Origin of the sequence: Methylocystis sp. L43 (assembly GCF_015709525.1) — a bacterium.
Taxonomy (GTDB): Bacteria; Pseudomonadota; Alphaproteobacteria; order Rhizobiales; family Beijerinckiaceae; genus Methylocystis.
In genome coordinates this window covers 1-111,097 of sequence record NZ_JADNRA010000029.1, presented here as the reverse complement: position 1 = coordinate 111,097, position 111,097 = coordinate 1, and the positions used below count along the sequence as shown (strand labels likewise).

107 protein-coding genes, 2 tRNA genes, 1 other RNA gene and 1 pseudogene (1 of these 111 cut by a window edge) are annotated in these 111,097 nt (G+C 61.5%); 52 read left to right on the top strand and 59 right to left on the bottom strand.

Translation table 11 applies throughout. The features are described from left to right. On the top strand, positions 1 to 537 hold the 3' portion of the coding sequence (locus tag IYX23_RS10530) for a magnesium transporter (RefSeq protein ID WP_246716639.1). The gene continues 477 nt to the left of window position 1, outside the view; only the last 537 of its 1,014 coding nucleotides appear in the window; the start codon falls outside the window, past its left edge; the stop codon is at positions 535 to 537. Here IYX23_RS10530 and IYX23_RS10525 read toward each other — a convergent pair. Continuing rightward, positions 504 to 2,510: a beta-galactosidase gene (locus tag IYX23_RS10525; protein WP_196392654.1), complete on the bottom strand. Its 2,007-nt coding sequence runs from the start codon at positions 2,508 to 2,510 to the stop codon at positions 504 to 506. The genes IYX23_RS10530 and IYX23_RS10525 overlap by 34 nt on opposite strands. A gap of 83 nt (positions 2,511 to 2,593) precedes the next feature. Here IYX23_RS10525 and galK point away from each other — a divergent pair, with 83 nt between their 5' ends. Genes galK through IYX23_RS10505 form a run of 4 tightly spaced genes read left to right on the top strand, consistent with a single transcriptional unit; the run spans position 2,594 to position 6,146 of the window. Beyond that, complete coding sequence (gene galK / locus IYX23_RS10520; RefSeq protein WP_196392655.1) at positions 2,594 to 3,757, top strand: galactokinase; 1,164 nt, start codon at positions 2,594 to 2,596, stop codon at positions 3,755 to 3,757. Positions 3,758 to 3,766: 9 nt separating this feature from the next. After that, the gene (locus IYX23_RS10515; RefSeq protein WP_196392656.1) at positions 3,767 to 4,816 is read left to right on the top strand and encodes a UDP-glucose--hexose-1-phosphate uridylyltransferase; all 1,050 of its coding nucleotides are present in this window, start codon (positions 3,767 to 3,769) and stop codon (positions 4,814 to 4,816) included. Positions 4,817 to 4,830: 14 nt separating this feature from the next. Further along, positions 4,831 to 5,487, top strand: a complete 657-nt coding sequence (locus tag IYX23_RS10510; protein ID WP_196392657.1) for a 3-oxoacid CoA-transferase subunit A — start codon at positions 4,831 to 4,833, stop codon at positions 5,485 to 5,487. Beyond that, entirely contained in the window at positions 5,487 to 6,146 is a 660-nt protein-coding gene (locus IYX23_RS10505; RefSeq protein ID WP_196392658.1) for a 3-oxoacid CoA-transferase subunit B, read from the top strand. Before IYX23_RS10510 ends, IYX23_RS10505 begins: the two co-directional genes overlap by 1 nt. Before the next feature lie 56 nt (positions 6,147 to 6,202). Here the strand turns inward: IYX23_RS10505 and IYX23_RS10500 are convergent, their stop codons facing one another. The 8 genes from IYX23_RS10500 to IYX23_RS10465 all read right to left on the bottom strand — a co-directional run bounded on the left by IYX23_RS10500 (position 6,203) and on the right by IYX23_RS10465 (position 15,576). Continuing rightward, on the bottom strand, positions 6,203 to 7,360 hold the full coding sequence (locus IYX23_RS10500; protein ID WP_196392659.1) for a glycosyltransferase family 4 protein: 1,158 nt from the start codon (positions 7,358 to 7,360) through the stop codon (positions 6,203 to 6,205). A 67-nt stretch (positions 7,361 to 7,427) separates the two neighbouring features. After that, positions 7,428 to 10,397 carry a glycoside hydrolase family 99-like domain-containing protein gene (locus IYX23_RS10495; RefSeq protein ID WP_196392660.1) on the bottom strand — a complete coding sequence of 990 codons (2,970 nt, stop codon included), beginning with the start codon at positions 10,395 to 10,397 and terminating at the stop codon, positions 7,428 to 7,430. Between the two features lie 308 nt (positions 10,398 to 10,705). Then, entirely contained in the window at positions 10,706 to 11,164 is a 459-nt protein-coding gene (locus IYX23_RS10490; protein ID WP_196392661.1) for a hypothetical protein, read from the bottom strand. 339 nt (positions 11,165 to 11,503) lie between these two features. Beyond that, positions 11,504 to 12,190, bottom strand: a complete 687-nt coding sequence (locus IYX23_RS10485; RefSeq protein WP_196392662.1) for a class I SAM-dependent methyltransferase — start codon at positions 12,188 to 12,190, stop codon at positions 11,504 to 11,506. Positions 12,191 to 12,372: 182 nt separating this feature from the next. Beyond that, positions 12,373 to 13,629: a right-handed parallel beta-helix repeat-containing protein gene (locus tag IYX23_RS10480; protein WP_196392663.1), complete on the bottom strand. Its 1,257-nt coding sequence runs from the start codon at positions 13,627 to 13,629 to the stop codon at positions 12,373 to 12,375. A 32-nt stretch (positions 13,630 to 13,661) separates the two neighbouring features. Continuing rightward, positions 13,662 to 14,252: a sulfotransferase family 2 domain-containing protein gene (locus IYX23_RS10475; RefSeq protein ID WP_196392664.1), complete on the bottom strand. Its 591-nt coding sequence runs from the start codon at positions 14,250 to 14,252 to the stop codon at positions 13,662 to 13,664. After that, the gene (locus IYX23_RS10470) at positions 14,252 to 15,397 is read right to left on the bottom strand and encodes a glycosyltransferase 61 family protein (RefSeq protein ID WP_196392665.1); all 1,146 of its coding nucleotides are present in this window, start codon (positions 15,395 to 15,397) and stop codon (positions 14,252 to 14,254) included. The genes IYX23_RS10475 and IYX23_RS10470 overlap by 1 nt, the downstream gene beginning before the upstream one ends. Before the next feature lie 8 nt (positions 15,398 to 15,405). After that, a complete protein-coding gene (locus IYX23_RS10465) occupies positions 15,406 to 15,576 on the bottom strand; it encodes a hypothetical protein (RefSeq protein ID WP_196392666.1) in 171 nt (56 codons plus the stop codon). Positions 15,577 to 15,852: 276 nt separating this feature from the next. Between IYX23_RS10465 and IYX23_RS10460 the strand changes: the two genes are divergently transcribed. The 3 genes from IYX23_RS10460 to IYX23_RS10450 all read left to right on the top strand — a co-directional run bounded on the left by IYX23_RS10460 (position 15,853) and on the right by IYX23_RS10450 (position 18,185). Then, positions 15,853 to 16,077, top strand: coding sequence for a hypothetical protein (locus IYX23_RS10460; protein WP_196392667.1), 225 nt, complete (start codon positions 15,853 to 15,855; stop codon positions 16,075 to 16,077). A 113-nt stretch (positions 16,078 to 16,190) separates the two neighbouring features. Continuing rightward, the gene (locus IYX23_RS10455) at positions 16,191 to 17,030 is read left to right on the top strand and encodes a lytic murein transglycosylase (protein WP_196392668.1); all 840 of its coding nucleotides are present in this window, start codon (positions 16,191 to 16,193) and stop codon (positions 17,028 to 17,030) included. A 150-nt stretch (positions 17,031 to 17,180) separates the two neighbouring features. After that, on the top strand, positions 17,181 to 18,185 hold the full coding sequence (locus IYX23_RS10450; RefSeq protein ID WP_196392669.1) for an MORN motif containing protein: 1,005 nt from the start codon (positions 17,181 to 17,183) through the stop codon (positions 18,183 to 18,185). A gap of 146 nt (positions 18,186 to 18,331) precedes the next feature. Here IYX23_RS10450 and IYX23_RS10445 read toward each other — a convergent pair whose 3' ends face one another. The 7 genes from IYX23_RS10445 to IYX23_RS10415 form a co-directional block, all read right to left on the bottom strand. Beyond that, complete coding sequence (locus IYX23_RS10445) at positions 18,332 to 18,688, bottom strand: hypothetical protein (RefSeq protein ID WP_196392670.1); 357 nt, start codon at positions 18,686 to 18,688, stop codon at positions 18,332 to 18,334. Between the two features lie 149 nt (positions 18,689 to 18,837). Beyond that, on the bottom strand, positions 18,838 to 20,397 hold the full coding sequence (locus IYX23_RS10440) for a porin (protein WP_196392671.1): 1,560 nt from the start codon (positions 20,395 to 20,397) through the stop codon (positions 18,838 to 18,840). Positions 20,398 to 20,437: 40 nt separating this feature from the next. Next, a complete protein-coding gene (locus tag IYX23_RS10435; protein ID WP_196392672.1) occupies positions 20,438 to 21,022 on the bottom strand; it encodes a hypothetical protein in 585 nt (194 codons plus the stop codon). A 73-nt stretch (positions 21,023 to 21,095) separates the two neighbouring features. Further along, on the bottom strand, positions 21,096 to 21,362 hold the full coding sequence (locus IYX23_RS10430) for a hypothetical protein (protein WP_196392673.1): 267 nt from the start codon (positions 21,360 to 21,362) through the stop codon (positions 21,096 to 21,098). A 64-nt stretch (positions 21,363 to 21,426) separates the two neighbouring features. Then, positions 21,427 to 22,323 carry a hypothetical protein gene (locus IYX23_RS10425; protein ID WP_246716638.1) on the bottom strand — a complete coding sequence of 299 codons (897 nt, stop codon included), beginning with the start codon at positions 22,321 to 22,323 and terminating at the stop codon, positions 21,427 to 21,429. Positions 22,324 to 23,381: 1,058 nt separating this feature from the next. Beyond that, positions 23,382 to 23,798, bottom strand: a complete 417-nt coding sequence (locus IYX23_RS10420; RefSeq protein WP_196392674.1) for a DUF2267 domain-containing protein — start codon at positions 23,796 to 23,798, stop codon at positions 23,382 to 23,384. 320 nt (positions 23,799 to 24,118) lie between these two features. Further along, positions 24,119 to 24,337 (bottom strand): alkylphosphonate utilization protein, encoded by a 219-nt coding sequence (locus IYX23_RS10415; protein ID WP_196392675.1) that lies wholly within the window; start codon positions 24,335 to 24,337, stop codon positions 24,119 to 24,121. A 158-nt stretch (positions 24,338 to 24,495) separates the two neighbouring features. On the opposite strand from IYX23_RS10415, the gene IYX23_RS10410 reads away from it, so the two are divergent. From IYX23_RS10410 to arsA, 5 genes are read left to right on the top strand one after another with little or no spacing between them, the layout of a single operon-like run. Beyond that, complete coding sequence (locus IYX23_RS10410; protein WP_196392676.1) at positions 24,496 to 24,867, top strand: metalloregulator ArsR/SmtB family transcription factor; 372 nt, start codon at positions 24,496 to 24,498, stop codon at positions 24,865 to 24,867. After that, positions 24,833 to 25,327 carry an ArsI/CadI family heavy metal resistance metalloenzyme gene (locus IYX23_RS10405; protein ID WP_196392677.1) on the top strand — a complete coding sequence of 165 codons (495 nt, stop codon included), beginning with the start codon at positions 24,833 to 24,835 and terminating at the stop codon, positions 25,325 to 25,327. Before IYX23_RS10410 ends, IYX23_RS10405 begins: the two co-directional genes overlap by 35 nt. Before the next feature lie 46 nt (positions 25,328 to 25,373). Then, complete coding sequence (gene arsC, locus IYX23_RS10400; RefSeq protein WP_196392678.1) at positions 25,374 to 25,787, top strand: arsenate reductase (glutaredoxin); 414 nt, start codon at positions 25,374 to 25,376, stop codon at positions 25,785 to 25,787. 10 nt (positions 25,788 to 25,797) lie between these two features. After that, positions 25,798 to 26,154: an arsenite efflux transporter metallochaperone ArsD gene (gene arsD / locus IYX23_RS10395; RefSeq protein WP_196392679.1), complete on the top strand. Its 357-nt coding sequence runs from the start codon at positions 25,798 to 25,800 to the stop codon at positions 26,152 to 26,154. Between the two features lie 9 nt (positions 26,155 to 26,163). Beyond that, complete coding sequence (gene arsA / locus IYX23_RS10390) at positions 26,164 to 27,945, top strand: arsenical pump-driving ATPase (protein ID WP_196392680.1); 1,782 nt, start codon at positions 26,164 to 26,166, stop codon at positions 27,943 to 27,945. A gap of 84 nt (positions 27,946 to 28,029) precedes the next feature. Here arsA and IYX23_RS10385 read toward each other — a convergent pair whose 3' ends face one another. From IYX23_RS10385 to IYX23_RS10375, 3 genes are all read right to left on the bottom strand, one after another. After that, positions 28,030 to 28,632 carry a pyridoxamine 5'-phosphate oxidase family protein gene (locus tag IYX23_RS10385; protein ID WP_196392681.1) on the bottom strand — a complete coding sequence of 201 codons (603 nt, stop codon included), beginning with the start codon at positions 28,630 to 28,632 and terminating at the stop codon, positions 28,030 to 28,032. A 30-nt stretch (positions 28,633 to 28,662) separates the two neighbouring features. After that, entirely contained in the window at positions 28,663 to 29,151 is a 489-nt protein-coding gene (locus tag IYX23_RS10380) for a nuclear transport factor 2 family protein (RefSeq protein ID WP_196392682.1), read from the bottom strand. A gap of 64 nt (positions 29,152 to 29,215) precedes the next feature. Then, complete coding sequence (locus IYX23_RS10375; RefSeq protein ID WP_196392683.1) at positions 29,216 to 29,761, bottom strand: peroxidase-related enzyme; 546 nt, start codon at positions 29,759 to 29,761, stop codon at positions 29,216 to 29,218. A gap of 126 nt (positions 29,762 to 29,887) precedes the next feature. Between IYX23_RS10375 and IYX23_RS10370 the strand changes: the two genes are divergently transcribed. The 3 genes from IYX23_RS10370 (at position 29,888) to IYX23_RS10360 (ending at position 33,338) form a co-directional block, all read left to right on the top strand. After that, positions 29,888 to 30,859: a LysR family transcriptional regulator gene (locus tag IYX23_RS10370; protein ID WP_196392684.1), complete on the top strand. Its 972-nt coding sequence runs from the start codon at positions 29,888 to 29,890 to the stop codon at positions 30,857 to 30,859. 482 nt (positions 30,860 to 31,341) lie between these two features. After that, the gene (locus IYX23_RS10365; protein ID WP_196392685.1) at positions 31,342 to 31,710 is read left to right on the top strand and encodes a copper resistance CopC family protein; all 369 of its coding nucleotides are present in this window, start codon (positions 31,342 to 31,344) and stop codon (positions 31,708 to 31,710) included. Between the two features lie 2 nt (positions 31,711 to 31,712). Beyond that, entirely contained in the window at positions 31,713 to 33,338 is a 1,626-nt protein-coding gene (locus IYX23_RS10360; RefSeq protein WP_196392686.1) for a CopD family protein, read from the top strand. 42 nt (positions 33,339 to 33,380) lie between these two features. Here the strand turns inward: IYX23_RS10360 and IYX23_RS10355 are convergent, their stop codons facing one another. From IYX23_RS10355 to IYX23_RS10340, 4 genes are all read right to left on the bottom strand, one after another. After that, positions 33,381 to 35,003 (bottom strand): adenylate/guanylate cyclase domain-containing protein, encoded by a 1,623-nt coding sequence (locus IYX23_RS10355; RefSeq protein WP_196392687.1) that lies wholly within the window; start codon positions 35,001 to 35,003, stop codon positions 33,381 to 33,383. 179 nt (positions 35,004 to 35,182) lie between these two features. Continuing rightward, positions 35,183 to 35,554 (bottom strand): response regulator, encoded by a 372-nt coding sequence (locus IYX23_RS10350; RefSeq protein WP_196392688.1) that lies wholly within the window; start codon positions 35,552 to 35,554, stop codon positions 35,183 to 35,185. A 17-nt stretch (positions 35,555 to 35,571) separates the two neighbouring features. Further along, complete coding sequence (locus IYX23_RS10345) at positions 35,572 to 38,343, bottom strand: response regulator (protein ID WP_196392689.1); 2,772 nt, start codon at positions 38,341 to 38,343, stop codon at positions 35,572 to 35,574. A gap of 3 nt (positions 38,344 to 38,346) precedes the next feature. Then, the gene (locus IYX23_RS10340; protein WP_196392690.1) at positions 38,347 to 39,621 is read right to left on the bottom strand and encodes an urea ABC transporter substrate-binding protein; all 1,275 of its coding nucleotides are present in this window, start codon (positions 39,619 to 39,621) and stop codon (positions 38,347 to 38,349) included. Positions 39,622 to 40,034: 413 nt separating this feature from the next. Here IYX23_RS10340 and IYX23_RS10335 point away from each other — a divergent pair, with 413 nt between their 5' ends. Both IYX23_RS10335 and IYX23_RS10330 read left to right on the top strand, forming a co-directional pair. Then, positions 40,035 to 41,081, top strand: coding sequence for an AI-2E family transporter (locus tag IYX23_RS10335; protein WP_196392691.1), 1,047 nt, complete (start codon positions 40,035 to 40,037; stop codon positions 41,079 to 41,081). 149 nt (positions 41,082 to 41,230) lie between these two features. Beyond that, entirely contained in the window at positions 41,231 to 41,560 is a 330-nt protein-coding gene (locus tag IYX23_RS10330) for a hypothetical protein (protein WP_196392692.1), read from the top strand. Between the two features lie 72 nt (positions 41,561 to 41,632). Here the strand turns inward: IYX23_RS10330 and IYX23_RS10325 are convergent, their stop codons facing one another. Further along, positions 41,633 to 43,234 carry an alpha/beta hydrolase gene (locus tag IYX23_RS10325; RefSeq protein ID WP_246716657.1) on the bottom strand — a complete coding sequence of 534 codons (1,602 nt, stop codon included), beginning with the start codon at positions 43,232 to 43,234 and terminating at the stop codon, positions 41,633 to 41,635. Between the two features lie 372 nt (positions 43,235 to 43,606). On the opposite strand from IYX23_RS10325, the pseudogene IYX23_RS10320 reads away from it, so the two are divergent. After that, positions 43,607 to 43,959, top strand: a pseudogene (locus IYX23_RS10320) (patatin-like phospholipase family protein); the annotation flags it as partial. Positions 43,960 to 44,894: 935 nt separating this feature from the next. Next, positions 44,895 to 45,584 carry a hypothetical protein gene (locus IYX23_RS10315; protein ID WP_196392694.1) on the top strand — a complete coding sequence of 230 codons (690 nt, stop codon included), beginning with the start codon at positions 44,895 to 44,897 and terminating at the stop codon, positions 45,582 to 45,584. Positions 45,585 to 46,137: 553 nt separating this feature from the next. Here IYX23_RS10315 and IYX23_RS10310 read toward each other — a convergent pair. Continuing rightward, entirely contained in the window at positions 46,138 to 47,172 is a 1,035-nt protein-coding gene (locus IYX23_RS10310; protein WP_196392695.1) for an AI-2E family transporter, read from the bottom strand. A gap of 220 nt (positions 47,173 to 47,392) precedes the next feature. On the opposite strand from IYX23_RS10310, the gene bcsS reads away from it, so the two are divergent. Continuing rightward, positions 47,393 to 48,283: a cellulose biosynthesis protein BcsS gene (bcsS, locus tag IYX23_RS10305; protein ID WP_196392696.1), complete on the top strand. Its 891-nt coding sequence runs from the start codon at positions 47,393 to 47,395 to the stop codon at positions 48,281 to 48,283. 572 nt (positions 48,284 to 48,855) lie between these two features. On the opposite strand, the gene IYX23_RS10300 is transcribed toward bcsS, so the two are convergent. From IYX23_RS10300 to IYX23_RS10280, 5 genes are all read right to left on the bottom strand, one after another. Continuing rightward, positions 48,856 to 48,931: transfer RNA gene (locus IYX23_RS10300), tRNA-Lys, on the bottom strand. A gap of 140 nt (positions 48,932 to 49,071) precedes the next feature. Then, positions 49,072 to 49,308, bottom strand: a complete 237-nt coding sequence (locus IYX23_RS10295) for a DUF1467 family protein (RefSeq protein WP_196392697.1) — start codon at positions 49,306 to 49,308, stop codon at positions 49,072 to 49,074. Between the two features lie 5 nt (positions 49,309 to 49,313). Continuing rightward, entirely contained in the window at positions 49,314 to 49,718 is a 405-nt protein-coding gene (gene mce / locus IYX23_RS10290; protein ID WP_196392698.1) for a methylmalonyl-CoA epimerase, read from the bottom strand. 56 nt (positions 49,719 to 49,774) lie between these two features. Further along, the gene (locus IYX23_RS10285; protein ID WP_196392699.1) at positions 49,775 to 51,088 is read right to left on the bottom strand and encodes a winged helix-turn-helix domain-containing protein; all 1,314 of its coding nucleotides are present in this window, start codon (positions 51,086 to 51,088) and stop codon (positions 49,775 to 49,777) included. Positions 51,089 to 51,336: 248 nt separating this feature from the next. Beyond that, positions 51,337 to 51,915 carry a hypothetical protein gene (locus IYX23_RS10280; RefSeq protein ID WP_196392700.1) on the bottom strand — a complete coding sequence of 193 codons (579 nt, stop codon included), beginning with the start codon at positions 51,913 to 51,915 and terminating at the stop codon, positions 51,337 to 51,339. A gap of 143 nt (positions 51,916 to 52,058) precedes the next feature. Between IYX23_RS10280 and IYX23_RS10275 the strand changes: the two genes are divergently transcribed. From IYX23_RS10275 to IYX23_RS10265, 3 genes are all read left to right on the top strand, one after another. Then, entirely contained in the window at positions 52,059 to 52,406 is a 348-nt protein-coding gene (locus IYX23_RS10275) for a hypothetical protein (RefSeq protein WP_154452754.1), read from the top strand. Between the two features lie 27 nt (positions 52,407 to 52,433). After that, on the top strand, positions 52,434 to 53,009 hold the full coding sequence (locus IYX23_RS10270) for an NnrU family protein (protein WP_196392701.1): 576 nt from the start codon (positions 52,434 to 52,436) through the stop codon (positions 53,007 to 53,009). Positions 53,010 to 53,141: 132 nt separating this feature from the next. Next, positions 53,142 to 53,561: a hypothetical protein gene (locus IYX23_RS10265; protein ID WP_196392702.1), complete on the top strand. Its 420-nt coding sequence runs from the start codon at positions 53,142 to 53,144 to the stop codon at positions 53,559 to 53,561. Between the two features lie 310 nt (positions 53,562 to 53,871). Here the strand turns inward: IYX23_RS10265 and IYX23_RS10260 are convergent, their stop codons facing one another. Both IYX23_RS10260 and IYX23_RS10255 read right to left on the bottom strand, forming a co-directional pair. Continuing rightward, complete coding sequence (locus IYX23_RS10260) at positions 53,872 to 54,264, bottom strand: DUF1622 domain-containing protein (protein WP_196392703.1); 393 nt, start codon at positions 54,262 to 54,264, stop codon at positions 53,872 to 53,874. Between the two features lie 13 nt (positions 54,265 to 54,277). Then, entirely contained in the window at positions 54,278 to 55,630 is a 1,353-nt protein-coding gene (locus IYX23_RS10255) for a glutamate--tRNA ligase (RefSeq protein ID WP_196392704.1), read from the bottom strand. A gap of 244 nt (positions 55,631 to 55,874) precedes the next feature. On the opposite strand from IYX23_RS10255, the gene IYX23_RS10250 reads away from it, so the two are divergent. After that, entirely contained in the window at positions 55,875 to 57,017 is a 1,143-nt protein-coding gene (locus IYX23_RS10250) for a ceramide glucosyltransferase (protein ID WP_196392705.1), read from the top strand. 19 nt (positions 57,018 to 57,036) lie between these two features. Here IYX23_RS10250 and IYX23_RS10245 read toward each other — a convergent pair whose 3' ends face one another. Then, positions 57,037 to 58,416, bottom strand: a complete 1,380-nt coding sequence (locus IYX23_RS10245) for a 3-deoxy-7-phosphoheptulonate synthase class II (RefSeq protein WP_196392706.1) — start codon at positions 58,414 to 58,416, stop codon at positions 57,037 to 57,039. Between the two features lie 193 nt (positions 58,417 to 58,609). On the opposite strand from IYX23_RS10245, the gene IYX23_RS10240 reads away from it, so the two are divergent. Then, positions 58,610 to 59,833: an acyltransferase gene (locus tag IYX23_RS10240; protein ID WP_196392707.1), complete on the top strand. Its 1,224-nt coding sequence runs from the start codon at positions 58,610 to 58,612 to the stop codon at positions 59,831 to 59,833. On the opposite strand, the gene gor is transcribed toward IYX23_RS10240, so the two are convergent. The 3 genes from gor to IYX23_RS10225 are packed head-to-tail and all read right to left on the bottom strand — an operon-like array spanning position 59,830 to position 62,350. Further along, on the bottom strand, positions 59,830 to 61,203 hold the full coding sequence (gene gor, locus IYX23_RS10235; protein ID WP_196392708.1) for a glutathione-disulfide reductase: 1,374 nt from the start codon (positions 61,201 to 61,203) through the stop codon (positions 59,830 to 59,832). The genes IYX23_RS10240 and gor overlap by 4 nt on opposite strands. Then, entirely contained in the window at positions 61,200 to 61,922 is a 723-nt protein-coding gene (gene rpiA, locus IYX23_RS10230) for a ribose-5-phosphate isomerase RpiA (protein ID WP_281431784.1), read from the bottom strand. The genes gor and rpiA overlap by 4 nt, the downstream gene beginning before the upstream one ends. A 29-nt stretch (positions 61,923 to 61,951) precedes the next feature. Next, the gene (locus tag IYX23_RS10225; protein WP_123176820.1) at positions 61,952 to 62,350 is read right to left on the bottom strand and encodes a hypothetical protein; all 399 of its coding nucleotides are present in this window, start codon (positions 62,348 to 62,350) and stop codon (positions 61,952 to 61,954) included. A gap of 129 nt (positions 62,351 to 62,479) precedes the next feature. Between IYX23_RS10225 and IYX23_RS10220 the strand changes: the two genes are divergently transcribed. The 3 genes from IYX23_RS10220 to IYX23_RS10210 all read left to right on the top strand — a co-directional run bounded on the left by IYX23_RS10220 (position 62,480) and on the right by IYX23_RS10210 (position 64,028). Beyond that, positions 62,480 to 63,184 carry an HAD family hydrolase gene (locus IYX23_RS10220; protein WP_196392709.1) on the top strand — a complete coding sequence of 235 codons (705 nt, stop codon included), beginning with the start codon at positions 62,480 to 62,482 and terminating at the stop codon, positions 63,182 to 63,184. A gap of 71 nt (positions 63,185 to 63,255) precedes the next feature. Continuing rightward, the gene (locus IYX23_RS10215; protein ID WP_246716636.1) at positions 63,256 to 63,798 is read left to right on the top strand and encodes a phosphohydrolase; all 543 of its coding nucleotides are present in this window, start codon (positions 63,256 to 63,258) and stop codon (positions 63,796 to 63,798) included. A gap of 155 nt (positions 63,799 to 63,953) precedes the next feature. Continuing rightward, positions 63,954 to 64,028, top strand: a tRNA-Val gene (locus IYX23_RS10210). 59 nt (positions 64,029 to 64,087) lie between these two features. Here the strand turns inward: IYX23_RS10210 and IYX23_RS10205 are convergent. Further along, on the bottom strand, positions 64,088 to 64,339 hold the full coding sequence (locus IYX23_RS10205) for a CsbD family protein (protein ID WP_196392711.1): 252 nt from the start codon (positions 64,337 to 64,339) through the stop codon (positions 64,088 to 64,090). Between the two features lie 189 nt (positions 64,340 to 64,528). On the opposite strand from IYX23_RS10205, the gene IYX23_RS10200 reads away from it, so the two are divergent. Continuing rightward, the gene (locus tag IYX23_RS10200; RefSeq protein WP_246716635.1) at positions 64,529 to 65,041 is read left to right on the top strand and encodes a DUF1643 domain-containing protein; all 513 of its coding nucleotides are present in this window, start codon (positions 64,529 to 64,531) and stop codon (positions 65,039 to 65,041) included. Positions 65,042 to 65,077: 36 nt separating this feature from the next. Here the strand turns inward: IYX23_RS10200 and IYX23_RS10195 are convergent, their stop codons facing one another. From IYX23_RS10195 to IYX23_RS10185, 3 genes are read right to left on the bottom strand one after another with little or no spacing between them, the layout of a single operon-like run. Then, entirely contained in the window at positions 65,078 to 65,401 is a 324-nt protein-coding gene (locus tag IYX23_RS10195; protein ID WP_196392712.1) for a hypothetical protein, read from the bottom strand. Next, positions 65,398 to 67,881 (bottom strand): cytochrome c oxidase subunit I, encoded by a 2,484-nt coding sequence (gene ctaD, locus IYX23_RS10190; RefSeq protein ID WP_196392713.1) that lies wholly within the window; start codon positions 67,879 to 67,881, stop codon positions 65,398 to 65,400. The genes IYX23_RS10195 and ctaD overlap by 4 nt, the downstream gene beginning before the upstream one ends. Beyond that, positions 67,878 to 68,489 (bottom strand): cytochrome C oxidase subunit II, encoded by a 612-nt coding sequence (locus IYX23_RS10185; protein ID WP_348643648.1) that lies wholly within the window; start codon positions 68,487 to 68,489, stop codon positions 67,878 to 67,880. Before IYX23_RS10185 ends, ctaD begins: the two co-directional genes overlap by 4 nt. 75 nt (positions 68,490 to 68,564) lie before the next feature. Here IYX23_RS10185 and IYX23_RS10180 point away from each other — a divergent pair, with 75 nt between their 5' ends. Continuing rightward, on the top strand, positions 68,565 to 69,077 hold the full coding sequence (locus IYX23_RS10180; protein ID WP_196392714.1) for a DUF2231 domain-containing protein: 513 nt from the start codon (positions 68,565 to 68,567) through the stop codon (positions 69,075 to 69,077). Here the strand turns inward: IYX23_RS10180 and IYX23_RS10175 are convergent. Both IYX23_RS10175 and IYX23_RS10170 read right to left on the bottom strand, forming a co-directional pair. Then, on the bottom strand, positions 69,047 to 69,556 hold the full coding sequence (locus IYX23_RS10175; protein ID WP_246716654.1) for a CopD family protein: 510 nt from the start codon (positions 69,554 to 69,556) through the stop codon (positions 69,047 to 69,049). The genes IYX23_RS10180 and IYX23_RS10175 overlap by 31 nt on opposite strands. A 282-nt stretch (positions 69,557 to 69,838) precedes the next feature. Next, on the bottom strand, positions 69,839 to 71,422 hold the full coding sequence (locus IYX23_RS10170; RefSeq protein WP_348643647.1) for an MFS transporter: 1,584 nt from the start codon (positions 71,420 to 71,422) through the stop codon (positions 69,839 to 69,841). A gap of 205 nt (positions 71,423 to 71,627) precedes the next feature. Here IYX23_RS10170 and IYX23_RS10165 point away from each other — a divergent pair, with 205 nt between their 5' ends. Both IYX23_RS10165 and IYX23_RS10160 read left to right on the top strand, forming a co-directional pair. Further along, positions 71,628 to 72,839, top strand: a complete 1,212-nt coding sequence (locus tag IYX23_RS10165; protein ID WP_196392716.1) for a cation:proton antiporter — start codon at positions 71,628 to 71,630, stop codon at positions 72,837 to 72,839. Positions 72,840 to 72,964: 125 nt separating this feature from the next. Continuing rightward, positions 72,965 to 73,204 (top strand): hypothetical protein, encoded by a 240-nt coding sequence (locus tag IYX23_RS10160; protein ID WP_196392717.1) that lies wholly within the window; start codon positions 72,965 to 72,967, stop codon positions 73,202 to 73,204. 51 nt (positions 73,205 to 73,255) lie between these two features. Here IYX23_RS10160 and IYX23_RS10155 read toward each other — a convergent pair whose 3' ends face one another. After that, complete coding sequence (locus IYX23_RS10155) at positions 73,256 to 74,824, bottom strand: FAD-dependent oxidoreductase (protein ID WP_196392718.1); 1,569 nt, start codon at positions 74,822 to 74,824, stop codon at positions 73,256 to 73,258. Positions 74,825 to 74,942: 118 nt separating this feature from the next. Here IYX23_RS10155 and msrB point away from each other — a divergent pair, with 118 nt between their 5' ends. The 16 genes from msrB (at position 74,943) to IYX23_RS10075 (ending at position 95,124) form a co-directional block, all read left to right on the top strand. Further along, positions 74,943 to 75,344 (top strand): peptide-methionine (R)-S-oxide reductase MsrB, encoded by a 402-nt coding sequence (gene msrB, locus IYX23_RS10150; RefSeq protein ID WP_196392719.1) that lies wholly within the window; start codon positions 74,943 to 74,945, stop codon positions 75,342 to 75,344. A gap of 686 nt (positions 75,345 to 76,030) precedes the next feature. Next, complete coding sequence (locus tag IYX23_RS10145) at positions 76,031 to 77,764, top strand: formate--tetrahydrofolate ligase (RefSeq protein WP_196392720.1); 1,734 nt, start codon at positions 76,031 to 76,033, stop codon at positions 77,762 to 77,764. A 64-nt stretch (positions 77,765 to 77,828) separates the two neighbouring features. Then, positions 77,829 to 79,022 carry an aminotransferase class V-fold PLP-dependent enzyme gene (locus IYX23_RS10140; RefSeq protein WP_196392721.1) on the top strand — a complete coding sequence of 398 codons (1,194 nt, stop codon included), beginning with the start codon at positions 77,829 to 77,831 and terminating at the stop codon, positions 79,020 to 79,022. Between the two features lie 89 nt (positions 79,023 to 79,111). Further along, positions 79,112 to 80,053, top strand: coding sequence for a D-2-hydroxyacid dehydrogenase (locus IYX23_RS10135; RefSeq protein WP_196392722.1), 942 nt, complete (start codon positions 79,112 to 79,114; stop codon positions 80,051 to 80,053). Positions 80,054 to 80,219: 166 nt separating this feature from the next. Then, the gene (locus tag IYX23_RS10130; protein WP_196392723.1) at positions 80,220 to 81,080 is read left to right on the top strand and encodes an NADP-dependent methylenetetrahydromethanopterin/methylenetetrahydrofolate dehydrogenase; all 861 of its coding nucleotides are present in this window, start codon (positions 80,220 to 80,222) and stop codon (positions 81,078 to 81,080) included. A gap of 12 nt (positions 81,081 to 81,092) precedes the next feature. Next, a complete protein-coding gene (gene fchA / locus IYX23_RS10125; RefSeq protein WP_124739129.1) occupies positions 81,093 to 81,725 on the top strand; it encodes a methenyltetrahydrofolate cyclohydrolase in 633 nt (210 codons plus the stop codon). A gap of 34 nt (positions 81,726 to 81,759) precedes the next feature. Continuing rightward, positions 81,760 to 82,932 carry a malate--CoA ligase subunit beta gene (locus IYX23_RS10120; RefSeq protein ID WP_124739128.1) on the top strand — a complete coding sequence of 391 codons (1,173 nt, stop codon included), beginning with the start codon at positions 81,760 to 81,762 and terminating at the stop codon, positions 82,930 to 82,932. Between the two features lie 17 nt (positions 82,933 to 82,949). Further along, positions 82,950 to 83,837, top strand: coding sequence for a succinate--CoA ligase subunit alpha (gene sucD / locus IYX23_RS10115; RefSeq protein ID WP_196392724.1), 888 nt, complete (start codon positions 82,950 to 82,952; stop codon positions 83,835 to 83,837). Positions 83,838 to 83,938: 101 nt separating this feature from the next. Further along, positions 83,939 to 86,692 carry a phosphoenolpyruvate carboxylase gene (locus IYX23_RS10110; protein WP_196392725.1) on the top strand — a complete coding sequence of 918 codons (2,754 nt, stop codon included), beginning with the start codon at positions 83,939 to 83,941 and terminating at the stop codon, positions 86,690 to 86,692. A 22-nt stretch (positions 86,693 to 86,714) separates the two neighbouring features. After that, positions 86,715 to 87,686, top strand: coding sequence for a CoA ester lyase (locus tag IYX23_RS10105; protein ID WP_196392726.1), 972 nt, complete (start codon positions 86,715 to 86,717; stop codon positions 87,684 to 87,686). A gap of 169 nt (positions 87,687 to 87,855) precedes the next feature. Beyond that, positions 87,856 to 89,985 carry a hypothetical protein gene (locus IYX23_RS10100; RefSeq protein ID WP_196392727.1) on the top strand — a complete coding sequence of 710 codons (2,130 nt, stop codon included), beginning with the start codon at positions 87,856 to 87,858 and terminating at the stop codon, positions 89,983 to 89,985. After that, a complete protein-coding gene (locus IYX23_RS10095) occupies positions 89,955 to 90,707 on the top strand; it encodes a DUF3142 domain-containing protein (RefSeq protein ID WP_196392728.1) in 753 nt (250 codons plus the stop codon). Before IYX23_RS10100 ends, IYX23_RS10095 begins: the two co-directional genes overlap by 31 nt. A 129-nt stretch (positions 90,708 to 90,836) precedes the next feature. Next, complete coding sequence (locus IYX23_RS10090) at positions 90,837 to 92,111, top strand: glycerate kinase (protein WP_196392729.1); 1,275 nt, start codon at positions 90,837 to 90,839, stop codon at positions 92,109 to 92,111. 107 nt (positions 92,112 to 92,218) lie between these two features. Next, entirely contained in the window at positions 92,219 to 93,070 is an 852-nt protein-coding gene (locus tag IYX23_RS10085) for an NADPH-dependent oxidoreductase (RefSeq protein WP_124739120.1), read from the top strand. Between the two features lie 23 nt (positions 93,071 to 93,093). After that, positions 93,094 to 93,801 (top strand): class I SAM-dependent methyltransferase, encoded by a 708-nt coding sequence (locus IYX23_RS10080; RefSeq protein WP_196392730.1) that lies wholly within the window; start codon positions 93,094 to 93,096, stop codon positions 93,799 to 93,801. A 3-nt stretch (positions 93,802 to 93,804) separates the two neighbouring features. Next, complete coding sequence (locus IYX23_RS10075) at positions 93,805 to 95,124, top strand: MFS transporter (protein WP_196392731.1); 1,320 nt, start codon at positions 93,805 to 93,807, stop codon at positions 95,122 to 95,124. 109 nt (positions 95,125 to 95,233) lie between these two features. Here the strand turns inward: IYX23_RS10075 and IYX23_RS10070 are convergent, their stop codons facing one another. After that, positions 95,234 to 95,695, bottom strand: a complete 462-nt coding sequence (locus IYX23_RS10070) for a pseudoazurin (RefSeq protein WP_196392732.1) — start codon at positions 95,693 to 95,695, stop codon at positions 95,234 to 95,236. 178 nt (positions 95,696 to 95,873) lie between these two features. Beyond that, positions 95,874 to 97,685: an ATP-binding cassette domain-containing protein gene (locus tag IYX23_RS10065; RefSeq protein ID WP_196392733.1), complete on the bottom strand. Its 1,812-nt coding sequence runs from the start codon at positions 97,683 to 97,685 to the stop codon at positions 95,874 to 95,876. Between the two features lie 100 nt (positions 97,686 to 97,785). On the opposite strand from IYX23_RS10065, the gene IYX23_RS10060 reads away from it, so the two are divergent. Beyond that, on the top strand, positions 97,786 to 98,460 hold the full coding sequence (locus IYX23_RS10060) for a class I SAM-dependent methyltransferase (RefSeq protein WP_196392734.1): 675 nt from the start codon (positions 97,786 to 97,788) through the stop codon (positions 98,458 to 98,460). Here the strand turns inward: IYX23_RS10060 and IYX23_RS10055 are convergent. Beyond that, positions 98,449 to 100,092 (bottom strand): L,D-transpeptidase family protein, encoded by a 1,644-nt coding sequence (locus IYX23_RS10055; protein ID WP_196392735.1) that lies wholly within the window; start codon positions 100,090 to 100,092, stop codon positions 98,449 to 98,451. The two genes, IYX23_RS10060 and IYX23_RS10055, sit on opposite strands and share 12 nt — an antisense overlap. A 406-nt stretch (positions 100,093 to 100,498) precedes the next feature. On the opposite strand from IYX23_RS10055, the gene IYX23_RS10050 reads away from it, so the two are divergent. Then, positions 100,499 to 100,795: a type II toxin-antitoxin system HicB family antitoxin gene (locus tag IYX23_RS10050; protein ID WP_196392736.1), complete on the top strand. Its 297-nt coding sequence runs from the start codon at positions 100,499 to 100,501 to the stop codon at positions 100,793 to 100,795. Here the strand turns inward: IYX23_RS10050 and IYX23_RS10045 are convergent, their stop codons facing one another. From IYX23_RS10045 to IYX23_RS09995, 11 genes are all read right to left on the bottom strand, one after another. Next, complete coding sequence (locus IYX23_RS10045) at positions 100,796 to 100,990, bottom strand: type II toxin-antitoxin system HicA family toxin (RefSeq protein ID WP_196392737.1); 195 nt, start codon at positions 100,988 to 100,990, stop codon at positions 100,796 to 100,798. 178 nt (positions 100,991 to 101,168) lie between these two features. Continuing rightward, positions 101,169 to 101,450, bottom strand: coding sequence for a HigA family addiction module antitoxin (locus tag IYX23_RS10040; RefSeq protein ID WP_196392738.1), 282 nt, complete (start codon positions 101,448 to 101,450; stop codon positions 101,169 to 101,171). A 7-nt stretch (positions 101,451 to 101,457) separates the two neighbouring features. Then, complete coding sequence (locus IYX23_RS10035) at positions 101,458 to 101,742, bottom strand: type II toxin-antitoxin system HicB family antitoxin (RefSeq protein ID WP_196392739.1); 285 nt, start codon at positions 101,740 to 101,742, stop codon at positions 101,458 to 101,460. A 5-nt stretch (positions 101,743 to 101,747) separates the two neighbouring features. After that, positions 101,748 to 101,942 (bottom strand): type II toxin-antitoxin system HicA family toxin, encoded by a 195-nt coding sequence (locus tag IYX23_RS10030; protein WP_196392740.1) that lies wholly within the window; start codon positions 101,940 to 101,942, stop codon positions 101,748 to 101,750. A 135-nt stretch (positions 101,943 to 102,077) separates the two neighbouring features. Beyond that, positions 102,078 to 104,438 (bottom strand): UvrD-helicase domain-containing protein, encoded by a 2,361-nt coding sequence (locus IYX23_RS10025; protein ID WP_196392741.1) that lies wholly within the window; start codon positions 104,436 to 104,438, stop codon positions 102,078 to 102,080. Positions 104,439 to 104,566: 128 nt separating this feature from the next. Beyond that, complete coding sequence (locus IYX23_RS10020; protein WP_196392742.1) at positions 104,567 to 104,863, bottom strand: ribbon-helix-helix domain-containing protein; 297 nt, start codon at positions 104,861 to 104,863, stop codon at positions 104,567 to 104,569. Further along, complete coding sequence (locus IYX23_RS10015) at positions 104,860 to 105,057, bottom strand: DUF4169 family protein (RefSeq protein ID WP_196392743.1); 198 nt, start codon at positions 105,055 to 105,057, stop codon at positions 104,860 to 104,862. The genes IYX23_RS10020 and IYX23_RS10015 overlap by 4 nt, the downstream gene beginning before the upstream one ends. Beyond that, entirely contained in the window at positions 105,057 to 105,665 is a 609-nt protein-coding gene (locus IYX23_RS10010) for a ClpXP protease specificity-enhancing factor SspB (protein WP_196392744.1), read from the bottom strand. Before IYX23_RS10010 ends, IYX23_RS10015 begins: the two co-directional genes overlap by 1 nt. 101 nt (positions 105,666 to 105,766) lie before the next feature. Continuing rightward, positions 105,767 to 106,124: a transfer-messenger RNA gene (gene ssrA, locus IYX23_RS10005) on the bottom strand. Positions 106,125 to 106,182: 58 nt separating this feature from the next. After that, positions 106,183 to 106,788 (bottom strand): aminoacyl-tRNA hydrolase, encoded by a 606-nt coding sequence (gene pth, locus IYX23_RS10000; protein WP_196392745.1) that lies wholly within the window; start codon positions 106,786 to 106,788, stop codon positions 106,183 to 106,185. A gap of 64 nt (positions 106,789 to 106,852) precedes the next feature. After that, complete coding sequence (locus IYX23_RS09995) at positions 106,853 to 107,488, bottom strand: 50S ribosomal protein L25/general stress protein Ctc (RefSeq protein ID WP_196392746.1); 636 nt, start codon at positions 107,486 to 107,488, stop codon at positions 106,853 to 106,855. Positions 107,489 to 107,677: 189 nt separating this feature from the next. Between IYX23_RS09995 and IYX23_RS09990 the strand changes: the two genes are divergently transcribed. Continuing rightward, positions 107,678 to 108,097, top strand: a complete 420-nt coding sequence (locus tag IYX23_RS09990) for a PepSY domain-containing protein (RefSeq protein ID WP_246716634.1) — start codon at positions 107,678 to 107,680, stop codon at positions 108,095 to 108,097. An 81-nt stretch (positions 108,098 to 108,178) separates the two neighbouring features. Here the strand turns inward: IYX23_RS09990 and aspS are convergent, their stop codons facing one another. Both aspS and IYX23_RS09980 read right to left on the bottom strand, forming a co-directional pair. Then, positions 108,179 to 109,960: an aspartate--tRNA ligase gene (gene aspS / locus IYX23_RS09985; RefSeq protein ID WP_196392747.1), complete on the bottom strand. Its 1,782-nt coding sequence runs from the start codon at positions 109,958 to 109,960 to the stop codon at positions 108,179 to 108,181. 275 nt (positions 109,961 to 110,235) lie between these two features. Further along, the coding region (locus IYX23_RS09980; RefSeq protein ID WP_196398846.1) for an IS110 family transposase at positions 110,236 to 111,097 on the bottom strand (862 nt) is incomplete at its 5' end.

The following is a 111,097-nucleotide window of genomic DNA, read 5'->3' as shown; positions in this document are numbered from 1 at the left end:
GCTGCAAGAGACGCATTGACGGCCGCGCCGCATCGTCGCGCGCTCTATCGATTGCCCTGGCTGCTTGTCGGCATGGCCGGCAGCGCCGCGGCGACCGCCATGATGTCGCGCTTCGAAACCGCGCTTAGCGCGCATATCGCCGTCGCCTTCTTTATTCCCGCGATCGTCTATCTTGCCGATTCGGTCGGCACGCAGTCGGAAGTCGTGGTCATCCGCGGCCTGTCGCTGACCGATTCGGCCCTGCTGCCGCTTTTCGCCGGGGAACTGGGCACCGGCGCGCTGCTCGGCGCGATGCTCGGCGGTCTCGCTTTCCCGATCGTCTGGTTCTTCTTTTCGAGCGTCGGCCTCGCCGCGACGGTCGGAATTTCGCTGGCGGTCGCGAGCACCATCGCAACGACGTTCGGATTTCTGATGCCCTGGATTTTCGCGAGGCTCGGCTATGACGCAGCGCTCGGCTCCGGCCCGGTCGCGACCGTGGTGCAGGACACGTTTTCCCTCTTGACCTATTTTGTCGTCGCTTCTTGGCTGGTGTTCTGACCTGCGGGTTGGAAGCAGTCCCGACGCCTGAAGACGGCGACGCCGCAAGGTTCGAGAAGGCGCTCGCCCAGCAATAGAGCTTCGTCGCCGACGAGGGCCGAGATGTCCGTCGTCGCCGCGCCGTAATTGAAAATGTAGCGCTTCGCCCCATTGTCGCGGACGCGGATATCCTCCGGAAGATCGAGCGTCGACATGCCGGCGACATGGAAAACCTGTCGCAGGACGTTCGTCAGCAATTCTTCGTCGGGCCAGCCGGCGAGATAAAAGACGTTGTCGGATCGCGCGAGCGCCGTTTCGCCGTCTTCCGATGTGAATTCGGGCGCGACGCTCTCGCCGAGAGTTAAAAATTCGCGCCATCGCACGAATGCGCCTTGTCCAGAAAGCGTAATACGTGCGCCGGGCCGCAGGCTTTCGACTCGTCTGACGCGAATGTCGATGATGCGTCGCAAGACGCCGGGAGGCAGTTCCGCCGGTATTTGAAAATCAGCGGTCTTCGATCCCGTGCGCGGACCTTGAAGGATCGTCGCGCCGCTTTTCGCCAGCGCCGCTGTGAAGTCGTCAGACGGCGCAAAAAGCGCGGGCGCGATGATCAGCCTTCGATCAGCGATCGCCGCCGCGGTCGGCGGTACGACGTCGATGGAGAGCCCCGCGCGCCGCAGCGCCCGATAGAAGCCCATGACGAGATCGAAATAGGCGAAGTCCTGGCCTTGCGGCTCGATGCGCCACGCCCAGGCGCTTTCATAATCGAATATCAGCGCCACTGGCGCGCGCGCTGTTTCGACATGCGCGTTGAGAGCATCGAGTTCCTTTGAAATGCGCGCGACGGCATCATAGGCTTCGTTCGGCACGGCGTTCGGCAGCAGCAATGCTTCATGCATCTGCTCTTGCGCGAAAGGCGCCTGCCGCCAGCGAAAATAACTCACCGCCTCGGCGCCGGCGGCGAAGGCTTCAAAGGTCCAGAGCCGCACGGCGCCTTTCGCGGGGGCCGGATTCCACGGCGCCCAATTCACCGGCCCCGGCTGCTGCTCCATCACCTGCCATCGGCCGCGCCCGCAGGCGCGGTAGAGATCGTGATGAAAGGCCTGAAAGTCAGGATCGCCGACGCGCATGTAGCGCAGCTTGAAAGCGTCGTCGTGAGAGGAGCGTTCCAGAAAGCCGAGCGGGTAGCTGTCCCACGCGGCGACGTCGAGGTCGTCTGAGAGCGCGTAGTGATCAAAGTCGACGAACGCGCCCATGAAATTATGGAGGATCGTCGCGTCCGGCGCATGACGCCGGATGATTTGCGCTTGGCGGCGATTGAAGGCGACGACCTGATCCGACGAGAAGCGCTGAAAATCCATCAGATGCGATGGATTGGCTTCGGTGACGGTCAGGTTCGGCAGCTCAATCTCGTCGAAGCATCGATATTCCATCGACCAGAAGACATTGCCCCAGGCTTCGTTCAGCGTTTCGATCGAGCGATATTTGGCCTCGCACCATCGCCGAAACGCCTGCAGCGCGACCGGCGAATAGCTGAGCACCGTGTCGTGGCAGCCATATTCATTGTCGGTCTGCCACGCCGCTACGGCGGGATGGCCGCCGAAGGCGCGCGCCAGAAGCTCAACGATGCGGTCACATTCTTGAGCGTAGCCTTCGTGGCTGAAACAATAATGGCGGCGCGAGCCGAATTTGCGCGGACGCCCATTGGCGTCGAGCGCCGTCATATCCGGCATCTTGTCGACGAGCCATTTCGGCGGCGTCGCCGTCGGCGTGCCAAGCACGACCTTGAGGCCGGCGCGATCCAGCGCCTCAATGGCGCGGCTCAGCCATTCCAAATGATAGGCGCCCTCGCTCGGCTCCAGCCGTGACCAGGCGAATTCGCCGATCCGAACAAAGGAAAGACCTAGCTCCATCATCATGGCCGCGTCTTCGCTCCAGCGTGACTGAGGCCAATGTTCAGGATAGTAGCAAACGCCAAGCCGTTGACGTGTCATGGGCGGACTATCATTTGATCCCCTACCGCCGATTCGATGCGGCGTCGCCTTGACGATTTGATGACAATGGGATTGTGGCCGGAATGGAGTCGAGGATCGAGCGAGATCTGGTTGCCGCCTTCCGCCGCAGTTTCGAGCGTGAGCCGCGCCTTTTCCGGGCGCCGGGCCGCATCAATCTTATTGGCGAGCATACCGATTACAACGACGGCTTCGTCATGCCGGCGGCGCTTGATCTCTCGATCTGGGCCGCCATTGCGCCGCGTTCCGACCGCCGCTTGCGGATAGGCTCGCTTGTGATGGACGAAGTCGTCGAATTCGACCTCGATGACGCGAACGCACAGCCGCGCGGCGATTGGACCGATTATGTGCGTGGCGTCGCGATTTTTCTTGAGCGCGCCGGTTACAAGCTGAGCGGCGCCGATCTCGTTCTCGATGGAAATCTGCCCATCGGCGCCGGACTCTCGGCCTCGGCGGCGTTCGAAGTCTCCGCGGGCTTTGCGCTTTTGACGATCTCCGGCGCCGAGGTCGACCTAGTCGAACTCGCCAAGATCTGTCAGCGCGCCGAAAACCAATTCGTCGGCGTTCGCTGCGGCATTATGGACCAATACATATCGTGCTGCGCCGTCGAAGGGAGCGCCCTGCTGCTTGACTGCCGCAGTCTCGTTTCGCGGAAAGTTACGATAGATCCGGACGCGCGTCTTGTCATTTGCGACACGATGGTGCGCCATCAACTCGCGAGCGATGAATATAATTCACGTCGCGAGGACTGCGAGCGCGCGGTCGCGGCGCTCTCGACGCGGCTCGACGGCGTATCGGCGTTGCGGGACGTGACGTTTGCGCAATTGATGCGATACAGGGATTCGATGCCCGAGCTCATCTTTCGCCGCGCGCGTCACGTCGTTGGCGAGATCGACCGGACGTTGCGCGCCGCTGCGGCGCTGGACGCGGGCGACCTTAAGGAATGCGGCCGTCTCATGTATCTTTCGCATGAAAGTCTGCGCGACGATTATGAAGTGAGCTGCGCCGAGCTCGATCTCATGGTCGATATCGCCCGCGACCTTCCGGGAGTCTATGGCGCTCGGATGATGGGCGGCGGATTTGGCGGCTGCACGATCAATCTGATGGAAGCGAGCCGCGCTGAAGCCTTCGCGCAGGCGATGGCTGACAGATATCGCGCAGAGACCGGCGTGACGCCGCCCATCCTCACCTGCGTGCCCGGTCCTGGCGCAGGCCCTGTCGGCGATTAGGAGCGGCTCGTGTCCTTGCTGAGTAACGCTTCGCATCGCCGACTTAATCAGCTCACGGGCGAGTGGGTGCTCGTCTCGCCGCATCGGACGAGCCGCCCCTGGCAAGGCCAGGTTGAAAAGACCCACGCTCCAGAACGACCTCGATACGATCCGACCTGCTATCTGTGTCCTGAAAACGCGCGGGCGAATGGCGAACAAAACCCGGCCTATAAGGGCGTCTTCGCGTTCGACAACGACTTCGCGGCGCTCACGCCGCAGGCGTCAGCGGAGGAGATCGTTCAAGACGGACTGCTTGTCGCGCAAAGCGAGCCCGGCCGATGTCGTGTGCTGTGCTTCTCGCCGCGCCACGATCTGACTTTATCGCGCATGACCGTTCCCGAGATCGTCCCCGTCATTGACGCTTGGCGGGAGGAAACCATTGGTCTGGGCGAACTCGACGCGATCAATTACGTGCAGATTTTTGAAAATCGCGGCGCGGCGATGGGCGCCAGCAATCCGCATCCGCACTGTCAGATCTGGGCGACGCAGAGCATTCCGAACGAAGCCGCGAAGGAATCGGCGCGGCAGAGCGCATATCTGGCGAAGAACGGCTCCTGTCTCCTGTGCGACTATCTGGCGCTTGAGCAAAGCCTCGGCGAGCGGATCGTTTGCCGCAACGATCATTTCGTTGCGCTCGTGCCGTTCTGGGCGATCTGGCCATTTGAAACCATGGTGCTGGCCACAAGGCATATCGGCTCTTTTGACGATCTTACCGGAGACGAGGTTGAGGCGCTCGCTGACATCCTTCGTCGGCTGACGATTCGCTACGACAATCTGTTCGAAACCGACTTTCCCTACTCGATGGGATTTCACCAGCGCCCCACCGACGGCGCGCCGCACGCCGACTGGCATTTTCATGCGCATTTCTATCCGCCGTTGCTGCGTTCGGCGAGCGTGCGGAAATTCATGGTGGGCTTCGAGTTGCTGGGCGAACCGCAACGCGACATCACGCCGGAAACGGCGGCGGCGCGCCTGCGTGACGTTTCCGAAACGCATTATCTGGATACGCCCACACGATAAGCAGGACTCGGCGAATGAGAAAAAGCGCGATCACCGCCGAAGCCGCAGCGCAGCTCGTTCCCGACGGCGCGCGCGTCATGATCGGCGGATTCTTGGGCGTCGGGTCGCCTGATCGGTTGATCGACGCGCTCGCCGCGCGTGGCGCGCGCGCATTGACGATTATCGGCAACGACACGGCCTATCCGACCGTCGGCGTCGGCAAGCTGATCGAAGCCGGATGCGTTGCGCGCGTGGAGGTCTCGCATATCGGCACCAATCCGACCACGCAGCGGTTGATGGGCGCCGGCGCGATCGACGTGGAGCTCATACCGCAAGGCACGCTCGCCGAACGCATTCGCGCCGCGGGCAGCGGGCTTGGCGGCGTCCTGACGCCGACGGGCGTGGGCACGATCGTCTCGGATGGCAAGCAGGTCATTGAGATCGACGGCGCGAGCTTTCTCATCGAGAAGCCGCTGCGGGCGGATTTCGCCCTGCTGCGCGCGCATGAGGCCGACTATTACGGCAATCTGACCTATCGTCTGACGGCCGCAAATTTCAACCCGGTCATGGCCTTCGCCGCGGACTGCGTCATCGTCGAAGCTAACGAGATCGTGCCGGTTGGAGTCATTCCGCCCGACGCAGTGCGCACGCCGGGCGTGCTCGTCACGCACATCGTGGGCAGGGCGCGTTGATGGACGCCAAGGAAATCATCGCGCGCCGCGTCGCAATGGAGCTGCGCGACGGCATGCTCGTCAATCTCGGGATCGGCCTGCCGACTCTCGTGGCGCGGTTCATCCCAAAGGGAGTGTCCGTCGCCATGCAAAGCGAAAATGGCCTTATCGGTTTCAGCGCGCCGCCGCCGGATGGCATGGAGAATCGCGATCTCATTGACGCCGGCGGCGGCTTCATCGCGGCGCTGCCGGGCGCCGCGAGTTTCGACAGCGCAACGAGTTTCGCGCTGATTCGCGGCGGCCATGTCGACATGGCGGTGCTCGGCGCGCTGCAGGTCGACGCCGCGGGACGCCTCGCCAGCTGGATGATTCCGGGAAAGTTTACGCCGGGGATGGGCGGCGCCATGGACCTTGTCGCGGGTGCCAAGCGCGTCATCGTGGCGATGCAGCACGCCGCCAAGGGCGAGCCGAAGATCGTCGAATCTCTCACACTGCCGCCGACGGCGGCGCGGCGCGTCAGCCTCATTGTGACGGAGCTCGCGGTGATCGAGCCGACGGATGAAGGCCTGGCGCTACGCGAACGCGCGCCCGGCGTCAGCGTCGCGGATATCGTCGCCTGCACCGGCGCGCGGCTGATCGTGCCGGAAGTTACGCCTGAGATGCCGATCGAGGGCGAATAGGCTCGCCTGAACGACGATTCGCCTCAGCGTCTGCACGCACAAGCGCTACCAAAGTCTCAGTGATCGACGGCGTTGCGCCGGCTCGCGCTTCTCTTGCGTCTCGACTTTGCAATGTTCTGTGGAGCCGACTCGGGCTTCTTTGTCTCCATCAGCATCAGTTCGTCGATGCGCCGTTGGTAGCGTAGGCCGACGGCGAGATAGCTGAAATCCGTCATGATGCGCAGACGTGCGCGCGCGCCCTTGTCACGCCCCTTCTTCGGATCGTCGATGAGTTCACGCATGAACTTCGTTGCAACTTCTACGTCCGCGTCCGCCCAATGCTGCATGCGCCAATGTGGATATTCGCCGGGACGAACCGGGATCATGCTGTAGGGCACCAGAAACGCGGTCTCTTCCGAGCAGAAATCCATGTTGCCGGAGTAAGCCGTTGCAATCACCGGCTTTCCCAGCGCCATCGCCTCGGACATACCGTAGCCAAAACCCTCCGAACGATGCAGAGAAACGAAGCAATCGGTAATCCAAAGTAGGCTTTTTATCTCTGGATCGGGCAGCGTGCCGTTGATGACCGTAACGCGATCGCGAATCGGCGTGATCGCAGCGTCAAAGCGTTCTTTCATCTCTGGCCTGCGGTCAGCATTGTTCGTTTTGATGACGAGCGCGACATCGCCATAAGGTCGTTCCTTAATCAGCGCGCTAAACGCTTCTATCAGCGCAAAAGGGTTCTTGCGTTCGACATAAGAAAGGAAATCGAAGGAAAAGAAGAAGGCGTAGGCGCTCTCGCGAATCCCGAAATGACGCCGCGACCGCAGTGCGCGGCGTTTAACCTCGCTCGCGAGGGGCATGTGCACGACAGGGATGCTCACCGCTTTTGCGATCGAGTCTCGGATAAAGGCGGAAGGCGCCCAAACTTCGTCGAACCGCATCAGTTGTTTGGCCCATTCCTCCGGATACCGCTCGAGCTCCCACAATGGATAAATGATGTTTTTGCTACCGGGCGTCATCGGATTTGGCAGCACGCTCAGCGCCTGTTCGATTTCATCACCGTTGATGCAATAGATATTTACGCCGTCACCGAGCAACGGCGTAATAGCGGAGCTACATTGAGCAATGAGTTCCGGATCGGGCTGCCCCTGTGGACCATAGACGTCGACGATTCTCGCCTCCACACCGACTTCTTGAAGCGAGCGCCAAGCAGAACGAACATGTTCGCCCATGCCAATGGGGGCAAACGGGTGCCCGACCACACGTACACGCAGATCGCGACGTCTAGCGTAATCGATTCTATACGACAAACGCGTTCCCCCCCGATTCTATGGAATCCAGCGCGTTGCGCACCGCTTGCAAATAGGCGTGCCCGTAGTGGCGATCCGGCTCCAGATAGCTGCCTTCGCACCACTCATTCCAGGCATTGATGAAGACGATTCGTTCCTCGCCGTAGTTCTGCTCCAGCGTCCTCTGGTATGTCCACTCCAGCCACGCCTGGAAAGCGCCTGGAGTCGCATGTTCCAGAATCAAGCTGCGCGTCGGGTGGCGGGGCGTGTTATCCCATCCCACGAGCACGGAACGAATGCGTGGAAATCCGGCCTCGACCCGACGCATAAAAGCCCCAGCCAATTCACGATAGTCATGAACGGCGCCCGTCCAGTCGAAATTGAGCTTTTCGACATCCCGCTTCTCGTCATGAACCATGCCGTGGGCGGGAAATTCGACGGAGATGTCGCAGCCGTAGAGCTTCGGGTCTTCAGGCGCCGCTGACAATTCAAACGACTCGACCATGGCGATGCAGATCTCGCCGATTCCGACAGCGCGGCAATGGTTGCGCCAAATGGTCATCGCCCGCGTCGGATTGGGCAACTCCTTGATGCGATAAATCAGCACCAGCGGTTTGCCGTTCACCCGGATATAGCGCTCGCTTCGAAAATAGCGCTCGAAATCCTTGATGATGTCGAGCGCGGCGTCCTCTGAATATGACTGGCCGAGCAGGACATCATTCTCTTGACCATCCCAGCGTCGCGTCCAATTCTCATTCGCCCAGCAGAGGCAAAAAGGAAAATCTGGCTTGCCAGTTTCTAGCATGCGCTCGAGCGGGTGTTCGAGCAGCCTCTTGCCGTCGAACCAATAATAATAATAGCAGAATCCTGAAACGCCGTAGCGGCGCGCGAGTTCGGCTTGTTGTTCGAGCACATCCGGGACGCGCAGATCGTAATAACCAAGGTCGGCCGGGAAGCGGGGCTGGTTATGACCGACGTAGTTCGGCTCGGTCTTGGTGATGTTGGTCCATTCGGTGAAGCCCTTCCCCCACCATAAATCGTTTTCGGGGATGGGGTGGTATTGCGGAAGGTAGAGAGCAATGGTGCGCAGATTATGGGTCGCCAAGCGTTCCGCCCACCGTCCCAGAAATGTCTGACGATTGCGCGAGATGCGCTGTCGCTTCGATACGGCTTTGGCGGAGGTTGCGTCCGACGTTTTGCTGAGGTGATGCGCGACGACGGCGGTCGGCTCGTAAAGGATCGAAAGCCCCTTTGACTGGACCTTGAAGCTCAGATCAGCGTCTTCGCAATAGGCTGGCGCGTAAACATCATCGAATCCGCCCAGGTCTTCGAACAAGGCCCGCCGGATCAGAACCGCCGCCCCGGATACGTGCTCGACGCGTCGGGGATAGTTAAAGCGGGGCACGCGAGGGTCGAACCCAAACCCGACGAGACTGCCGGTGCCGTCACGGTTCAGCAGAGAGCCGGCTTCCTGCAGCGAGCCGTCAAAGCATAGAAGCTTTGGTCCGACCATGCCGACAGAGGGAGCCGCCGCGGCTTCAACCAGCGTTTCAAGGCACCCCGGCGAAATTTGCGCGTCATTGTTCAGAAAGAAAAGATACTGACCACGCGCTTGCGCGGCGGCCGCGTTGCAGGCGGGACCGAAGCCCAGGTTTTTTTCGAAGCGGAGGTGCTTAATCGTCGGGTTCTTGCCGATTGCGGCGAAGGCCGGGTCTTCGGACGCATTATCCGCAATGATGACTTCAAGAGCGAATGACTGCGGCATCGCCTGGGCGATCGACTGCAGACATTCCACCGTGACGAGTTCTTCGTTCAGGCAAGGGATAATGATGGATACACGGACGTCTTCCGGATTCGGCGTCCCGAAGTCGAGTTGGGCGACCACTTCTTCAAGAAGAAGTCCCTTCAATGCGCAAAGGAAACTGAGACCCTCGACGTCGGGCTCCCGACTTTCGAGTGTTTCGCCGCGCGCCCAGACCTCACCATAGCCGCGCCATTCCGAAGCGCCGTCGCCGGGTCGGGGTTTACGCTGGAACCGGCGACAGACGCGATTTTCTTCACGGCCCCTCAAGACATAGTGAAGCAACGGATTCATTCCGGAGCTTCGCACGTCGGGATTGTAGTGAAGATAGCCCTTTGTTGAGAAGTCTGCCGACGGATCACGCCCTTCACGCCATCCCAAGGCCGCATAATGCCCGATGGGTGAAATCGCGGAAAAATCTAATTGCGGATTTTGTCGCCGGTAATAGGTCTCGTCGAAACCTTCGGCAAGCCGCAGCATCTCGGCAGGCGTTAGTCCGGCGATCGCCGAATGTTCGGGCGGTGACGGCGGCGCCGCCGGTTCGAGTTCAGGCTGGGGGGATTTTCCGGCTTCGCCCGCACGTTGGTCGTCGGGTCCGCCGCTGCGTCCTTCGTAAACGCCATTTTGCAGGAAGTGCAGGAATGGATCGGCGCCGCTGCTTCGCACGTCGTCGTAGCGTTCGAGATACCACGCCGTGTCGAAGAAACGGCTGGGATTGTGCCCGCCACGACGCCCGTGTCGTAGATAATGTTCGATGAGGTCGCCTCGCTCGATAGCGTATCGCTCTCGGTAAAATTCCGGTTCGAACAGTCCGGACCTCTGGATTTCGTCATAGCTGCGGAGAAACACGCGCATCTGATCGGAAAGGCGGCCATTCTCCGCCGCCTCATTCATCCAGCTGGTTCCAAGAGATGCGTCCGGCGCCGTCGGCCGGTCGTCAAGATAGCCTTCGCGCGCATAATGTATCAGCGGATTGGCCCCGCTTTTGATGGCGTCCTCATAACTGTGCAAATACCAGATGGTGTTGAAATGCTCGCTGGGATTACGTCCCTCCAGCCAGCCAAAATTACAATAATGCTCCTCTGGGGAAGTGTTGGCCTCACGAACATCCGGTTGCGTATAGAGATAGTATTCAGGATCGAAGAGCAAGCGAAAGCGACGAAACTCCTCCGAGCTCATCCCAAATTTATTGCCCAACATCCTTGAGAATAATCGAATCATTGAATTTAGACCACGGTTCGTCGTCGCCGCCGGACGCTGTCGGCGACTGCTTCAAGTCGGAATCTGTCAGCACTTTTGCAGAGCGGGAAAGTATCCCTCGCGCGTCGCGCGATTGGCGTGTCCAAAGGGACATCCCATGACTACGCGGCGAGATTGGGTCCCAAGTGCGACAAAATGCCGGCAAAGGAGATATCGCTGCATGTTAACCCCTATGCAGTCACAGGATTATTTCGGCGGCATGCCGTTCAAAGCCTTGCCCCGACAGGCTAGGTGGGAGGCGCGTTTTCCGCCAATTCGAGCACTTTCGCCCATTCGGCGATCGCCTGCTCCAAATCGCGCCGCGGGGCCCGGAGTTCATCGATCCCCTGGTCGTAGTAATGCTGTATCGCGCTCACGAGCTTTTTCTTTCGAATCGCGTTGAGCACGTCCTCGTATCGCCGGCAGTAATAGTCTTGATCGAAAGGCGTCGGCAGCATACGCCCTTCGAAATAGCCGGTCGCCTTGAAGTGGGTCTCGAGCGCCTTCAGCTGCCTTTGCCCTCGCAAATCCTCGTTCTGCGCGCGGTAAATCTCGGCGTCGATCTCTACGTCGGCCAGCGCGCATTTGATCAGGTGGCGCAGCAGATTGGACGGCACGCCGATGACCTTGCCGTCCTCTTGCAATTCCGAGGGCGTCGTTCCCATCGCCTGGCATAATTTCGAGATTGGAGGAAAGTATTTCGTCATCGGAGTCTTCCTGATCACTTGGGATGCGGCGTGTCAGCCACAGGCGCGTGGGTGGAATTTCATGCGGGAAGCGCGCCAAGCGCGCCGCTCACAGCGGCGCACTCAGGGCAAGCCCGTGCTACAGCGGATCGTTCGAAAAAGGCGCGTGCGATGCGTTGGCGCGCTTCATCTGCTGATACTCATCGCGATACTGACTGAAGTGGACGCGTCGGCGGCTGTTCGCCGCTGCGCAGCCGAACGCCTTTCTCGGCCCCCAGCGGCTTGCTCGTAGAGATATTCGCTCAGCTCTTTCATTCGTAGCTCGTCATTTGCGCAATGCTCACCCGCGCGAAGCAGTGGCTACGCTGTTCTTACGAACGAAATCATCTTTTGATCACGCGGGTGTCCCCAATCTCCGATGATCTCCATTGACCAATCATTGGTTTGGTCTGCGATCTCCTGGAGAGAGTTCACAGTTGTATGGTATGGGTCCTTGTCGCAGAAACTGATGACTCCGCCCGGAGAATGCTGGACGGATTTGTAAAGATCTTTCTCGTCTACAAGAAAGACAGTGACGTAAAACACCGCGCGCCTGCGAAATTTAGGTGCAAGCGCGCTTAAACAGTTACCGAGCATCGAAATTGGCATGTGCGAAAAAACGGACTGTGCAATGCCGTAGTCGAATCGGCAGCCGAAGCTTGATACGTCGAATTCGCGGTTAACATTAAAGTTAGCTCGAGGGAAGCTGGACGAGAGATCAAGGGCCTCGACTTCTTTCGCATAGCCTGCCTCAAGAAGGCTTACATTCGAATCAATGGCGAAATAATGTCCTGGACTAAGGTAGGGGATAAGTTTGACACCCGCGCGGAAACTGCCCGCACCAACATCAATGAACTTGTGCCAAGGCCTTAGTCCCTTTGCTTTGAGGAACTCCAATTGGAGAGCTCCCAACTCTTCCCATAAGTCGCCAATTATGCCTCGATGATATCCTTCCTTTACGCGCTTCTCGACCGATGCCTTGTTGTCATATTCGCTAAAGTAAGTCATTGCCGTTCCTGTTTGCTATAAATTGGCCCGGGCGCATGTGACGGTGCGGTCCATCCATAAGAAATCTATAGCCTATTTAGAGTGGCGGCTTTATGGCAATTCTGACGAAAGTGACGCATTCATCAGGAAGCGTGCACGCGTTCACATCAGCAACTCGGGGCGCCCATGATCGACGGATCGAGCTACAACCCCGATCCGGACAGAAGTCCTGCCGTTCCTCTTTGCATTTTTCCTTTAACAACTTCTATGTGCTTCGCCTCAGGGTCTATTCGAATCGCATACTTGTGAAGTTCACCGAACACTGTATTCAAAACCAATTTCACCTCATCGGCACGTCGACCGATCCTAATGCCGTCCGCATCGATGCAGCGAGTGTTTGAGCTTGAAATCATGTTCCGAAAAATGTCAATTCGACTTGAAGCACCTGTGAACTGCGAACTTACGGCTATTCCGTTAGCGCCGACATTGTGGATTCGATTGTCCTCAACTTGGATGTCTTCACTGTCCGTGACCACAATTCCCGAGCGCAGCGCAACATTTTCAACCAGATTCCCAGCGACACGCAAATCCTTTACTAGACCGAAAAGCGGAGATATTTCGGATTGGTTCCAAAGTCCTCCAATCCAAATCCCAATGCCCCTCACATTTCGGATCTCGTTGTTATTGACTGTCGCTGCGTGTGTTACGCCCTTTTCATTACTATTTACTAGGCCATTCAACAGAATGCCATATTCAACTCTTCCATCACCATCGCAGATATTGTTATGGATAGAAAAATCGTGACTGCCACCCCAAACGTCGTAGCAGGCGTTAGCTACGCTTTCAGATTTCGAATTCCGCACTTCGAAATAAGATGACTTAACAAATGCAACGCCGTCTTGAACTGAGTGTCCTTTAGCTCCGATCAGTGTCACGTTTTCAATCAAAACCTCTGTAGAATTATACATAAATATAAGGTGAACGAACTTTTTTTCATTTAAACCGGCCGACGCATCCACTGTGAGATTATGAATATGTATGTTTGAGTTTCCTGCCACGAAATTTTCGTTTGAAAAGACACTGGCAAAATCAGCTCTTCCTCCTGGCATCTGTGCTATATTATAGTTTGGAGCTAAGGCAGGTGAAACTTTTATCTTCGTGCACGGCCCTGAGCCCCTTAACTCAGTTCGAGAAGGAGCAGTTATGACTGACTTGACCAGATATGTTCCGCAAGGAAGTTCCAGTACGCGCCCCCCGCCGCGAATGGCCTCATTTATATGCGGAGCGCTGTCCGAACTCCCGCTGGCGTCAATTCCGGGGAAGTTTTCTCCTTTAACTATGATCTCTGAACCAAAATTTCGGCCGCGCGCCGCTTCCATTTCTCGGCACTGACAGTTACTGCCCAGACAAAATTCCGCTGAAATTATTACAGCGGCGATGATCGCAGTCGGTCCACGCATTCTGTCAGTAGCCTTCGGCCGAGCAGTTGAATTTAGGCGTAATTGAATGCTCTAAAGTCATCTTCATACACCTGTCTTATGAGCTTCGAGGCTTCCGGAGCGAATTCCAAATCGTTGGACAAGTCACCGCTCGACATTTCGCGACCGTCGGGAAGTGTGATATCGGCACCCGGAAATCGTTGCTGTAGTTTTTCGAGCAACTTTTCGAGCCCGTCTTCGAGCCGAAACACCTCAACGTTCGGGACCAAATAGTCGACCATCGGGCGGAGGTGATTGTCGAGAACGTAGCTGTTTGCCCCGAACGAGGCGAAAACCGACGCGACCCATTCATCTAACGGGGTGCTGAGGTTGAAGAAGCGACGTCGCCATTTGTACTCGGACTTGATACGTTCAAAAGGGTGACGAACAGTCATAAAAGTATAGTCTATCTTTTCGAGATCCAGGATGCCTTGTAGCATTGCGCCGTGAAAGTGTTGAGGAGAGCAGGGGAAGATGCTGGGTTGGAAATTTCGATTAAGGAACCCAATGCAGTAATCGGCTAAAGCATACTCGACGGTTGTTCCTCCCGCCTTGGGGACGTGGATAAACAAAATAATTTTATCTCCTATCGAATACAAGGGCATCACGGGTTTCCTTCGACGAATGCAAGAACATTTTTGAATAGTTCGGTGTCGACCTGAAAGTGGTGCGGCTCCACGGTGTGAGTTGTCGCAGGGGAGGGCGCTAGCACTGGCTGCCCGCCATCCCCAAGTAGAAAAATATTTCGCTGACCTCTCGCAAGGCCGATTGCTTGCTGAACCAAATTTACCCAATTCAAAGAGACAACAAATGGCTTTCGCGAAGAAAAAGCCGAATTGTGAAGAGCAGATCCGTACTCTCCTACGAGGCTTCTTGCGTTGCTGAATATCGCAATTTGTTTAGTTAGGGGCAATTTTTCGGGATAGAGTTCACTATAGCCGTGGTCGACGGCAATGCTTGCGAGTTTGGTCCAATTTTCAAGTTCACGGTACGAACTAGGTAGCCCTGCTCGTGAAACCAAAACTTTCTCTGGCAAATCCTCATCGCTGTGCAGTGCAAGACATGACCGAGCTATGCCGTCAAAAAAAGCCGAGTGGGAGGGCGTTAATAAATAGTTGTTGAGCTGTGAAGGTAGAAAGCAGTCTTCTACCAATATGCCTTTTTCGCTTTCCGCAACTATTATTCGCGCATCTGGAATTGCGAGCCGAATGAATTCCTCAACGTATAATGGATCTCGACTGCTTAGTACGATCGGTATCTTGATCCCATTATCGTAATACATCTTGACAATTAGGAGCTTCGGAGCAATTTCGAGTAGGAAATGACCATATATCTTGGCATGAATATGGCTGATAACGAAAGCTCTTTCAATTGTGCTGTCGGCAGGAGTCTCATTAAGCTCACGTAGCCGGTCTTTTCGGCTCGGATGATTGATAACGTCTGGTATATATCCAGGATACTCTTCGTTCGGAATGAATGGCTGCGAGCCGGCGAAAAGGACGCTCGGGCCAACCACGCGGATATTCTTGGCGAGCAATATCGATATGCCGCCCAGCTGAGTCCCCGTCAGCATATATTCTGCTTCGAATGGGGCCAAGGACTTGGAGTGCAGGACTGAAAAAAAATGGGAGTACTGGTGCGGCTCCGACTGACGAATGTAATACCGTGAGAAGACTTCGTCGGCACCTGCCGAGACAAGCGGAAGATCGCAAAGGTTTGTTTCTGACAGTCTTAAGTTTTGGATGTTCATACCGCCGATCATTCCGCAGGTTTGTAGGTTACATGACCGGCCGCGCGCAATTGTTGCGCCATCGTCTCCAAATCATCCTTCATATGATTCTCGTTATTCAGCATCGGAATCGTCGCGGCGCCGCCCGCCGGCGGGGCCGACTGGGCACGCGTACTATTGTCGGGCTCTGCAGCCTGCATCGGTCGTCCCCACACGAGGATAAAAATCGTCGCACCGCTAAACCCGCTTTGATCAGAATCTCCGGATGCTGCTCGCCAAGCTGGCGCGCCGCCTCCGCTTTTTGGTTTCGCGACTGTGGTCGTGCATTTTGGCGCCCAAATTATGTCGACCGATCGTCGACGAGCGGCTCCTGCCCCTCGACGCTCTTGATATCGGCTGGAGCCGCGACACTTGTCGCTTTGGCGGCGCCGCTCTTGAACCGCGGCGATCCAGCGCCAACAGCAAAGAGCCGTTCCATGAGCAAGCTGATTTTCTTCCTTGCGGCCTTTATTGGCCTCGCCGCGTTCAATCCCGCGACAGCCCGGACAGTCGACAAGCAGCGCGCGGCCTGCGAGCGCGATTCCCACAAGTTCTGCGCGGCGGAAGAGCCCAATGCGATCGCCGTCGAAAGATGCCTGCGCACGCATATGAACGAGCTTTCAAGCGCCTGCAAACGCCAGTTCAGGGCAAAGCGCCGCTGATTCAGCGCTTCGCTGAGAAAGCCGTCGCCGGCGGCGCATTCGGCCGAGGGTCGGCGCCGTGAGGGTGCGCGGGTTGATTGCAGCGCCTTCGCAGGCCCACTAAACTGCCGGGCATGAACCGGCTGTCGAAAAGCGCCAAGGCGTGGGGCGCGTTACTTGCCGCCAGCGTGCTGGCTTTGGGCGCTTGCGCCGTATCGGCGCGCGCCGCGCCCTGCGGATCGTCGGCGGCCGGCTTTAGCCAGTGGCTCGAAGAGGCGAAACGCGACGCCGCGGCGGAAGGCGTTTCGCAACGGACGCTCGACGCTGCGCTGGCCGGCGTAACCTATGATCACGCGGTGATTGGCCGCGACCGCGGACAGCGGATTTTTCACCAAAGTTTCGAGAAGTTTTCGAGTCGCCTGGTGACGCCCGCCCGCCTGCGCAAGGCGCGTGCGCTGCTTCAGCGGCACGCGGCGCTGCTCGCACAGATCGAGGCGCGTTATGGCGTTCCCGGAGCGGTGCTCGTGGCGATCTGGGGATTGGAAACGGGCTTTGGCGCCGACAATGGGCGCTTCAGGACGATGCAGGCGCTGGCGACGCTCGCCTATGACTGCAGGCGCTCCCCGCTGTTCAATGAAGAGCTGAAGCATGCGCTGAAAATCGTTGAGCGCGGCGATATGTCCCCGGCGCAGATGCGCGGCGACTGGGCGGGAGAAATCGGCCAGACGCAGTTCATGCCTTCCTCCTATCTGAAATATGGCGTCGATTTCGACGGCGATGGCAGACGCGATCTCATAGGATCCACCGCCGACGCGCTGGCGTCGACGGCGAATTTCCTCAAGGGCAAAGGCTGGCGCGCCGGCGCGGGCTGGAATGAAGGCGAGCCCAACTTCGCGGTTTTGCTCGAGTGGAATCAGGCGCGCGTTTACGTAAAAACAATCGCCCTGCTGGCGACGAAGCTCAGCGCGAAATGAGCGACGTCGCGCCGCGCATGTCCACAGATCGCTGAAGGATCCGCCGCTCGGAGATCTTAGCGAATTCGTCGTTGAAAAAGTTCATTGTTCTAAATTTTGACTGAGCTATAAGGCTCACGGTTCCGTCGCTTCACCAGCGCAGGTTTTGCCATGCCTTACGCTTCAGTCTCGATTTTCCGCCGCGGCATCTTCATGCTTGCGCTTTGTGCGGGCGCATCCGGCGTTTCGCTCTCCGCGTGGGCGCAAAGCAAACTGCCAAAATGCACCGAGGAAAACATCTCGAAGCAGTGCTTCGGCGTCGTAACCGCGCCGGACGGCAATCGCTATATCGGAGAGATGAAGGGCGGCAAGGCCAACGGCAAAGGCGCGCTCATTTTCACGGACGGCAAGAAATACGGGGGCCAATTCCGCGACGGCGCGCCAAACGGCAAGGGAACCATCACACATCCTGACGGCGAGTCCTACACCGGCAATTTCAAGGACGGGAAGAAAAGCGGGCAGGGCAAATTGGTGGCTGCTGACGGAAAAATCTATGTCGGCCAGTTCAAGGAGGACGTTCCCAACGGCATGGGCGCCGTCACCATGCCAGACGGCAAGAAGTTCTCCGGAAAGTTCGTTGACGGCGAACTTGCCGTGAAGCCGAATGCCGGCAGCGCGGCGCAGAACGAACAGAAGGGGTCGAAAAACGGTCTGCCGCCTTGCGACGTCAGTTTGGCGACGCCTTGGAAGCGCTGCGTCGGCGGATTGAAGTTTCCAAACGGCGACTTTTATGCAGGCGAGTTCCGCGACGGAAAAGCGACCGGTCGCGGCTCGATCACCTTCGCGTCGGGCGGACAATACGTCGGCGAGTTCCGCAACGGCATCCGTCACGGCAAAGGCACTTACACGATCGCCAACGGCGAAAGCTACAGCGGCGAATTCGTCAACGGCCGCATCATCGGGAAGGGCGTTTACAAATTCCCCGACGGCAAAAAATATGTGGGCGAATTCCGCGACGGCCGGCCAAACGGCAAGGGCATTCTCAGCTTGCCTAACGGCGCATCCTACCGCGGCGAATTCCAAAATGGCGAGCCGGATGGCCAGGGAACGATGACCTTGCCCGACGGGCAATCGCAGAGCGGACTCTTTAGAGCGGGCAAATATCAGCCCCAATAGACCGCGCGTAGGCTTGGCGCGCCAGCGGGCGCAGGATCATAGGTGATCGCCAGGCGCGCCGCCTTGCTGACGCGAAGCGCATGAAATCGAAAACCCCAGCCGGAGGCTGGGGTTTTTTGGTTCGGCGGTCTTACGCTTCGCCGCGCCTATTGGATGGGCGTGACGATCGAGGCTTGCGCATTATTGGAAATGGAAATGTTGTCAGAGTCCGTCTTGCTGATCGTTGCGCCCTCGCTGTCGATAATGCTGCCGATCGCGAAGGCTTGCTTGTCAATGTTCACATTGCTCTGATTCTGGTTGCCCGAGCCGAGGTCGACGAGGCTTCCGCCTACGGAGCCGTTCTGAACGACGGCGGCGTTATTGTTCACGCCGATCTGCGTAACCGTCGAATAATTGTTGCCGTACGCTTGGGACTGATTCTGGTTCTGATTGTTCTGACCATCGGCGAGGGCCGATCCGCCAGCGAGCGTGCAGAAGGATATTGTCGCGATCAGCTTTTTCATGGGTCTGGTCCCTGGAAGTTGGCCTTCGTTGTTTGGATACTGCCTACAGTCACCCTAGCTTTGCAGCGCGCCGCGGTCGATCGTTTCGACCTCGCCGAGCTGCGATAGAATCGTCGATGTGGCAGAAACGCCACATGTCTCCAGCCTCATCAAAAGGCCTTTCGCAAATAGGTGAGGACGTTCGGAAAATTGACGGCGACCGGCAGACCGCGTCCGCCGAGGTATTGGCCGTTGGCCTGGCTCCAAGTCCAGCCGCCTTCCAGTCCGAGCGCCCATCCTTCGCCAGCCCAATATTCCGCGTTTCCGACGACGCGCTGACCTCTAACTTGCGTATTGAAGCCGAAAGCTACGTTGCCGAAACCGAGAAATTCCGGTGCGGAGCCCATGTAGGTTTGAAACGCCGCTCCGGTGATCGAGGTCTTGAATACGGGAGTCCAAAGATGTTCGTAGGATCCCATAATCGCCTGACCGGAGCTTCTCTGGATCGTTCCCGTCGAGCTGCTCACATAGTCGATCGACATATACGGAATCCCGAGGTACGACAGCGCGCCCTGAGTGGCGGTCGCCGACAGCATGGCTTTGCCATACATTTCGCCGCCAATGGGACCGATGAGCCCGCTCCACTTCCAACGATATTCGCCGGCGAGCTGCGCAGCCCAGCCCCAAGTGGAGTATTTCGGCATGAAGGTATTGTACGCGTTGGCGGAGACATCCCTGATTTCGTGCATCGCTCCCGATGCGTGGATGACGAATGCGGGCGCGCCGACGCGCAATTGCGCGACAAAGTCCGGGTATCCCATGCCTGTCGGATATCTGGACAGAACCCCGTCCGGGTAACGCCGCAGCGTCGGATCTTCAGCCGATACGCTGATCGAGGCGCCCAAGCGCGGCAGGAGACCTGGGAGAACGTTGATATTTTCGATTCTGTGGGTGTACGAAACCGCCGGCGTCGTCATATAGGACGCGTAGCCTGGCATGAAGGTGTAGCCGGTGCGGCTGAAGCTGAAGAGCGAGGGCTGGAGTCCAACGCGCAGTCCGCCCCATTGAACCCAGGCCTGGTCGAGAGCGCCCCGCCAATAGTTTCCATAGAATTGGTTCAGCGATATGCGCGTTTCGCCTTCATAATTTTTTACCGTCCTGGCGAACAATCCGGCGTTGACGAACACGGAGATCGTTCCGTAATCCGTGTTTCGGAACGCCAGAAAATTCACCATGCTGTACGTGCCGGTATAAGCGCCGGACGTTGTGTTGCCGACGAGCGGATTTTTCCAATAGTACAGCATCGGCACAGCGGCGCTCAATCCGAGACCGTTCCATCCGTATCGATAGGCGGGAAGCCGCTGCGAGGTGAATGTGATGTCTTCAGTCGCGAAATCCTTGCCCAGGAAACCGGTAAAGGATCCGTGGACCGCGCCGCAAAAGCCGATATAGGGAATTAGGAAAAACTGGGTGTTGCCATTCAGATTGCACGGCCCCGTCATTCTGACGACGGGCCGCGGCGCCGCTTTTGCAATAGGTTGATTGGCGGGACGCCTCTCCTTCGAGCGCGTTTTTGACGCGGCGTTGAGTTCTTGGATGGCGCGCTCAGCTTCCAGAATCGAAGCGTCGACGCCCTTATCGAAGCTTGCCGGCTGCGCGAGCGCATTCGACGCGCCGGCCATTGCGGCGGCGTAGGCGAATGATGCGACGATTTGTGTTCGCGTTCTCACAGAGCCAGTCCCTTCGGACAATCCAGTCACAGGTTCGTCGTCAATGCATTCGTCCAAAGCTGTTCGTCGCCGTCAGACCTGGCGGCGTCCAGATCGCGAGGCTCATGCTGTCCGTAGCGAAAAGAGAAAGATAACCTTCTGGCGTTTGGTAGGATTGATAGATCGGGCCGTCGGTCGGCACCAGAACCCGAGGCGCGGAGCCATTGCCGACAGTGGAGTTTTGCGCGACGGCGGCGACATTCGTGCCCCCCATTTGCGTGATCTGTGAACTATTCTCCAAGCCGTTCTGGGTCACGGCCGCGTAATTCTGTCCGCCATAACGCGGACCGTCGCCGCGAAGGCTCGCGCTGCCGCTAAACTCACCCGTGGAGTCGCCGATCTGCTGCATCTGCGAAAAATTGTTGAGGCCGTTCTGAGTGACGACCGCTTGATTCGCCTGATTGGAGTCCTGAACGCCGTAGTAGACGTTCACGAAGCCGGACTGCGACAGGTCGATGGACGACTGCGATCCGCCGGTAAACCCAAAGGCGAAATTGAAGGGTGCGCTTTGCGTCGCCATTTGCGCAAAGGCGGAATTCATGACGCTCAGGAGGAAGACTGCGGCAAAAAGCGATATTCGCGACATCTTCTATTCCCAGCTCTTGAATAATGACGATCAAGCGCGCGGCGGCGCTCTCTCAAAGACAAAGCGCTAGCGACTAGCGCCTCAGAAACACTGGCTGCGGACAATCGAAGCGATAGGGGCGATTGTCGCTGCCCGGAACCGGCTCCAAGACCCAGATGTCGTCTCTGAGATAGTCCTGGGCTTCCGTCTGCGCCAAATAGCCGCCGAGACATGCCGGCGAGCTGCCCTCCGAAACGACCACCACGGGCCGTCTCTGCCTGTGGCTCTTGGCGTCGGCTGGCGACGCGAATGCGGAGAACACAACAAGAGTGACGAGGGCGGCTTGCAGTATTGGCTTCATTGGATTGATCCTTTGAACATTGCTGCACGCCGCCTCTCGATCTTATTCGCGAGGCCGCTAAATATTAGGGAACGCCGCCGCCGCCGCCATTGCCGCCGCCGCCCGGAATGCCGCCGCCATTGCCGCCAGCGCCACCGTTGCCGACAGCGTTGTGGTTGGCCGTAAACGCCAGAGCGTTGTCAAACGCCACCGCGTTGTCGTTCAGCGAGTCGTTGATGGCGATCACGTCGGAGATGCGAAGGCCGCCAGCCACGCCGCCACGATCGGCGACATTAATGTTGGTGTCGACTTCGATATTCGACACCGAGGTGTTCGTGATGCTGGTGTTGTTGGAGCCGATGGTGATCATGAAGGCCTGGCCGTTGCCGCCGTTGGCGTCGATGCCGTTGCCGATGCCGTCCTGGCTGGAGCCGGCGATCCCGGCCGAACGCTGCGAAGCCAGGTTGGCCTGCACAGTGCCGACCGTCGCGGTCGACGAGGTCGTGCTGTCGCCGGTGCCGACGCCGACGTTAACCGGAACGATGGGGTTGGTGCCGTCCGCGTCCTGCAGCGCCGTGCCATTGGCCGAGAGAGCGACCGGAATGGCGAGGCCGCCAGCGATGCCGCCCTGGTCGGCGTCATTGCCCGACAGCGCAACCGCCGCGCTGACCGCAACGACCGTCACGTCGCCGGCGTCGCCGCCATTGCCCGAGTCGACGATGCTGCCGACGCTGAAGGCATGCGTAGCCAGGTTGAAGTTGGTGGTGGCCTGGCTGAACGCGCCGGGCTGGAGTTCAATGCCGCCGCCGACGGCGACGTTCTGGTTGACGACGCCAACGTTGTTGATGCCGAGGTTGGTGACGCTGCCGACGTTCACGCCCTGCGAGACGGAGGTGTTGATGCCGACGTTCGCTCCAATCGGATCGGCGAAGGCCGGAGCGGCCAGCACCGTGGCGAGGGCCACAAGGGAGAGCTTCTTCATGGGGAGGATCCTTCTAGTGATTTTGTCTAATTCCGACGACCAGCGCGCCGGTCATCGCGGCGCAGAGTTGTCCGAGAGCAGTCGATCCGTCCAGCCGCTAAATGTCCCGATAACCAGAATTAGTAACAACTGTGGCGAAAGTGCAACGTTATGATGCAGCGCAAGGTACAGCATCTAACACTTCGAAATTGCTTCGATATTTTTAGATTTTCTCGAGAAAAACGTGGGTTCGAGCCTGTGTGGATAACCTCGGCCATGAAGAAGTTAACGTCTTTGGTGGAGTCAAAATGAGAATTATGGAACGGTTCCGAATTATGAACTTTAGATGAATGTAAGACGCCTTCTTGTATTCGATCTAAGTTCAATGATAAATAATAAGCTGAGCGCTCTACCCGGCAAATGGGAAAAAAGCATGAAATATCGTGGAGTTAACCTTATTTCGTCGGTGTTTGTTTCATTGGCGGTCCTAAGCCCAACTTCGCTGATGGCTCAAGGAGATATGGGCCCGATCGGGACCGTGGTCTTGGAGAACATGGTGCGCGAGCAAAATCCGCCGAGCTATGGGTCTCAGCCGTTCAGATCACGGTCTTCCTATAAGTATAGGGCTTGCAAAACGCGCAACATGCATAGCTGCCGGCGAGGAAGTCACTGGCGTAAAGCCAATTAGCGGTCGTTGTGCGAATGACGGTCGACAGTTTTACGTGAAGGTGCGTTTCTAAACAGCTGCTCAACCGACCAGGCTGTGAGACGAGCACGCGCGGAGGCTGTGTCTACATATGTTTTCAAGGGAAGAAGACGGCGAGCGCAGCCGTCGTCCTGAACGTCGCCGAAGATTCGGGCTGATTTGTCGAAACGGCGCGCGAGCTCTGCGCCATCAATAAGGACTTGTTGTTGTTGGCGCGCGGGCTCGCGGCCAAACCTTGGACATGCATGCGCGCCGTTCAGGGGCGACCACGCCGGCGAGCCGGCCCGCTCTTGTTTCGGCGGATTCCTGTCGAAGCGCGGCATGCGTGAAACGCGTCTGGGCCCGCGCGCCTTCCTTCGCGCAGATGCGCCAATCACGACTTCGGCCATAGAAATTGCGACAGGCCAGGAATCGAATCAGTCATATTTCGTAGCTTCTCTCTGCCGATCACCTGCTCCGCGCCGCCGAAGATCTCTCTGGCCAGCTTCTGAAGCTGGTCGGGAGAGAGACCCAGGCTCGTCAATCGAGCCGTCAGCGCAAGGACATCGCCTTTCGCGCCGCCGACCAGGCCGCCGACCCCTCCGAGCACGCCGCCGAGCAGACCCCGCCGCGGCGCCGCCGCAGCGTCCCTTATCGCGGCCTCAGCGCCGGGGATTTTTTCGATCAACTCATCGGCAGGGCCATTCGGATGGCGCTTTTGGAGGAAGCCAAAAACATGACCGACGGCGAGTCTCGCGACCGCGGGCGCGATGCCGACCGACGCCGCGATATGCGCGACCCATTCGTCCATATTCGGCCCTCAAAATTCTCAATTCGACAGTGATGCCGGCGCCTTATAGCGCGGCGGCCGGCGCTAGGAATAGCTTATTTTGTTTGGCGAGCGCGCCGGGGCGCGAACCCGGGGCTCCTATTGAATGTCTCATCCAGGGGCTATTCGGAATTGTCCCATCTTACGCTTCGAATCGAGCGAGGACGTTCCTGCCAGGAAGAGCCATTCCACTGCCGGCGACCAAAGTTTCTGGATGAAGAACCGGTCTTCTTACGAGATCGCCTGGTGCGTAGGTCGAGAATTTCGAGGGGTCCGGCGTCCCGCGCGCCAGTCGATGGCGGCTAGGCTTTTCTAACGAACTCCGTACGCAGCACGAGCCCTTTTACTTTCTCAGCGCGGCAATCGATCTCAGCCGGATCATCGGTGAGCCGAATATTTTTGATCAAGGCGCCGCGTTTCAGGACGACCGACGAGCCCTTTACCTTCAAGTCCTTTATCAAGGTTACGGAATCGCCGTCCTTGAGTTCTGCTCCATTGCTGTCTCTCACCACTACCGTCATCAGGCGCTCCGAGCATTCCCTAGCTGATCATGCGCATCCTTATATTCGCCAACGAGCCCGTTTGCATATCCGAGGCTCATGAATCATGGCGTCGGCAAACTGCCTCTGAAGCCGCGACGCGGGCTTGACGTAATTCATATTTCCATCATATTGGAAATATGGAAAAGCATGACGCCCTAGCCGCCCTTGTCGCGCTCGGTCACGAAACTCGGCTCGATATTTTCCGGCTGCTCATGCAGGCCGGACCCAAGGGGCTTGCGGCGGGGCAAATTGGCGAGCGGCTCGCGCTCCCGCCGGCGACGCTGTCTTTCCACCTGAGCCAGCTCAAACACGCGGATCTTGTCACCTTCCGGCGCGAGAGCCGGTCGCTGATCTACTCGGCGGCCTATCCGGTCATGAACGCGCTGCTCGCCTACATGACCGAGAATTGCTGCCAAGGCGCAGCTGCCTCATGCGAGGCCGCTACTCCTTCAACTTGCCAGCCAGAGGAACGCCATGAAACGCCTGCACGTGCATGTGTCCGTCGATGACCTTACCGGGTCGATCCGGTTTTACAGCGCGCTTTTCGGGTCGGCGCCGACCATCGCCAAACCCGACTATGCGAAATGGATGCTCGACGATCCGCGCGTAAACTTTGCGATATCGTCGCGCGGCGGACAGGCTGGCGTCGATCATCTCGGGATCGAGGTCGAGACGCCGGAAGAGCTGAAAGAAGTCTATGGCCGCCTGCAACAGGCTGAACGGCCCGTGCTGGAAGAAGGCGCAACGACCTGCTGCTACGCCAAGTCGGAGAAAGCATGGACGTCCGACCCGCAAGGGCTTTTGTGGGAGTCCTTCCTGACTACCGGTGAAAGCACGATTTACGGCGACGACGTAGCGCTTGCGGGTTTCCGCGCGAGCGCCGTTAAGGAGGAGTCCTCCGCCTGCTGCGGCGCGAAGTCCGCGCTTGTGACTGAAGCCGCCTGTTGTTCTGGAGCTCAGAATGACTGAGACGGTTTCAGGCGCAAGCCATGGCCACAAAACGGACGCCTGAGCGATGACCATCACCATCTATCACAACCCCGCCTGCGGCACGTCGCGCAACACGCTGGCGATGATCCGCCAAAGCGGCGAAGAGCCGGTCGTCATCGAATATCTGAAAGACCCGCCAACGCGCGAGCGACTTGTCGAACTCCTCAAAGCCATGGGCATTTCAGCGCGCGATCTGCTGCGCCAGAAGGGCGCGCCCTATGACGCGCTCGGACTTGGCGATCCAAAGTGGACGGAAGAGGAATTGATCGGCTTCATGCTCGAACATCCGATCCTCATCAACCGTCCGATCGTCGTGACGCCGAAGGGCGCACGGCTGTGCCGTCCCTCGGAAACCGTGCTCGATATCCTGCCCAATCCCGACATTGGCGAATACACCAAGGAAGATGGCGAAGTCGTCGTCGGCAGACTTCAATCCTGAAAGGACGAATATGACGACCATTCAAGTTTTCGATCCCGCCCTGTGCTGCAGCTCTGGCGTCTGCGGCGTCGAGACCGATCAGGCGCTCGTGACCTTTGCCGCCGACGTTGATTGGGCGAAGCAGAACGGCGCGCACATCGAGCGCTTCAATCTCGCGCAGCAACCCTTGGCCTTCGCCGACAACGCCACGGTGAAGGGCTTTCTCGAACGTTCGGGGCAGGAAGCCCTGCCGCTGATCCTGATCGACGGCGAAATCGCGCTCGCCGGACGCTATCCGAACCGCGAGGAACTTGCGCGCTGGGCGGGGCTCAAAAAGGTCGAGGACGCAAAACAAGGCGCGTGTTGTAGCGGCTCGTCCTGCTGCTGAAAGGTCGATATGAAATTTCTCGAACAGGCTCCGCGCTTCCTTTTCTTTACGGGCAAAGGCGGCGTTGGGAAAACTTCGATCGCCTGCGCGACGGCGATAGAGTTCGCGGAAGCCGGACGCCGCGTGCTGCTTGTCAGCACCGATCCGGCCTCGAACGTCGGGCAGGTGTTTGGGGTTGGCATCGGCGATAAAATCACGGCGATTGACGCCGTGCCGAACCTGTTCGCGCTGGAAATCGATCCACAGGCCGCCGCGCAAGCCTATCGCGACCGCATTGTCGGCCCCGTGCGTGGAAAGTTACCGGAAGCCGTGGTGAGGGGCATCGAAGAGCAGCTTTCCGGAGCCTGCACGACGGAAATCGCCGCCTTCGACGAATTCACCGCGCTGTTGACTGACGCCGCCATTACCTCTGCATACGACCATATCATTTTCGATACGGCCCCGACCGGCCACACCATCCGCCTGCTGCAGCTTCCCGTCGCGTGGAGCGGCTTCCTTGAGGCAGGGAAAGGCGACGCCTCCTGCCTCGGTCCGCTTGCCGGATTGGAAAAACAGCGCGCCCAATATAGCGCCGCGGTCGATGCTTTGGCCGACGGTCGGCGCACCCGCCTGATCCTCGTCGCCCGCGCCCAAAACTCCGCGCTGCGCGAAGCCGCGCGCACGCATGACGAGCTGGCGGCGATTGGCCTCAATCAGCAATTCCTCGTTGTGAACGGTCTGTTGCCGAAGGAAGAGGCGGCGCTCGATGCGCTCGCCGCCGCGCTTTACGCGCGCGAGCAGGCCGCTTTGACGGCGACGCCCGATGCGCTGCGCGCCTTGCCCTGCGACTATGTGCCTTTGAAGCCTTTCAATCTCGTCGGACTCGATGCGTTACGCCAGCTCCTCGTTGCGACGCCGCCGCTCCTGGACGTAGCAGTCGGCGAACCTGTCGAGCTGCACGCGCCCAGCCTTTCGGAACTGGTGAACGGCGTCGCCGCCGATGGACATGGCCTGGTCATGCTGATGGGCAAAGGCGGCGTCGGCAAAACGACGCTCGCGGCGGCGGTCGCCGTCGAACTGGCGCATCGCGGACTGCCCGTCCATCTCACCACCTCCGACCCTGCCGCGCATCTCGCCGAAACGCTGCATGGTTCGCTCGACAATCTGACCGTGAGCCGCATCGACCCGCACGCCGAAACCGAACGCTACCGGCAAGAGGTGCTGAGAACGAAAGGCGCGGCGCTCGACGCGCAAGGACGGGCTTTGCTCGAAGAGGATTTGCGCTCTCCTTGCACGGAAGAAATCGCCGTCTTTCAGGCGTTCTCGCGCATCCTCCGCGAGGCGGGCGAGAAGTTCGTGGTCATGGACACCGCGCCGACCGGCCACACGCTGCTGCTCCTCGACGCGACGGGCGCCTATCACCGCGAGGTCGCGCGGATGCTGGACGCCAAGGGCGCGCATTACACGACGCCGATGATGCAGCTACAGGACGAGCGCAGAACCAAGGTTTTGCTCGTGACGCTCGCGGAAACGACGCCCGTCCTCGAAGCGGCAAATCTTCAGGCGGATTTGCGCCGTGCGGGGATCGAGCCTTGGGCGTGGGTCGTCAATAACAGCGTCGCGGCGGCGCGCCCGCATTCTCCCTTGCTGCGTCAGCGCGCCAAAAATGAAATGCGCGAGATCGAGAAAGTCGCAACAATCCATGCGCGCCGCTACGCCGTCGTGCCGCTGCTGAGCGAAGAGCCGGTCGGCGTGTCGCGTCTTCTCGAATTAGCTGGCCGGGAGACCGTTGTGGCTGCAAGCTGCCCATAATTCCTTTCCCTCTCATGGTCATTGCACCAACGCAGCGTTCGTCTCGCATCAGCTCGGCTCTCGTCGTTCGGGCGCTCGGGACCGCTATAATCGGGCGAGCTCCGCCTCGAGTTCGGCGATGCGCGCGGTGAGCGGCGCCGTTATCGCGCGCACTTCATCGAGCGTGTAACGCTCGACGATGTGCTGCGGACAGTTCCAGTCGAACCCCTCGACCTTGACAAGGAAGCCGCGTTCGACGCGGGCGCGGTAATCTGAGGTTTCGAGTCGAGACAAGGTCGCCTCGTCGTCGAGACCGATGATCTTCGCGCGCCCGAAGAGCTTCAGCCGAGTCTTATTCGGATAGTCCATGAAGAAGAGCGAAACGCGATTGTCGTTCGCGAGGTTGCCGAGGCTGATATATTGCCGGTTGCCGCGAAAATCCGCGAAGCCGATCGTGGTCTCGTCGAGCACGCGCACGAATCCCGTCGGCCCGCCGCGATGCTGGATGTACGGCCAGCCGGTTTCGCTGACCGTCGCCATGTAGAACGAATTTCGAGCCGCGATGAATTCGGTCTCCAGTTCGCTCAGGCGATGGTTCCTGGTCTCCGGCGCCCCCTCGATACGCGCATAAGCGTTGCGGCTGCCAAATTGCTCCTGCGCCTTCTTCACCGTCGGGGTGAAAGCGATCTCGGCGTAACGATGCGGCATTGCGTCCTCCTGCGGGCCCGAGCCTCGGTCTCAAAGCCCAAGGTCGGAAAGACCCGGGTGATCCACAGGCCTCGGGCCTTGCGGCCAGCGGAACTTCCGTTCGCTCTCCCGGATCGGTTGATCGTTAATGCTCGCGAAGCGCAGTCGCATCAGACCGCGCTCGTCGAACTCCCAATTCTCATTGCCATGGCTGCGGAACCAGTTGCCGCCGTCATCACACGACTCGTAAACGAAACGCACCGCGATCCGGTTCTCGGCAAACGCCCAGAGTTCCTTGATCAAGCGATATTCGAGCTCGCGCGCCCATTTGCGCTTCAGGAACGCCACGATCTCCGACCGTCCCACCGGGAACTCCGCGCGATTGCGCCAGCGGCTGTCCTCGGTGTAGGCGAGGGACACACGCTCGGCGTCGCGCGTATTCCAAGCGTCTTCGGCCATGCGAACTTTCTGTATCGCGGTTTCACGCGTGAAGGGCGGCAGCGGCGGACGAGCGCCGACGGGTTGAGTCACCTCGACCATTTGGATTCTCCTCTCTGGATTGAGGAATCCGGCGCAGCGTCCACCGCGCCGGGCCCCAAGATCATCAGGCGGCCTTGTTCAGCTCGATTTCCGGGAAGTCGATCTCGATCTGGGTCGCCTTGCCCAGCAAATTGGTGAAGATGTTCATTGCGACATGCGTGATGATCTCGATGATCTCGCCATCCGAATGGCCGGCCGCGCGCACGGCGTCGAATTCGGCCTTGCTCACCTGTCCGGCATGCTCGACGAGCGCGCGGGCGAAGGCGAGCGCGGCTTCCGCCTTGGCGTCCGACGAACGGCCCTTGCGGTTCGCCAGCATCTCCTGACTGTCGAGGCCGGCCTTGCGGCCGATGGCCGTGTGCGCCGAGACGCAATACTGGCAGGCGTTCTGTTCGGCGACGGCCAGCGCGATGCGCTCCCGCGTTTTCGGGTCGAGAAAACCCGCGCCGGCGATCCCGTGGATGCCGAGGAACGCGTTCAGCGCCGCCGGGGAATTGGCCAGCACGCGGATGAAGTTGGGGACCGCGCCAAGACTGGCCTGGACGGCGTCCAGCAATTTTTTGGCTTCGCCGGTGGCGGATTTGGGGTCGATGACGGCAATTCGAGCCATAGGGTCAATCCTTGTTTCGTTGACGGCGCGGCGCGCCTCGGCGCCGCTCCTCCAGACAATGGCTGCTTATTTTTCTTGTAAGAATATCTGACGTATGGAATTCATTATTCCGATTATAGGAATAAAATGGATCGTCTTCACGAGCTCGAGGTCTTCGTCGCCGTCGCCGACGCCGGCAGCTTCGCCAAGGCCGGAACCCGTCTGCGCCTGTCTCCCCCAGCGGTGACCCGGGCGATTTCCGCGCTCGAAGACCGCCTCGGCGCCCGCGTCTTCAACCGCACGACCCGCAGCCTAACCATCACGGATGTCGGTCAGCGCTTCCTGGAAAGCGCACGGCGTATCCTGACCGATCTCGATGGCGCCGAACACGAAGCCGTCGGCGAAACGGCGGTTCCGAACGGCCATCTTACGCTCACGGCCTCGGTGACTTTTGGTCGGACGGCCCTCGCGCCGGTGGTGCGCGCGTTTCTTAGCCAGCACCCGCGCGTAACCATGTCGGTGCTGCTGCTCGATCGCATCGCCAACCTCGTGGAGGAAGGGATCGATCTTGCGGTCCGCATCGGTCCGTTGCCGGATTCAAATTTGGTTGCGAAGAAGATCGGAACCGTTCGAAGGATATTGGTTGCGAGCCCGGACTATCTCGTGCGGCGGGGCGTTCCGCAGACGCCAGCCGATCTGCGTCTCCACTCAATCATCGCGTTCACTGGCCTTATGCCGAACAGGGAGTGGCGCTTTCTCGACGGAAAAAAGGGCAACAGCGTTTCCTTTGTTCCGCGGCTCGAGATCAATGACGCGGCTGCATCCATCGCCGCGGCGGAAATGGGGGATGGGATCACTGTGGCGCTGTCGTACATGGTCGCCGAACAGATTCGCAACGGCCGGCTCGCGCCCCTTCTCGACAATTTCACGCCGCCGCCCGTCCCAGTTCACCTTGTCTATCCTCAGAGTCGCTTGGTTTCCTCCAAACTGAGAGCTTTCATTGACTTTGCGTCGCCGCGCCTTCGCGCAACGCTCGACAGCCTCAATCTTCCCGCGACGAACAGTCTGGCGACAGGGCAGCCGACAACGACGCCCCTGCGCAGGACGCATGGGCTTTAAGTCCCGGCCGAGAACCGCTCGGGGTGGATGCGGGCCACTAGCGCCGCACATGCGCTTCAGCTGCACCAGCAGAGAGCCTTTGACCCGCGTCTTCGCCATGGCGCCAAATAAGCGCTTTCGCTGCTTTGCTCCAACAACCTGCTTCTGGACATTGAAATCGACAATGCCGCGCGCGCTTTTTCCTTCCTTCGTCGAAGGGGGATTCGGCGCGTCGCGCGAGGTCTGCAGCGCTTAAGCAGCATGTCAAGGGCGACAATACTGGCTTTAATTTTAATCGTTCGGTCGACGAGCGATCAACGCATCAACAACGAGAGCGAACGGGCGAACAACGCGCAGGGTCCCGCACGCGTTTTCGGCGGCAAAACGCCCGAGGAGAAACCGCAACAAACATGGACGACGCTCCGCTTGCCGCTATACGCGCGTGACTTAAATGCAATGACGGTCAACGGCCGGAAATCTGTGGTTTTCAATTAGGGCTCACGATGATCTCACGGAAAAAATTAGCCTTTCTTCTGTCACTCATCCTCCCGTTCGCGCTTGTGCGCGCTCCCTGCCTCGCGCATGCGGCTCTCGTCTCAGCTTCGCCTCGCGATGGCGAAACGGTTCCAAGCGGAGAAGTCGTCATCCAACTTCGGTTCAATAGCCGTATTGACTCGAAGCTTTCGCGACTCACGCTTCTCAAGGCCGCAGATCCAGGCGTCGTTCAGCCTCTCGAAACGAGCCCAGTATCCGAAGGACTAAAAGCGAGAGCGCCGGATTTGCGTTCGGGCGCGTACACGCTCGAGTGGCAGATACTGAGCCTTGACGGCCACCTGACGCAAGGCAAGCTCAATTTTCGCGTGGAACGCTGATAATGCAATCTTTCATCGCGCTGTACGGTTTCTTGGATCTCGTGCTGCGCGCCTATCTCCTCGCGACGCAAGCGATCATCGTCGGTGGCGTAGCGTTTCTGACGCTCGTTCTGTCCCCTCTTGAAGGGAAACTAGACGCCGCAGAGGCGCCAATTGCGCGACGTTGCCTTCGCATCATTTTTTGGAGCTGCTGTGCTTCGGTCTTGGGCGAGATCGTTGCCGTGGGCGTGCTGACCGCGATGCTCGTCGGAACGTTGCAAGTGGACTTTGCGGTCGCAGCCAGCGCCGACGCCGTCGTCAGTCATTTCATCGCCATGATCCTGTCGGGCGCACTGGCGCTTTACGTCCGCCTCGGCGCCGGCGCCTTTTTCATGTGGAGGGGGGGCGCAGTTGCTTTAGCGTTGCTGCTGGTTTGTGCGCATGTGGGCGTGACACATGCCGCGAGCCGCCCCGTCGCCTCGGCGTTGCTGGTGACGACCGAGATTGTGCATCTGCTTGCAGCGGCGATCTGGATCGGCGGCATTCCGTTCTTGTTGGTCGCACTCGGAATGACGAAGAGCGGCGAGGCGCGGCGATTGATCGCCTCCAAATTCTCGCGGAACGCCATGTGGTCCGTGGGAGCGTTGATTGCTGCCGGCCTCTTGATGATGACGCGCCACACGTCGGATGTCAGCGCGTTGTATGAAACGAATTACGGAATGCTGCTCAGCACCAAATTCGTGCTGCTGTTTGGCCTGCTTTGCTTTGCCGCCGCAAATCTTTCAACAACGCGCAGATTGTGGCGGATTTCTTCCACGCCGATCAGAAGATTATTGCGTTTCTCTGAGGTGGAGGTGGGACTGGGTCTCGTTGCGCTGTTTTGCGCCGCCGCGCTCGCGTCCGCGTCGCTCCCAACGGACGGCGGCGCGGAGCGCACGAGCCTGTCCGAGATCACGGCGCGGTTCGCCCCGCGCTGGCCGAGTTTCCATAGTCCAGCGTATGCCGAGTTGTCCGCTGCGCAAACGCCCGCTGACGTCTCCAGCGTAGGCGAACCAGCAACGCCCAGCCCACCCAGCCCGGCGGACATCGCCTGGGCGGAGATGAATCATCATTTGGCAGGCGTTTTTGTTGTCCTCATGGGCTTTTTCGCCTTGCTGGAGCGCCATCGCCAAACCGCGTCGGCGGCGCGTAACTGGCCTTTGTTATTCTTGTTGCTTGGCGGCATTCTGATGGTTCGCGCCGATGAAACCGCATGGCCCCTCGGACCCATCGGGTTCTTCGAGAGCCTTCGTGATCCTCAGATCGTCCAACACAAAGTCATTGTGGTCCTTATTGCGACCTTTGCGATATTCGAATGGCAGGTACGACGCGGCCGCTTCAAGTCGGACTGGCCCGCCTTCGTCTTCCCGATAACGACCGGCGCAGCGGCGGCGTTTCTGTTGACGCACTATGGACACACGGAGGGCAAGGACGAGGTTCTGGTCGCGATCAGTCATACGCCTATCGCGTTGCTCGGGGTTGTCTCCGCGAGCGCGCGCTGGCTGGAAATACGTTTATCGGACAGCTCCGCGGGTCGCGTTGCTGGTTATGTTTGGCCCGTCGCATTCATCTTATCGGGCCTCTTGCTTCTGCTCTATCGAGAAGTGTGACGCGCCAGCCCCACAAACTTATAGTGCAACCGGGAAGCTGCCCTACCTTCTCCCGGTCAGAAAAAAGGCTTCCGTGGCGCCTTTGCCCTTGATTTCGAGGCCGTCACGCGGCGCCAAAATGAAGTCCCTGCCCAGATGTTTATAGGTCGATCCCGAAACCTGGATGCGGCCGGGCAGGCTGCTCGACTCCAGTCGGCTCGCGATGTTCACCGCATCGCCCCAGATATCGTAAACGAACTTGTGCGCGCCGATGACGCCCGCGACGACGTCGCCGGAGTTTATGCCCATCCTGATCTCGAGCGGCGTCGGCAATGTCTCGTTGAGACTGTCCAGTGTTTCGGCCATGGCCAACGCCATGTCCGCGACGGCGTGCGCGTGATCGTCCCGATCGCCGAAGAGCCCGCAGGCGACCATGTACGCGTCGCCAATCGTCTTGATCTTCTCGACGCCAAATTTGAGCGCGAGCCCGTCAAACGCCGAGAAAACGCGTCCCAATACGCCGACAAGTTCCGGAGCCGGCAACTTGGAGGAGAGCTCGGTGAAGCCGACGAAATCCGCGAACAGAATCGTGACGTCGTGGACATGATCCGCGATGACCGTTTCGCCGCTCTTCAGACGCGCGATGATCGGCGCCGGAAGAATATTGAGGAGAAGCTGCTCGGAGCGCTCTTTTTCGATGCGCAGCGCGTCGAGCGCCTCGCGCTCTCGGTCCCGTAGATGTTTTTTCTCCAGGGACGATCCGATGCGTGCGCGAAGAAGCACCGGATCGAAAGGCTTCGCGAGATAATCTTCGGCGCCCGCCTGGATGCATCTGACGATGGAGTCGATCTCGTTCAACGCCGATATCACGATGACGGGGATGTCGCTCAAGGCAGGATCCGACTTGAGGATCGAAAGAACATCGAAGCCGCTGATATCCGGCATCAGCAGATCGAGGAGAATGAGATCGAAGGGCGCCTCCCTCAACATCTCCAGCGAGCAAGACCCATTTTCAGCCAGCGCGACAGAGTGGCCCTGTCGTTCCAGACGGCGCTTCAGGAGCTCGCGATTGGACGGGTTGTCGTCGACCACGAGAATGCGGCTCGGCTGTACGGCGAGACTGTCGGCTTCGGCTTCTGAGATCGGCTGGACAGAAGCGACGAAGCGATGTGCGACCATGGCGGAGACCGGTCCCGAGCCGACTTCGGCGTCCGTCGCCGCCTCGGTTTCGGGGAGTGAAAAACTGACCAGGCCGTCGATACGCTCAAGCAGGCGCGACGCTTCCTCCAGAAGTCGATCGAGGTCCGAGACCAGCGCCTGCGCGCCGTCGACGCCCGCTGCGTCTTCCCGCAGCATCTCACCATATCCCTTGATGGCGTTGATGGGCGTGCGCAGATCGTGCCGCAAATGGCGACGATAGTCCTCGGAATCCTCGCCTGGCCCGCGCGTCGGCGCGCGCGACCGACTGACGAGTGACGCGATAACATCAATCAGCGAACGGCTGGCGGCGTGGATTTTCTCGAGGTCGTCGCGAAATTCCCCGTGACCGTTCCTTTCGGCCTCGTCCAGCAAAATTTCCGCATAGCCCGCAATCGCCTCTGCAGGTGCGCTCAGCTCCTGCTGCACATAAGCAAGCAGCGCGCGATCGCTCCTGTCGGCGGACGGCCGAAAGTCATGCGACGTCATCTTATTTTCCCAGAAAGCCGGAATGCGCCAACGCCCGCCGTCCAAGATGCATGACTCGTATTTCTCATAAATGTTTCAACCGGTGGGGCGCCAGAGTTCGCTGTGCGACGACGGCTACAGGATCGCGGCCGCGCATCGCTGGAGACATAGACTTCTAGACGACAATCGATCAGACGATGCTAAGCGCCAGATTGAATCAGGGCCGTGATCTTGCCCAGAAGTCGCGTGATCTCGACAGGTTTCGTGTCATAGTCGTCGCAGCCGGCTTCGATCGCCTTCTCCCGGTCCCCCGCCATCGCATGGGCGGTGAGGGCGATGACCGGAATCCTGCGCGTCGCTTCGTTTTCTCTGACCCGGCGAGCCGCCTCCCAGCCATCGATGACCGGCAGGCTCATGTCCATCAGGATGAGATCGGGCGATTCGGCGGCGGCCATGTCGACCCCTTGTTGGCCGTCTATGGCGATCACGACTTCATAGCCATTGCGCCTGAGGCGCCGCGACAGCATATCCCGGTTCATCTCATTATCTTCGACAAGCAAAATCTTCACCACCGACCCTGTCTCCGATGTCAATGCGCTTGGACGGCGTCCGCCGCGCTGGGATTGAGGCACTGACGCATAATCGTCACCAGCTCCTCAAGATAGTCATGGTCCTTCGTGATGATGTCGGCCCTGAATTCTTTCAGCTTGCGAATATCCTCTTCGCTGAGATCTTTCGCCGTGACGATGATGACCGGCAAATGGTCATAGGCGCGCCGCTTACGCAATTCTCGCAAGAAACCGAACCCATCGAGATTTGGCATCATCAGGTCGAGAAGGATCAGGTCCGGCGCCGGGTTCTCGGCGATCCAGTCGAGCCCGTCCCGCCCGTTGATCGTGGCTTCGGCCGTGTAGCCAGCGCCCGAAACGCAGCGGCAAAGAAGCTCGCGCGTCGCGGAGTCGTCCTCGATGATGAGCACCGTCGTTTCGCTCGAGACCCCGCAATATTGCCTCATCAAGGCCGTCAGGCGCTGACGGTCGATGGGCTTTGTCAAAAGCTCCGCCGCCCCGAGCGGAATCGCCAGAGCGCGCTCGTTGAGAATCGTCACCATGATGACGGGGATGTTCCGCAACTCGTCATCCTCCTTGAGCTGCCTGAGCACGCTCCAGCCGTCGAGCTGGGGCATCATCACATCGAGCGTGATCGCATTCGGCCTGTGCTGTCTCGCCAGGGCCAGCGCTTCCAGCCCGTGACGGGCGGCGATGACGTGATAGCCCTTGTTCTCCAAAGTTCGTGTGAGCAGGTCGCGCGCCGTCGCGTCGTCGTCGACGACCAGGATCGTCAGGAGTGGCCGGGAGGAAGTCGGCTCGACCGATTTTTTCGGCGCCAGGACCTCCTGCCGGTCCGGAAGCCTGATCGTGAAGGTCGCGCCTGCGCCCAACGCGCTCTCAACGGAGATATCGCCGCCGAGCGCCGCACAAAAATGCTTGGTGATCGCAAGCCCCAGCCCCGTCCCTCCGAAACGCTTCGTGGTCGAGGCGTCCGCTTGCGTGAAGGCCTGGAACAGTCGGGCAAGCTGCTCCTGCGTCATGCCGAGCCCCGTATCGGACACGCGGAAAACCACGGAAGCGTCGGCGTCGCGCTCGACGGTCAGAGCGACTTTTCCATGGCTCGTGAACTTGTTTGCATTGCTCATGAGATTGAGCAGGCACTGCTTGACCTTCGTTTCGTCGGACAGAAAGCCGCCAACGTCGTCGGGGCAGCAGAGCTCAAGCGCATTGCCGTTCTTGTCGGCGAGGGGCTGAACGATCGACAGGACCTCACCCACGAGCGGTCTGATCTCCACCCGCTCGATGAAGACGTCCATCTTTCCAGCTTCGATCTTGGAAAGATCGAGAATATCGTTGATCAGGCCAAGCAGGTGCCGGCCCGCGCTCTCGATCCTCTTCAGGTCCTCGATCGGCTCTGGATCGCCATTGTCGAGCGCGTTCTCCTGAAGCATCTCGCTATAACCAATGATCGCGTTGAGCGGCGTGCGCAGCTCATGGCTCATGTTTGCCAGAAAGGCGCTTTTTGTCTTGCTGGCTTCCTCGGCCGCCACCCGCGCGACGGACAATTCCTCGTTAGCGAGCTGAAGTTCGCGCGTGCGCGCCCGGATCTTTTCCTCCATGGAGTCGTAAAGTCCGCGGAGTTCGACGGTCATGGAGCGGATCGCCCTCAGCAGGAGACCCGTTTCGTCTCGGCTGCCAATCTCGAAATTTGCGTCGAGATCCCCCGCGGCGACCTTCTCGGCGACGCCGACAGCGGTCTTGATCGGCTTGGTGATCGTGCGCGCGACGCCCATGGCCAGAGCGATAATCGGCGGAATCATGAAGAACAGCAGCCAGAGCGTCGCCTCCTTCTGCGCGCTGGTGAGCGCGAAGGCCTCCTTCGTGCGCTGCTGTACGACCATGCCCCAACGAAACGACGGAACATAGGTCCACGAGGCGACGACGGGCCTGTTCAGGCGGTCATCGAAGAGGCCTGAGCCGTGGACGCCGGCGAGCGCCCGAGCGAGCGCAGGAAAAGCGCTGCCATCGAGCGGCGCCCTGATGCTGAAAGCCTTGGAAGCGTCGTTCCGCAGCGGGTTGACCACGACCATTTGGCCCTGATCGAAGCGGGCGGCGACCAGCACCTCTCCTGTCTCGCCGAGACCTGTGTAGTCGTTGATGAGGCTGTAAAGCTCCTGGTTATCGAGCTGGAAGACGACGACGCCAATCACGACGCCGTTTTCCAGAACAGGACCCGCAATAAAGGCGGCAGGCTCTTTCAGCCCCGGATAGATCTGAAACGCCGAAATTTCGGCCTGCAGCAATGTGCGCGCGCGATTAATCGTGTCCGAAAGCTCCGTTCCCTTGAGCGGCCCGCCGAGCGAATTTGGGTTGAAAAGGGCAGGGTCCGATTGCTCGAAAAGCGTGAAGCCTTCGGGCGAGACAATCGCGCAGTTGACATAGTTGAACGTGTCGGAAAAACGCTTGAGAACCGGGCCGTGTTTCGTGACAGCTTGGCGATAGGACTCGGAGTCTCTTCCGCTCGTCCTTATGGCTTCAGAAAATTCCCGAGTGGCCTCGCCAATTGAGGCGCTGTGCATCAGAGATTCGACGCTTCTGATTTTCTCAAGCGTCAGAGTCTCCAGCTGCTCCACTTTCTTCTTGGCGACAACCTGCAACGACGTCTGAATCGCCTGCTCGAGAGACTCTCGCGAGATGTCATAGGTTCGCCAGGCGAGGAGGCCGCAGGAGACGATATTGATCGCAAGGAACCAGAAGATGATCTTGGCGCCGATGGAGCGCCGGAGGAAATCGAGCCTGGGAAGCTTCATCGATCAGTCCGCCTCTGTCGGATTCGCCCATCTGCCGCCCCATCGGTTGTACAAGGCGGCAAGAAATTCCTCCCACTCGGCTTTCGTGCGAGTCGGCGGATAGGGCACGGGACGGATCGGACGATCAATCGTCCAGACAAGCTCGATCCGGCCATCAGTTTGAATTTTACCGACAGAGAAAGACCGCCAAGTATGCTGCGTGTAAGGATCAACCGACACCAGACCTTCGGGCGCATCGAGGGTCTCGGTCAGCATGGTGCGTTTGACCCTCTGTACGTCGAAGGACTGCGCCTCCTCGACCGCCTTTGCCCATAAGATGACGCTGAAGTATGAGGTCGCAATAACGTCGCCCGTCACACGGTTGGCGCCATATCTTTCTCGAAAGGCGCGAATGAACCGCTCGTTCGCCGGCTTCTTGATCGCCTCGAAATAGCTCCAGGCGCTGTAATGGCCTTGGAGGCTCGCAATCGGTAGGCTGCGAAGCTCTTCCTCGCCGATGCTGACGGAGACAACCGGCGCCTTGTCAGCGGAAAGCCCAGCGTCGGTCAGCGCCTGATAGAACGCCTTGTTGGAATCGCCCACGACCGAACTGATAATAACGTCCGGCTGCGCCAGCTTAATTTTTTGGACCGCCCGAGAGACGTTGGCGCTTCCGAAGAAAATATAGTCTTCGCCCACAAGCTCCGCGCCAAGCGCGCGGATCGTGTCCTTCATAATTTCGTTGATGCTGTGCGGCCAAACATAATCCGAGCCGATCAGATAGAATTTTTTGCCAATGTGATCGAGGCTCCATTTGATCGCCGGAATGACCTGCTGATTGGGCGCCGCGCCCGTGTAGATAATGTTGGGCGACTGTTCGAGTCCCTCATAGGCCATTGGGTAAACCAAGAGCTGACCGTATTTTTCGATAATGGGCGCGACCGTCTTACGGCTTGCGGAGGTCCAGCATCCGAAGATCACGGATACGTGTTCCTCGGTGATCAGCCGCTCGGCCTCTTTCGCGAAGGTCGGCCAATCGGATTTGCCGTCGGCGATGATGGGCTGAATCTTGCGCCCCAGTAAGCCGCCCTTCGCATTGATCTCCTCAATCGCGAGCAGCTCCGCGTCGACCATTGAATTTTCGCTAATCGCCATCGGCCCAGTGCGCGAATGCAGGATTCCGACCTTGATCGGCGCGCTTTCCGCCCTGAAAAGGAACATCGTCGCGGCGAATACCATCGCGGCGGCGATAGCGACTGCGATAAAGCCTTTCCACGCGCTGCGAGTGTCGAGGGCCATTGGCCGTATCCTGCTTCCAAGTCTGCTAAGATCGAACTGGGCGTCCTTTTACTCGATCGCCGCCTTACGTTCCATTTGCCGGTGGCGCTGCCCGTGTACACGGGCTTCCGCCAAGGGTTGACCCTGCGAAAGCGCGCTCCGCCAGATCGAGAGATTTGGCGCGTGACCAGCAAGACAGGGCAGGCGGTTTCGCCGCCGGTTCACCCTGGCTTGTCAGTTATCTTGCCGCGCCGGTTCGATTGGTCTCCCCGCGCAGCGATCGGCCGCGCGCCATTCCAAACGGTCCCTTGCAACGCCAACTAGCCCTCTCATAAACTTAACCGTCAGATCAGCCACGCCTCAAATAAATCACGCCGCTCGCTGCCTTATCGTCTTTAACGACCTACCAAGCGTCTGATGGCAAGAGGATCACTATGGAAAAAAGTCGCATCACGAGCGTGACTTCCGTTACCGTAATCCTCTTTATCGGTCTAACCGCCTGCAAGCTCGGACAAGCGGTCCTTGAGCCCGTGGCCTTCGCCGTCTTCATTATCGCGATTGCCTGGCCCCTGCAAAAGGCGCTGCAGCCAAAACTGGGGAAGGCCATTGCTTTGACCGCGACGGTCGTGATTGCCGCCGCCGTGATTCTTGCGCTTTTTTCTCTGATCGCCTGGGGCGGCCATGAGGTGCTGGAATGGGTCAGACAGAATCTCGACCGCATTCAGGAAACGGCGATGACATCGACATCGTGGCTCGAAGAGCATGACATTTTCGTCTTCACGCTCTTTGCGGAACATTTCAACACCGCGTCGCTGATCAGACTTCTTCACATGCTTGCCGTGAGAGTGAACACAGTTCTCGCCTTCGCGGTCATCGTGCTCGTCTATGTGATTTTGGGACTAGCGGAGACCGATGCGTTTCAGTCCCGAATTGCAGCGCTGGAAAATCAGGAGACAAGCCGGCGCCTGGTTGAAAGCGGCAGGAAGATCGGCGAAAAATTTCGCACCTATATGTTCGTTCGGACGATCGCCAGCATCGTGACAGGTCTCGCGGTATGGGGATTTGCTCAATTCATGAATCTGGAAATGGCCGGCGCATGGGGCGTGCTCGCCTTTGCGCTAAACTACCTGCCCTACGTCGGCTCCTTCATCGTCACGGCGCTTCTGCCGCTTTTCGCCTTCGTTCAGTTCGGAACCTTTGAAGCGCCCTTGCTCGTTTTTTTGGGCGTGACGGTCATCCAGTTCATCATTGGGAGCTATCTGGAGCCGGTGTTTTCGGGATCGGCTCTCTCGATCTCCCCTCCGATTGTGCTCTTTTCGATTGTTCTGTGGACTTTCCTATGGGGCGCCCTTGGAGCGTTTCTCGGCGTCCCGCTTTCGATCGCAGCTCTGACGATTTTCGAACAGTTCCCATCGACCCAATGGGTGGCGGAGATTTTGTCGGGCGGGCGGCGCGGGGCTTCGACCCGGCAAACGGCCTGAGCCGCGCGGGGCTTTGGCGCTTCGCTTGAAAAGTCTCTCGCCCGCCGCGTTGACGCGCGCTGTAAGTCTCGGCCGCGCGCGCTTGAAACGAGATGGCGCTGCGGCCGAATTCGGATAAGATAAACTGAATTCGCGCTAAGAGGCGTCCGATGCTTTGGCTGATCCGATTCATGGGCTTGCTTTCCCAAGCGATTTTCTTAGAGTTTTTGCATATCTTCGGTTTGATCGTATTTTTGCTCGCCATATTGCTGGGCTATTTCAGGGCTCCGTGGTGGATCGCGCCAATGCTCGCCGTGGCTAGCGGGCTGTTCGCAAACAGGTTCATCGATCTAAACTACCTGACGGATGTATTCCGCAGAGTGGCCTCCGCGAGCGACCGCTGGGCCTTCGTGATCGTCGTTTATTTGGCGATCACGATCGGCGGCTATCTCATCGGACTGCTGGGGCGTCTATTCCTGCGGCGCGTGAGGCGGTCCTAGGATTACGCTTGACGGGGTTCGCGGCCGGGTTGGTTCGTCGCTTCTTGACGAGGTCGAGCGGACCCCGCTGCTTCAACGACGCGACCGCTTTTTTGCGGGCCGGTCGCCACTTGGCGCCGCAGGCGTGTCGGGCGCTGCGCTGGGGAGGCGACGCGGCGGCGGAGCGGCCTGTGGCGGCGATTGGACGCGCGCTCCGCCTTGGTCGGTTGCGTCGCCGTCTGGCCGGGCCGGAAGATGCTCCTCGATGCGCTGCGCCATATAGGAAAAGAATGGGTTCGACGACATGCGCAGCAGCGCGTCCAGGCTGACGATCAGCGTCCCGCGCTCGCCGCGCGGCGCCAGCGAACCCAGGTGGACGCCAAAGTCGTCTGTTTGATCCGGCGTCAGGCCATAGAGGGAGTCGCTGAGCGGGAAGGGTAATGCGACATGCGAGAGCGAATACACGCCTTTCGGATACTGTAGCCCCAACGCTTGGGTCTGCTCGGCCGTGGCGCCGGCCTCAACGACGCGTTCGACCGCATCCTCGGTGCCTTCCCCGGCGTTCGTCACAACCGTTAGACGGTAATCCCTGACGCGAGGCGGCACGATGCGGGAGAGCGCGGACTCCGCGGAGGCGCGCAGCAGCGGACCGAATTTGACGTTGCGATTGAGGTCGAACAGAACGAGTTCGCTGCCGTTCGCCGGCAGATGATCGTAAAGCCCGGAAAGCACGGCCTGGGTGCTGACAGTGAAATCCATGACGGATTGGAACGTCAGGACTGGCGGCAGCGCGGTCAATCGACCCTCTCGACGCGCCAGCGACATTTGCGTTCCAAGCGCATCCGTCAGCAGGTAGGATTGGCGGGCGCCATTCACGGGAAATGAATTATATTTAAATGGATTGAACTCGGGCAGCACGCTGAGCCAGGCCGCCTTGGCGAAGGCGGGCAAAATCGCCGGCAGTCCCGCCAGGCCGGCAAAACGCGCAAACCGCGTGATCCCCACCATCGGCGAGAGCAGGATAAGACGGTCGACTCGAGAGAGACGCTCATCGTCGATGGCGTCGAGCGTATATTTTACCGCGAGCGATCCGCCGTTCGAGAACCCGACGACATGCAGAGGCGCCGGCTCAGGCGCGCGCCGCCGCGCCTCTCTCACGGCAAGACGCGTCGCGGCCAGCCATGTCTCCCACTCCACTTTGGTCAGAGCCGCGGGCACTGTGCCGTGCGCAGGCAGTCTGATCGCAACCACCACGAAGCCGCGATCACGGTAGCGCGTTGCAATATGGCGCAAACTATATGGCGAGTCGGTCAATCCATGCAGGAGAACGACGGCGCCGATCGGCGGTCCTGCGGGTTCGAGCAGATAGGACCGGTTCCAATTCCGCGCAAAATGACCCGGGTAGACCGGACTGCCCTCGAAATAGCGATTGAAGGGAACCTGTTCCTCTGGCGTCAACTGCTGGCTGACGTTGGTGCGCAGGGAAGCGAATATTTTCGCCTCCGCCTCGAGATAGGCCCCCCAATCGGCGGCGTCGATTTCTGTCTTGCTCAGCTCTTGCGGCACGTAAGTGTGCCAGACATCAAGCGGCAGTCCGCGCTGAGAGTTGTATATTCGCACCGCGAAAAACGTCACGACGAAAAGGCTCAGCAACGCCAAAAACCATTTGGCCATTTTCAGCGCCATGCCCAGCATCATGCATCCCCGTTATGCTTCGATCGGCACGCCGCAAGTCTCTCAACTGGCTTCCGCATCAAAACGCCGCGCTGCAGGTGAGCCGAGCATCTAGAGCGACTAGATGAAGAAGCGACGTTAATGCGCCGCGCCCGACATGCGGTTGCTCTCGCAAACAGCGGCAAGCGCAGTTTTCACGATCGCGCAGACTTATACAATCGACTCCACGCAAAAGCTGCTTGCCCAATCGAGGCTGCGCACACAGACTATAATTTATTTCGGACCCAAACCCAGCGGATAAATCGATCGGACGATCTGGACAGCGCTACCGAATCAAGCGCAGGGCGGGTTTGGATCCAGACTTGCTCGGTCTGACTGACGCAGAGGCGGAGGCCCATCGAACGCAAGAGCGCGCCGCGGTCGGCGACGGAGATACTGAATCGCCTCAACGAGATGTGTTCAACGCAGTTTTGCTCAAGGAGCTGCGCATGATCGCCTTGCTGCGCCGCGCCGCCAATCCCGGCGACAGAGAGGGCTCACGCTGGGCTGGCATGCGCATGCATCGGATCTCGACACAGATGATGACGAAGCTGAGCGCGTCTTCGAAGCTTATCGCCGGATGGGATTTTCTCTGCATGCTGCGCGACGAGGGACGCCGGTCGGCGCAAGATTTCCTTGAGCGGCATGAGCGCGACGTCGGAGTCCGCTCGACTCTCGACCTTGACGCGCTATTGGAGCGGGTCTGACGCGATGCGCCTTGCCGGCGTCAGGGATCAAGCTCTTGGCCGCTCGTGCGCACCGAGGCGTCGGCGCGCCGCAAGGGAGAAGGCTACGGCGACGCGCCCAGCATCCATGTCGACGCTACGCTGGATCAGACGATCCGCGACATGCGGCAATCAGAAAAGTTCTTGTGCTGATATTGGAAAGGAGCCCGATCGGGCCCCTTTGTTTTTGTCCGTTTTGTCCGAACGGCTTGGTTGGTCCCGACAGATGATCGGAATCAGTCGGCCGCTAACTCCCAGCCCAGCGCATTTTCTATCGCCATTGGACACATCGGCGTCGCGCGACTCCGTGCCGCGGATTCCATGTCCGGGTCCATTTGATGCATTTGCGTCCGGCAGGAGCGTGGAGCGTCGTCTTCTGTATGAAGGAAGATGCCGAGGCGCCGTCGACGTTGAGATCTGCCGTCGTGGACAAAACCGCCGAGCCCGAGGGGCTTGACGCAAATAAAACCGAAGCACAAGTAACCGCAAACAAATGCGTTTTCAGGTTCCGGCGCATTGAGGAAACTCCCCCTTTTTTAAGCAAACTGCTTACCCTTCAAGATTTTCAATCCTTGTCGATACAACGGGAAAGTCAAGCTTCCTGCGAGCAAACGCACTCTCTCGATCCTCAGCGTCGCCCTCGCGAACGGAGCGGCAAGACGGACGACGTATGTCTTTTCAGGTAATTGGCGCAAGTAACGCTCTGCGCTTCGCGGCGACGCACGCGTCGTTCATGTGGCGATTAGACGCGCAATCTCGTCGAGCGCTCTTTGAGGATCAAGCAAGCCGTCGTGTCGTTATAAAAAATTCGGAAGGCGGCAGCGCGCCGTTGCGGCTCTAAAAACGCTGTCGCCTTCCCCCTCCGGCTACGAAATAATCATCCATCTTTTCACCAATCAGAACCCCGCAGCTATCACATGAACGCACCTCAGATCAGAAGTCGCCATTGGGTCCCACTTCAAGCGAGCCACCAGGCTGGAGCCTGGGAGGAGCTTGACGCCGCTTATGGCGATTTCGGGCGCGCCTACCATAGTTGGCGCCATATCAGCGACCTCTTGCAAGCATTCGAAGAACTTGCCGCGCTCGCAGCGCGGCCCGAGCTAATCGCGACAGCTATTTTCTGGCACGACGTCGTCTATCGAACGCGCGGCCCAGGCGAATCCCGACGGGCGGATTTTTTGAACGTGCAAGACAGCGCTGATCTGTTTCAAAGCTATGCACTCATGAATTCAGCTGACGTCGAGGCTGTTCGCGAAATGATTATGGCGACGACCAATCACCTTGAAGCCAAGGCCAGCAAAGAACGTTATGTGGGGTTCTCGCGAGATCTGGACCTGTTCGTCGATCTGGACCTCAGTCCGCTTGCCCTGCCATGGGAGCAGTTCGCTGCAAATTTTCAAGACATACGCTTTGAATTCAGTTGGATTCCCAAGGAGGTTTTTAACGCGGGGCAGGCGGCCTTTCTCAGGAATCTTTTGTCGCATGAGGACAAGCTATTCCGACGACCGGAGACTATAAAAATGTGGCGGACGGCGGCGTTGGCCAACATAAGACGTTGCCTGAACAATCTCGCAACCGGCGATGTCGGTGCGCCGCAATGTCCGTGACATGACTCATGCTTTGACAATTGCTCTTGCGGAACCGGCCTTTCAGGTTTGCGAGCGAGCGCGGCGGGGCTGACACTCATAAAACATGTCAAAGTGACGCAGCTTGACGACGATCATGATTCTGATCAGGATTGTAGATCTCAGAAGAATATTGGGAGGAGGAAAAAAATGGATGTCGAGATTTCAGAAGACAGGAAACTGTCACGCCGCTCCTTCATCTTAGCGCTGTTTTCGGCGGCCGCTGTGATCCCGGCGGCGACGCTCGCGTCCTCCGATGCTGAGGCGCTGGAGTCAAACGAGCGGCAATTTACGACCTTCCATCACCAGCCGCGTGTGTCACGGCCCCGAAGTTCAGCGAGAGGGTCACGCCGTCATAGGCGCGTCGCCCGCGTGCGACGCACTGGTCCCACGCAGACAGCTCCCGAGGTTAAACAATAGATCTTGGCTCAATGACGCGCGTCGCTCCGAGTCGTGAGCGGCGCGCGCGACGTCGTCGGCCGACTTTGTCATGCGCACACTGCTCGGCAGGCGCCGACAGCAAAAGGCCGTCCTTCTAGCGGGTTTGAGCGAAGACGCCATAGGCCACGGACAGAACGACCGTCGCGGGCACCGCCAACACCACGCCCATCGTCCCGAAGAGCGAGCCGAAAGCAAGCATGCAGAAAAGCAGCACGACAGGCGGCACCATAAGTGAGCGGCTCTGCAGATAGGGCGTGATCAGATAGCCTTCGACGAAACTCGCGGATCCGATCGCAAGCGCCGCCAGGGCGGCGTTGTCCAGTCCGTGCGGCAACGCGACCAGCACCCCGACAATCATCGCGATGATCGAGCCGAAATAGGGGACGAACGCTAGCGCGCCGCTGATTGTCGCGAGCGCCAGCGGCGCTGGAACCCCGAAGGCCCAGAGAGCCGCCCCTGCGAAAAGCGCGTTCATGGCGACGACATAGAGTTGGATGAAAAGCCACTGCCGCAAGACGGCGCCTGAGCGGTCCAAAAACAGCGCCATGTCGGTGCGCCGCGACGCAGGCGTCAAGGCGAGTGCGCCAGCGGCGTACCGCCCTGGATCGGCGGCAAGATATGCTGCGCCTATGATCGTGAAAATGCCATAGCCGAGGCCACTGCCGACAGAACTGAGGAGAGCGCCGAAGTGTTGGGCGACCGGGGTCGTCATTTTGGAAAAGTCGACGTGCACCACGAATTTTTCGACGAAACGACCCCACGGGTGCTCTTCCACCAAGCGCTCGAGCATGGCGATCGCAGCGGGAATGTCGAGAGCGACCTCGTCATATTGACGCACGAGCTGACCGCCGAACAGCATCAACGCCACGACGATCGCTACGAGCGTGCCGAGCGCGACCAATCCAAGCGACATGCCTTGCGACAGACCGAGAAGCGCGGAAACCCGCCCGGCGACGCCATGCCAAGCGAGCGCCATGAGAATCGTCGCGAAAACCGCTGGGAGAAGATCCGTCAGTTGCCAAAGAACGAATACGACGGCCCCGGTTGTCGCCGCGACCATAGCCACGATGGCTGTTCGAGCGGCGAAGTCGTTCTGATCGATGCTCTTGGTCAGAAAATTGATCTTCATCTCGGACCCGCTCTGCTAGGACCAGGATATTAAGCGACCGCGCGCGTTAGAGAAAGAGTCTGGCGTCCGCTGATCAGCCAAGACGGACTGGAGCGGTGGATTCCGCGACGTCCATGTGTGGCGAAAAAAGCACGCGAACGGAAATTATCCCTTCATTCCTGAAATTGCCCGGAAAATCCCTGGATCGAGGCTACGCTTAGCGCAAGCCCGGAGCATAGGGATGAATTGCGCGAGCGGCGTTGCTGCAATCTGTTCACTATTGATGTCGCCGGAAGCGGTAGATGTTTCGAACCTTGCCGAGCAAGAAACTCCGAGAAGCGCGATCGCCCAGCCGTTGAGGCCGCCGCCCAGCGTTGAGTTCTACTCTTGGTCATGGGCTACGACTCGACGATCATGGTACGAGTGGCTCACTGCAACGGCTGCCATCGAATCTTCTCTTGAAGAGTCGGGCTGGCGTCTTCGCGCAACCGGAGGCTTCGGCGGATATGCTCAAGATGTGAAGGGGAGCGATGCAGAGAATGTCATAGCTTCCGCAATGGAGGTGGATGACATCGTGCTTCCCCATATCGGCACGGTAGGCAAATACTACGGGTCGGATGGTTTTGTCGGCGCACAGATCGGATACGCGCTCATCGATAAGAAATGGGAGGTGAGCGGATTTCTCGGGGTGGGAATAACCACTGAAGGTTACCTCGGCGCGAATATGCGGAGTCCTGCGCTGCGCATTCCGCCAGCCGACATAAGCGCTCTCGCCGCAACCGCATTTGGCGTTCTAGGAAGTCTGGAGTTAAGGGTCACGCCGAATGATCATCTGATGCTCTTCGCGTCGTCCATCTATACGACAGCATTTCGCTGGGGATATTTCGAAGTAAAGCCGGGCATCTTATTTCCCTTCAACGACTCGCTTCCCGTTTGGTTGAAAGGAAAATTATTTTTCGGGCCGCACACGGCGCTCAATTCCTATAAGGGCGAGCTTCAGCCAATGTTTGGAGCGCATATTACGCTCATGGAGATTAGACCGTTCTACGCGAGTCTTGCAGGCGGCTATGTTCGTGATCAGTCTAGCGGCCAGGGAGGCTATACGATTCTTGAGACAAGCGTCAGATTTTGAAATGGTTTTATGCGCATAGAACGCGCCGACATCGGGCTCTCAGCTTCCGGCCGCCTCCGGAAGTACGGATACTCCTCTCCCCACGGGCAGTGTTCACGAAAAAAGCTATCGACCTCAGCTGCGAACGCAGACGCCGGCACAATGAAATGAGCGTTTCGCACGCTCCTCGCTTGCCGTTTTTTCTTATCCAGTCCTTGAAGCGCTCGTCGCCGATGCACTGCGGACAAATATTTGGGTTCTCTTCGTCCTGGTCTGCCACGGCTGTTTCTCATCCGCTCAGACGGCGAAGGAACTTGTTTGGCTCATCGGAGCCACTCAATACTCCTTGGAAGGAAAAGCATATTGGCGCGCCCAAGGGATTCGAACCCTCTGACAGCACGTCCGACACCTTACAAAGCTTGCTCTCGGTGATCAGGGTTGGAGATAGAGAGCAGCGCGTCCGTCAGCTCGCCTATCGGGCGAAGGGGAGCGAAAAGGCCCAGCATGAGCGAGTTAGGCCGGTGTGCGATCACCATCTGGCCACCAAGCCAATTCTCTGAGTTAGACAAAAAATAGCAACGTTTGATTTGTTTTGGTGAGCGCGCTGGGGCTCGAACCCAGGACCCCCTGATTAAAAGTCAGGTGCTCTACCGACTGAGCTACGCGCTCGCTCCAGAGGCGGCGACGGCGGCGCCGAAGTCGACTGAGCGGGTCGGTCCGTTCGGCCGTGCGGGGTCGTCTGTCCCGCGCCTCGCGATCAACTACCGGCGGGCGGCGGGCCGGTCAACCCCCGGCAGGGACCCGCCCGCTCACGCCGTGAGCTTAGCGAAAAGCGCCAGCAGGCCGAACAGGACAGCCGAGACGATCGTCGTGATCCCCGCTTTTTTCAAGAGATCGGGGGAGGCGGGGGCGCCAGGGTCGGCGCCCTCGGGAAGATCTTCTTCGGCCTCTTCGGAAGAGCGCACGCCGAGCGGCAGAACGGCGAACAGCACGATCCACCAGATGGTCAGGTAGATCGCGGCCGCCAGCGGCAGTGAAAAGGGCATGCGCCTTAAGCCTGCTCGAGTTCGATCAAGGCGCCGCAGAAGTCCTTGGGATGCAGAAACAGCACGGGCTTGCCGTGCGCGCCGATCCTTGGCTCTCCATCGCCCAAGACGCGCGCGCCCGAGGCCTTGAGCTGCTCGCGCGCCGCGATGATGTCTTCGACTTCATAGCAGATGTGGTGGATGCCGCCGGCTGGATTTTTTGCGACGAAGCCGGCGATCGGCGAGCTGTCCCCATAGGGCTCGAGCAGCTCGATCTTGGTGTTCGGCAATTCGACGAAAACGACCGTCACGCCATGCTCTGCAACGCGTTCTGGCGCCGAGACCTTCGCCCCCAGCGCGTCACGGTAAATGGCGGAAGCCTTTTCGACGCTATCGACGGCGATAGCGACATGGTTCAGACGGCCGATCATTTTTTTCCTTCCGGAAGAATGCTGTGCAGCGCCAATAAGCGCTGAGGCGGGCAATTTCAACCGGCGGGGCGCGCCTCGTCCTGCTGCGGGCGGGCAAATCCGTCGATCGCGCCGCGCAAGGCGACGAAGCGCGGATCGACGCGTGCGAAGGAACTCCAGGGACAACCTTCGGAAAGGCCGCGTCGAATCGCTTCCAGCGCCTCGGCGCGCTTGCCCAGAGCAAAAAACGCCGCGCCGAGAAAGCAGGGCGGCGCGTAGAGCTCGGCGTCTTGGATCAGCCTGCCGATGAGCGCTTGCGCCTCCTCGGCGCGGCCGGCGCGGGCGAGCGAATAGGCGAGCACGGTCAATTGGAAGGGATCGTCCGGGCTCGCGGCGACGGCGCGGCGCGCCGCGCTCACCGCCTGTTCGTGAACGCCCTGAAGGCTGTAGGCGATGGACATCACGAGATGCAGAGTCGCGGCGTCCGGTCTTAAATCGAGTCCGTCGCGCGCATAGCGGCGCGCCCGCTCGAGGTCGCCGGCGCAGAGGATGAGCCATGCGCGCACCGACAGCAACGCCTGATCGTGCGGCGAGTTGACGAGGCCCTCTTCGCAATCGGCGACGCCGTCGTCGAGACGATCGGCCGCCGCAAGCAGCCAACTGCGGTAGACGCGCGCCTTGCCGTAGAGCGGGTCATCGGCGACCGCCTGATCGAGGAGCGCGAGGCCCTCGGAAACCTTGCCCCTCAGCGCGCCGCGGGCCCAGCCGAGAACGGCCCGCGCCGGCGTGTGACCGCGCAGGACGCCGAGCGCCCGGCCGGCGAAGTCCTCGATCATCGCCGTAGCCTGGGTGGGACGAAGAAATCCGCGCACGACGCGGCCGGCGGCGATGTCGGCGGCGAGCGACCAGACCGCCGGGTTGCCGGGGTCGATCTGGGCGGCGGATGCGATCGCTTCCTGCGCGCGGGCGAAGCCCTCTCGCGTGCGGTCCCCGGCAAGCTCATAGGCGGTCTGCCAGAGATCGAGAATATGCGGCTCGCTCAACGGCGCGAGGCGAAGCGTTTGCGCGGCGCCCTCGTCGATGGTTTCGACCGTTCCGCGGAGCAACAGCCCCCGGCCATAGGCGGTTGCGATCAGCTCCTCGCCGCCGGCGTCGCGCAGCGGCTTCCGCAAAAGATAGGCGCAGCGATCGATGGAATCGTCGGATGCGGCGCGATCCGGCCACAGCCGCGCGGCGATTTCGCCCTTGGTGACCAGGACGCCAGGCGATTCAAGAAGCATTTCAAGAAGTTGACGCGCCTGTGGGCCCAGATGAATGCGCTTGCCGTCGCGCTGCAGTCCGCCCTGCGCGCTGTAACTGAATCCTGAAAATCGCTTAACCAATTCGCCCATGGCAGCCCCCAGCCCGCCGCGATGATGGCAAGACAGCGCGGCTTCGGCAAGAGGCAGTATATGGTTAAGTCTTCAAAATCACGTTGTTTTTTGAAAATTCAGTCCCGTCTGACGGCGCGCTTGGGACCGCAAAAAAAACGCCGGACGTACCTCCGGCCCGGCGTTTGAGCTTTCCTTGATACGCAGTACGTTCAGAAGGCTCGGCGAAGTCTATGCGCGTCCAATTTAACGGCTACATGACGCCGCGCCTAAACGCCGCGCGCGCGTTGGTCATCTTTTCCCCAAACGAACAGCACGAGAGCCAGAACGCCGGCGGCCGCAAAAAGAACGTAAGGCATCCGCGCGAGCAGCGGTCGGCCGCCGACGGTGAAGGGGAACCGCGACACCCAATGCTCGCCGTTGGGACCGTCCGCCGTGACGATCCCGACGAATTGGCCGGTCTCGTTAAAGACATGCTCAAAGTTCAGCGTGCCGGCCGGATAGACCTTTGGCGGCAGGTAGGCCACGGTGATGGCGTCGAGGCGCTCCTGCGACCCCTTGTCGCCGATGTCGCGGATGATGCGAAAGTCAGTCGACATCTCCCGCAGCTCGTCCTGAGCATAATCGAGGACGAAAATCGTCGCGCCAGTCATGGGAATGTCCTCACAGAACCTGTTGCGCGACGCCGCAGGCTGATAGCCGGAGAAATACATGATATCGGGGCCGATTTTCAGCATGCAGGCGTTCTGCCGGCGCTGCATCGCGCCATGAGCGAAAGCGAACGATAGAGGCGCGCAGACGAGCGCCGCCATCATCAGCAACCAAATAGGACTAAGCGGCTTCGACATGCCGTCCTCCCTGTTCAAATGCTGGACGACGCTGCTCTGAAACTCAGCTTGCGCGTCATCCCTTCGTCTAATAGCGGTTCGGTGCGTCGCCCACGCGCGTGCGATAGGCTGTCCAAGGAAAGAACCCGGCAGGAACGAAAAAGATGCGCCCGGTATCGAAATTCCTTATTATCGCGCTGCTTCCGCTCGCGGGCGGCTGGGCGCGGGCGGCGGATCTCAACGACTATCCGACCTCCGCGCGCGCCGATTACGTCTTCGGCTGCATGAAGGCGAACGGCGACACGCGCCTCTCTTTGGAGCAGTGCTCCTGCTCCATAGACGTCATCGCGACCATTCTGCCTTATGAGCGGTATGTCACAGCCGAGACCGTTGCGAGCGTCAATCAGCAGGCGGGGCAGGTCGGCGCGCTGATGCGCAATACGGATGCGGCGCGCGATGCGCTCCAGGAATTACGCCGCGCCCAGGCCGAGGCGCAGGTGCGGTGCTTTTAGCAGCCAATCGATGGAGCTGGAGAACCCATGCTTATTCTCATTCTCGGAATCGTGATTTTTCTCGGGGTCCATACGCTAACGAGCTTTCGCGAGACGCGCGCCAGTCTGATCGAGCGCTACGGCCTTCAAACCTATAAGGCCGCCTACGGTCTCGTCGCCGCCATCGGTCTCGGGCTCATCATCTATGGCTTCATTCGTTATCGCGCGGAGGGCTTGATTTATGTCTGGTCGCCGCCGTCATGGGGACGCCATCTCGCCATGCCGCTCGTCTGGTTCGCCTTCGTCGCGATCGCGAGCCGCCGCGCGCCGCCGGGCCGGATTCGCGGCGCGCTGCGCCATCCGACGCTCGTCGCGATAAAGAGCTGGGCGCTCGCGCATCTTCTCGTCAACGGCGATCTCGGCGGCATGATCCTGTTCGGGTCTTTTCTCGCCTGGGGCGTCTTCGACCGCATCGCGGTGAAGAAGCGCGGGGACGGCGGCGCGCCGCGGATCACGCAGTTCACGCGCGGCGACGCGATCGCGCTCGGCGTCGGAACGGCGCTGTTCCTCATCGTGCTCTATCTGCACCCCTGGCTGTTCGGCGTTGCGGTGCTGCCGGCGTGAGTTGGCGCGCGCAAAATGAGAAGCTGGGGGCGAAAGCGCTCAGCACAGTGGAGAGGCGCTCGCTTGCCTCTTTCGGCGAGTGATTGTCCTTCGTGGGCTGAGCCGGGATTGTTTTTGCACAGAGGCTTTAGAATGAGAGGCATAAAGCGAAGAGGCAACGTTGGCGCGAAGAATCCAAAAAAAGCCAACGGAAACGATAAGCCCGATAATCACCAAATCATTCCTTTGGCTATCAATGGAAGCCCGAAGAAAACAGAAAAAAGCACTGCCGCAAAAGCTTATCAAACTAATAGCTCTGTATGGATTGTGTTTTTCACTGGGCTGACCGTCGTAGCTACGGGCATCGGTGCCTATTTCCAATGGAAAACTAGCCAACCTTCCGTTTACTTGAAAAATATCAAGCTCGAACAAGGTGATAGTTCCAGCTATGATATCGTTGGAGAGTGGGAAAATTCTGGCAATTCCGCAACCTCCGGGGCTGAGGCTAGAATAACATGGGCTGAGACCGACATTCCAATAAGTAAAGACGATGCGTATAGGAGTTACAGCTAATGTCGTGCCATTTTATATCGCACCAAAAAGCTCTGTAAGTGTCAATTACGCTATTATTCCAAAGTCATGCCTAGAAAAATTCATAGCCAGAAAAGTTAAAAAATTTTATATTTGGGGGTCAGCAAGCTACAATGACAGCTTTTTTCTTAGCGTTAACCACATCACACGCTTCTGTTACGACATTCAAAGAGTTCGCCCAGATGGGGCCGGCGGGTTTTTTGCGAGGCCGCAAATTGCGGCGATGGAGACTGCAACGAACACTATCGCGAGAACGGCCAACTGCCGGTCGCTGTATGTGACTAAGTTAGTCCTATGACGGCGTGGTTTCATCTTCGCTTGGCGCCGCGGTTTCCAGGCTTCGGCCCTGCCACGGCCAGCGGCCTTCGAGCTCCGCCTCCATCGTAAAGCTCATCCCCGTGCGGATCATCACGATCAGGCCGAGCACGAAGACGTTTTCGAGGCTTGGATGTTCGACGGAGACGGTCCGGATGATGTCGCCGCCGACGAGAAACTCCAACCCGAGCAGGATCGAGCGGCCGACATTCTTTCGGTAGCCGCGATAGGTAAGGGGATTTTTCCGCCAGGGCGTCAGAAAAGCCAGCGTCGACAGGACCGCGCCAATGACGATGATCAGCACGCCGACGACGTCGAGCGCCAGACCGGCGAAGTTGATGATCTCGTGGATGCTCGCGAGATAGGGCACTAGCGCATCGCTTTCATGCGCCGGCGCCCACGAGCCGCGACAACGCCTTGGCGTGGCCGATGAGCGGCAGCAGCGCGGCGAGCTCCGGCCCGCTCTCGGCGCCGGTCAGCGCCAGCCGCAGCGGATGAAAGAGCGCCTTGCCCTTCCTGCCGGTCGCCGTCTTGATGTCGCTCGTCCAGGCCGCCCATGTGGTCTCGTCCCAAGGCTCCGACGGCAAAAGCTGCGCCGCGTCTTTCAGGAATGATTCATCCTCGCGGATCGGCTCGATCTCGCCGTCCACGACGCGCCACCATGTCAGAATATCGTCGAAACGCGCAAGATTGCCGCGCGCCGCGCGCCATAGCGGCTCCGCCTTGCGGCCGACGATCGTCAAGGCTTCGAGCCGCTCGCGCACGTCATCATATTCGTAAAGCGCGAGAGTCCGGTGTGTCAGAGTTTCAAGATCGGCGGGGTCGAAACGCGCGGGATTGCGCGAGACATGCGACAGATTGAACCTCTGTGCGAGTTCGCCGAGCGAGCGCACGGCGTGGACATTGTCCGAGGAGCCGGTCAGCGTCGCCAGTGCGGCGACGGCGAGAGGCTCGTAGCCGTCTTCGCGCAGCGAGGCGATGGAGAGCGATCCGGTGCGCTTTGACAGAGCCTCGCCGCCCGCGCCTATCAGAAGATTGTGATGCGCGAAAATCGACGCCGGCGCATGCGGCGCAAGCGCTCGCATGAGCTGCAACTGCACGGCCGTATTGGTGACGTGGTCTTCGCCGCGAATAATATGGGTGATCCCCATGTCGATGTCGTCGACGACCGAGGGCAGCGTGTAAAGAAAACTGCCATCCTCGCGGATCAGGACCGGGTCCGACAGGGCCGAACAGTCGATATGCGCCGGACCGCGCACAAGATCATTCCATTCGGCGACGCCCGGCTCGAGCATGAATCGCCAGTGCGGCTGTCGGCCCTCGGCTTCGAGCGCGGCGCGATCAGATGCGGAGAGGCGCAACGCCGCACGATCATAGACCGGGGGCAGCCCGCGCGCCTGCTGCATCTTGCGGCGCTTGTCCAACTCTTCTTGGGTTTCATAGCAAGGATAGAGGCGGCCGGATCGCCGCAGACGATCGGCGGCCTCCTCATAGAGGGCGACGCGCTCCGACTGGCGGAAAACCGCGTGCGGAACGACGCCCAGCCAGGCGAGATCGATCTCGATCGCGCGCGCGAATTCCTCGCTGGATCTAGCAAAATCAGTGTCATCGAACCGTAGCGCGAATCGTCCAAGGTTGGCGGCGGCGAACAGAAAGTTGAACAAAGCGACGCGCGCGTTGCCGATGTGAATGCGGCCGGTCGGCGAGGGCGCGAAACGAACGATCGGAGAGGTCATGAGGAAGCTTCGTCAGGAGTTTCAACAAGGGATTCAGCAGCAGGACTTACAGCAGGAATTTTCAACAGCCGCGCGTCGGGAGAAGATTCTCGCGCCACCATCCTTTTGCCAAGACCCCGCGTCTTTGTCAGGCGGTATTTCGAAATGGCCGCGTCCCGGCGTTGCGCGCCGGAAGCCGCGCGACTCCGCCGGCGTTTGGTGTTGCGATTCTTTGCGTTACGACTCTTAAGAAAAAGCGCCGTTCATGATCCTGGCCTATATCTGCGCCGCCTGGTGCGCCGTCATTCTCATCCTCAATTTCACAAGCGTGGCGCTGATGTCCCGGAAATGCCGGGCGCGGGCGCGGACTCTGCCGCCGCCGGACAATGCGCCGCCGGTGAGCGTCGTGCGGCCCTTGCGCGGGCTGGAGCCCTTCAGCGAGGAGACGCTCGGCGCGACCTTCAATCTCGACTATCCCGACTATGAGATCATCTTCTGCGTGCAGTCGCCGAGCGATCCCGTCATTCCGCTGGTCGAGCGGCTGATCGCGGCGCATCCGGAGCGCGAGGCGCGGCTGCTCGTCGGCGACGATTATGTCAGCGCCAATCCCAAGCTCAATAATTGCGTCAAAGGCTGGGATGCGGCGCGCCATCATCACGTGATTCTCGCGGACTCCAACGCGCTGCCGCCGCGCGACTATATCCAAACCATGCTTGCCGCGTTCCGTGACAATACAGCGATGAGCGTGTCGATGCCGATTGGTTCGCGGCCGAATGGCTTCTGGGCGACGGTCGAATGCGCGATCCTCAATACGTTCCAGGCGCGCTGGCAATATGGCGCCGAGGCGATCGGCGCCGCCTTCGCTCAGGGCAAGAACATGATGTGGCGGCGCGACGTGCTCGACAGAGCTGGCGGCATTCGCGCGCTGGCGAGCGAAATCGCCGAGGACGCCGCCTCGACCAAGGTCATTCGCGCACAGGGCATGGATGTGCGCCTCGTCGACATGCCCTTCGAGCAGCCGCTCGGCCGACGCACGGCGCGTGAGGTCTATTCGCGGCATGTGCGCTGGGCGCGGCTGCGGCGCGCGACCTTTCCCGCGCATTACGTTCCGGAATTCATGAACGGCAGTTTTGCGGCGATCGTGCTCGGCGCCTACGCCGCCGTGCAGCTCGACGGCGGGATCTCCACGGTGGCGCTGGTCACGACGCTCGTCGTCTTTTCGCTGCATGGCGGCGAGATCTGGCTGGCGCGCGTCTGCGGCTTCCCGCTCGATTGGCGCACGCCGTTCGCGCTGATCGTGCGCGACCTGATGCTGCCGGTGATGTACATCGACGCGCTGCTTTACGACGATTTCGTCTGGCACGGCGCCGAGATGACGGTCCGCGAGGCGGAAGAGACGACGGGCTAGCCAGCCCGCGCGTCTCGCCTTACTCCGCCGCGTGCTGCTCCTGCACGCCGCGGGCGACGCGTTCCGCCTTCAAGAGCTCGGCCACCAGGAACGCGACTTCGATCGCCTGTTCGGCGTTGAGGCGCGGATCGCAATAGGTGTGATAGCGGTCGCGCAGATCGCTCTCCGAAATCGCCCGCGCGCCGCCCATGCATTCGGTGACGTCCTTGCCGGTCATCTCGAGATGGATGCCGCCGGCGTAGGATCCCTCCGCCTGATGCACGGCGAAGAAGTTGCGGATTTCCGACATGATCCGATCGAACGGCCGCGTCTTGTAGCCTCCGGCGCTGACGGTATTGCCATGCATCGGATCGCAGGACCAGACGATCTTGCGGCCCTCGCGCGTCACCGCCCGCACCAGCGCAGGCAGGGAATCCTCGATCTTGTCCGCGCCGAAGCGGCAGATCAGCGTGAGTCTGCCGGGCTCGTTCTCGGGATCGAGCGCGTCGATGAGGCGCAGAAGCCCGTCGGGCTTCAGGCTCGGACCGCATTTCAGCCCAAGCGGGTTTTTGACGCCGCGGACGAATTCGATATGGGCGCCGTCTTCCTGACGGGTGCGGTCGCCGACCCACAGCATATGGCCGGAGGTGGCGTAATAATCGCCTGTCGTCGAGTCGATGCGGGTCAGCGACTGTTCGTAGCAGAGCAGCAGCGCCTCATGCGAAGTGTAGAAGTCGGTGCCGCGCAATTCCGGATGGTGCTCCGGATCGAGACCGATCGCGCGCATGAAGCTTAAGGTCTCGGTGATCTGATCGGCGAGCTTCTGATAGCGCTCCGATTGCGGGCTGCTTTTGACGAAGCCGAGCATCCAGCGATGGACGTTTTCGAGATTGGCGAAGCCGCCCGCCGCAAAGGCGCGGATGAGGTTCAGCGTCGCCGCGGATTGCCGATAGGCGAGCAGCTGGCGCTGCGGATCGGGTTCGCGCGCCTGCGGGTTGAACGCGAGGTCATTGATGATGTCGCCGCGATAGCTCGGCAGCTCAATGTCGCCCTGCTTTTCGAGCGGCGAGGAGCGCGGCTTGGCGAACTGGCCGGCGATGCGCCCGACCTTCACCACCGGCGACCCGGCGGCGTAGGTCAGCACGACCGCCATCTGCAGGAAAACCCGGAAGAAGTCGCGGATGTTGTCCGCCGAATGTTCAGAGAAGCTCTCGGCGCAGTCCCCGCCCTGCAGCAGGAACGCCTTGCCGGTGGCCACACCCGCCAAGTGACGCTTCAGGTTGCGCGCTTCTCCGGCGAAAACGAGCGGCGGAAAGCCGCTGAGCTGGCGCTCGACGTCGGCGAGCGCCGTCTGGTCCCGATAGACCGGCGTCTGCTCGATCGGTAGATTTCTCCAGCTGCCCGGCGACCAACGTTCCACTTCGCAAAACTCCGCAAAATCAGGCCGGATAGGCGCTGGGGTCGTTCTCGCAGCGACGCCAGCGGCGCTTATAGTGGATTATTGCCCTTAATGCGACCCTGCGCTTGGCCGCGGCGATTTGGCGAAGCCGGGGGCGACCGGCTATAAAGCCGGGGCGCGAGCGCGGCCGAGAGCGAGGGGGCGAACCGGGGCGATGCCGTTCATTCTGTCGCAATTCATCGAGGCGTCCCGCTGGCTCGGCGCGCTTGTCGTGCTGGCGGTCCACACGAACAACATGTTCACCAACCAGGCTGACATCATGAGCGCGCCGCACGGGCCGCTCGCCTATGTCTGGTGGTTCTATTCGGCCTTCGAGCTGGGGCATCAGGCGGTGCTCGCCTTCTTCGTGATGTCGGGCTATCTCGTCGGCGGCGCGGTGCTCGCGCATATGCGCAAGAACCAAGGCTTCCTGCGCGAATATTTCATTCATCGCGTGTCGCGAATCTATCTCGTCGTGGGGCCTGCCGTCGCGCTCACGCTCGTTCTCGATTCGCTCGGCAGATGGCTGTTCGCCAGCAGCGGAGTCTACGAATGGCCGCTGTTCAAAGGCCATTTCTCCCCGATTCTTTTTCTTGCAAGTTTTCTCAATCTGCAAGGCATCGCCTTCGACTATTTCGGCACCAACGGGCCGCTCTGGTCGCTCGCCTGCGAATTCTGGTACTACGTCACCTTTCCGTTGCTGCTGCTGCCTTTTGCGCGCAATTACCCGCTGGCGCTGCGCTTTTTGGGTTTCGCGCTCGGCGCGGCGCTCTTCCTGGCGCTCTCGACGCCGCCGAGCTGGTTCAAATTCGGCTATATTCTCTGGGCCGGCGGCGCCTTCGCCACGCTGCTCGCCGGGCCGATCATTCGCTCGCGCTGGCAGGCGCTCATCCTCTACGCCGCCGTCGTCGTGGTCATCCGGCTGGTCGTGCGCGGGCATCTTCTCGAGGCGCATCCTTGGCTCGCGGATGCCGGCGATCTTCTCGCGTCCGGCCTGTTCATCAATGTGCTGCTCGCCTTCCGCTATGGGCCGGCCGAAGGCTTTTCATTGCTGCGCCCAAAATTTCACAAGACGCTCGCCGATTTTTCCTTCTCGCTCTACAGCATCCATATGCCGATCCTGATCTTCGCGCGCGCGGCCGTCGGCAGCACATTGGGGAACGACTGGGCGACGCAGCTCGCCACCCCGCAAAATTATGCTGTGGCCTTCTCGGTGATGGGGGTCGCCATCGTCGCCGGATATTACTTCTCCCGAGTCACCGAGGCGAAGACGGGCGCGGCGCGGCGCAAGCTTCGCGCCCTTCTCGACAGATGGGCGCCCGAGCCCGCCGCTCCGGCTCCGGCTCCGGAGCAGCAGCCTGTCGCGGCGCAGCCGCCGCGCCAGCGGATCGAAGCCTAAGCCTGCGGCCTGAGCAGCCGTGACGGCGCGCGCATCGTCACGAGTTCTTCCGCCATCGTCGGATGCACGGCCATCGTCGCGTCGAAATCGCTCTTGGTGGCGCCCATCCGCAGGGCGACGGCGACGAGCTGCGCCATCTCCCCCGCCTCGGGACCAAAAATATGCGCGCCAAGCACGCGCCCGTTCGAGCCGTGGATGATCAGCTTCATATAAACGCGTTCGCCGCGTCCAGAGAGCGTCGCGCGCATGGGGCGAAACTGCGTCTCATAAATATCGATCGCGCCATGCTGCGCGAGCGCCTCGGCCTCGGTCAGACCAACCGTTCCGATTTCGGGCGTGGTGAAGACGGCGCTTGGCGTGCATGCGTAATCGACCGCCGTCGGCGTCGCGCCGAAGACGCTGTCGGCGAAGGCTTGCCCTTCGCGAATGGCGACAGGCGTCAGATTGATCCGATCGGTGACGTCGCCGACGGCGTAGACGGATTCAAGGTTCGTGCGTGAATTCTCATCGACCGCGACCGCGCCATTTTCGCGCAGCTCGACGCCCGCCGCCTCCAGGCCGAGATTCTGCGTCAGCGGCCTGCGCCCGGTCGCGATGAGCAGGCAGTCGACCTCAAGCGGCGCGCCGTCGCTCATCTCGACCGTCAGAACGTCAGCATTTTTCGTAATGCGCGTCGGCAGCGCGCCGGCCCGATGTTCGACGCCCGCCGTCTTGAGCGCTTCGCAGAGGCGCGAACGCAGATCGTCGTCGAATCCGCGTAGCGGCAGATCGGCGCGATAGGCGAGATGCACCTTCGCGCCGAGCCGCGCAAAGACGCTGGCGAATTCGACGGCGATATATCCCGCTCCAACGATCAGCAGCCTTTGCGGAAACTTCGGCAGATCGAAAATCTCGTTCGAAGATATGCCGAATTCGATGCCTGGAATATGCGGGGCGAGCACCGGCGCGCCGCCGGTGGCGATGAGAATGTAGCGGGCGCGGGCGGAGCGGCCGTTGGAAAAACGCACGCCGTTTGGATCGGTGAGCGTCGCGCGCGCGCGGATGAGCTCGACGCCGGAACTCGCGAGCGTTTCAGCGTAAAGGTCTGAAAGGCGCGTGATCTCCTTTTCCTTTGCGGCGACGAGCGCCGGCCAGTCAAAAGACACATCGCCGACGCGCCAGCCGAATCCGGCGGCGTCCTGGAAATCATCGTGGAAACGGCTCGCGAGCACGTAAAGCTTTTTGGGAACGCAGCCGCGAATGACGCAGGTGCCGCCGACGCGAAATTCCTCGGCGATCGCGACTTTCGCGCCATGGCTGGCGGCGACGCGCGCCGCACGGACGCCGCCGGATCCGGCGCCGACGACGATAAGGTCATAGTCGAAAGTCATAAAGGGTCGCCCGATATGTTTCCCAGGATGCGCACGCCTTCGGCGCCGGCGATGAAGATCGCCGTTGCGAGTCCGATGAACAGTCCGTGATCCACGACTCCGGGAATTGCCGAAAGCCGCGCAGCGAGGGCGTCTGGATCGTCAATGGCGCCGAACGCGCAATCGACGATGTAATGTCCCCCGTCGGTGATGAAGCGCTCGCCAGGCTCCGCTTCGCGCATCGCCAGCGGGCCGATGAGTCCCAGCCCGCGCGCGACCCGTTCGATATGCAGCATGGTGGAGCGCGCGCCGAACCGATCGATTTCGACCGGCAGGGGGAAGGCGCCGAGCGTGCGCACCTCCTTCGTCGCGTCGGCGATGACGAACATCCGCGTCGAGGCGGCGGCGACGATCTTCTCGCGCAGCAGCGCCCCGCCGCCGCCTTTGATCAAGCGAAGCGCCGCGTCGAATTCGTCAGCGCCGTCGACAGTGAGATCGAGTTGCGGCGTCTCGTCGAGGGTGGAGAGCGGTATCCCGAGGCTTTCGGCCTGAGCGCGGGTGCGCTCGGAGGTCGGCACGCAAACGACCTCCAGACCCTCTTTGACGCGGGCGCCAAGAAGATCGACGAAATGCGCCGCCGTCGATCCCGTGCCGAGTCCCAACTGCATGCCATGCGTGACGGACTCAAGCGCTGCTTGCGCGGCGGCGCGCTTCATTGCCTCGGCGGAAAAAGCGCTCATGCGGACATTCGCTTCGCTTCGTCGCTCGCTCATTTGGCCGGCGGCGTGCAGACCACCGATGTCTCGTTCAGCACGAAGCAGATCGACATCATGCCGGAACGCAGATCGACGCGGAATACGCCGCCTTCGCCGGTGTGGCGCGAAGCGACCAGCGCATATTCGCTGAAAACGCCGGCGCGCGCGCCTTCGCCTGGCGGATAGCACAGCGTCACGCCGATCGCTGCGCTTTCCTTCAAGCCGTATTGGCAGGCGCCGACCTCGCCATTGGAACGGTCGAGACGAAACACGCGATTGAGGTCCGTCTGCGGCGCGGCCAGAAATTCGTAATTTCCGGCCGTCGCCATCGACGCCCCGGAAAGGGCGAAGACAAGCGCGCCGGCCGTCAAAGCTGCACGTCGACGCGTATGGAAATGGCGCGTTCCACGCATATTTGCGCTCCCTGTCCGAATCGGTCGGCGCAGTCTACACGCAGAGCCCTCGCCTGCGGAGGCGGCAAAATTCGCCTGTCGAATCAACGGCGCTTGATCCCGGGGGGCGGCGCGGCTACCCCCTGCGTTATGATCAGCCGCTCTCCTGTTCTCGTTTTCGATCTCGACGGCACATTGGCCGACACCGCCTATGATCTCATCGGCACGCTGAATGTGCTGCTCATGCGCGAGGGACTGACGCCGCTCGCGCTCGAGGCCGGACGCCCGCTTGTCGGCGCCGGCGCGCGGGCGCTGATCGAGCGCGGCTTCGCCCATCAGGGCGCGCCGCTCGATCCGGCGCGCGCCGAGGGGCTGGTGCGCGATTTCCTGGCGTATTACGAGGCGCACATCGCCGACGAAAGCCGGCTGTTCCCCGGCGCCCTCGCGGCGCTCGATCGGTTCAAGGCGGCCGGCTTTCGCCTCGCCGTCTGCACCAATAAGCCTGAAGAACTGGCGCGGCTGCTGTTGCAAAAACTCTCGGCGGCGGATCGCTTCGCGGCGATCTGCGGCCGCGGCAGCTTTCCCATGCATAAGCCCGATCCGCGCACGCTGTGGCTGACGGTCGAGGCGGCGGACGGCGACCCAAGGCGCGCGGTGATGATCGGGGATTCGAAGACCGACATCGACACCGCCCGCGCCGCCGGAACGCCGTCGGTGGCGGTGGATTTCGGCTATACCGACACGCCGGTCGCGGCGTTTTCGCCCGATCGCGTGATTTCGCATTTCGACGAGCTGTGGGACGCGGTCGCCTCTTTGGAAGAGGCGCTGTTCCAACGCGCGATTGAGGCGTCTTGATCTTTTGAGCCGTGCTTCGCCGTCGAGGCCGGCGCCGCGCACGTTCCGGAAAGGTTCGCAATATGGAGAAAATGCACTTCACGCGGATGGACCAGGGCACCGACGAAGATTTTCAGATCCTCAAACAGGTTCACGAGCACACGCTCAAGGAATTGCCGGACCGGCTCTTTGGACTGCTGCGCGATCTTGGCAACGACACCGCCTATAACATCACGCGCCGCGATCACTGTCTGCAGTCGGCGACGCGCGCGCTGCGCGACGGCAAGGACGAAGAATATGTGGTCGTCGCGCTGCTGCATGACGCGTGCGAAACGCTTGGACCTTTCAACCACGGCGAGGTGATCGCCGCGATTCTGAGGCCCTTCATCAGCCGCGACAATTACTGGATGCTGGCGCAGCACGGCCTGTTCCAGACCTATTTCTACGCCGCGCACCTCGGCCTCGATCCGAACGCCCGCGACAAATTCCGGTCGGACCCGGCCTATGATCAGACGATCGAGTTCTGCGCCAAATATGATGAAGTCTCCTTCGATCCCGCTTACAAAAACGAGCCGCTTTCGACCTTCGAGCCGATGGTGCGCCGCGTTCTCTCGAAGGAATGGACCCCGCCGTGAGCGGCCGGGGCGCGGCGGCGCGGGACGCGGCGGCTCGGCCCGGGCTTGAGCCTCGGCGGCGGGCAGGGCGATCATCGACGCGGAAGGGCGATCTGCGATCTTGACGGAGGGCGCCGGGCTCTCCTACAGGATGAGGATCGATCGCCGATGGCGACGGGCGGCTAGCTCAGCGGGAGAGCACTCCCTTCACACGGGAGGGGTCACAGGTTCAATCCCTGTGCCGCCCACCATTAAGCGCCGCACAGCGAACCTCCCTGTGGTAAGGAGGGAGGCTCGCGAGAGGAATCTCTTATTCGGTAGCCTTGTGAACGGCGTCCTTGGCGTTTTTGGCGAGTTCCTTCGCCTTGGTCGCCGCGGCGTCAAGCGCATCGGCAACGGCGTCTTTGGCCTCGCCGAGCGCCGTCTGGCTCTTCCCCTTCATTTCCTGCAACACGCCTTCGCCTTCCAGTTGGGGAGAGTCGATCACCTTCCCGGCGGCCTGCTTCGCAGACCCTGTCGCTTCATTCAGGGCGCCTTTAAGTTTATCGCTGGTCGAACTCATGAAAATTTCCTCCTTATGAAGATCGCTACGTGACGATTGCCACGGTCAAGACAAATGAATAACTGCCGTGCTGCAGATATGTTCCGGTCTCGGCCGGTTTATTAGTTGGGCTTCGGCGCAGTGACGATTGTGAGATCATTCGCTACATTTGAACGCCGACGCCCGAACAGAGGGCCGAAGGCCAATTCAATGCCTGACCTCTCCGCCGCCCCGCGCGAAATGGAGAGAGCCGCCGTCATCTCGAAGTGCGGCGCCTATCGCTACAGCCTCACGCGCAAATGGAGCGATGCGCCGCTTCTGTCCTTCGTCATGCTCAATCCGTCGACGGCCGACGCTAAAGAGGATGATCCGACGATTCGCCGCTGCATCGGCTTTGCGCGGCGCGAAGGCGCCGGCGGACTCATCGTCGCCAATCTTTATGCGCTGCGCTCGTCCGCGCCCGAGGCGCTCTGGTCGGCGCGCGATCCGATCGGCCCGAAGAATCGGCGCACGCTCGTTGGCCTCGCGGCGCAAGCGGTCGCTCAGTCGGCGCCCATCATCTGCGCGTGGGGGGCGCTGGCCCGACAAGATCAAATCGACGGCGCGCTGCGGACGTTTCACGCATCGGGCGCGCGTCTCGCCTGCCTTGGCAGGACGCAGCGCGGCGCGCCGCGCCATCCGCTCTATGTTCGCGCCGACCAGCCGCTGGAGCGTTTTCCGTAAAACGCCGCGCCGCGCCTGCGCGCTCGGCTGAAGCCCTCATGCGCAATGTGAAAGCGCCAAGGCCGGAAACAGAGTCCATGCGCCCGCGACGAGAGCCGCGACCGCGAGAATGATGCTGATGTGCGCGATAAAGGGTGAGGCGGAGCGAAAGAGCGGCGAACGCAGCCCGACGAGAACGGCGGCGAGAATCAAAAGCGCGACGAAAAACGCAAGCGTCATGGCGGCTTGGAAGAGCGTCGCGCCAGTGACTTGGATGTGTTGCCAGCCGGCGGCGCAGCCCACGCCCTCGAGCCCATAGAGGGCGCTGAACAAGGCGAGCCACACGAGCATGGCGATGACGATCCGAACGACGTCCTTCATGTGAGATAGCTCGAGAATTGCGTCGCGACGAGGCTGGTCGCGGCGACGAAGGCCGCATAATCGGTCCAGAGGCGCACAATGTTGACGTTCGATTTTCTGGGACACGACGCGCCGCCGCGCAAGGTTCGGTAAGCGAGCGAGCAAATCATGATCGCTGCGATCGCAGCATGAATGAGCGCATAGGCGATCATCACAAAAACCGTCGCGCCATAGGCGTAATCCGTCAGTTGGCCTGCGCGCGTTAGCGTCATCGCAAGCGCTGCGATTGTCATTGCGGCGCCGGCGAGCGCGATAAGAAGTCCGCGCCATAGAGATGCGCCGCGCGAAGCGGCGCGCGCCGCGACGTGGAGGCCAATGGCCGCCGCCGCCGCGCCGATGAGACCGAGGGCCAGTTCGAGTACGGATAGCGACAGCCATTGGGGCGGCGGCCAATTGGGACCGACGGTCCAAAGAAAAGCATATCCGAAGAAGAGAGAGCCAAAGAGAACCGTGTCCGCGACAAGCAGGAAGACCGATCCCCACCAGCCGGGAGACCGATCAGTCTCGATGGCCTGGGGCAGAAGCGTCGCCCGCCCGACATTCTGAAATCCAGGACAGTTCGCCGCGTGTTGCGACCAGCCCCAGCGCAGCGACAGGCCGACGACGAACAGCAAGGCCAATGGGATGACCCAATAGACTCGTATCAAAGCGCCGAGGAAGGCCGCTCCGGTGGCCGCCGCGAGGGCGATAGGCAGCGTCGAATTGCCCGGGAAAATGACCAGAGCTTCAGGAATTCCGCTCGCCGCGTCGACGGTCAACGTCTCGCGCAACTCTCCGCGCGGCTCGCCGAGAAAATATTCGCCGCGGGCGATTTTGTTCGCGAGCGCCGGGTCCCTCGCCAGCGGCTCACGATCGCCGACAATCGGTATGCTGGCGAAGTTATACGCGGCGGGCGGCGTCGGCATCGCCCATTCCAGCGTCCCGGCGCCCCAGGGATTGCGAGACCCTCGGATCGCGAGAAGCGCATGCAGCGCAATATCGAACACCACCATCGCGACGCCGATCGCCATGACGAAGCTGCTGATCGAAGAAAACAGATTTATTGCGGTCCAGCCGGCGTCCTCGGGATACCAGGCGATCCGCCGTCGCTGGCCGAGGAGGCCGGCCCAATGCATCGCCACGAAGGCGCCGTTGAATCCGAGAAAGATGAGCCAGAAGGCCATCTCGCCGATGCGAAAGAAACGCTTGCGGCCGGTGAGCTGAGGAAGCCAGTAGTACAGCCCTGCGAGCATCGGAAAGACGAATCCGCCAAACAGCACATAATGCAGATGCGCCGTGATGAAGGCCGTGTCATGCGCCTGCCAGTCGAACGGCACGATCGCCACCATGACCCCGGTCAGGCCGCCAATGACGAAGGTGAAGAAAAAGCCAATGATGTAGAGCATCGGCAGCGTCAGCCGCGGCCGCCCTTTCCATAGCGTGCCGAGCCAGGCGAAAATTTGGATGCCTGTGGGAACCGCGACGAGCGTCGAGGCGGCCGAGAAGAACGCCAGTCCCATATGCGGAATGCCTGTCGCGAACATATGGTGCACCCAAAGCCCGAAGCTCAGGAACGCCAGAGCGACGGCCGCCGCCACCACCCAGCGGTAGCCAAGCAGCGTCGTGCGCGCCATCACCGGAAGGACGGTGGAAATGACGCCGGCGGCGGGCAGGAAGATGATGTAGACTTCCGGATGGCCGAAGAGCCAGAAGAGGTGCTGCCAGAGCAGGGGACTTCCGCCAAGCGCGGATTCGAAAAAGGGAAAGCCGAAGGCGCGCTCCAGTTCCAGCAGAATGGAGCCGAGGATCAGCGGCGGAAAGCCCATCAGGATCATCAGCGCGGTGACGAGCGCATACCAGGCGAAGATCGGCATGAGGTCCAGCGACATGCCCGGCGCGCGAAACTTCAGGATCGAGACGCAAATCTCGACGGCCGCGGCGATCGCTGACACTTCGACGAAGGTGACGCCGATGAGCCAAAAGTCGGTGTTGACGCCGGGCGAATGCGCGCTCGAAGACAGCGGCGGATACATGAACCAGCCGCTGTCTGGCGCAAGGCCGGCCAGCAAGGCGAAGACCAGCATCAACCCGCCGAACACGTAACACCAGAAGCCATAGGCCGAGAGGCGCGGATAGGCGAGATCGCGCGTGCCCAGCAGTTTCGGCAGCAGATAGACGGCCGCGCCTTCGAACAGCGGAATCGCGAAGAGGAACATCATGACTGTTCCATGCATCGTGAAGATCTGATCGTATATCGCGGGCGCGACGAACGCGGAATGTGGCGTGGCGAGCTGCGTTCGGATCAACATTGCGAGGACGCCGCCGATCAGAAAGAAGAGCGTCGCGACAAGAAGAAACATTCTGCCGATATCGCTGTGATTGACGGTCGAAATGACGCCTCTCCAGCCGGGCTGCGAAGACCAGATGCGGCTGAGGGCGCGATGGCGCGCGAGCGCGTTCATTCTGTCGCGCGCCCGAGAAAGGCCGCCCAGCCAGCCGCATCATGTGCGATCACGGTGAAGGCGTCGCCGCTATATCCGGGGCCGCTGAATTCGGCGCCAACTCCGTGATATTCTCCCGGCTCCGCGGCTTCGATCCTCAGCACATTGACTTGCCCAGGAATGGCGTCGAGCTTGCCGGCGAGCCGAGGGGCCCAGAAACTGTGGACCACGTCGAGCGAGGTGATCTCGACGTCGACGGGGCCGCCCGCGGGGATGTGCAGAACGCCCTGCGTGCGCAGTCCGGCGGCGTCAGCGTAGCCGAAGCTCCAGGACCACTGACGCGCCTCTGCGCGCACCCTGACGACGTTGTCGCGGCTTTTCGGAACAAGCGTTTCCCCCAGAACCAGCCCATAGATCAGAAGCGCGGCCAGGGTGACGAGCGGGAAGGCGAGGCCGAGGCCATACAGCCAGAAGCGCTCCTGCCGATGCTCGCTCTGATGAGGGGCAGGCGTTCGGCGATAGGCGATTAGCAGCAGGAGCATCACCAGGGCGAAAATCGCCGCTGACCCCGCCAACATCGTCCACCACAGCGTCGCTATCCGTGCGGCGGCCGGGCCTGCCGGATCCACTGCTGATAGACCTCCGGCGCAACCTGTGACCGCCAGCGGCGTTAAGAGGACGAGACGACGCGCGGAGGAACGCCGGTGGCGAATGAACAAAACGGTGAGCAAAGCGGCTTCATTGATCCGATCAACCAGCTGCCCGAGTTTAACGAAACCGAATCTCGCGTGGCGGTGCTTGGCCATCCGATCCACGCGATGTCCGTCGCCTTTCCGATCGCGCTGACATTCACTTTGCTCGGCGCCGATCTCCTTTACTGGTGGACGGGCGACGCGTTCTGGGCGCGCGCCGGCGTATGGTCGGCGGGCGGAGGTTTCCTGCTCGGCCTCGTCGCGGGGCTGTCCGGAACCGCGGAATTGTTGCTCGTCGCCGGCATACGCGCCAGGACCGCGGCCTGGTCGCATTTCATTCTCGCCGTATTGCTGCTCGCTCTTCTCGGCGTGAATTGGGGCTATCGGTTGTACGACTATCAGGCCGTCGTGCTGCCCTACGGACTTCTTTTGTCGATCTTTTGCGTGATCATGGTGTCGGTGACCGGATGGCATGGCGGCAAGCTCGTCTTCGACTATCGGCTGGGCGCCAAAAAGGGGAGCTGACCGCCCTGCGGCTGGGAGAGCCAGTGCGGAAAGCGAAGCTCGCTGAAGTCAGGCTTGTCGAGCACGAGAAACAGGATGGCGAGGATCGGGATGAACGCCGCAACCGGCTGCAGGGCGGGATGCGGCGGCTGGTGAAGACCCTGGGTCTCCTCCATCGATGTGACCGTGTGCCCGACCCAGCTATGGGTGAGGACCAGAGCGCCGACGAAGACGAGCTTCAGGAACATCCATGGCGTAAAAGCGTCGCGCAGAAAGACGAGCACGGTCCCTGAGGCCACCGCCAGAACCGCGGCGGGCGTGACGCCGAGCGTATAGGCGAAATGCGTATAGCGCCGAATTCGCGCATAATCCGACTGGCTGATCGAGGGGTCGTGGTGCGACAATATCAGCGGCAGGGCGATAAGGCCTGCGCACCACAACGCAAGGGTTAGGACGTGGAACGCCAAGAAATGGGGAACCAGCGGCGCGAGCGGGCCCATCACCGAAGGCGGTCCTGAGGTTTCGCGCAGACGTTGGGGGCGCGCAAGGCTCCGATATCCGCGCCGCCGCCCGGAGGAACAATGCATGCAGCCATGCGCGCGGAGATGGCGATCAATGTGCGATGAACCACGGGCGCTTTCAAAGGAAAAATTCAAAAACTGTAACGATTGAAGCTGCGCTGTGTTCCCAATCCAGAGCTAATCTTTTCGCGAGGCGTGCGTGAATGAAGCGAACCGCTGCGTTAAAGCTGATGAGGGCAGTTCGATCTTTTGCGCCGGATCTTACGGCTGCTCCATCAGCTCCTCGGCCGTAAGCCGGGTGAGCGTCTGGCTTCGTTTCTTGGACGCATAGCTCGGGGAGGCGAGCCAGATGATCCCCGCCAGCAAGATGAACGTCATCGCGCCGAACAGAAAGGCGTCGTTGAGCGCCAGGATCCCCGCCTGCTGACGGATGAGCTGCGCCGCCCGGCTGCGCGCCGCATTCGGCGACATGCCCATCGCCTGCATACGCTCGAGGAACGAGGCGAGCAGGTCGAGCGAGGCGAAGCGGCGTCCGCCGAAATGATCGGCGAGGTCGAGCTGATGGAAGGGCGTGCGGCGGAAAAAGAGAACGCCGAGCAGCGTGATGCCCATGGCGCCGAACACCGTGCGCAACATCGCGAGCTCCTCCGCGGCGCGGATCAGTCGTTCGCCGGCGAGTCCCGTCATGGCGAGCGTCGCGAGCGGCGCAAAGAACATCGCAAGAGAGAAGCCGAAGAAGAACATCGGCGTCGTGATGCTATCGAAAGAGGCGCTCTTGTCGTAGTGGCCGAGCCACACGAATGTCACCGCGAGGCCGATGAAATTGAGGAAGACGATGAGTCGCGCGTCGACGTTTCTCGTGATCTCATGCACAACGGCGGCGGCGGCCATCGCCAAAAAAATCATGGCCAGATAGACCATGCCGGCGAGTGAAGACGTGTAGCCGAGCAGCACCTGCAGCTGCACGATGAACACCGACAGCAGGCCCTGAATGATCAGAAAGCCGATCAGCGAACAGAAGGTCGCGATCGCGAAATTACGGTGCAGAAACAGCCGCAGGTCGAGGGCCGGCCGCCGCTCGCCGAACTCCCAGAAGATGAACATCGGCAAAGCGAGGAGAACGACCAGAAGCAGCCATGCGAGCACGGGCGAGGCGAACCAGTCGAAATCATTGCCCATGTTGAGAATGGTCTGCACGCAGAGCAACACCGTCGCGAGCAGAATGAAACCGATCGTGTCGAAGCGCGTCACGCGGCGCTCAAAGCCGCTCCCATAGAACAGCGCAGCAACGACGCCTGCCGCAGGTAAGGCGACCAGGACGTTGGAATAAAACAGCCAGCGCCAGTTGAAATATTCGGCCCAGAAGCCGCCCATGAAGACGCCGATGGTGAAGGGCGCCATGCTCATGACGCCCCAAAATCCGACGCCGAGCGTGCGCTGATCATCCCGATATTGCCCAAGCGTCACGGATTGCGCGAGCGGAAGGGCGACGCCGCCCATCAGTCCGAGCAGAAAGCGCATCGGCGCGAAGAACCAGATCGTCTCGCTCGCCGCGCACATCAGGGAAACGGCGGCGTAGGCCACAAGGGCGCCGATCAGCACGCGATAGGCGCCAAGTCGTCCCGAGAGCCACCGCGACAACGGAAGGCCGAGTGCGATCCCAACCATATGGTCGGTCGTCGCCCATGTGCCGTAGCTCGGCGTGACGCCCTCGAGGCTTCCGGCCGCATAGGGCGCGAGCACCGTGTAGCCCGGCACATTCGACAACATGACGACGTTCGCCGCGCCCGCCGCGACGTTGAGCAGCAGGAATCGCCAGCCTTTCATTCGCGCCTGTGTGACCACCGTTACGCTCCAGCCGGGAGCGCGGAGCGCCAAGCCGATCGCAGGTCGCCTGAAGAGCGCAGGTTCATCCGTTTTCTCATTTGCGCGTGCGAGTCATGGCTCAAAAAAGCGCATTTGTCACGAAGCGCATGTGCGCGAATAACGCCGCAGGCTTGTCAATGGCGGGTGCCATGCGCCATACCAGCCGCTTGGAAGGGGAAGGCCTATGACGGGGATCTGGTTTCAGGTGGCGCTCATACTCGGCCTCGCGCTCATCGCCGCGATGATCGCCGCGAGATTTCGCATCTCGACCGCGTTGACCGAAATCATCGTCGGCATGTGCGCGCGGACGCTGTTCGCCGCGACGGTCGGCGTCGAAATCTTCAGCGCCCAGGAGCCTTGGGTCAAGACGCTCGCCGGATTGGGCGCCATCGCGCTGACGTTTCTCGCAGGCGCCGAACTCGATCCCGACGTCTTCAAGCTGAAGTGGAAGGAGGCTGCGTCGGTCGGCGCTGCGAGCTTCCTCGCGCCCGCCATCGGCTGCTGGGCGGTCGCCTATTATCTGCTGGGGTGGGAGAGTTCGCCGGCGCTGCTTGCCGGCATCGCGCTCGCCGCCACCTCCGTCGCCGTCGTCTATACGGTGATGATGGAATATGGCTTTAATCGCACCGATTTCGGCAAGACCATTCTCGCCGCCTGTTTCATCACTGATCTCGGCACGGTCGTGACGCTCGGCCTCGTATTCGCGCCCTTCACCTGGAAGACCGCCGTGTTCGTCGCAGCGGTCGGCGCGGCGTTCGTCGGATTGCCGCGGGCGACGCCTTGGATCTTTGCGAAGTTCGGCGGGCGCCCTTCGGAATTCGAGACCAAATTCCTGTTCTTCGCGCTGATGGCGCTCGGCGCGCTCGCGACCTGGGCCGGGAGCGAAGGCGTCTTGCCCGCCTATCTGATCGGCATGGCGCTCGCGGGCTCCGTCGGGCGCGACCATGCGCTCATTCGCAAGATTCGGGCGGTGACCATCGGCCTGCTGACGCCCTTCTATTTCATCCGTGCGGGTTACTTTGTCTCCATCCCGGCCGTTCTCGCCGCGCCGCTTGGCGTCGTCGCCTTTCTTGCGGTCGAGATGGCGACCAAGGTCGTCAGCGTCTATCCCGTGGCGCGCAGATTCGGGTCGCCGCACAAGGACGCCATGTATACGACGCTGCTGATGGCCTCCGGCCTCACATTCGGCACGATTTCGGCGCTTTTCGGCCTATCAAACAATATCATCGACGAAAACCAGTATTCGACGCTCGTCGCCGCGATCATCGCGACGGCGATCGTGCCTACAATGATTGCGAACAGTCTTTATTTGCCGCGACATCGGCTGCCCCGGGAGACGGCGCCGCAGCGCATTCATTCCGCGGAGCCGGCGAAGGAGTCTGTCCTCGAAGGATAAATGCGACTTGATTCCCGGCGGGCGCGATGCAATCAACGTCCCCATTGTCGCTCGAGGAAGCGCGCCTGCCGCGTGGCGCGCCTGCGCTAAACCTCGAAGCGCGGACAACAGGAAGGACAATCTGAATGCGCATCATTTTGAGGCTATCGGCTGTGCTGGCTTTTTTTGCGCTCACGCCGGCTTTCGCTCAAGGCACGGCCGAACAGCGCGAGGCCTGTGAAGGCGACGCGAATCGCTTCTGCGAGGCGTATATTCCGGACGCCGTCGCCATCGAGCGATGCTTGAGAGCCAATGCGGGATCGATCAGCGCCGCCTGCAAAGCCGAACTCGGCCTCGGGTCGGCGGGCAAAAAGCGCAAGCGCTAACAGGCGCGGCGCAACACGTCGCCGCGCCTTCGATCCGCGCCTTACGCATCATCAGGTCGCGACGGCGAGCCGCCTTTCGGCGAGCCGCGCGGCCTCGGCGCCCGATAACATCGCGCCGTTGAAGCCATGCTCGCCGCCAAACGCCGAGGCGAGATAAAGTCCGGCGATCGGCGTTTGCGGCGTTCGCGGAAATCCCATCAAGATCGGCGCTTCGGCGGGCAGCGCCGCAAAGCCGTACACGGCGCCTTCCGGCGTGTTGAGATAGCTCGCCATCGAATAGGCGTTGAGCAGCATCCGCGTCGTGACCAGACCGGAAAAGCCGGGATAGTCGCGCTCGAGAGACGTCTCTATGGCGTCGAGCCAGCGTTCGCGGCGCGCGAGCGCCGCGTCGCGCGGCAGATCACGCCAGTTCTCGATGCGATCGAGGCCCAGCACGCTGACGAGGATCGGCGGCTCGTCCCAAAGACCTGAATCGACTGCGGTGAAATTGGCGATCGTATGAAGGGGCAACGCCCCCTTGGGATCTTCCGCCATCGCGCCGGCGCCATCGCCATATTGATCGAAGCGCCGCATATCTTGTGGCATGACGACCGTCGTGAAATTCGCCAGTCCGACCGTAGAGGGTTTCGCGCTCAAGCCGAAATTGGCCGAAAACAGCGATGTTGAAAGCCGGCGGGACCCGAAGGTCTCCTCCATTTTCGCGCGCGCGGGCGCGTCCATCATCGCCGCCGCCTCCGAAGGCGCGCAATTCGCCATCGCTACGCGCGCTTCAATGCGTTCCTCGCTGTCGCCGGCGCGCCGCGCGACATGGCGTATGGCGACCACATTGCCGCCCGCATCGGTCTCGATGGCGTTGACCTGCCGGCCCATGCGCACCACGCCGCCGGTCTTGGTGATGCACTTGGCGAGCTTGAGGCTCAACTGTCGCGAGCCGCCTTTAATATAGGCGCCGCCGGACGCGATATAGCCGCCCTGAGCGAGCGCGTAGAAAATCCACCACAGCCGGCGCGGGTCGTCGCCGTAATAAGCGAGATTGGCGCCCAGCGCGCATTTTAGGGCCTCGCAGCCGGCAAAATCGCGCTCCATGATCTCGTGCAATGAATTCTGCCAGCCGGCCGCGGCGGGCGCGACTTCCCAAAGGCCGCGCGCCAATTTGGCGAAAGAGCTTTCCTCGCGGGCCTGTTTCAAGGTCCACAGCGCGTCGTGAATCTGCTCGACCTCGCCGAGAAATCTTTGGATGGCGGCGCGCTTGTCGGGGAAACGGGCGGCGAGCGCCTCATAGGCGGCGGCAAAGCCGAAAGGCAGTTCGAAGGCCTCGCCAACCGGCCCGCCGCGCACGGTATAGAGCGCGCCGGTGGGCAGCCATTCGATTTCGTCGAGAATCCCCAGCCGGCGGAGGATGTCGTGCTTCACGTCGCGGGGGTTGCGCGCGTCGGAGGTCTGATGCAGCGAGGCTTCCACAGTCAGCGGACCGACCTTGTAGACCGACGCCGCGCCGCCCAGGCTGAAATTGCGCTCTAACAGGCAGACGCTGTAGCCGGCATGCGCAAGCATCGCGCCCGCCGTCAATCCGCCCAGTCCCGAGCCGATCACCACGGCGTCGAATTTCTTGTCGCTCATTCCGAATCGTCTTTGCCGCTGAAAGATCGTCACTCTATCCCGCCACGCCCCTCTGGCGAAAGGCGTCGGCTGATACAAGATAGGACCCAGCCCGAGAATCTCAGACAAGGCGCTGGCGATGGCAGACGAGATCTTTCCCGTAACCCACACCGACGCCGAATGGCGCGCGCTTCTCACGCCCGAGCAATATGACGTCATGCGCGGGCATGGCACCGAACGCCCGGGAAGCTGCGCGCTCAATCATGAAAAGCGTCGCGGCGCATTCAGTTGCGCCGGCTGCGGTCAGCCGTTGTTTCGCTCGGGCGAGAAGTTCGAAAGCGGCACCGGTTGGCCGAGTTTCTTCGATCCGCTTCCCGGCGCGCTCGGCTCGACCGTCGATCGCAGCTATGGCATGGTGCGCACGGAAGTGCATTGCAGCCGTTGCGGCTCGCATCTCGGGCATGTCTTCAACGATGGCCCGCCGCCGACCGGCCTGCGCTATTGCATCAATGGCGTCGCGCTCGACTTTCAGCCCGAATAGGCATCCAAAAGACTATCGAGCCGCGTGATCGCCCGATAGAGTCAAGGCTGCGACGCTGGCTGCGACAAATTTTTTTCGAGGGACGTCGCAACGGACGCTGCGCCCGCTGGCCTGCGGTTTCTTCGGATAGGTAAGGATGGGGCTCAGTTTCTCCCCAGAGCAAGCGCCGAGCCTGTCCAGACCCGTCGTATCAGCTTTTCGGGCGTGTAGGAAACGCCACAATTCTTGTAGCGAATGCGCGCATTGATCGGTGTGCGCGCAGCCTGCCTAATCCCGTTCTATCGGGCAGGTGAGGGATAGGCGGTCGGCCCGGCTTGTCGAATAAGCGAGTCGCCCCGCGCTTGCGTCGCGCGAGCGGGAGCCGCATCGCGGCGCCCATGACGTCGTCACGCCGCTCACGGCTCTGCCGGCTTGACGATCAATTTTGATTCCCGTCATACGAGGTGTCCGCCAATGAATTTTCAGTAAGCGGATTCATGCGCGCGTCGGCTCGTTGCGGCGAACCGCGGGCCTTGATGCGCGAATTGGAGAAAACTACGGTCGCAAAAAAGGCTGCAGCCTGCATCGGCAGGATTTCAGCCCGGTCGGCCGGGAGCGGGATCGGCGGCGCCGACGCTCGGTTCTCGACGATCGAAAAAAACGAATTCTGGGCCTGTGCGACGCAGGCCTGATAGGGAGTGGACTGCATGTCAGAACGGTCAGCCGCCGCGCCGGGCGCGAGCGGAAAGGACAATCAGCATCTTGCGCCGAAGTCCGACATCGAGATTTCGCAGGCCGCCAAGATGCGGCCGATTATCGACGTCGCGCGCGACAAGCTCGGCATCCCGGCCGAACATGTGCAGCCCTACGGCCACTACAAGGGCAAGATCTCCCTCGACTACATCTCCTCGCTCGACAGCCAGGCCGACGGCAAGCTGATCCTCGTCACGGCCATCACGCCGACGCCCGCCGGCGAAGGCAAGACGACGACGACCGTCGGCCTCACGGACGGTCTCAATCACATCGGCAAAAAGGCGCTGTGCTGTCTGCGCGAGCCCTCGCTCGGTCCCTGTTTCGGCGTCAAGGGCGGCGCCGCCGGCGGCGGCTATGCGCAGGTCGTGCCGATGGAGGACATCAACCTCCACTTCACCGGCGACTTCCACGCCATCGGCGCGGCGAACAATCTGCTCGCTGCGCTGATCGACAATCACATTTATTGGGGCGGCGAGCCCAAGATCGACTCGCGCCGCGTTGCATGGCGGCGCGTCGTCGACATGAACGACCGCGCATTGCGCTCGATCGTCTCGTCCCTCGGCGGAGTTTCGAACGGCTTCGCCCGCGAGGACGGATTCGACATCACCGTCGCGTCGGAAGTGATGGCGATCTTCTGCCTCGCTTCGGACTTCGCCGATCTGCAGCGGCGGCTCGGCGACATTGTCGTCGGACAGACCCGCGACAAAAAGAGCGTGCGCGCCTCGGAAGTGAAGGCGGCGGGCTCCATGGCCGCGCTGCTCAAAGATGCGATCGCGCCCAATCTCGTGCAGACGTTGGAGAACAATCCGGCGATCATTCACGGCGGGCCATTCGCCAATATCGCGCATGGCTGCAATTCGGTCATCGCGACGAAGGCCGGCTTGAAGCTCGCCGACTACGTCGTGACGGAGGCGGGCTTCGGCGCCGATCTCGGCGCGGAGAAGTTCTTCGACATCAAGTGCCGCAAGGCGGGCCTCAAGCCCGACATCACGGTGATCGTCGCGACGATCCGCGCGCTCAAGATGCATGGCGGCGTCGCCAAGGACGATCTGAAGGCCGAGAATGTCGCCGCGGTCGAGAAGGGCTTCGAGAATCTGAAGCGCCATATCGGCAATGTTCGCAAATTCGGCGTGCCGGTGCTCGTCTCGATCAACAAGTTCTCGTCCGACACCGCGGCCGAAATGGCGGCGCTCGACAAGCTCTGCAAGGCGGAAGGCGTCGAATGCGTCGTCGCCGACAATTGGGGCTCCGGCGGCGCCGGCGCGGCGGATCTCGCCAGGGCGGTCGTCAACACCATCGAGACGCAGCCCTCGAACTTCAAGCCGCTCTATCCGGATGACATGCCGCTTGCCGAGAAGGTGCGCACGATCGCCAAGGAGCTCTACGGCGCCGCCGATATCTCTTATGATTCGAGCATCAAGGCGCGCTTCGCCGAGCTGGAGAAGGAAGGCTTCGGCAACTTCCCGGTCTGCATCGCCAAGACGCAATACAGCTTCTCGACGGATGCGAACGCCAAAGGCGCCCCCTCGGCCTTCACGATCCCGATCCGGGAATTGCGTCTCTCGGCAGGCGCCGAGTTCATCGTGGTGGTGTGCGGCGACATCATGACGATGCCGGGACTGCCGAAGGTCCCAGCCGCCAACAACATCTACGTTGACGACTCCGGCCGCATCGCCGGCCTGTTCTAGCGCGTTCCCGGCGTCGTCGCCGCCGCGCCATTTTGAAACCCGCCGCTCGAAAGGAGCTTGAGAAATGTTGAATTCCAGAATTCCCGGCAAGAACTTCCTGTTTGTGCCGGGCCCGACCAATCTGCCCGACCGCATCGTGCGCGCCATGTCGGTCGCGTCCGAAGATCATCGCTCGCCGACGTTCCCCGACCTCGTCAAGCCGCTCTTCCCCGGCCTGAAGAAGATCTTCGGCACTGAAAAGGGCCATGCCTTCATTTTCCCGGCGTCGGGCACCGGCGGCTGGGAAGCCGCGATCACCAACACGCTGTCGCCGGGCGACAAGGTTCTGGCGCAGCGCTTCGGCCAGTTCTCCCATCTGTGGATCGATCTTTGTAAGCGTCAGGGCCTGGAAGTCGTCGTGCAGGAGCGCGAGTGGGGCACGGGCAATGATCCGGAGCTGATCGAAGAGACGCTGAAGGCCGACAAGAACCACGAAATCAAGGCGGTTCTCGCCACGCATAACGAGACGGCGACCGGCGTCACCTCCGACATCGCCGCGGTGCGCCGCGCGATGGACAACGCCAAGCACCCGGCGATGCTTTTCGTCGACGGCGTGTCGTCGGTGGCGTCGCTCGAGTTCAAAATGGACGAGTGGGGCGTCGACGTGATCGTGTCGGGCTCGCAAAAGGGCTTCATGCTGCCGGCCGGCCTGCTGCTGATGGCGGCGAGCCAGAAGGCGATCGCCGCCGGCAAGAGCAACAAGGGGCGCCGCGCCTATTTCGAATTCCAGGACATGATCGCCCAGAACGCGAACGGCTATTTCCCTTATACGCCGTCCGTGCCGCTGCTCTATGGCCTCAAGGAATCGCTCTCGATCCTGTTCGAAGAGGGCCTCGATCAGGTCTACAAGCGCCACCACCACCTCGCCGAAGGCTGTCGTGCCGCGGTCGCGGCATGGGGCCTTAAGTGCTGCGCCAAGGAGCCGAAGTGGAACTCCGACACCGTCACGGCGATCGTCGTGCCGGAGGGCTTTGACGCCGCCAAGGTGATCGAGATCGCCTACAAGCGCTACAATCTCGCGCTCGGCGCCGGTCTGTCCGAAGTCGCGGGCAAGGTGTTCCGCATCGGCCATCTCGGCGACCTCAACGAGCTGATGCTGCTCGGCGCCATCGGCGGCGCGGAGATGGCCATGTGCGACGTCGGCATTCCGGTGACGCCGGGCTCCGGCGCTGCGGCCGCGCAGGCGGTCTATCGCGCCAATCCGCTGCTGAAGATGTAATTGGCGACCGGCGGTCGGAGCATTCCGACCGCCGGAGCCCGACGAACGACTGCCAAAAAAAGAATTGAGAAAGAGGGGGAAACCAGGACATGTCGCACAAAATCGTCTTTCTCGATCGGGAAACGCTCGACGCCAATGTGCGCAAGCCGAATTTTCCTCACGAATATACCGAATACGCCCAGACGGCGCCCGACCAGATCGTTGAACGCCTGAAAGGCGCGACGATCTGCATCACCAACAAGGTGCCGCTGCGCGAAGCGACGTTGAAGCAGCTTCCGGGCCTCAAGCTCATCGCCGTCGCCGCGACCGGCACGGACGTGATCGACAAGGCCTATACGAGCGCGAACGGGATCGTCGTCTCCAACATTCGCAACTATGCGTTCAACACGCTGCCCGAACATGTGTTCGCGCTGCTCTTCGCGCTGCGCCGCAATTTGGTGAACTATTACAATTCCGTTCGGCAGGGGCGGTGGGGCTACGCCAATCAGTTCTGCTATTTCGACTATCCGATCTACGACATCGCCGGTTCGACTCTCGGCATTATCGGCTATGGCGCTCTCGGCAAGGAAATCGAAAAGCGGGCCGTCGCGCTTGGCATGAAGGTGCTGATCAACGACGTCACGGACGTGCCGAACAAGGTCGATATCCCGACGATCCTGCGTGAGGCGGACGTCATCACGCTCAACCTGCCGCTCACCCCGGAGACCAAGAACATGATCGGCGCGAAGGAGCTTGCGTCGATGAAGAAGTCCGCCTGCATCATCAATACGGCGCGCGGCGGCATCGTCGACGAAGCGGCGCTGGCCGACGCGCTGCGCAAGGGAGTCATCGGCGGCGCCGGCTTCGACGTGCTGACGGTCGAGCCGCCCAAGAACGGCAACATCCTGCTCGATCCGACGATTCCCAATCTCATCATCACGCCGCATGTGGCCTGGGCCTCGAAAGAGGCGATGCAGGTGTTGGCCGATCAGCTCGTCGACAATATCGACGCTTTTGTCGCCGGCAGCCCGCGCAACGTCGTGGCGGCGTGAGGCTGACGCCCCCTCCCGGCGCTTCGCGCCACCCTCCCCCGCAAGCGGGAGAGGGGACCAACGCCCGAGGTTGCGCGAATGCGCGTCGATGGCCGAGTCTGCTCCCTCTCCTGCGCGCAGCGCGGTGGAGGGTTGGGGAGGGGGCCAGTGAAAGGTTCGAGTTCCAATGACCAAAAAACTGCTTTTCCTTTTTGACACCGATCCGGTTCCGAGCGTTTTCGACACGGTCGTCGGCTATGACGGCGGCGCCGACCGCATCATCGGCTATGGCGGCGTGACGACCGAAAACGTCGGGGCGCTGGTCGACGGCTGCATTTACACGCGCGGCCCGAAAGAGAAGCAATATACGGCGATCTTCGTCGGCGGCGGCGACATGACGGCCGGCGAAACCGTGTTCAAAGCGGTGAAGAAGCGTTTCTTCTCGAATTTCCGCGTCTCGGCGATGCTCGATTCGAACGGCTCCAATACGACCGCCGCGGCGGGCGTGGCGCTGCTCGCCAAGGCAAGTTCGCTCAAGGGCAAGAAGGCCGTCGTTCTCGCCGGCACTGGCCCGGTCGGCATGCGCGCCGCGGCGATGCTCAACATCGAAGGCGCCGAAGTCGCCATCACCTCGCGTCAGAAGGCGCGCGCCGAGGCGGCTGCAAAAGCCATTCAGGAGCGCTTCGGCTTCACGCCCGCGGCGATTGAAGCCCCGGATAACGCGGCGCGCGCTCAGGCCGTCAAAGGCGCTCAGATCGTCTTCGCGGCCGGGGCCATCGGCGTCCCGCTGCTCGACGAGACGGCTTGGCAGAACGATCCGACGATCGAACTCATCGCCGACTGCAACGCGCAGCCGCCGCTCGGCGTCGGCGGCGTCGAGGCGACCGACAAGGCCAAGGAGCGTCACGGCAAGATCGTCATCGGCGCGCTGGGACTGGGCGGGCTCAAGCTCAAATTGCATCGCGAATGCGTCGGCAAGCTGTTTGACGCCGCCGATCAGGTGTTCGACTGCGAAAACATTTATGCGCAAGCCAAAGAGCTCGCCTGAGCGAGGAAAGATATGAGCGCCAAGAACGATACGATTGGAAAATTCCTCGACGAACTCGCCAGCGATGCGCCGACTCCCGGCGGCGGCGGCGCGGCGGCGCTTTCGGGCGCCATGGGCGCGGCGCTGGTTTCGATGGTGTGCAATCTCACCATCGGCAAAAAGAATTACGAAGCCGTTTCAGCCGATCTGCAGCAGACTCTCGCCAAGGCTGAAAAGCTGCGCGCCGAGCTGACCGCGGGAGTCGATGAAGACGTCGTCGCCTTCAACACGCTGATGGGCGCCTATGGCCTGCCGCGCGGCACCGATGAAGAGAAGGCGAAGCGTTCGGAGACGATCCAGTCGGCGCTGAAAGAAGCGACGCTGGCGCCGCTGAAGACGTGCAAAATCTGCTATGACGTCATCAGCCTGTCGAAAGAGGCCGCCGACAAGGGCAACCTCAACGTCATCAGCGACGCCGGAGTCGCGGTGCTCGCCGCCAATGCCGGACTGCGCAGCTGCGCGCTCAATGTCTTCATCAACGCCAAGGCGATCAAGGATCGCGGCTTCGCCGAGCAGCAGCTTGCCGAAGTCAATGCGCTTCTCGCCAAGGCCGCGGCCGAAACGGAAGCGGTCTATGAGACGGTCAAAGCCAAAATAGGCGGCTGAGGAAGCCGCGCCGCATTGCGAGGAGAGGACTGAAATGGACGTCCACGAGTATCAGGCCAAGGAAATACTGGCGAGCCACGGCGTCGAAGTTCCGCCCGGCACCGTCGCTTTCAGCCCGGATCAGGCGGTCTACGCCGCGACGGAGCTCGGCGGCTCGCACTGGGTCGTCAAGGCGCAAATTCACGCCGGCGCGCGCGGCAAGGCGGGCGGCGTCAAGCTCTGTCGCACCTATCACGAAGTCCAGCAGGCGGCGCGCGATCTGCTCGGCAAGCGGCTCGTCACGTCGCAGACCGGACCGGAAGGCAAGCCGGTGCAGCGCGTCTATGTCGAGGTCGCCGATCCTTTCGAGCGCGAGATTTATCTCGGCTATGTTCTCGACCGCAAATTGGAGCGCGTGCGCGTCATCGCTTCGAAGCACGGCGGCATGGATATCGAAGAGATCGCCAAGAACACCCCTGACGAACTGCTCCAGGTCATCGTCGAGCCCGCCGTCGGCCTGCAGCCGTTTCAGGCGCGCGAACTCGCCTTTCAGCTCGGACTCAATATCAAACAGGTCTCGCGCGCGGTGAAGACGATCATGGGCGCCTATCGCGCCTTCCGCGATAATGACGCGACCATGCTCGAGATCAATCCGCTCGTCGTCACCAAGGACGACAAGGTTCTGGCGCTCGACGCGAAGATGTCCTTCGACGACAATGCGCTGTTCCGCCGTCACAATATCGTCGACATGAACGACCCCTCGCAGAGCGATCCGCGCGAGGCGCAGGCGTCGGAGCACAGCCTGAATTACATCGGCCTCGACGGCGAGATCGGCTGCATCGTCAATGGCGCCGGACTCGCCATGGCGACGATGGACATGATCAAGCATGCCGGCGGCAATCCGGCGAACTTCCTCGACGTCGGCGGCGGCGCTTCGCCCGAGCGCGTCGCGACGGCGTTCCGTCTCGTTCTTTCGGATCGACGCGTGAAGGTCGTGCTCGTCAACATTTTCGCCGGCATCAATCGCTGCGACTGGGTGGCGCAGGGCGTCGTTGACGCGGTGCGCGCCGAAAAGATCGAGGGCGTTCCGCTCGTCGTGCGTCTCGCCGGCACCAATGTCGAAGCGGGCAAGAAGATCATCGCCGAAAGCGGCATTCCGATCATCCAGGCCGACACGCTGGCCGAAGCCGCCGAGAAGGCTGTCGCCGCCTATCAGGGCGCCAAGTAAGCGCCGGAGAACGACACATGAGCATTCTCATTGACGAAAAGACGCCGATCCTGGTCCAGGGCATCACCGGCGACAAGGGCAGTTTTCACACCAAGGAGATGATCGACTACGGCAGCAATGTCGTCGCCGGCGTCACGCCCGGAAAGGGCGGCAAGACTCACCACGGCGTGCCGGTATTCAACACCGTCCGCGACGCGGTGCGCGAGACCGGCGCGCAGGCGTCGATCACCTTCGTCGCGCCAGCCTTTTGCGCCGACGCGATCATGGAGGCCGCCGACGCCGGCGTCCGCCTGATCTGCTCGATCACCGACGGCATTCCGGCGCAGGACATGATGCGCGTGAAGCGCTACTTCCTGCGCTTTCCCAAAGATCGTCGGCCGATGCTGGTCGGCCCGAATTGCGCCGGCATCATTTCGCCGGGCAAGGCGATGCTCGGCATCATGCCTGGCCACATTTACAAGCAGGGTCCGGTGGGGCTGATCTCGCGCTCCGGCACGCTTGGCTATGAAGCGGCGTCGCAGCTGAAGGCGCTCGGCCTCGGCATATCGACCTCGGTCGGCATCGGCGGCGATCCGATCAACGGCTCGTCGTTCCTCGACCATCTGGTGCTGTTCGACAAAGATCCCGAGACGCAGGCCGTGCTCATCATCGGCGAAATCGGCGGTCCACAGGAGGCCGAAGCCTCCGCCTGGATCAAGGAGAATTTCTCCAAGCCGGTGATTGGCTTTGTCGCCGGCCTCACGGCGCCCAAGGGTCGCCGCATGGGCCATGCCGGCGCGATCATTTCGGCGACGGGCGACAGCGCTGCGGAAAAAACCGAGATTATGAAGTCTTACGGGCTCACGGTCGCGCCGAGCCCGGCGGAATTCGGATCGACTGTCGCCAAGGTATTGCAGAGCGCCTGAGGAATGCAGCATTGGCGTCGGCGCCGTCGCGCGCCGCCGTCCGGCCGCATTTTCCGAAGCCGTTCATCCTGCGCGGCGTCGTGAGCGCCTAAGGAGTTTTGATGACCGCCGAGACCCAGACATTGAAGAGCCTGTCTTCGACCGGCCTGCCGTCTGCTTACGCGACTCGCTCGGTCACCGAAGCTTCCGACTTCCTGCGCGAGCAATTGCTCACCGTGATTCGCCGTCACACGCCGGAGATCGAGGCGGTCGTGCGCGACTCCAAGGCGGGCGCAGGTCTGGAGCCGCGTCAGATGGCCCGCGCGCTTCAGGCGCAGGGCATCCTGTTTCAGCTCGTCTCCATCGCGGAGCAGGCCTACGCCATGCGCCGGCGCCGCCGGATCGAGCGCGAAAAGGGCCACGACAAGCTGCTCGGCACGTTCGATTACGTCTTGTCGAGCGCCGCGGCCTCGGGCGTCGCTCCCGACGAAATACGCGCGCAATTGCAGTCGCTGCGCATCCGACCCGTGATCACCGCCCATCCGACGGAGGCGAAGCGCGTCTCGATCCTGGAAAAATATCGCCGCATCTATCTGCTGATGCGCGAACTTGAATCGACCCGCTGGACGGACCGCGAGCGTGAAGCGCTGGTGAAGTCGATCTATGATCAGATCGAACTTCTGTGGCTCACTGGCGAACTGCATCTCGAAAAGCCCACCGTCGATCAGGAAGTCGCCTGGGGCCAGCACTTCTTTCACGAGAGCATTTTCGATCTCGCGCCGGAGCTTCTGTCATCCTGCGAACGCGCGCTGCGACGCCACTATCCCAACGAAACATTCGAGGTCGCGCCCTTCTTCCAGTTCGGGTCCTGGATCGGCGGCGATCGCGACGGCAATCCGTTCGTGACGAACGACGTCACCCGCCGCACCATGCGCGAAAACGCTGCGGCGAGCTTGAATTATTACCGTACCCGCTTCGTCGATCTCGCGCGCATGCTGTCGATCAGCCAGCGCGCCGCCGATATTCCTCAGTCTTTCCGCGAGGAGTTGGCTGAACGCCTCGCCGCGCTGCCGGACGGCGCGGCGATCGAAGCGCGCAATCAAAATGAGCCCTACCGGCAGTTCGTGATGACGATTCTGCGCAAGCTCGACCAGACGTTGCGCGCGGTGAACGCCGAACCGGCGACAGGTCCGCGCTATGCGAGCGCCGACGAACTCATCGCCGACCTGCTGGCGCTCGAAAAGGCGCTCAATGAAGCCAAGAGCGACGCGCTCGCGACGGATCTCGTGCGTCCGCTGCGCCGCGCGGTCGAAACGTTCCGCTTCAGCACGGTGCGCCTCGACATTCGCCAGAACACGACCCGGACGACGCAGGCGCTCGAGGAGCTGTGGCGCGTGAAGACGGGCGGCGAGGCGCCGCCCGACCTCGATGCTCCCGAATGGCGCGAATGGCTGATCGCCGAGCTTGCAAAGCCGCGGACGACGCTTGTCCCCCGCGACAAGCTTTCCGCCGATACGCGCGATGTCATTGAAATGTTCGAGGTGGTCGCCGAGATGCGCACGCAGCTCGACCGGGAAGCCTTCGGCGGATTTATTTTGTCGATGACGCGTTCGGCGGTCGACGTCCTCGGCGTCTATCTGCTCGCCAAGGAGGCGGGGCTTTTTCTCGACGAACCCGGCGTCGAGATCCTCACGCTGCCGATCGTGCCGCTCTTCGAGACGATCGGCGATCTGCGCGCCGCGCCGGCGATCATGCGCGATCTCTTGCAGGTCCCGGTGGTGCGCCGCTCGACGCGCTGGCAGGGCAATCTGCAAGAGGTGATGATCGGCTATTCCGACTCCAACAAGGACGGCGGCTTTCTGTCGTCCAATTGGGAGCTGTTCAAGGCGCAGGCCCGCCTCAGTCAGGTCGGACGCGAGCAGGGCGTCGCCATCGCCTTCTTCCATGGACGCGGCGGCTCGGTGTCGCGCGGCGGCGCGCCGACCGGCCATGCCATCGCGGCGCAGCCGGCGGGCTCTATTCGCGGCCGTTTTCGCGTCACCGAACAGGGCGAGGTCGTCTCGTTCAAATACGCCAATCGCGGGACGGCGGCCTATCAGATGGAGCTTTTGGCGTCCTCCGTGTTTCAGCATGCGCTGAAGTCCGAACGCGAGGAAGCGCTGGCCCCGCACGCTGAGTTCGACGAGGCGCTCGAGGAGATTTCCGGCGCCTCTTTCGCCGCATACGCCAAATTCATCGGCGATCCCGATCTTGTGGCTTACTTTCAGGCTGCAAGCCCGCTTGAAGAGATTTCGCTGCTCAACATCGGGTCGCGGCCGGCGCGTCGCTTCGGCGCCAAAAGCCTGGCGGATTTGCGCGCGATCCCCTGGGTCTTCGCCTGGGCGCAGAACCGCCATTCGATCACCGGCTGGTACGGCGTCGGGTCCGGTCTGAAGAATTTCGTTGACGTGCGCGGCGACCGCGGTTTCGAGCTTTTGCGCCGGATGTTCGAAGATTCGCGGATGTTCCGGCTCATTATCGACGAAGTCGAGAAGACGCTCGCGCTCGTCGATCTCTCGATCGCCAAGCAGTATGCGGGGCTTGTCGCTGACGAAACCGTGCGAACCAAAATCTTCAAGGCCATCGAAGAGGAATTTGAATTGACGCGCGAGATGGCCTTGCGCGTCACCGGCGGCGTCGAACTGGCGGAGCGCTTCAAGGAATATCAGGCGAGGCTTTCGCATCGCCTGCAGACCATCAACGAGGTTAATCGCGAGCAGGTGGCGCTGCTTCGCCGGTTCCGCGAGGCTCAGGACGAAGCAGAAAAAGAGGCCGTCAAAGTGCCTCTGCTGCTCTCGATCAGCTGCGTCGCCGCCGGCCTCGGGGCCACAGGCTAATTCAACAGGAAGGGGAAAAAATATGAGCTTCACTTTAATCGAGCAGGCCACGCCGCGTCTGCATCGCTCGGAACTCGCCGTGCCGGGCTCCGCGCCGGGCATGTTTGAAAAGGCCGCGCAGTCCAAGGCCGATCAGATCTTTCTGGATCTCGAAGACGCGGTCGCGCCCGACGACAAGGAACAGGCGCGCAAGAACATCATCCAGGGCCTCAATGACATCGACTGGGGCAAGAAGGTGATGACGCTGCGCATCAACGGTCTCGATACGCAATACTGCTATCGCGACGTCGTCGACGTTCTCGAGAACTGCCCGCGCCTCGACATCGTGCTGATCCCGAAGGTCGGGGTTCCGGCCGACGTCTACGCGATCGACATGATGATCACGCAGATCGAGCAGTACAAGAAACGCACCAAGAAGATCGGCATCGAAATCCTGATCGAGACCGCGCTCGGCATGGCCAATGTCGAAGCCATCGCGCAGTCGTCCAAGCGCCTCGAGGCCATGTCCTTCGGCGTCGCCGACTATGCGGCGTCGACCCGCGCCCGCACGACCGTCATCGGCGGCGTCAATCCGGATTACGGCGTGCTGACCGACAAGGACGAAAGCGGCAATCGCGAATATTACTGGGCCGATCAGTGGCATGCGGCGCAGACGCGCATGATGGTCGCGTGCCGCGCCTACGGCCTGCGTCCGATCGACGGCCCCTTCGGCGACTTCGGCGATCCGGACGGCTATATCGCCGCCGCCAAGCGCGCCGCGGTGCTGGGCTATGAGGGCAAGTGGGCGATCCATCCCTCGCAGATCGACCTCGCCAATCAGGTCTTCACGCCGTCCGACGCCGAAGTCACGAAGGCGCGCCGCATTCTCGACGCGATGACCCAGGCCGCTAAGGAAGGCAAGGGCGCCGTCTCTCTCGACGGCCGCCTGATCGACATCGCCTCGATCCGCATGGCCGAGGCGTTGATCGAAAAGGCCAACGCAATGGCGGCGTAAGCCGCAGCCCGCCAAAGAGCGGGGCATATAAGGGGCGAGGGACGGCGTGACGCCACCCTCGCCCTATTTTTGAAGCGTCAACATTCGTCTTGATTATTTTCAACAGACGCGCGCCCGCAATACGGTAGGAAGCGCGAAGCAGCTTGCCGGCCACGTTCAGGGAACCGCCATGCGCCAGCTCTTTTCGACTCTCGCATCGCTCATGCTGCTGTGTTCCGCGAGCCAGGCGTTCGCCTGCGCGGGCGATGGTCTCGGCCGCGCCGGATGGAAGCTGGATCACAAGGACTTTTCCAATCGCGACAATTTGCCGTTCCTCAGTCCGGGCAATGACAGCCGCGTCAACGCGCAGTTCCTGATGATGGATGCGCGGCCTTGGCCCGTCGACGCGCGAAAAGACGAGGTGAAGCTCGACATCTATCCCGACTATTTCGTGCTTTTCGCGCGCGACGCTTTTAACGACGCCTTCGCACGAAACTCTTGCGATTATGCGGGCCGGCCCGTCAAAGACGTGGCGACGACGCCGAGCGACTTCTTTGAGGAAGGCACGCGCTGCGTCTCGGCTCAAAGCGGCGAGGACGCCTTTATTCAGGCTGTACAGGCCGAAAAGGCTCTTAGCGAAGCGGAGCGCGACGCGCTGATCCGTTCACGCAAGGAATTAACGACGGCCTGCCAAGGAAAGGATGCGGCGCCTAGCGCCTCGAAGGCTTATGTCGCGGGCGCCGACGCATCGGCGGCCGCGCGCGAATTCGCCGCTTATCTTGCCGGCGCGGAGTCCTTTTATGGCGGCGCATTCGACGCCGCGCTCAACGCTTTTCGCAGCCTCGCGAAAGCGCAGAATGTGTGGGTGCGCGAGAGCGCACGCTACATGATCGCCCGCACGCTTTTGAACAAGGCGTCGGTCGGCGCGTTCGCCGAACTGGACGGCGCGCCCGAGCCAAAAGTGTCGGATCACGAATCGCTGAAAGCGGCGGAATCTGAATTCAAATCTTACCTCGTCGACTATCCGCACGGCCGCTACGCGGCGTCGGCGCGCGGCTTGTTGCGTCGCGTCTATTGGCTCGCCGGCGACCGATCGCAGGCCGCGACTGAGTATGCATGGCAGCTGACGCATGCGCGCGATCCGGGCACCAATCTGCGCAGTTCGGATCTCGCCGCTGAAATCGACTCGAAACTCGGTCTCGACTCAAAAGACGTCCATGACGCAAATCTTCTCGCGATCGACGATTTGACGATGATGCGGCCTACCGATGCGTCGCAGAAGAAGTTCTCGGCGGCCGATCTTGACGCGCAGGCGCGAGACTTTGCGGGCCATGAGGCGCTATTCGCCTTTCTGAAGGCGGCGCGCGCCTATTATGTCGACGGCGACCATGCGACGACATTGAAGCTGTTGGGTGATCCGACGCCCGGGCCGTTGTCGCCCCCTTATCTTGGCTTCAGCCGCGAAGTTCTTCGCGGTCAGGCGCTGATGGCGTCGGGGCAATATGCGGCGGCGATCGACCACTGGAGGCGGCTGCTGCCGCTCGCCACGCAGCCCTGGCAGAAAGAGGCGGTCGAACTCGGCCTCGCGCTGAGTTGGGAGCGCTCCGGAGAGGTCAACAAAGTCTTCTTGAAGGACACGCAGCTGTCGTCGCCGCGGATTCGTGCGATGCTGCTGCGATATATTGCAGGTCCGATCCTGCTGCGGATGGCCGTCGCGGACCCGGCCTCGGCTGAGGAGCGCAAGCTTGCGCGCTTCGTGCTTCTCCTCAAAGAGGCGACGCACGGCCAGTATGCGGGCTTCCTTCGGGATTATTCTGCGGAGGGACTGGCGAAGGACGACGCCGACACCGCACGGCCCGGGCAATATCCCAATTACCAGTCCAGCGTCTTGCTGTGGAGCGGCGGCGCCGACAAGGGCTACGCTTGTCCAGACCTCAAATCGATTGTCGGGGAACTCGCCGCCAATCCTCAGGACCCGCTCGCCATGTTGTGCTTTGGCGACTTCATCCGCGTGAACGGTCTCGACGGCTTTGAGGCGTCCCGGCCGGCGCCCGACGAACTTGGCGGCGGCAAATCCATATTTCCCGGCGAACCCTATGCGCGTGGCGAGGTCTATAAGAAGCTTATCGGCTCGCCGGCGACGCCTGCGCGCGACCGGGCTTATGCGCTCTACCGCGCGATCAATTGCTACGCGCCGGCGAACAACAACACTTGCGGCGGCAAGGACGTCGAGAAGGCGCAGCGCAAAGCCTGGTATGACCAGCTCAAGGCGCAATATGGCGCGACGACATGGGCGAGAAGTCTGAGATTTTACTGGTGACGATTTTGCGGCGCGTCGCCGCCGCGTCTCTTCTCGCCGTCGGCGTCATTTGGACAGCGGCGGCCGACACGATTGTGCGCGCGGCGGATTACGACGCCTATTGGCTGTGGGCGGGTGTGCGCGCGCGTCCCGAACTCGCTTCCGCTAAGACCATCTATCTGCTGCAGGCTGAAATCGGACCCGATGAGTCGGGCGAGATGCGTGTAAAGGCGCAGGGCGCCACCGAGCCGAGCTCTCATCCGCAAGCGTTATGGCTGGTCTATCGCGTGCGCAGCATCGACTGGACGTCGGCGATTTTTGCTGCGGTCAAGCGCCGGCTCGCCGAGTGGCGCGCCAAGTCGGACAAGGTCATCGGCGTTCAGATCGACTTTGACGCCGCAACGCGTGGCCTGACCACATACGCGGCCTTCCTTGCAGAGCTGCGTCAGACGTTGCCGGCGGATTGCGCGCTCAGCATTAGCGGCCTGATGGACTGGGCCTCTCAGGCCACGCCGGAAGACATTGACAGACTCGGTCGGAGCGTCGACGAGGTGGTGTTTCAGACCTATCGCGGCCGCGCTACGGTGGACCATATCGACGATTACCTGGCGCGCGTCGGACGGGTCCATACGCCTTTTCGGCTCGGCCTCGCGGAGGGCGCCGTCTGGTCGCCGCCGGAAACGCTGGCGCGCCACCCCTATTTTCGCGGCTATGTCGTGTTTTTGCGCAATCCACCGCAATAAGCGAGTCGCGGCGCGCGACTCCGCGCCCGGTTGACGGGCGCTTGAGATGCTGAAAAGACAGCGCCGACGGTTGTCGCGGCTCCACGGCGCTAACCGACGAATTGCCAAAACAACAAGGTAAAATGCGCGATGTCCGACGATTTCCGCACCCTCCTTCGCGCCATGTTTGACGCCGCCGTCGGCGCTGCGTCGCCAGCCGTCTGCCTGCCGCCCTCTCTCGCGAAAATCGCGCCGCCGAAGGGCCGCACCATCGTCGTCGGCGCCGGCAAGGCGGCCGCCTCCATGGCGGCGGCGGTGGAGGCGCATTGGCAAGGCCCGCTCGAAGGGATCGTCGTCACGCGCTATGAGCATGGCGCGCCGACAAAACACATCGAGGTGATCGAAGCCTCGCATCCGGTGCCTGACGCGGCGGGGCGCGAGGCGGCCAAGCGCATTTTGCAGAAGGTGCAGGGGCTTTCGCAAGACGATCTCGTTCTCGCGCTGATTTCCGGCGGCGGCTCCGCGCTGATGGCGCTGCCGGCCGAGGGCGTCACGCTCGAGGAAAAGCAGGCGGTGAACAAGGCGCTACTGAAGAGCGGCGCGAACATCTCGGAGATGAATTGCGTGCGCAAGCATCTCTCCGCCATCAAGGGCGGGCGTCTCGCCCGCGCCGCCGCGCCGGCGCAGGTCGTGGCGCTGATGATCTCCGATGTGCCGAATGACGATCTTTCGGTGATCGCCTCCGGTCCCACGGTTCCCGATCCGACGACACGCGAAGATGCGCTCGCCGTCATCGCCAAATATAAGATCGACGCGCCGGCCGCGGTGCTGGCGCATCTGCAAAAGAGCGAATGCGAAACGCCCAAACCCGGCGACGCCATCTTTGAGAAAGTGCAGAACATTCTCATCGCCACGCCGCAGGGTTCGCTCGACGCGGCGGCGGCGGTCGCGAAGTCTGCGGGCTTCACGCCCTGCATTCTGGGCGACCTCGAGGGCGAGTCGCGGGACGTGGCGCTCGTGCACGCCGGCATCGCAAAGCAGATCGCCCTCCATGGCCAGCCCTTCGCGCCGCCTGTCGCCATCATCTCGGGCGGCGAGACGACGGTCACCGTGCGCGGCAAGGGACGGGGCGGACGTGACGCGGAGTTCTTGCTCGGATTGACGCTCGCGCTCGAAGGCTTCGGCGGCGTATCGGCGATCGCCTGCGACACCGACGGCATCGACGGCAGCGAGGACAACGCCGGCGCGATCATGACGGCGGATTCATTCGAGCGCGCGAAAAAGGCCGGCGTCGATCTGAAGGCGCATTTCGCCAACAATGACGCCTACACGGCGTTCGAGAAGCTCGGCGACCTCGTCGTGACCAAGCCGACGCGCACGAACGTCAACGACTTCCGCGCGATCCTGGTGCCGAAGCGGGTGTAAATCGTCCTGGGCAAAGCGCTTGGACCCTCGCGCGTGGCTTGTTAAACTGATCTAAAGAGCGCCGACAAGCTTGGCTTGCAGCGCATCCTCTCCACTTTGGAAGCGCCATGAACAAGCCTTTGAGCCCGCAACCCTTCGATCCGCGCGGCGCGGCGGCGATGTTTGAACGCTATCGCCGCGACGATTCGCCAAAGCCCAAGCAGTGGAACGACACGCTCGATCTCATTCTGGCGCATCGTTCGCATCGCAATTTCCTGCCCGAACCGCTGCCGGAAGGCGCGCTGGAGATCATCGTCGCGGCCGCGCAGTCGGCTTCGACATCGTCAAATCTGCAAGTCTGGAGCGTCGTCGCGGTGCAGGACGAGGCGCGCAAGACCCGTCTCGCCGATCTCGCCGGCGGCCAGAAGCACGTCCATCACGCCCCGCTGTTTCTTGTCTGGCTCTGCGATCTCGCGCGGCTCGAAAATCTCGGGCGCGAGAAAGGGCGTGATGGCGCCGGACTCTCGTATTTCGAATTGTTCCTCACCGGCGTGGTCGACGCCGCGCTCGCCGCGCAGAACGCGGTCAGCGCGCTTGAATCGATCGGCCTGGGCTGCTGCTATATCGGCGCGATGCGCAACAAGCCGGAAGAGGTCGCCAAGGAATTGAATCTGCCGCCGAACGTCTTCGCCGTCTTCGGCATGGTCGTCGGCGTTCCCGATCCGGCCGCCAACGCCGCCGTTAAGCCTCGTCTGGGTCAAGGAGCGGTGCTTCATCACGAGCAATATGAATGGGGCGACGCGCAGCGCGAGGCGATCGAAACGCTCGATGAAAAGTTCAAGGAATTCCAGAAGGAGCAGGGCCTGCCCGATCAGGGGTGGATTCGTCAGGCGCTGTCGCGCGTGCGCGGTCCGGAGGCGTTGAGCGGTCGCGACCGCATTCGCGAAGCCCTCAACGCGTTGGGCTTCGCTCTTAAGTGAATCGACGAGAAAAAGGCTGGCCTATGAACGCCGATGTAAAGAGCGCATATTCGGGCGAGATTTTCGATCTCTGGGACACCTATGAGAAAGTCGTCGTCGAAGATTTTATGTTCCATGCTGCGCTGAGCCAAGAGGTCGAGCGCGCCTTGCGCGAGCGCTTCGAGGGGCGAGCCTTCTCTCTGCTCGATCTCGGTTGTGGCGATGCGCATGTCTTCGCGCCCATTCTGCGCCGCATCCCGCCGGCGAGCTACAAGGGGATTGATCTTTCGGACACCGCCCTCGCGCTCGCAGCGGAGAATTTGAAATCTCTGCCGTGCCCGGTGCAACTCGCGCACAGCGACATGCTGTCGGCTCTTTCCGAGGGCGTCTCCTATGATGTCCTCCACAGCAGTTTCGTTCTGCATCACCTGGCGACCGAGGACAAAGCCGAGTTCTTTCGCCGCGCATCGCGCGCGCTCGCGCCGGGCGGCCTGCTGTTGCTGGTCGACACGATGCGCGAGGAAGACGAAACCCGTGACGATTATCTGAAACATTATTTCGATTGGATCGAGAAGGATTGGTCTGGATTGTCACGCGACGAGAAGGACGCGGTTTACCACCATATCTCGACAAGCGACTATCCGGAGCCATTGTCGCTTCTGGAGCAGCAGGCGCGCGCTGCAGGTCTGAAGCGCTTGCCGGGCGATGTTCCGCATCGCTGGCACCATCTCATGCGCTTTGAGCGGGCTTAACTAATGTCGGATGCGGCGGTCGCAGCGCCCCCCAAGCTCGGCGCGCCGCATGAAACCGTCGACGCCGACCGCGTCGTCGCGAAAGTGGCGCGGCGACTGATTCCGTTTCTCGTCACCGCTTTTATCGTCGCCTATCTCGACCGCGTGAACATCGGCTTCGCCGCCCTGACAATGAATGCCGAACTTGGCTTCACGCCGGAATTCTTCGGCCGGGCCGCCGGGGTTTTCTTTATCGGCTATTGCCTGTTCGAAGCGCCGAGCAACTACATCATGCACCGCGTCGGCGCGCGCCTCTGGATTGCGCGCATCATGGTGAGTTGGGGGCTTGTTTCCGCGCTTACCGCTTTCATCTGGAGCGAGGCGAGCTTCGTTGTATTGCGTCTGCTGCTCGGCGTGATGGAAGCCGGTTTCGCGCCGGGCGTCATTCTCTATCTCACATATTGGATTCCCGCCGCCCAGCGCGCGCGCGTTCTCGCCAGCTTCCTGATTGCGGTTCCTCTCGCCAGCGCGATCGGATCGCCGATCTCGGGATTCATCCTCGCCTCGCTGAACGGCGTCGGCGGGATCAGCGGCTGGCGCTGGCTGTTCCTGATGGAGGCATTGCCTTCGATCATTCTCGGGGTTGTCTGTTTTTTCTATCTGCCTGACGGACCTCAGTCGGCGAAATGGCTCACGTCCGGCGAAAAGGCGTCGTTGCGCGCCGTGCTCGAGCGCGAGGCCGGGCGCGATCATGGCGACCATTGGCGCGCGCTCAAGGATGTGCGCATTCTGATTCTCGGCGTCGCCTATTTCGGGATCGTCATTGCGCTCTACGGCTTGAGCTTCTGGCTCCCGCAAATCATCAAGGCTTTCGGATTTGGCGTCATCGCCACGAGTTTGCTGGCGTCCATTCCCTATATTTGCGCCGCGCTGGCGATGTGGGCCTGGAGCCGCAGCTCCGACCGGCGCCGTGAGACCGTCCACCACACGGCGCTCGCCGGCGTCGTCGGCGCAATCGGACTGGCCTGCGCCGCCTATGCGCCGACGCCGCTGCTGTCGATGATCGCGCTGTCAGTCGCCGCTGTCGGCGCGATCGCGGCGCTGCCGACGTTCTGGAGCTTCACGACGCTGGCGCTCGGAACCGGCGACGCCGTGGTCGGCGTCGCAGTGATCAACTCGATCGGCAATATCTCGGGTTTTGCCGGGCCTTATCTCGTCGGTCTGGTCAAAGGCGCGACGGGCGAATTTTCTGACGCGCTGCTCGCGCTCGCCCTGGGACCGCTGATCGCGGCTTTGCTGATTCTCCGCATCGGCAGGGTCGGCTTTCGATTTCTTCGCGCTTGATCAAGAGTTCCGGCCATTTCTCCGCAACGAGAGAGGCTTTCGCCGCGGCGAACGCCTCTCTCGTTACGGCTGATTGGACGTTCGCCAACGCCGCATTAGGCGCGAAGACTCAGAGGCTCCCCAGAAGTTTCGTCATGACCTCGCCCGCCTTGCCGGGCAGCTTCGCCTGCTTGGCGGAGTCGAGATTGGTCGGCTCTCCGACGATGACGACGCCGACCATTCCCAGCGTGTAGTGCGGATCGCAACGGAAGCCATAGACGCCGGGCGTGGACAGCGTGATCGCCAATTCCTCATTGATCTTGCCGCGGAATGGCTCCGCGCCCGAAGGAAGCAGCTCCTTTATAGTGACGGCGTTGTGCCCCTTGTCGGCCGCGACGAATTTAATCGTGTCGCCCGGTTTGATCCGCACGACCTCCGGCTCGAACACCATGTAACGGTCCGCGCCCTTGTTGAGCATTTTGATCTCGACGGTTTCGCCCGCCATCGAGGGGCGCGACCATCCGATGAGGATCGCAAGAGCCAAAGCGGTTGCGCCGAAAGGGTGGCCGAAGGTGAGAGATGCGCGTGTCACGAAGCTTTCTCCCTGGAACTATTATTAGTTGACGCACCAATGCAAATTTCTGTGCAACGGCGCTTCTCTTGGAAGAGAGCCCGACATCTAGCTATGCTGTTTTCGATCATCAATAACGAGCGGCAAAACTTCGCATGGAAGACTTCCATTGTGCCGACTTCTGTAGAGCGGAATTCTTCTAGTTTGACCGCTCTTCCTCGCGCTTGATTTCAAGCGCGAGCCACTCATCTTCTGCCTTGGCGATGTCGGCTTGAAGCACGGCGAATGCTTCGCTCGCCTTTGCGAATTTCGCCGGATCGCGCGCATAGAGCTCCGGGTCATCAAGCAGTCGCTGCAATTTCGCGCATTGTTCCCGCAACGCGTCGATCTTGCCGGGCAGGGTCGCGAGCGCATGCTGCTCCTTGAAGGAGAGCTTCTGCCGTATCGCCGCCTTCTCGCGCGGCGCGGGCTTTTCTTTCGTCTCCCGCGCCGAGGCGAACGCGCCTCGCGTCTCCACGCCCTTGCCGCGCTGAGCGACCATGTCGCTATAGCCGCCGGCGTATTCTATCCAGCGGCCGTCGCCATCGCTCATCAAAACGCTCGTCGCGACGCGATCGAGAAAATCGCGATCATGGCTGACGACGATGAGCGTGCCGGGATAATCGGCGAGCATTTCCTCTAAGAGATCGAGCGTTTCGAGATCGAGGTCGTTCGTTGGTTCGTCGAGCGCGAGGAGATTCGACGGCTTCGCCAGCGCCCGCGCAAGCAGCAAGCGTCCGCGTTCGCCGCCCGAAAGCCTGCCGATGGGCGTGCGCGCCTGTTCCGGCTTGAACAGGAAATCCTTCATGTAGCCGATGACGTGACGCCGCTCGCCATTGATCTCGATCGTGTCGGAGCCGCCGCCGGTCAGCGCGTCCTGCAAAGTGGTTCCCGGATCGAGACTCGCGCGGCTTTGCTCGAGAGTCGCCATTTCGAGATTGGCGCCTAATCGCACCTTGCCGCTGTCGGGCGCGAGCGCGCCGGTCAGCAGATTGACGAGCGTCGTCTTGCCGGCGCCGTTCGCGCCGATGATTCCGATGCGGTCGCCCCGCAGAATGCGCGTCGTGAAATTCTCGACGATGACGCGTTCGCCGTACGACTTGCCGATCTTGATCGCCTCGATCACCAGCTTGCCGGAAAGCTGCGCTTCGCTGGCTTCAAGTTTCACGTCGCCGGTCGGCATGACGCGATCGCGGCGCTCGGCGCGCAGATGATGCAAACCCCCAAGTCGCTTCATGTTGCGCTTGCGCCGCCCCGAAACGCCGTGGCGCAGCCAATGTTCTTCGGCGACGATCTTGCGCTCCAACTTGTGCTGCTGCTTTTCCTCTTCCTCCAATTCGCGATCGCGCCAGGCCTCGAACTCCTTGAAGCCCCGCGCCAGATGGCGCGTGCGGCCGCGGTCGATCCAAAGCGTTTCCCCGGTCAGATCCTGAAGAAAGCGGCGGTCGTGGCTGATGAGCACGAGCGCCGACCGCAACGTCGCGAGCCTTTCTTCGAGCCACAGGATCGTTGGCAGATCGAGGTGGTTCGTCGGCTCGTCGAGCAGCAGAATGTCGGGCTCAGGCGCGAGAACGCGGGCGAGCGCCGCCCGCCGCGCTTCGCCGCCCGACAGGCGCGCGGGGTTTTCGTCCCCCTCTAGCCCCAGATCGTTGAGAAGGGTTCTGGCGACGTGAGGATCGTCGAGCGGCCCGAGGCCAGCTTCGACATAGGCAAGCGCCGTGGCGAAGCCGGAAAAGTCCGGCTCCTGCGGCAGATAGCGCAGCGATGCGCCGGGCTGCAGGAAACGCACGCCGGCATCCGGTTCGATTTCGCCGGCCGCGATCTTGAGCAGCGTCGATTTGCCCGAGCCGTTGCGGCCGACGACGCACAGCCGGGCGCCGGGCGCGACGGCGAAATCGGCGCCCTCCAGCAGCGGCTTCCCGCCGAGCGTGAGCATGACGCCCTGGAGGGCGAGGAGGGGCGGAGGGGCCATTGGAAGCTTAGCAGCGTCTTATGAACATGACATAAGCTTCTTTCACGCAGGCGGGCCGGTTGTCACCCCCGAAGCCGTCGATAGTTCCGGAGCGAGAGCGATGCCGATCACCACCGAGCAAATTCACGCCGGACAGGCGGTCTACACGCCGAACATGCTCGCGATCTACGATGTGCTGGTGCTCGGCCTGTCCAATCGCTGGATCTGGAAATGTCCGACGCCGCGGCTGCTCGCCCATTACGATCAACACATAAGCGGCAATCATCTCGATGTCGGCGTCGGCACCGGTTATTTTCTCGATCGCTGCAGGTTTCCCAATCCGACGCCGCGCATCGCGCTGATGGATTTAAACCGCGATGCGCTGCAATTCTCGGCGCGGCGCATCGCCCGCTACGAGCCGGAGGCCTATGTGCGCAATGTGCTGGAGACGATCGACTTTGACGGCGCCAAATTCGACTCGCTCGGCGTCAATTATCTCCTGCATTGCCTGCCGGGCGACATGGCGACAAAGGCGCGCGCATTCGATTGTCTGTCACCCTTGATGAACCCCGGCGCCGTCGTCTTCGGCTCGACGCTGCTGCAGGGCGGCGTCGCGCGCAGCTTCGCGGCGCAGCGGCTAATGGCGTTCTACAATTCCAAGGGCGTATTCTCGAATACGCAGGACGATTTGGAGACGCTGACGCGCGAACTCGAAAAGCGCTTTGACGCCGTCAGCGTCGAAACGGTCGGCTGCGCCGCGCTGTTTTCGGCGACGGTGAAAGGTTCAGCCGCCTAGCCCCAAAGCCTTCCGCACCCGCGCCGAATAGCCATAGAGATCGGGGCGCAGCACGATTCGGCCGCCTTCATCGACATAGGCGGTAAAATATTCGATGTGGATCGGCAGCGGCTTGGCGAGGTTGATGTAGCGCTCCGAGCCGCCGATCAGGCGGCGAACGCGGCTCTCCGACCAGCCGCTGCCGGGGCCGAGCACGGCTTCGGCGAACGCGAACGGCGCGTCGACGCGCATGCAGCCATGACTGAAGGCGCGATGTGATGCGGAGAACAGGTTGCGCGACGGCGTATCGTGCAGATAGACCGAGAAATCGTTCGGGAAAATGAATTTGATGCGCCCAAGCGCGTTACGTTCGCCGGGGGGCTGGCGCACCACGAGCTTGCCGCCGCGATAGGACACGTTGAACCCGCTCGCCGCGATGGCGGCGACGTCGCCATTCGCCTTCGGCAGCATCTCCTTGTTCAGGATCGACGGCGGCACGTTCCAATACGGATTGACGATGAGGTACTGCAGCGCGTTGGAGAAGATCGGCGTCGGAGTCGCCTCTTTGCCGACGATGACGCGCGTGCGATGCGTCACCTCGCCGTTGCGCACGACGGCGAGTTCGAAATCGGGAATATTCACCTCGACCCGTTCTTCGCCGAGGTCGCGCGGCAGCCAGCGCCACCGCTCCATATTGGCGATGATTTCGGCTTCGACCCGCGAGGTTGAAGCTTTGGCGAGCCCGGCGGCGCGACGCCGCTTGGACTTGCTTGCGGGCGGCAGGACGTCGCTCTGGGTGACGTTCCCAGTGGCTGCGGCGTAAAGTCCGTCAGAGGCCGGCGCGCTGGCGCGCTGCGTTCTCAGCTCGACGAGTTTGTCGCGCAGCTGCTGATAGCCATAATGAGCGGGATTATAGGCCTGCAGCGCGTCGCCGGCGTTTGCGCCGGCGCCGGCGACTTCGGCCACGGCCAGCGCCGGATCGGGGAGGGTCGTTTTCGCCCCGACGAGCCGCGAAATACGCTCAGGTTCGATCCGGGCGCCGCGCGCCTGCAGCGCATAGGCGGCGATGGCCTCCGACAGAGCGAGTTCGTCCGCCGCCGTGGGCGCCGCCTTCTCTGCGTCGGGCGCCGCATAGGCGCGAAGATCCAGCCCGTCGTCGGCGGCGAGCGCGAGGCGGGCGAGCGCGGCCCGAGCCGAATCGCGCCATTCTCCCTTCTCGATCCAGAAGGGTGCGAGATCTCGGGCGGCGTAGGCGGTGGCCAGCGCCGCGCGCAGACGATGGCGTTCAGGGCCGAGAGCCGCGCCGCCGGACGTCGCCCAGGCGTCGAGCGCCGAGGCGAGATCGCGCTTCTCCTCGGGCTGAAGGCTCCGGGCAAGGTCGAGCGGGTCCGGCTTGGTAGGCTCGGCGCGTAGCTCGACGTCGAGCAAAAGCGCCGCGGGCGCGGCGTCCGCGACGGCGAAGTTCGGATTGTCCAAGGCCGGGCGCGTCGGGACGCGCACCACGTCAAACAGCGCGACCAGCGGCGGCGGGTTGAAAAGTTCGGCGCGGCGCGGCGGATACTGCGCCGCGACCGCGGGAGCGGCGAAGGCCGACAAGGCCGCGGCCGCAAGCGCGGCGCGGAGAAGTCGCGTGGCTTTTTCGCCAGCGGTCATAGCGGTTCCTTGCGCAAAATCCCGTCGCGGCGAGATCTGCGGCGCCTTTCCAGTCAAGATATGGGTGGAGCGCCGCCGCGCGGCAATCCTCCATTGCTTCGCCGGAACAGTAACGCGCGGCGTGAGGCTTGTGAATCGGCGCGAGGCCGCGCGACCTGCTCAGCCCCCGAAAAAGCCGGACTGTGGCGGCGACGCCACAACGGCGGCGGGCTCTGAATCCAAGTTAGCGAGGCGTCATCTCGCCGCGTTATGGCCGCGCTCTTCGCGGCCATCCCCGCGACGACGAGAGCATGAGCTGAACGCCGTCTCAGCGCGATGCGGTTGCGATGTCCTGTACAATGGCGGCGGGCGATGGCGGACCGGACTCGGACGCGCTATGATTTGTCATGGACCCCAGAGGCCGCCAATGAAGCCCTACATCGTCATCGTCCATAAGGACGAACACAGCGCCTATGGCATGAGCTTTCCCGACGCGCCGGGATGTTTTTCGGCCGCCGACGAGATTGACGATATCTTCGCCATGGCGACTGAGGCGTTGGAGGGGTGGACCGAAGCGATGATTGAATTCGGCGATCCATTGCCGACGACGCGTGATTTGTCGGACATCAAAGCCGATCCAAAATGGGCTGATAGCTTCGAAGACGCGGAACTCGTGATCGCCCTGCCGGCTCCGCGTCCCGAACTCATCCAACAGGCCGCTTGATTAATTCTTCTCCCAGCCGGCTTGCCGGTAAATGTGCTTGACGGTTCCGATAGGAATGTCTTTTCGCGGGTGAGGCACGGTAACGGTGTCTCGCCGACCGCTCTTTGCGAAGTGATGATGGGAACCAGTAACGCGCACGCGCCGCCATCCCTCTTTTTCGAGGCGGCGAATGATGTCGCGGCTGTTGGTGAGCATGTAAGCGCCTTTTCGATTCGGCGCTAATTATTTCAGCAAGAAGCTGCTCCGGGCACCGCCTTATACACATTGCGGTGATAAATTTATAAGGAGATTGGGGAAAACCATTTATGAAACCTTGACCATCTCGAATCGCTCCACCTCCACAAGACTTTGCAGCACCGTCCTTCCGCGGCTTTCAAGTAGCGCCGGGCTGCACTTCCGCAATGACGCGCGCGCCGATCTTTGCTTCCGCGACCGCAAGTTCATATGCGGTTTGAAGATTGAGCCAGAATCGGGGACCATTGCCGAAATAGCGGCCCAGTCGTAACGCCGTTTCAGGCGAGACGCCGCGCTTGCCATTCAATATGTCGACGATCCGCCCCGAGCTTAGTCGCAGCGCGAGCGCGAGGCGATTCGCCGACATGTCGCGCGCCGCGAGTTCGCGTTTGAGAATTCGGCCGGGATGGATGGCGCGCATCGTCGAATCAAGCGGCTTGACGCAATGGATGATGCTCAATGAGCGCGACCATGTAGCGCGCAATGTCTTCCGCGATGTCGGGATCGCGCTTCAACTCGGTCAAGGCCCGTGGCGACGGAACCTCGTCGCCGTGTTCCTTCGCGACATCGATCCACAGCGCGAGCGCCTCGGCGGCGTTCGTCATCGCCTCATCCAATGAGTCGCCGGCGGAGATGCAGCCGGGCAAGTCGGGAAACCAGACGCCGACAGCCTTCCCTTCTTCCTCCTCGACAATGGCGACGTAATGCGTCATTCGCGTCAGTCCTTCGGCCACCCCGCAGCCTTGTAGATTTTCCAGACCAGGCCAGGGCCAAGGTCTTTTTTCGGATGGGGCAAGGGGATTATGGCGCCTGTCTTGGGATTTCGAAAGACATGGTGCGATCCGGTTACGCGCTCAAGCACCCAGCCGTCGTTTTCAAGGCGGCGTTTGATGTCGCGGCTGTTGGTGAGCATGTCAGCGCCTCACGTTTGTTTAGCGCCTATTCAGATATCACCACTCAGGAACACAGCGTGAAACTACTCGACGTGTCCACAGATATTGGGACATCGTCAGAGGCATGATTTCAATGTTTCACCTGATCGGTTTGACTACCCCGCCTCGACAAAACTCTCCAGCACCATCTTCCTGCCGGCCTTATCGAAATCGACCGTGAGCTTGTTGCCGTCTACCGCCGCCACGGAGCCGGGCCCGAACTTCAAGTGAAACACCCGCGCGCCCACTGAAAAACGTGAACCGCCGCTTGAGCGCGCGATCACTTCGCCCTCGATCGTCACGGGCTGCTTGCCGCGTGCGCCGCGCGTCTCGCGCGTCGCGCCGCTGCGCGCGGAGTCGCTGCGCGTCGCCTGCGCGCGCTTCCATCCCGGCGTCGAATAGTCGGAGCCGTAGACGTCGAGATTGGCGAAGCGCGAGACGCCATAAGAGCCATATTGCGAGCCGCTCGGCGCCTCGACCACCTCGACATTGTCCGTCGGCAGATTGTCGATGAAGCGTGAGGGCACGGTCGCCTGCCACAGCCCGTGAATGCGCCGGTTGCTGGCGAAATAGATCTTGGCGCGGCGCTTGGCGCGCGTCAGACCGACATAGGCGAGGCGGCGCTCTTCCTCGAGGCCGGCGCGTCCCTGTTCGTCGAGCGTGCGCTGGCTCGGAAACAGCCCTTCCTCCCAGCCGGGAAGATAGACGGTTTCGAACTCAAGGCCCTTGGCGCCATGCAGCGTCATGATCGACACGCGCTCCTGATCGACGGCGCTGTCGGCCTCCATGACGAGCGACACATGTTCGAGGAAGGACTCAAGGTCGGGAAAGGCCTCCATCGCCCGAACCAGCTCTTTCAAATTGTCGAGCCGCCCGGTGGCCTCTGGCGTCTTGTCCGAACGCCACATCTCGGTGTAGCCGGATTCATCGAGCACCTGCTCGGCAAGCTCATGCTGCGGCTTTGAATCGATCAGCGTGCGCCAGCGATCGAGATCGCCGATGAGACCGCGCAGCGCGCCGCGGGGCTTTGGCTTCAGCTCCTCGCTCTCGACAAGAACGCGCGCCGCCTGCATCAGCGGAATGGCTTCGCGCCGCGCATATTCATGCAGCATCTGCAGCGTCGCGTCGCCGAGTCCGCGTTTGGGCGTATTGATGATGCGCTCGAAGGCGAGATCGTCGGCCGGCTGCGCGACGCAGCGCAGATAGGCGAGCGCGTCGCGTATTTCGAGCCGCTCATAGAAGCGCGGGCCGCCGATGACGCGATAGGGCAGGCCGATCTCGACGAAGCGCTCTTCGAATTCGCGCATCTGAAACGAGGCGCGCACGAGAATGGCGATCTCTTCGAGCGAATGGTCCTTGCGGCTCAACTGCTCGATGTCCTCGCCGATGCTGCGCGCTTCTTCCTGGCTGTCCCAGACGCCGGTGAGCGTCGGCTTTTCGCCCTCGCCGCCATCGGTGAACAGCGTTTTGCCGAGCCGGCCTTCATTATGCGAGATGAGATGCGAGGCGGCGGCGAGAATATGTCCCGTCGAGCGGTAGTTGCGCTCGAGGCGGATGACCTTGGCGCCGGGAAAGTCCTGTTCGAAACGCAGGATGTTCTCGACCTCGGCGCCGCGCCAGCCATAGACGCTCTGATCGTCGTCGCCGACGCAGCAGAGATTTTGTTTCCCCGGCGCCCGCTGCGAGATCAGCCGCAGCCACAGATATTGCGCGATATTGGTGTCCTGATATTCGTCGACCAGAATATATTTGAAGCGGCGCTGATAGTCGGCGAGCACATCGGGATTGTCGCGAAAGAGCCGCAGGCTCTCCATTAAGAGATCGCCGAAGTCGACGGCGTTCAAGACCTTCAGCCGCTCCTGATAGAGCGCGTAGAGCGCCGCGCCTTTGCCGTTGGCGAAGCTCTCGGCGTCGCCGGCGGGAACCTGCGCCGGCGTCAGTCCGCGGTTCTTCCAGCCGTCGATGCGCATGGCGAGCGCGCGCGCCGGCCAGCGCTTATCGTCGATATTCTCCGCGCGCAGCACCTGCTTCAAGAGGCGGATCTGATCGTCGACATCGAGAATGGTGAAGTTGGGCTTCAGCCCGACGAGTTCGGCGTGACGGCGCAGGATCTTGGCGCTGATCGCGTGAAAGGTGCCGAGCCATTGCATAGCCTGCGCGCCTTCGCCGACGAGCGCTTCCACGCGCTGGCGCATCTCGCGCGCCGCCTTGTTGGTGAAGGTGACGGCGAGGATTTCATAGGCGCGGGCCTTGCCGAGCGCGAGAATGTGGCCGATGCGGGTCGTCAGCGCGCGAGTCTTGCCGGTGCCGGCGCCGGCGAGCACGAGCACCGGCCCGTCGAGCGTTTCGACGGCGGCGCGCTGCTCGGGATTGAGCGCGTCGAGATAGCGCGGCCGTCCCGCGCTGGCCGCCGCGCGCGCGGCAAGCCCGCCCGTCCGCGGCGCGTAATCGTCGATCTCGGGCGGAGGGCTCTTCATGATTCTTCAATCATATAGGAGAACGGAAGGCGAATCACGCTTGCGGCGCTTTCACCTTCCCCTTGAGGGGGGAGGTCGCTCGCCGCAGGCGAGCGGGAGGGGGTGAGAAAACTATGTTTGGCGGCAGTTCACCCCACCCCGGCCTGCTTTGCAGGCCGACCCTCCCCCTCGAGGGGAGGGTGTACTTCCAACGCCCGCTCCAGCACGAACACCCGCAGCGCCGAGGACAGATTCGCTTCGCCGCGCCCCGCATCCACCCCAGCGATGAGCCCCGCGAGCGACACGCCGTCCTGCGCGGCGATGTCTTTCAGCGCGCGCCAGAAGGCGTCTTCAAGAGAGACGCTGGTGCGATGGCCGGCGATGACGACGGAATGTTTGACGACGAGGCGCGAACTGGCGTCCTGAGGCCCCTCGGCCTCGCTCACGCCGGATCGTCCGCTTCTTCCCGCTCGCGCCGATGCGCTTCGAGCCTGGCGCTTTCCAGCTGCGCCTGCGCGGCGGTCAACTCCCGCTCGGATTTGGCGCGCCCGAAGGCGGCGCGCCTCGCTTGCGCGGCGTCGTCCTTGACGCGGCGGTCGCGCTCTTTGCGCGCGCGCCGCAGATTGACGATATCGCCCATCAGGGCTTTTTGCGGAAGGCGTCGATCGAGACGACCTTCTCGTCGCCTTCTTCCTTCGCTTCGACCGGCTTGAGTTTTCTTTGCTTATCGGCGCTCGGCGTCTTGTTAGGCTCTACTTTGGTCGGCTCTGATTTCACCGGCTCGACCTTGGCCGGCTTGAACGCCGTTACCGACTCGGGCGTTTTCGAAACAAGGCTTGGTCCTGAGGAAGGCGCGTCCTCCTCTTCGTTGTCCTCAAGCGCGTCGTCATCGGCGCTCTCAAACCGCAGGCCGAATTCGACGGCAGGATCGAAAAAGCCGGTGACGGCCGAGAAGGGCACGTAGAGATGCTCGGCGACCGAGCGGAACGATAAGGTGACGCCGAAACCTTCTTCGTCGACTTCCAGATCCGAATATTGATGCTGCAGGATGATGGTCAGCTCGCTCGGCCATTGTTCGGCGAGGCGGCGCGAAATCGTGACGCCCGGCGCGTCGGTGCGGAAACTGATGGTGAAGTGATGGTCGCCGGGCAGATAGCCGTTCTCGGCGACGTCGCCCAGCACTTTGCGCATGACGCCGCGCATGGCGTCCTGAACGAGAAGATCGTAGCGAATAATGTCTTTAGCCATTGCGTCGCGCCAGACTGCCATCTGTATGGTCGACCGGCTACCGCTTCCGACCGCCATGCTTGCCGCGCTTGCATTACGGCGGCGCGGCGCGAGAAAAATGAAGTGGAGGCTTCTGTTGCCAGGCGCCTCCTGACCCCGCCTAGAAGTGCTAACCCCTAGGGCTTAATTCCCAGTTTGGGCGCCGCATTACGCGGCGACGGCCACCGGAGCATAGTTGTCGTTGGCAACTATAAGTTTGACCCGATAACGGCGGTATCATGCCGAGCAAAAAATCACCCTTTACACCCTCGTCAATCCTATTTCGCCCCCGCCAAAACCCGCCGCCCGGACGGGCTTTGGTGGAGGCGCCGGGTACCGCCCCCGGGTCCGAATGGTTTATTACGGTGTTCGTTTATCGCCATAGCCGACGCGAACGCCGGCAAACTGAATATAGGCGCTTGCGGGATTTTGTGAAAGGCCCCGCCGTCTGCGTCTTCAGCGCTTTTGCCGAGGGGGCGTGTGCGCGAACGAGCCTGGCCTATTGCGCGCCGACGCGCTTCAACGCGCCAAAGCCCTTCGCGTCCATGGCGAGGTGCAGCCGGTTCTGCAGTCCGGCGTCGTCGCCCGTGACGAGCAGTCCGGCGTTTTCGGCGATCGCCTCGCAGAGCGCAGCCACCCAGGGCTCCTCGCTTTTGGCGAAATCGCTGAGCACATAAGCATGGACCAGCGCCTTATCGCCGGGGTGGCCGATGCCGAGTCGCAGCCGCTTATAGTCGTTGCCGATATGCGCGGTGATCGAGCGCAGCCCGTTGTGGCCTGCGACGCCGCCGCCTGTCTTGATTCGGCATTTGGCCGGCGCGAGATCGAGTTCGTCGTGAAGAACCACGATCTCCTCGAGGCCGATCTTGTGAAAACGCGCAGCTTCGCCGACCGAACGGCCGCTCTCGTTCATATAGGTTTGCGGCTGCAGCAGCATGACCTTTTCGCCGCCGATCGCCCCTTCGCTGACGAGGCCCCGGAAGCGCGCCCGCGCTTGTGGGAAGCTGTGTCGCTTGGCGATCGCTTCGAGCGCCATAAAGCCGATATTGTGCCGGTTCTTGGCGTAGGCGCGTCCGGGATTGCCCAGTCCGACAAGGAGCAGCATGTGAGCCTCTGACATAAAAATGGCCGGGCGAACCCGGCCATTATCACGGTAAGCTTCGCAGCGCTTACTTCTTCTTTTCTTCCTTGGCGGGAGCGGCCGCAGGCGCAGCTGCCGGAGCCTCCTCGACGCCGCCGCCCGCCGGCGGCGTCAGGCTCGCGACGGTGAAATTCTTGTCGGGATTCGTGGGCTTGCAGCCCTCAGGCAGTGGAATCGCCGAAATATGCAGCGAATCGTTGAAGTCCATGCCCGTCATGTCGGCGGTAATGGCCTCCGGAATATTGTCCGCCGGCACCCACATCTCCACCGTATGGTAGACAATGTTGAGCGCGCCGCCGCGCTTGATGCCAGGCGCCGCTTCCTGGTTGATGAAATGCACCGGCACCTGCACGCGGAGCCGCGAACCCGGCTTCAGGCGCAGGAAATCAACGTGCATCGGCGTATCTTTGACGACGTCAAGCTGATAGTCGCGCGGGATGGCGCGCTCCTTCTTGCCGTCGATGTCGAGCTCGAAGATCGTCGTGAGGAAGTGCCCAGCGAAGATCAGCTGAGAGAGGCTCTTCTTCTCGAGCGAGAGCGGCTGCGGCGCTTCGCCGCCGCCATAGAGCACTGCTGGTATACGGCCCTCACGGCGAACGCTGCGGGCGGCCCCCTTGCCTGTCCCGCTGCGCACCGTGGCCGCGAGCTTCTTGGTCTCGGCCATGTCGGTGTCCTTCATGTCAAAAGAAAAGGCGCTGCTTCGCCTCCAGGGGTGTCGGAAACGCAAGCGCCGCGGCGCTTATAGGGGAGCAGGCCAGGAGAGGCAAGCGTATCGGCGAAAACCTGCGCGCCCCCCTTTCCCATCGCGGTAGGCGACTCATATGGCCGCAGATCGCTCGCCTTTTGAGCGGCAATGCGCAGCCGTGGCTTGGATCCGGCTGCCTGCAAGAGAAAGGGCTTCAACATGCGTACTCTCGTGACTTGCGTTGCGCTTCTCGGCCTCGTCGGCTTGGCGGCGACGCCGGCTCAGGCGGACCGTCGGCTCACCCGTGAGGAGAAATCAAGCCTCCGATCGGCAATGAAGGACATGGGATGCTCCGGCGGAAAAATGGAAGTCGATAACGGGAAGTTCGAGGTCGACGACGCTAAGTGTCGGGGCAAACGTTACGACCTGACGTTCGATCAGAACTTCAAGCTGACGAACAAGGAATTTGAAGGCAGCGCAGGCCGCAACGGATATTATGGCAGTGGCCGCTACGACAGGCGCGACTCGTGGCGCGACAACAAGCGCGACTCGTGGCGCGACAACAGCCGTGGCATGGATCGCTATTGAGGTCGGGACCGCCGCGCGGATGGCGCCGCTTGCCGACCTCGGCGAGCGGCGCCAGCCCTGCAATAAGAATGGTGCGCGCGCCTACGCCTTGGTCTCCGGCAGATTCAGCCGGATGTGCAGTTCGCGCAGATGCTTCATCGTCGCTTCCGACGGCGCGCCCATCAGCAAATCCTCGGCGCGCTGATTCATCGGGAACAGCGTCACTTCGCGCAGGTTTTCCTCTTCCGCGAGCAGCATGACGATGCGGTCGACGCCGGGCGCGATGCCGCCATGCGGCGGCGCGCCATATTGGAAGGCGCGATACATGCCGCCGAATTTCTCGATCAGCACATCTTCGCCATAGCCGGCGATCTCGAACGCCTTCTTCATGACGTCGGGACGATGGTTTCGGATCGCGCCGGACGATAATTCCACGCCGTTGCAGACGATGTCATATTGGTAGGCGAGGATCGTGAGCGGGTCCTGATTTTCCAGCGCCTCCATGCCCCCTTGCGGCATCGAGAAGGGATTGTGCGAGAAGTCGACCTTCTTCTCGTCCTCGTTCCATTCGTACATCGGGAAGTCGACGATCCAGCAGAATTCGAAGACGTCTTTCTTCGATACGCCGAGTTCGTCGCCGATGCGCACGCGCGCCATGCCCGCGAGCCGTGCGGCGGCGGTCTCTTCTCCGGCCGAGAAGAACACCGCGTCGCCCGCCTTGACGCCCGCCTTGGCGGCGATCGCGGCTTGCGCCTCCGCGGGAATGAATTTCGCGATCGGGCCCTTTCCGGCCAGCGCGCCGCCTTCTTCCTCAAAGATCACATAACCGAGGCCCGGCGCGCCCTCGCTGCGCGCCCAGTCGTTCAACTTGTCGAAAAAGCTGCGCGGCTGCGCGGCGGCCCCCGGCGCGGGTATGGCGCGCACGGTCTTGCCTTTGAACGCCTTGAAGCTCACGTCCTCGCGGGCGAATTCCTCGGACACGTCGGCGATGAGCAGCGGATTGCGCAGATCCGGCTTGTCGGTGCCATATTTGAGCATCGACTCGCGGAAGGAAATGCGCGGAAATTTTTGCGTGACCGCCTTGCCGTTGGCAAACTCCTCGAACAAGCCGCGCAGCACCGGCTCGATCGCGCCGAACACGTCTTCCTGCGTCACAAAGCTCATCTCGACGTCGAGCTGGTAGAACTCTCCCGGCGAGCGGTCGGCGCGCGCGTCCTCGTCGCGAAAGCAGGGCGCGATCTGGAAATAGCGATCGAAGCCGGCGACCATGATGAGCTGCTTGAATTGCTGGGGCGCCTGCGGCAGCGCGTAGAATTTCCCCGGATGCAGGCGCGAAGGCACCAGAAAGTCGCGCGCGCCCTCGGGCGAGGAGGCGGTCAGTATCGGCGTCTGGAACTCAAAGAAGCCCGCCTGCTTCATGCGCATGCGGATCGAATCGACGATGCGGCCGCGCAGCATGATGTTCTGGTGCAGCTTCTCGCGCCGCAGATCGATGAAGCGATATTTGAGCCGCGTGTCCTCCGGATAGGGCTGGTCGCCGAAGACCGGCACCGGCAATTCGGCGGCGGCGCCCAACACCTCGATCTCGGTGACGTAAACCTCGACCTGTCCTGTCGGCATGTCGGGGTTTTCGGTGCCGGCGGGGCGCTTCCGCACCTCGCCGTCGAGCCGCACCACCCATTCTGAGCGCAGTTTCTCCGCCTGCGCGAAGGCGGGCGAATCGGGATCGACGACGCATTGCGTCAGCCCGTAGTGATCGCGCAGATCGATGAACAGCACGCCGCCATGATCGCGGATGCGATGGCACCAGCCGGAGAGACGGATTTTTTCGCCGACGAGCGCCTCATTGGGCGCGCCACAATTATGCGAACGGTAGCGATGCAAGGCTCGGCTCATGGGGTGGAGGGGTAAAAGAACGGGATTCCGGAACGATCGGGCGTTTTCGCGCGCAGAAAGGGCATGGGCCATCGTCGGCTGTCAAGCCGAGCCCCGTCGGCAAGCGGGGCAATCGGGTGAAGGATTGTCTTACTCACCCTCATCCTGAGGAGCCGCCGCAGGCGGCGTCTCGAAGGACGAGGGTGAGTATAAATGCGCGAAAACGGGCGTCCTCGTCCTTCGAGACGCGTGCTGCGCACGCTCCTCAGCGACTTTCTTGGCGATCAAGCGTTTTGTGTGCGCCATGGCTTTGCGTCCCTGATGATGGCGTTAAGGATCGTAAGGAGCTTTCTCGCGACGGCGATGAGCGCGACGATCTTCGGCTTTCCGCTGTCGACGAGTTTGTCGCGGAAGGCCTTGAGGACGGGGTTGTGACGGGCCGCGACCATGGCGCCGAGAAAGAGCATGCTGCGCACGGTCTTGCGGCTGCCGCCGATGAAGCTCTTGCCGCGCCATTGACCGGATTGGCGGGTGTAGGGCGCAAGGCCGGCCAACGCCGCGATTCGCCTGCGGTCGAGCGCGCCAAGTTCCGGCAGTTCGGCGATCAGCGTGCGCGCAATCACTGGTCCAACGCCTGGAACGGAGGCGAGCAGATCTTGCTTTTCGGCCCAGGCGGGCGTGCCGCGCATATAATCGTCGATCTCGCCGTCGAGTTCGGCGAGTTCCTTTTCGAGCGCCTTGCGCAGGCGTGCGATGCTTTTCTTCAAGCGTTTGTCGGCGCGCCGCTCGCGCTGGCCTTCCGCCGCCATCATCTCGACGATCTGACGCCGTCTGGCGACAAGATCGGCGAGAAGCTGCGTCATTTCGTCGGGCAGCGGACGCGCGGCGGGTCGCGTCGCTTGCGCGAAGCGCGCGATGACCGCGGCGTCGATCGGATCGGTCTTGGCGCGCCGACCAAGCGCCTGCGCAAAGTGACGCACCTGCGCCGGATTGACGACGACGATGGGCAGAGAGGCGGCGGCAAGCGCCGCAGCGACCACGGTCTCGAAGCCGCCGGTGGCTTCGAGCGCGATCAGCGCGGGCGACAGCCCTTTTAGCCGTTCGACGAGCTGCGCAACGCCTTCGCCATTACGCGCCACCATAAAG

What these genes read in the sequence shown, in the direction of transcription:
- IYX23_RS10525 (WP_196392654.1), bottom strand. Translation starts at nt 2,510, where the DNA reads ATGACACGTCAACGGCTTGGCGTTTGCTACTATCCTGAACATTGGCCT.
- galK (WP_196392655.1), top strand. Translation starts at nt 2,594, where the DNA reads ATGGAGTCGAGGATCGAGCGAGATCTGGTTGCCGCCTTCCGCCGCAGT.
- IYX23_RS10510 (WP_196392657.1), top strand. Translation starts at nt 4,831, where the DNA reads ATGAGAAAAAGCGCGATCACCGCCGAAGCCGCAGCGCAGCTCGTTCCC.
- IYX23_RS10505 (WP_196392658.1), top strand. Translation starts at nt 5,487, where the DNA reads ATGGACGCCAAGGAAATCATCGCGCGCCGCGTCGCAATGGAGCTGCGC.
- IYX23_RS10500 (WP_196392659.1), bottom strand. Translation starts at nt 7,360, where the DNA reads ATGGGCGAACATGTTCGTTCTGCTTGGCGCTCGCTTCAAGAAGTCGGT.
- IYX23_RS10495 (WP_196392660.1), bottom strand. Translation starts at nt 10,397, where the DNA reads ATGAGCTCGGAGGAGTTTCGTCGCTTTCGCTTGCTCTTCGATCCTGAA.
- IYX23_RS10490 (WP_196392661.1), bottom strand. Translation starts at nt 11,164, where the DNA reads ATGACGAAATACTTTCCTCCAATCTCGAAATTATGCCAGGCGATGGGA.
- IYX23_RS10485 (WP_196392662.1), bottom strand. Translation starts at nt 12,190, where the DNA reads ATGACTTACTTTAGCGAATATGACAACAAGGCATCGGTCGAGAAGCGC.
- IYX23_RS10480 (WP_196392663.1), bottom strand. Translation starts at nt 13,629, where the DNA reads ATGCGTGGACCGACTGCGATCATCGCCGCTGTAATAATTTCAGCGGAA.
- IYX23_RS10475 (WP_196392664.1), bottom strand. Translation starts at nt 14,252, where the DNA reads ATGCCCTTGTATTCGATAGGAGATAAAATTATTTTGTTTATCCACGTC.
- IYX23_RS10470 (WP_196392665.1), bottom strand. Translation starts at nt 15,397, where the DNA reads ATGAACATCCAAAACTTAAGACTGTCAGAAACAAACCTTTGCGATCTT.
- IYX23_RS10465 (WP_196392666.1), bottom strand. Translation starts at nt 15,576, where the DNA reads ATGCAGGCTGCAGAGCCCGACAATAGTACGCGTGCCCAGTCGGCCCCG.
- IYX23_RS10460 (WP_196392667.1), top strand. Translation starts at nt 15,853, where the DNA reads ATGAGCAAGCTGATTTTCTTCCTTGCGGCCTTTATTGGCCTCGCCGCG.
- IYX23_RS10455 (WP_196392668.1), top strand. Translation starts at nt 16,191, where the DNA reads ATGAACCGGCTGTCGAAAAGCGCCAAGGCGTGGGGCGCGTTACTTGCC.
- IYX23_RS10450 (WP_196392669.1), top strand. Translation starts at nt 17,181, where the DNA reads ATGCCTTACGCTTCAGTCTCGATTTTCCGCCGCGGCATCTTCATGCTT.
- IYX23_RS10445 (WP_196392670.1), bottom strand. Translation starts at nt 18,688, where the DNA reads ATGAAAAAGCTGATCGCGACAATATCCTTCTGCACGCTCGCTGGCGGA.
- IYX23_RS10435 (WP_196392672.1), bottom strand. Translation starts at nt 21,022, where the DNA reads ATGTCGCGAATATCGCTTTTTGCCGCAGTCTTCCTCCTGAGCGTCATG.
- IYX23_RS10430 (WP_196392673.1), bottom strand. Translation starts at nt 21,362, where the DNA reads ATGAAGCCAATACTGCAAGCCGCCCTCGTCACTCTTGTTGTGTTCTCC.
- IYX23_RS10425 (WP_246716638.1), bottom strand. Translation starts at nt 22,323, where the DNA reads ATGAAGAAGCTCTCCCTTGTGGCCCTCGCCACGGTGCTGGCCGCTCCG.
- IYX23_RS10420 (WP_196392674.1), bottom strand. Translation starts at nt 23,798, where the DNA reads ATGGACGAATGGGTCGCGCATATCGCGGCGTCGGTCGGCATCGCGCCC.
- IYX23_RS10415 (WP_196392675.1), bottom strand. Translation starts at nt 24,337, where the DNA reads ATGACGGTAGTGGTGAGAGACAGCAATGGAGCAGAACTCAAGGACGGC.
- IYX23_RS10410 (WP_196392676.1), top strand. Translation starts at nt 24,496, where the DNA reads ATGGAAAAGCATGACGCCCTAGCCGCCCTTGTCGCGCTCGGTCACGAA.
- IYX23_RS10405 (WP_196392677.1), top strand. Translation starts at nt 24,833, where the DNA reads ATGAAACGCCTGCACGTGCATGTGTCCGTCGATGACCTTACCGGGTCG.
- arsC (WP_196392678.1), top strand. Translation starts at nt 25,374, where the DNA reads ATGACCATCACCATCTATCACAACCCCGCCTGCGGCACGTCGCGCAAC.
- arsD (WP_196392679.1), top strand. Translation starts at nt 25,798, where the DNA reads ATGACGACCATTCAAGTTTTCGATCCCGCCCTGTGCTGCAGCTCTGGC.
- arsA (WP_196392680.1), top strand. Translation starts at nt 26,164, where the DNA reads ATGAAATTTCTCGAACAGGCTCCGCGCTTCCTTTTCTTTACGGGCAAA.
- IYX23_RS10385 (WP_196392681.1), bottom strand. Translation starts at nt 28,632, where the DNA reads ATGCCGCATCGTTACGCCGAGATCGCTTTCACCCCGACGGTGAAGAAG.
- IYX23_RS10380 (WP_196392682.1), bottom strand. Translation starts at nt 29,151, where the DNA reads ATGGTCGAGGTGACTCAACCCGTCGGCGCTCGTCCGCCGCTGCCGCCC.
- IYX23_RS10375 (WP_196392683.1), bottom strand. Translation starts at nt 29,761, where the DNA reads ATGGCTCGAATTGCCGTCATCGACCCCAAATCCGCCACCGGCGAAGCC.
- IYX23_RS10370 (WP_196392684.1), top strand. Translation starts at nt 29,888, where the DNA reads ATGGATCGTCTTCACGAGCTCGAGGTCTTCGTCGCCGTCGCCGACGCC.
- IYX23_RS10365 (WP_196392685.1), top strand. Translation starts at nt 31,342, where the DNA reads ATGATCTCACGGAAAAAATTAGCCTTTCTTCTGTCACTCATCCTCCCG.
- IYX23_RS10360 (WP_196392686.1), top strand. Translation starts at nt 31,713, where the DNA reads ATGCAATCTTTCATCGCGCTGTACGGTTTCTTGGATCTCGTGCTGCGC.
- IYX23_RS10355 (WP_196392687.1), bottom strand. Translation starts at nt 35,003, where the DNA reads ATGACGTCGCATGACTTTCGGCCGTCCGCCGACAGGAGCGATCGCGCG.
- IYX23_RS10345 (WP_196392689.1), bottom strand. Translation starts at nt 38,343, where the DNA reads ATGAAGCTTCCCAGGCTCGATTTCCTCCGGCGCTCCATCGGCGCCAAG.
- IYX23_RS10340 (WP_196392690.1), bottom strand. Translation starts at nt 39,621, where the DNA reads ATGGCCCTCGACACTCGCAGCGCGTGGAAAGGCTTTATCGCAGTCGCT.
- IYX23_RS10335 (WP_196392691.1), top strand. Translation starts at nt 40,035, where the DNA reads ATGGAAAAAAGTCGCATCACGAGCGTGACTTCCGTTACCGTAATCCTC.
- IYX23_RS10330 (WP_196392692.1), top strand. Translation starts at nt 41,231, where the DNA reads ATGCTTTGGCTGATCCGATTCATGGGCTTGCTTTCCCAAGCGATTTTC.
- IYX23_RS10325 (WP_246716657.1), bottom strand. Translation starts at nt 43,234, where the DNA reads ATGCTGGGCATGGCGCTGAAAATGGCCAAATGGTTTTTGGCGTTGCTG.
- IYX23_RS10315 (WP_196392694.1), top strand. Translation starts at nt 44,895, where the DNA reads ATGAACGCACCTCAGATCAGAAGTCGCCATTGGGTCCCACTTCAAGCG.
- IYX23_RS10310 (WP_196392695.1), bottom strand. Translation starts at nt 47,172, where the DNA reads ATGAAGATCAATTTTCTGACCAAGAGCATCGATCAGAACGACTTCGCC.
- bcsS (WP_196392696.1), top strand. Translation starts at nt 47,393, where the DNA reads ATGAATTGCGCGAGCGGCGTTGCTGCAATCTGTTCACTATTGATGTCG.
- IYX23_RS10295 (WP_196392697.1), bottom strand. Translation starts at nt 49,308, where the DNA reads ATGCCCTTTTCACTGCCGCTGGCGGCCGCGATCTACCTGACCATCTGG.
- mce (WP_196392698.1), bottom strand. Translation starts at nt 49,718, where the DNA reads ATGATCGGCCGTCTGAACCATGTCGCTATCGCCGTCGATAGCGTCGAA.
- IYX23_RS10285 (WP_196392699.1), bottom strand. Translation starts at nt 51,088, where the DNA reads ATGGGCGAATTGGTTAAGCGATTTTCAGGATTCAGTTACAGCGCGCAG.
- IYX23_RS10280 (WP_196392700.1), bottom strand. Translation starts at nt 51,915, where the DNA reads ATGTCGAAGCCGCTTAGTCCTATTTGGTTGCTGATGATGGCGGCGCTC.
- IYX23_RS10275 (WP_154452754.1), top strand. Translation starts at nt 52,059, where the DNA reads ATGCGCCCGGTATCGAAATTCCTTATTATCGCGCTGCTTCCGCTCGCG.
- IYX23_RS10270 (WP_196392701.1), top strand. Translation starts at nt 52,434, where the DNA reads ATGCTTATTCTCATTCTCGGAATCGTGATTTTTCTCGGGGTCCATACG.
- IYX23_RS10265 (WP_196392702.1), top strand. Translation starts at nt 53,142, where the DNA reads ATGAGAGGCATAAAGCGAAGAGGCAACGTTGGCGCGAAGAATCCAAAA.
- IYX23_RS10255 (WP_196392704.1), bottom strand. Translation starts at nt 55,630, where the DNA reads ATGACCTCTCCGATCGTTCGTTTCGCGCCCTCGCCGACCGGCCGCATT.
- IYX23_RS10250 (WP_196392705.1), top strand. Translation starts at nt 55,875, where the DNA reads ATGATCCTGGCCTATATCTGCGCCGCCTGGTGCGCCGTCATTCTCATC.
- IYX23_RS10240 (WP_196392707.1), top strand. Translation starts at nt 58,610, where the DNA reads ATGCCGTTCATTCTGTCGCAATTCATCGAGGCGTCCCGCTGGCTCGGC.
- gor (WP_196392708.1), bottom strand. Translation starts at nt 61,203, where the DNA reads ATGACTTTCGACTATGACCTTATCGTCGTCGGCGCCGGATCCGGCGGC.
- rpiA (WP_281431784.1), bottom strand. Translation starts at nt 61,922, where the DNA reads ATGAGCGCTTTTTCCGCCGAGGCAATGAAGCGCGCCGCCGCGCAAGCA.
- IYX23_RS10225 (WP_123176820.1), bottom strand. Translation starts at nt 62,350, where the DNA reads ATGCGTGGAACGCGCCATTTCCATACGCGTCGACGTGCAGCTTTGACG.
- IYX23_RS10220 (WP_196392709.1), top strand. Translation starts at nt 62,480, where the DNA reads ATGATCAGCCGCTCTCCTGTTCTCGTTTTCGATCTCGACGGCACATTG.
- IYX23_RS10215 (WP_246716636.1), top strand. Translation starts at nt 63,256, where the DNA reads ATGCACTTCACGCGGATGGACCAGGGCACCGACGAAGATTTTCAGATC.
- IYX23_RS10205 (WP_196392711.1), bottom strand. Translation starts at nt 64,339, where the DNA reads ATGAGTTCGACCAGCGATAAACTTAAAGGCGCCCTGAATGAAGCGACA.
- IYX23_RS10200 (WP_246716635.1), top strand. Translation starts at nt 64,529, where the DNA reads ATGCCTGACCTCTCCGCCGCCCCGCGCGAAATGGAGAGAGCCGCCGTC.
- IYX23_RS10195 (WP_196392712.1), bottom strand. Translation starts at nt 65,401, where the DNA reads ATGAAGGACGTCGTTCGGATCGTCATCGCCATGCTCGTGTGGCTCGCC.
- ctaD (WP_196392713.1), bottom strand. Translation starts at nt 67,881, where the DNA reads ATGAACGCGCTCGCGCGCCATCGCGCCCTCAGCCGCATCTGGTCTTCG.
- IYX23_RS10175 (WP_246716654.1), bottom strand. Translation starts at nt 69,556, where the DNA reads ATGGGCCCGCTCGCGCCGCTGGTTCCCCATTTCTTGGCGTTCCACGTC.
- IYX23_RS10165 (WP_196392716.1), top strand. Translation starts at nt 71,628, where the DNA reads ATGACGGGGATCTGGTTTCAGGTGGCGCTCATACTCGGCCTCGCGCTC.
- IYX23_RS10160 (WP_196392717.1), top strand. Translation starts at nt 72,965, where the DNA reads ATGCGCATCATTTTGAGGCTATCGGCTGTGCTGGCTTTTTTTGCGCTC.
- IYX23_RS10155 (WP_196392718.1), bottom strand. Translation starts at nt 74,824, where the DNA reads ATGAGCGACAAGAAATTCGACGCCGTGGTGATCGGCTCGGGACTGGGC.
- msrB (WP_196392719.1), top strand. Translation starts at nt 74,943, where the DNA reads ATGGCAGACGAGATCTTTCCCGTAACCCACACCGACGCCGAATGGCGC.
- IYX23_RS10145 (WP_196392720.1), top strand. Translation starts at nt 76,031, where the DNA reads ATGTCAGAACGGTCAGCCGCCGCGCCGGGCGCGAGCGGAAAGGACAAT.
- IYX23_RS10140 (WP_196392721.1), top strand. Translation starts at nt 77,829, where the DNA reads ATGTTGAATTCCAGAATTCCCGGCAAGAACTTCCTGTTTGTGCCGGGC.
- IYX23_RS10135 (WP_196392722.1), top strand. Translation starts at nt 79,112, where the DNA reads ATGTCGCACAAAATCGTCTTTCTCGATCGGGAAACGCTCGACGCCAAT.
- IYX23_RS10130 (WP_196392723.1), top strand. Translation starts at nt 80,220, where the DNA reads ATGACCAAAAAACTGCTTTTCCTTTTTGACACCGATCCGGTTCCGAGC.
- fchA (WP_124739129.1), top strand. Translation starts at nt 81,093, where the DNA reads ATGAGCGCCAAGAACGATACGATTGGAAAATTCCTCGACGAACTCGCC.
- IYX23_RS10120 (WP_124739128.1), top strand. Translation starts at nt 81,760, where the DNA reads ATGGACGTCCACGAGTATCAGGCCAAGGAAATACTGGCGAGCCACGGC.
- sucD (WP_196392724.1), top strand. Translation starts at nt 82,950, where the DNA reads ATGAGCATTCTCATTGACGAAAAGACGCCGATCCTGGTCCAGGGCATC.
- IYX23_RS10110 (WP_196392725.1), top strand. Translation starts at nt 83,939, where the DNA reads ATGACCGCCGAGACCCAGACATTGAAGAGCCTGTCTTCGACCGGCCTG.
- IYX23_RS10105 (WP_196392726.1), top strand. Translation starts at nt 86,715, where the DNA reads ATGAGCTTCACTTTAATCGAGCAGGCCACGCCGCGTCTGCATCGCTCG.
- IYX23_RS10100 (WP_196392727.1), top strand. Translation starts at nt 87,856, where the DNA reads ATGCGCCAGCTCTTTTCGACTCTCGCATCGCTCATGCTGCTGTGTTCC.
- IYX23_RS10095 (WP_196392728.1), top strand. Translation starts at nt 89,955, where the DNA reads ATGGGCGAGAAGTCTGAGATTTTACTGGTGACGATTTTGCGGCGCGTC.
- IYX23_RS10090 (WP_196392729.1), top strand. Translation starts at nt 90,837, where the DNA reads ATGTCCGACGATTTCCGCACCCTCCTTCGCGCCATGTTTGACGCCGCC.
- IYX23_RS10085 (WP_124739120.1), top strand. Translation starts at nt 92,219, where the DNA reads ATGAACAAGCCTTTGAGCCCGCAACCCTTCGATCCGCGCGGCGCGGCG.
- IYX23_RS10080 (WP_196392730.1), top strand. Translation starts at nt 93,094, where the DNA reads ATGAACGCCGATGTAAAGAGCGCATATTCGGGCGAGATTTTCGATCTC.
- IYX23_RS10075 (WP_196392731.1), top strand. Translation starts at nt 93,805, where the DNA reads ATGTCGGATGCGGCGGTCGCAGCGCCCCCCAAGCTCGGCGCGCCGCAT.
- IYX23_RS10065 (WP_196392733.1), bottom strand. Translation starts at nt 97,685, where the DNA reads ATGGCCCCTCCGCCCCTCCTCGCCCTCCAGGGCGTCATGCTCACGCTC.
- IYX23_RS10060 (WP_196392734.1), top strand. Translation starts at nt 97,786, where the DNA reads ATGCCGATCACCACCGAGCAAATTCACGCCGGACAGGCGGTCTACACG.
- IYX23_RS10055 (WP_196392735.1), bottom strand. Translation starts at nt 100,092, where the DNA reads ATGACCGCTGGCGAAAAAGCCACGCGACTTCTCCGCGCCGCGCTTGCG.
- IYX23_RS10050 (WP_196392736.1), top strand. Translation starts at nt 100,499, where the DNA reads ATGAAGCCCTACATCGTCATCGTCCATAAGGACGAACACAGCGCCTAT.
- IYX23_RS10045 (WP_196392737.1), bottom strand. Translation starts at nt 100,990, where the DNA reads ATGCTCACCAACAGCCGCGACATCATTCGCCGCCTCGAAAAAGAGGGA.
- IYX23_RS10040 (WP_196392738.1), bottom strand. Translation starts at nt 101,450, where the DNA reads ATGCGCGCCATCCATCCCGGCCGAATTCTCAAACGCGAACTCGCGGCG.
- IYX23_RS10035 (WP_196392739.1), bottom strand. Translation starts at nt 101,742, where the DNA reads ATGACGCATTACGTCGCCATTGTCGAGGAGGAAGAAGGGAAGGCTGTC.
- IYX23_RS10030 (WP_196392740.1), bottom strand. Translation starts at nt 101,942, where the DNA reads ATGCTCACCAACAGCCGCGACATCAAACGCCGCCTTGAAAACGACGGC.
- IYX23_RS10025 (WP_196392741.1), bottom strand. Translation starts at nt 104,438, where the DNA reads ATGAAGAGCCCTCCGCCCGAGATCGACGATTACGCGCCGCGGACGGGC.
- IYX23_RS10015 (WP_196392743.1), bottom strand. Translation starts at nt 105,057, where the DNA reads ATGGGCGATATCGTCAATCTGCGGCGCGCGCGCAAAGAGCGCGACCGC.
- IYX23_RS10010 (WP_196392744.1), bottom strand. Translation starts at nt 105,665, where the DNA reads ATGGCTAAAGACATTATTCGCTACGATCTTCTCGTTCAGGACGCCATG.
- pth (WP_196392745.1), bottom strand. Translation starts at nt 106,788, where the DNA reads ATGCTGCTCCTTGTCGGACTGGGCAATCCCGGACGCGCCTACGCCAAG.
- IYX23_RS09995 (WP_196392746.1), bottom strand. Translation starts at nt 107,488, where the DNA reads ATGGCCGAGACCAAGAAGCTCGCGGCCACGGTGCGCAGCGGGACAGGC.
- IYX23_RS09990 (WP_246716634.1), top strand. Translation starts at nt 107,678, where the DNA reads ATGCGCAGCCGTGGCTTGGATCCGGCTGCCTGCAAGAGAAAGGGCTTC.